The organism is Catenovulum agarivorans DS-2 (genome assembly GCF_000568405.1).
GTDB lineage: Bacteria > Pseudomonadota > Gammaproteobacteria > Enterobacterales > Alteromonadaceae > Catenovulum > Catenovulum agarivorans_A.
In genome coordinates, this window is the sequence record NZ_ARZY01000005.1 from 1 (window position 1) to 115,343 (window position 115,343).

At 40.1% G+C, this 115,343-nt stretch carries 106 protein-coding genes, 1 pseudogene and 1 riboswitch (1 of these 108 running past the window's edge); of the genes and pseudogenes, 19 read left to right on the forward strand and 88 right to left on the reverse strand.

Annotated elements, in window-relative coordinates; translation table 11 throughout:
• Positions 1-27: 27 nt before the first annotated feature.
• The 10 genes and pseudogenes from DS2_RS03885 to ffh form a co-directional block, all read right to left on the reverse strand.
• Positions 28-798, reverse strand: coding sequence for a DUF1837 domain-containing protein (locus DS2_RS03885; RefSeq protein WP_035013469.1), 771 nt, complete (start codon positions 796-798; stop codon positions 28-30).
• 253 nt (positions 799-1,051) lie between these two features.
• Positions 1,052-2,995 (reverse strand): BRCT domain-containing protein, encoded by a 1,944-nt coding sequence (locus tag DS2_RS03890; protein WP_035013345.1) that lies wholly within the window; start codon positions 2,993-2,995, stop codon positions 1,052-1,054.
• Between the two features lie 64 nt (positions 2,996-3,059).
• Positions 3,060-3,251, reverse strand: a pseudogene (locus DS2_RS03895) (DNA ligase LigA-related protein); the annotation flags it as partial.
• A 293-nt stretch (positions 3,252-3,544) separates the two neighbouring features.
• Positions 3,545-5,206 carry a long-chain-fatty-acid--CoA ligase FadD gene (gene fadD, locus DS2_RS03900; RefSeq protein WP_035013347.1) on the reverse strand — a complete coding sequence of 554 codons (1,662 nt, stop codon included), beginning with the start codon at positions 5,204-5,206 and terminating at the stop codon, positions 3,545-3,547.
• A 104-nt stretch (positions 5,207-5,310) separates the two neighbouring features.
• The gene (locus DS2_RS03905) at positions 5,311-5,922 is read right to left on the reverse strand and encodes a DNA-J related domain-containing protein (protein WP_051479605.1); all 612 of its coding nucleotides are present in this window, start codon (positions 5,920-5,922) and stop codon (positions 5,311-5,313) included.
• An 84-nt stretch (positions 5,923-6,006) separates the two neighbouring features.
• Positions 6,007-6,360, reverse strand: coding sequence for a 50S ribosomal protein L19 (gene rplS / locus DS2_RS03910; RefSeq protein WP_035013348.1), 354 nt, complete (start codon positions 6,358-6,360; stop codon positions 6,007-6,009).
• Between the two features lie 28 nt (positions 6,361-6,388).
• Positions 6,389-7,144, reverse strand: a complete 756-nt coding sequence (gene trmD / locus DS2_RS03915; protein ID WP_081754179.1) for a tRNA (guanosine(37)-N1)-methyltransferase TrmD — start codon at positions 7,142-7,144, stop codon at positions 6,389-6,391.
• A 2-nt stretch (positions 7,145-7,146) separates the two neighbouring features.
• Positions 7,147-7,677 (reverse strand): ribosome maturation factor RimM, encoded by a 531-nt coding sequence (gene rimM, locus DS2_RS03920; protein WP_035013349.1) that lies wholly within the window; start codon positions 7,675-7,677, stop codon positions 7,147-7,149.
• A 26-nt stretch (positions 7,678-7,703) separates the two neighbouring features.
• Positions 7,704-7,952: a 30S ribosomal protein S16 gene (gene rpsP, locus DS2_RS03925; RefSeq protein ID WP_035013350.1), complete on the reverse strand. Its 249-nt coding sequence runs from the start codon at positions 7,950-7,952 to the stop codon at positions 7,704-7,706.
• A gap of 162 nt (positions 7,953-8,114) precedes the next feature.
• Positions 8,115-9,512 (reverse strand): signal recognition particle protein, encoded by a 1,398-nt coding sequence (gene ffh, locus DS2_RS03930; RefSeq protein ID WP_035013351.1) that lies wholly within the window; start codon positions 9,510-9,512, stop codon positions 8,115-8,117.
• Positions 9,513-9,677: 165 nt separating this feature from the next.
• Here ffh and DS2_RS19650 point away from each other — a divergent pair, with 165 nt between their 5' ends.
• Both DS2_RS19650 and DS2_RS03940 read left to right on the forward strand, forming a co-directional pair.
• On the forward strand, positions 9,678-10,472 hold the full coding sequence (locus tag DS2_RS19650; protein WP_051479606.1) for a cytochrome C assembly family protein: 795 nt from the start codon (positions 9,678-9,680) through the stop codon (positions 10,470-10,472).
• Positions 10,473-10,538: 66 nt separating this feature from the next.
• A complete protein-coding gene (locus DS2_RS03940; protein ID WP_035013352.1) occupies positions 10,539-11,816 on the forward strand; it encodes an HlyC/CorC family transporter in 1,278 nt (425 codons plus the stop codon).
• A 75-nt stretch (positions 11,817-11,891) separates the two neighbouring features.
• Here the strand turns inward: DS2_RS03940 and csrA are convergent, their stop codons facing one another.
• From csrA to rpsB, 25 genes are all read right to left on the reverse strand, one after another.
• Complete coding sequence (gene csrA, locus DS2_RS03945) at positions 11,892-12,086, reverse strand: carbon storage regulator CsrA (RefSeq protein ID WP_035013353.1); 195 nt, start codon at positions 12,084-12,086, stop codon at positions 11,892-11,894.
• 148 nt (positions 12,087-12,234) lie between these two features.
• Entirely contained in the window at positions 12,235-14,832 is a 2,598-nt protein-coding gene (gene alaS, locus DS2_RS03950; RefSeq protein WP_035013354.1) for an alanine--tRNA ligase, read from the reverse strand.
• Positions 14,833-14,912: 80 nt separating this feature from the next.
• On the reverse strand, positions 14,913-15,386 hold the full coding sequence (locus DS2_RS03955; protein WP_035013355.1) for a regulatory protein RecX: 474 nt from the start codon (positions 15,384-15,386) through the stop codon (positions 14,913-14,915).
• A complete protein-coding gene (recD, locus tag DS2_RS03960) occupies positions 15,379-17,295 on the reverse strand; it encodes an exodeoxyribonuclease V subunit alpha (protein WP_035013356.1) in 1,917 nt (638 codons plus the stop codon). Before recD ends, DS2_RS03955 begins: the two co-directional genes overlap by 8 nt.
• Positions 17,273-20,929 carry an exodeoxyribonuclease V subunit beta gene (gene recB / locus DS2_RS03965; RefSeq protein ID WP_051479607.1) on the reverse strand — a complete coding sequence of 1,219 codons (3,657 nt, stop codon included), beginning with the start codon at positions 20,927-20,929 and terminating at the stop codon, positions 17,273-17,275. The genes recD and recB overlap by 23 nt, the downstream gene beginning before the upstream one ends.
• Positions 20,926-24,303, reverse strand: coding sequence for an exodeoxyribonuclease V subunit gamma (gene recC, locus DS2_RS03970; protein WP_081754181.1), 3,378 nt, complete (start codon positions 24,301-24,303; stop codon positions 20,926-20,928). Before recC ends, recB begins: the two co-directional genes overlap by 4 nt.
• 58 nt (positions 24,304-24,361) lie before the next feature.
• Positions 24,362-24,751 (reverse strand): energy transducer TonB, encoded by a 390-nt coding sequence (locus tag DS2_RS03975; protein ID WP_051479609.1) that lies wholly within the window; start codon positions 24,749-24,751, stop codon positions 24,362-24,364.
• Positions 24,720-26,108, reverse strand: a complete 1,389-nt coding sequence (gene tilS / locus DS2_RS03980) for a tRNA lysidine(34) synthetase TilS (protein WP_051479610.1) — start codon at positions 26,106-26,108, stop codon at positions 24,720-24,722. Before tilS ends, DS2_RS03975 begins: the two co-directional genes overlap by 32 nt.
• A gap of 8 nt (positions 26,109-26,116) precedes the next feature.
• Entirely contained in the window at positions 26,117-27,076 is a 960-nt protein-coding gene (gene accA, locus DS2_RS03985; RefSeq protein WP_035013357.1) for an acetyl-CoA carboxylase carboxyl transferase subunit alpha, read from the reverse strand.
• A gap of 80 nt (positions 27,077-27,156) precedes the next feature.
• Complete coding sequence (gene dnaE, locus DS2_RS03990; RefSeq protein ID WP_035013358.1) at positions 27,157-30,636, reverse strand: DNA polymerase III subunit alpha; 3,480 nt, start codon at positions 30,634-30,636, stop codon at positions 27,157-27,159.
• The gene (rnhB, locus tag DS2_RS03995; protein ID WP_035013359.1) at positions 30,629-31,243 is read right to left on the reverse strand and encodes a ribonuclease HII; all 615 of its coding nucleotides are present in this window, start codon (positions 31,241-31,243) and stop codon (positions 30,629-30,631) included. The genes dnaE and rnhB overlap by 8 nt, the downstream gene beginning before the upstream one ends.
• Positions 31,233-32,387, reverse strand: a complete 1,155-nt coding sequence (gene lpxB / locus DS2_RS04000) for a lipid-A-disaccharide synthase (RefSeq protein WP_035013360.1) — start codon at positions 32,385-32,387, stop codon at positions 31,233-31,235. Before lpxB ends, rnhB begins: the two co-directional genes overlap by 11 nt.
• Before the next feature lies 1 nt (position 32,388).
• Positions 32,389-33,159 (reverse strand): acyl-ACP--UDP-N-acetylglucosamine O-acyltransferase, encoded by a 771-nt coding sequence (gene lpxA / locus DS2_RS04005; protein WP_035013361.1) that lies wholly within the window; start codon positions 33,157-33,159, stop codon positions 32,389-32,391.
• A 2-nt stretch (positions 33,160-33,161) separates the two neighbouring features.
• Entirely contained in the window at positions 33,162-33,629 is a 468-nt protein-coding gene (gene fabZ, locus DS2_RS04010) for a 3-hydroxyacyl-ACP dehydratase FabZ (RefSeq protein ID WP_035013362.1), read from the reverse strand.
• Positions 33,630-33,743: 114 nt separating this feature from the next.
• Complete coding sequence (gene lpxD, locus DS2_RS04015) at positions 33,744-34,781, reverse strand: UDP-3-O-(3-hydroxymyristoyl)glucosamine N-acyltransferase (RefSeq protein ID WP_035013363.1); 1,038 nt, start codon at positions 34,779-34,781, stop codon at positions 33,744-33,746.
• A complete protein-coding gene (locus DS2_RS04020; RefSeq protein WP_035013364.1) occupies positions 34,781-35,299 on the reverse strand; it encodes an OmpH family outer membrane protein in 519 nt (172 codons plus the stop codon). Before DS2_RS04020 ends, lpxD begins: the two co-directional genes overlap by 1 nt.
• 18 nt (positions 35,300-35,317) lie before the next feature.
• Positions 35,318-37,822: an outer membrane protein assembly factor BamA gene (bamA, locus tag DS2_RS04025; RefSeq protein WP_035013365.1), complete on the reverse strand. Its 2,505-nt coding sequence runs from the start codon at positions 37,820-37,822 to the stop codon at positions 35,318-35,320.
• 19 nt (positions 37,823-37,841) lie between these two features.
• Entirely contained in the window at positions 37,842-39,191 is a 1,350-nt protein-coding gene (rseP, locus tag DS2_RS04030; RefSeq protein ID WP_035013366.1) for a sigma E protease regulator RseP, read from the reverse strand.
• The gene (gene ispC / locus DS2_RS04035; protein WP_035013367.1) at positions 39,192-40,385 is read right to left on the reverse strand and encodes a 1-deoxy-D-xylulose-5-phosphate reductoisomerase; all 1,194 of its coding nucleotides are present in this window, start codon (positions 40,383-40,385) and stop codon (positions 39,192-39,194) included. It abuts the gene before it with no gap.
• Positions 40,386-41,285 (reverse strand): phosphatidate cytidylyltransferase, encoded by a 900-nt coding sequence (locus tag DS2_RS04040; RefSeq protein ID WP_081754182.1) that lies wholly within the window; start codon positions 41,283-41,285, stop codon positions 40,386-40,388.
• Entirely contained in the window at positions 41,272-42,015 is a 744-nt protein-coding gene (uppS, locus tag DS2_RS04045; protein ID WP_035013368.1) for a polyprenyl diphosphate synthase, read from the reverse strand. Before uppS ends, DS2_RS04040 begins: the two co-directional genes overlap by 14 nt.
• A 38-nt stretch (positions 42,016-42,053) precedes the next feature.
• The gene (gene frr, locus DS2_RS04050; protein WP_035013369.1) at positions 42,054-42,611 is read right to left on the reverse strand and encodes a ribosome recycling factor; all 558 of its coding nucleotides are present in this window, start codon (positions 42,609-42,611) and stop codon (positions 42,054-42,056) included.
• Positions 42,612-42,638: 27 nt separating this feature from the next.
• On the reverse strand, positions 42,639-43,388 hold the full coding sequence (gene pyrH, locus DS2_RS04055; RefSeq protein ID WP_035013478.1) for a UMP kinase: 750 nt from the start codon (positions 43,386-43,388) through the stop codon (positions 42,639-42,641).
• 51 nt (positions 43,389-43,439) lie between these two features.
• Positions 43,440-44,291 carry a translation elongation factor Ts gene (gene tsf, locus DS2_RS04060; protein ID WP_035013370.1) on the reverse strand — a complete coding sequence of 284 codons (852 nt, stop codon included), beginning with the start codon at positions 44,289-44,291 and terminating at the stop codon, positions 43,440-43,442.
• A 155-nt stretch (positions 44,292-44,446) separates the two neighbouring features.
• Positions 44,447-45,175, reverse strand: a complete 729-nt coding sequence (gene rpsB, locus DS2_RS04065) for a 30S ribosomal protein S2 (RefSeq protein ID WP_035013371.1) — start codon at positions 45,173-45,175, stop codon at positions 44,447-44,449.
• Between the two features lie 381 nt (positions 45,176-45,556).
• Here rpsB and map point away from each other — a divergent pair, with 381 nt between their 5' ends.
• From map to dapD, 3 genes are read left to right on the forward strand one after another with little or no spacing between them, the layout of a single operon-like run.
• On the forward strand, positions 45,557-46,375 hold the full coding sequence (gene map, locus DS2_RS04070) for a type I methionyl aminopeptidase (protein WP_035013372.1): 819 nt from the start codon (positions 45,557-45,559) through the stop codon (positions 46,373-46,375).
• A 14-nt stretch (positions 46,376-46,389) separates the two neighbouring features.
• The gene (gene glnD / locus DS2_RS04075) at positions 46,390-49,023 is read left to right on the forward strand and encodes a [protein-PII] uridylyltransferase (RefSeq protein ID WP_035013373.1); all 2,634 of its coding nucleotides are present in this window, start codon (positions 46,390-46,392) and stop codon (positions 49,021-49,023) included.
• A 3-nt stretch (positions 49,024-49,026) separates the two neighbouring features.
• Positions 49,027-49,854, forward strand: coding sequence for a 2,3,4,5-tetrahydropyridine-2,6-dicarboxylate N-succinyltransferase (gene dapD / locus DS2_RS04080; protein ID WP_035013374.1), 828 nt, complete (start codon positions 49,027-49,029; stop codon positions 49,852-49,854).
• Positions 49,855-49,908: 54 nt separating this feature from the next.
• Here the strand turns inward: dapD and DS2_RS04085 are convergent, their stop codons facing one another.
• Entirely contained in the window at positions 49,909-51,108 is a 1,200-nt protein-coding gene (locus tag DS2_RS04085) for a serine hydrolase domain-containing protein (RefSeq protein ID WP_051479623.1), read from the reverse strand.
• Between the two features lie 92 nt (positions 51,109-51,200).
• Positions 51,201-52,277: an aldose epimerase family protein gene (locus DS2_RS04090; RefSeq protein ID WP_081754183.1), complete on the reverse strand. Its 1,077-nt coding sequence runs from the start codon at positions 52,275-52,277 to the stop codon at positions 51,201-51,203.
• A 230-nt stretch (positions 52,278-52,507) separates the two neighbouring features.
• Between DS2_RS04090 and DS2_RS04095 the strand changes: the two genes are divergently transcribed.
• On the forward strand, positions 52,508-54,304 hold the full coding sequence (locus DS2_RS04095; protein ID WP_035013375.1) for a M61 family metallopeptidase: 1,797 nt from the start codon (positions 52,508-52,510) through the stop codon (positions 54,302-54,304).
• 40 nt (positions 54,305-54,344) lie between these two features.
• Here DS2_RS04095 and DS2_RS04100 read toward each other — a convergent pair whose 3' ends face one another.
• The 17 genes from DS2_RS04100 to queE form a co-directional block, all read right to left on the reverse strand.
• On the reverse strand, positions 54,345-55,187 hold the full coding sequence (locus DS2_RS04100) for a M23 family metallopeptidase (RefSeq protein WP_035013376.1): 843 nt from the start codon (positions 55,185-55,187) through the stop codon (positions 54,345-54,347).
• Positions 55,188-55,202: 15 nt separating this feature from the next.
• On the reverse strand, positions 55,203-56,090 hold the full coding sequence (locus DS2_RS04105) for a 6-carboxytetrahydropterin synthase (RefSeq protein ID WP_035013377.1): 888 nt from the start codon (positions 56,088-56,090) through the stop codon (positions 55,203-55,205).
• Between the two features lie 94 nt (positions 56,091-56,184).
• Complete coding sequence (locus DS2_RS04110; protein ID WP_035013378.1) at positions 56,185-56,460, reverse strand: RNA recognition motif domain-containing protein; 276 nt, start codon at positions 56,458-56,460, stop codon at positions 56,185-56,187.
• Positions 56,461-56,672: 212 nt separating this feature from the next.
• Positions 56,673-58,043, reverse strand: a complete 1,371-nt coding sequence (locus DS2_RS04115; protein WP_035013379.1) for a class II 3-deoxy-7-phosphoheptulonate synthase — start codon at positions 58,041-58,043, stop codon at positions 56,673-56,675.
• A 91-nt stretch (positions 58,044-58,134) separates the two neighbouring features.
• Complete coding sequence (locus tag DS2_RS04120; protein WP_035013380.1) at positions 58,135-58,617, reverse strand: low molecular weight protein-tyrosine-phosphatase; 483 nt, start codon at positions 58,615-58,617, stop codon at positions 58,135-58,137.
• Between the two features lie 24 nt (positions 58,618-58,641).
• Positions 58,642-59,688, reverse strand: coding sequence for a beta-N-acetylhexosaminidase (gene nagZ, locus DS2_RS04125; protein ID WP_035013381.1), 1,047 nt, complete (start codon positions 59,686-59,688; stop codon positions 58,642-58,644).
• Positions 59,689-59,783: 95 nt separating this feature from the next.
• On the reverse strand, positions 59,784-60,674 hold the full coding sequence (locus tag DS2_RS04130) for a cobalamin-binding protein (protein ID WP_035013382.1): 891 nt from the start codon (positions 60,672-60,674) through the stop codon (positions 59,784-59,786).
• Positions 60,674-61,279 carry a cob(I)yrinic acid a,c-diamide adenosyltransferase gene (cobO, locus tag DS2_RS04135; RefSeq protein ID WP_035013383.1) on the reverse strand — a complete coding sequence of 202 codons (606 nt, stop codon included), beginning with the start codon at positions 61,277-61,279 and terminating at the stop codon, positions 60,674-60,676. The genes DS2_RS04130 and cobO overlap by 1 nt, the downstream gene beginning before the upstream one ends.
• An 8-nt stretch (positions 61,280-61,287) precedes the next feature.
• A complete protein-coding gene (locus DS2_RS04140) occupies positions 61,288-62,760 on the reverse strand; it encodes a cobyric acid synthase (RefSeq protein ID WP_035013384.1) in 1,473 nt (490 codons plus the stop codon).
• Entirely contained in the window at positions 62,761-63,405 is a 645-nt protein-coding gene (locus tag DS2_RS04145) for a histidine phosphatase family protein (protein ID WP_035013385.1), read from the reverse strand.
• A gap of 10 nt (positions 63,406-63,415) precedes the next feature.
• Positions 63,416-63,958 (reverse strand): bifunctional adenosylcobinamide kinase/adenosylcobinamide-phosphate guanylyltransferase, encoded by a 543-nt coding sequence (cobU, locus tag DS2_RS04150; RefSeq protein ID WP_035013386.1) that lies wholly within the window; start codon positions 63,956-63,958, stop codon positions 63,416-63,418.
• Positions 63,951-64,745 (reverse strand): adenosylcobinamide-GDP ribazoletransferase, encoded by a 795-nt coding sequence (locus DS2_RS04155; protein WP_035013387.1) that lies wholly within the window; start codon positions 64,743-64,745, stop codon positions 63,951-63,953. Before DS2_RS04155 ends, cobU begins: the two co-directional genes overlap by 8 nt.
• On the reverse strand, positions 64,738-65,832 hold the full coding sequence (gene cobT / locus DS2_RS04160; protein WP_035013388.1) for a nicotinate-nucleotide--dimethylbenzimidazole phosphoribosyltransferase: 1,095 nt from the start codon (positions 65,830-65,832) through the stop codon (positions 64,738-64,740). The genes DS2_RS04155 and cobT overlap by 8 nt, the downstream gene beginning before the upstream one ends.
• Before the next feature lie 2 nt (positions 65,833-65,834).
• On the reverse strand, positions 65,835-66,839 hold the full coding sequence (locus DS2_RS04165; protein WP_051479611.1) for a FecCD family ABC transporter permease: 1,005 nt from the start codon (positions 66,837-66,839) through the stop codon (positions 65,835-65,837).
• Positions 66,832-67,635, reverse strand: coding sequence for an ABC transporter ATP-binding protein (locus tag DS2_RS04170; RefSeq protein WP_035013389.1), 804 nt, complete (start codon positions 67,633-67,635; stop codon positions 66,832-66,834). The genes DS2_RS04165 and DS2_RS04170 overlap by 8 nt, the downstream gene beginning before the upstream one ends.
• Positions 67,636-67,899: 264 nt before the next feature.
• Positions 67,900-67,985: riboswitch (cobalamin riboswitch) on the reverse strand.
• 86 nt (positions 67,986-68,071) lie between these two features.
• Positions 68,072-68,977: a PhzF family phenazine biosynthesis protein gene (locus DS2_RS04175; RefSeq protein WP_035013390.1), complete on the reverse strand. Its 906-nt coding sequence runs from the start codon at positions 68,975-68,977 to the stop codon at positions 68,072-68,074.
• A 127-nt stretch (positions 68,978-69,104) separates the two neighbouring features.
• Positions 69,105-69,770 (reverse strand): 7-carboxy-7-deazaguanine synthase QueE, encoded by a 666-nt coding sequence (queE, locus tag DS2_RS04180; protein ID WP_035013391.1) that lies wholly within the window; start codon positions 69,768-69,770, stop codon positions 69,105-69,107.
• A gap of 90 nt (positions 69,771-69,860) precedes the next feature.
• On the opposite strand from queE, the gene queC reads away from it, so the two are divergent.
• Positions 69,861-70,520 (forward strand): 7-cyano-7-deazaguanine synthase QueC, encoded by a 660-nt coding sequence (gene queC / locus DS2_RS04185; protein WP_035013392.1) that lies wholly within the window; start codon positions 69,861-69,863, stop codon positions 70,518-70,520.
• Here the strand turns inward: queC and DS2_RS04190 are convergent.
• Entirely contained in the window at positions 70,517-71,155 is a 639-nt protein-coding gene (locus tag DS2_RS04190; RefSeq protein WP_235188539.1) for a GNAT family N-acetyltransferase, read from the reverse strand. The two genes, queC and DS2_RS04190, sit on opposite strands and share 4 nt — an antisense overlap.
• A 42-nt stretch (positions 71,156-71,197) precedes the next feature.
• Positions 71,198-72,343 carry a hypothetical protein gene (locus tag DS2_RS04195; protein ID WP_035013394.1) on the reverse strand — a complete coding sequence of 382 codons (1,146 nt, stop codon included), beginning with the start codon at positions 72,341-72,343 and terminating at the stop codon, positions 71,198-71,200.
• A 136-nt stretch (positions 72,344-72,479) separates the two neighbouring features.
• Between DS2_RS04195 and gshB the strand changes: the two genes are divergently transcribed.
• The gene (gene gshB, locus DS2_RS04200) at positions 72,480-73,430 is read left to right on the forward strand and encodes a glutathione synthase (RefSeq protein ID WP_035013395.1); all 951 of its coding nucleotides are present in this window, start codon (positions 72,480-72,482) and stop codon (positions 73,428-73,430) included.
• 77 nt (positions 73,431-73,507) lie between these two features.
• On the opposite strand, the gene DS2_RS04205 is transcribed toward gshB, so the two are convergent.
• Both DS2_RS04205 and DS2_RS04210 read right to left on the reverse strand, forming a co-directional pair.
• Positions 73,508-73,981 carry a DUF1456 family protein gene (locus tag DS2_RS04205; RefSeq protein WP_035013396.1) on the reverse strand — a complete coding sequence of 158 codons (474 nt, stop codon included), beginning with the start codon at positions 73,979-73,981 and terminating at the stop codon, positions 73,508-73,510.
• Entirely contained in the window at positions 73,981-75,234 is a 1,254-nt protein-coding gene (locus DS2_RS04210) for a DEAD/DEAH box helicase (protein ID WP_035013397.1), read from the reverse strand. Before DS2_RS04210 ends, DS2_RS04205 begins: the two co-directional genes overlap by 1 nt.
• Positions 75,235-75,346: 112 nt before the next feature.
• Between DS2_RS04210 and DS2_RS04215 the strand changes: the two genes are divergently transcribed.
• The gene (locus DS2_RS04215; RefSeq protein WP_419177430.1) at positions 75,347-77,329 is read left to right on the forward strand and encodes a RecQ family ATP-dependent DNA helicase; all 1,983 of its coding nucleotides are present in this window, start codon (positions 75,347-75,349) and stop codon (positions 77,327-77,329) included.
• Positions 77,330-77,585: 256 nt separating this feature from the next.
• On the opposite strand, the gene DS2_RS04220 is transcribed toward DS2_RS04215, so the two are convergent.
• From DS2_RS04220 to DS2_RS04245, 5 genes are all read right to left on the reverse strand, one after another.
• A complete protein-coding gene (locus tag DS2_RS04220; RefSeq protein WP_035013399.1) occupies positions 77,586-77,861 on the reverse strand; it encodes a hypothetical protein in 276 nt (91 codons plus the stop codon).
• Positions 77,862-78,127: 266 nt separating this feature from the next.
• Entirely contained in the window at positions 78,128-78,406 is a 279-nt protein-coding gene (locus DS2_RS04225) for an addiction module antidote protein (RefSeq protein ID WP_035013400.1), read from the reverse strand.
• Positions 78,407-78,408: 2 nt separating this feature from the next.
• A complete protein-coding gene (locus DS2_RS04230; protein WP_035013401.1) occupies positions 78,409-78,708 on the reverse strand; it encodes a type II toxin-antitoxin system RelE/ParE family toxin in 300 nt (99 codons plus the stop codon).
• Positions 78,709-78,978: 270 nt separating this feature from the next.
• Positions 78,979-79,557, reverse strand: a complete 579-nt coding sequence (locus DS2_RS04240; protein ID WP_035013403.1) for a glutathione S-transferase family protein — start codon at positions 79,555-79,557, stop codon at positions 78,979-78,981.
• A gap of 99 nt (positions 79,558-79,656) precedes the next feature.
• Entirely contained in the window at positions 79,657-81,723 is a 2,067-nt protein-coding gene (locus tag DS2_RS04245; protein ID WP_035013404.1) for a TonB-dependent receptor, read from the reverse strand.
• Positions 81,724-81,845: 122 nt separating this feature from the next.
• Between DS2_RS04245 and DS2_RS04250 the strand changes: the two genes are divergently transcribed.
• Positions 81,846-82,244, forward strand: a complete 399-nt coding sequence (locus DS2_RS04250; protein WP_035013482.1) for a BlaI/MecI/CopY family transcriptional regulator — start codon at positions 81,846-81,848, stop codon at positions 82,242-82,244.
• Between the two features lies 1 nt (position 82,245).
• Positions 82,246-83,184: a M56 family metallopeptidase gene (locus DS2_RS04255; protein ID WP_035013405.1), complete on the forward strand. Its 939-nt coding sequence runs from the start codon at positions 82,246-82,248 to the stop codon at positions 83,182-83,184.
• Positions 83,185-83,267: 83 nt separating this feature from the next.
• Here DS2_RS04255 and gnd read toward each other — a convergent pair whose 3' ends face one another.
• The 3 genes from gnd to DS2_RS04270 form a co-directional block, all read right to left on the reverse strand.
• Positions 83,268-84,737 carry a decarboxylating NADP(+)-dependent phosphogluconate dehydrogenase gene (gnd, locus tag DS2_RS04260; RefSeq protein WP_035013406.1) on the reverse strand — a complete coding sequence of 490 codons (1,470 nt, stop codon included), beginning with the start codon at positions 84,735-84,737 and terminating at the stop codon, positions 83,268-83,270.
• Positions 84,738-84,931: 194 nt separating this feature from the next.
• The gene (gene tyrA, locus DS2_RS04265) at positions 84,932-85,912 is read right to left on the reverse strand and encodes a bifunctional chorismate mutase/prephenate dehydrogenase (protein WP_035013407.1); all 981 of its coding nucleotides are present in this window, start codon (positions 85,910-85,912) and stop codon (positions 84,932-84,934) included.
• A gap of 11 nt (positions 85,913-85,923) precedes the next feature.
• Complete coding sequence (locus tag DS2_RS04270) at positions 85,924-86,991, reverse strand: 3-deoxy-7-phosphoheptulonate synthase (RefSeq protein ID WP_035013408.1); 1,068 nt, start codon at positions 86,989-86,991, stop codon at positions 85,924-85,926.
• A gap of 194 nt (positions 86,992-87,185) precedes the next feature.
• Here DS2_RS04270 and DS2_RS04275 point away from each other — a divergent pair, with 194 nt between their 5' ends.
• Both DS2_RS04275 and DS2_RS04280 read left to right on the forward strand, forming a co-directional pair.
• Positions 87,186-87,599, forward strand: coding sequence for a VanZ family protein (locus tag DS2_RS04275; RefSeq protein ID WP_035013409.1), 414 nt, complete (start codon positions 87,186-87,188; stop codon positions 87,597-87,599).
• The gene (locus DS2_RS04280) at positions 87,569-88,453 is read left to right on the forward strand and encodes a ketopantoate reductase family protein (protein ID WP_081754184.1); all 885 of its coding nucleotides are present in this window, start codon (positions 87,569-87,571) and stop codon (positions 88,451-88,453) included. Before DS2_RS04275 ends, DS2_RS04280 begins: the two co-directional genes overlap by 31 nt.
• Here the strand turns inward: DS2_RS04280 and thiI are convergent.
• The 3 genes from thiI to pomA all read right to left on the reverse strand — a co-directional run bounded on the left by thiI (position 88,450) and on the right by pomA (position 91,698).
• Positions 88,450-89,901, reverse strand: coding sequence for a tRNA uracil 4-sulfurtransferase ThiI (gene thiI, locus DS2_RS04285; protein WP_035013484.1), 1,452 nt, complete (start codon positions 89,899-89,901; stop codon positions 88,450-88,452). The two genes, DS2_RS04280 and thiI, sit on opposite strands and share 4 nt — an antisense overlap.
• A gap of 106 nt (positions 89,902-90,007) precedes the next feature.
• Entirely contained in the window at positions 90,008-90,937 is a 930-nt protein-coding gene (locus DS2_RS04290) for a flagellar motor protein MotB (RefSeq protein ID WP_035013410.1), read from the reverse strand.
• Complete coding sequence (gene pomA, locus DS2_RS04295) at positions 90,937-91,698, reverse strand: flagellar motor protein PomA (protein ID WP_035013411.1); 762 nt, start codon at positions 91,696-91,698, stop codon at positions 90,937-90,939. Before pomA ends, DS2_RS04290 begins: the two co-directional genes overlap by 1 nt.
• A gap of 272 nt (positions 91,699-91,970) precedes the next feature.
• On the opposite strand from pomA, the gene DS2_RS04300 reads away from it, so the two are divergent.
• The 4 genes from DS2_RS04300 to DS2_RS04315 are packed head-to-tail and all read left to right on the forward strand — an operon-like array spanning position 91,971 to position 95,449.
• Positions 91,971-92,216: an exodeoxyribonuclease VII small subunit gene (locus tag DS2_RS04300; protein ID WP_035013412.1), complete on the forward strand. Its 246-nt coding sequence runs from the start codon at positions 91,971-91,973 to the stop codon at positions 92,214-92,216.
• A complete protein-coding gene (locus tag DS2_RS04305) occupies positions 92,216-93,100 on the forward strand; it encodes a polyprenyl synthetase family protein (RefSeq protein ID WP_035013413.1) in 885 nt (294 codons plus the stop codon). Before DS2_RS04300 ends, DS2_RS04305 begins: the two co-directional genes overlap by 1 nt.
• Positions 93,101-93,108: 8 nt before the next feature.
• On the forward strand, positions 93,109-94,974 hold the full coding sequence (dxs, locus tag DS2_RS04310) for a 1-deoxy-D-xylulose-5-phosphate synthase (protein ID WP_035013414.1): 1,866 nt from the start codon (positions 93,109-93,111) through the stop codon (positions 94,972-94,974).
• Between the two features lie 16 nt (positions 94,975-94,990).
• Positions 94,991-95,449, forward strand: coding sequence for a MarR family winged helix-turn-helix transcriptional regulator (locus DS2_RS04315; protein ID WP_035013415.1), 459 nt, complete (start codon positions 94,991-94,993; stop codon positions 95,447-95,449).
• A gap of 281 nt (positions 95,450-95,730) precedes the next feature.
• Here the strand turns inward: DS2_RS04315 and nqrM are convergent, their stop codons facing one another.
• The 14 genes from nqrM to DS2_RS04385 form a co-directional block, all read right to left on the reverse strand.
• A complete protein-coding gene (gene nqrM / locus DS2_RS04320; RefSeq protein ID WP_026016973.1) occupies positions 95,731-95,943 on the reverse strand; it encodes a (Na+)-NQR maturation NqrM in 213 nt (70 codons plus the stop codon).
• A gap of 11 nt (positions 95,944-95,954) precedes the next feature.
• Positions 95,955-96,974 (reverse strand): FAD:protein FMN transferase, encoded by a 1,020-nt coding sequence (locus DS2_RS04325; RefSeq protein ID WP_035013416.1) that lies wholly within the window; start codon positions 96,972-96,974, stop codon positions 95,955-95,957.
• Between the two features lie 15 nt (positions 96,975-96,989).
• A complete protein-coding gene (nqrF, locus tag DS2_RS04330; RefSeq protein ID WP_081754185.1) occupies positions 96,990-98,222 on the reverse strand; it encodes an NADH:ubiquinone reductase (Na(+)-transporting) subunit F in 1,233 nt (410 codons plus the stop codon).
• Between the two features lie 25 nt (positions 98,223-98,247).
• The gene (gene nqrE / locus DS2_RS04335; protein WP_035013417.1) at positions 98,248-98,856 is read right to left on the reverse strand and encodes an NADH:ubiquinone reductase (Na(+)-transporting) subunit E; all 609 of its coding nucleotides are present in this window, start codon (positions 98,854-98,856) and stop codon (positions 98,248-98,250) included.
• Between the two features lie 9 nt (positions 98,857-98,865).
• On the reverse strand, positions 98,866-99,492 hold the full coding sequence (locus DS2_RS04340) for an NADH:ubiquinone reductase (Na(+)-transporting) subunit D (protein WP_016957807.1): 627 nt from the start codon (positions 99,490-99,492) through the stop codon (positions 98,866-98,868).
• A 3-nt stretch (positions 99,493-99,495) separates the two neighbouring features.
• On the reverse strand, positions 99,496-100,275 hold the full coding sequence (locus tag DS2_RS04345) for a Na(+)-translocating NADH-quinone reductase subunit C (RefSeq protein ID WP_035013418.1): 780 nt from the start codon (positions 100,273-100,275) through the stop codon (positions 99,496-99,498).
• On the reverse strand, positions 100,268-101,467 hold the full coding sequence (locus DS2_RS04350) for an NADH:ubiquinone reductase (Na(+)-transporting) subunit B (protein ID WP_035013419.1): 1,200 nt from the start codon (positions 101,465-101,467) through the stop codon (positions 100,268-100,270). Before DS2_RS04350 ends, DS2_RS04345 begins: the two co-directional genes overlap by 8 nt.
• A 1-nt stretch (position 101,468) precedes the next feature.
• Positions 101,469-102,803, reverse strand: a complete 1,335-nt coding sequence (locus DS2_RS04355; protein ID WP_035013420.1) for a Na(+)-translocating NADH-quinone reductase subunit A — start codon at positions 102,801-102,803, stop codon at positions 101,469-101,471.
• 313 nt (positions 102,804-103,116) lie between these two features.
• A complete protein-coding gene (fabV, locus tag DS2_RS04360; protein ID WP_035013421.1) occupies positions 103,117-104,301 on the reverse strand; it encodes an enoyl-ACP reductase FabV in 1,185 nt (394 codons plus the stop codon).
• A gap of 31 nt (positions 104,302-104,332) precedes the next feature.
• The gene (locus tag DS2_RS04365) at positions 104,333-105,451 is read right to left on the reverse strand and encodes a TRAP transporter substrate-binding protein (protein ID WP_035013422.1); all 1,119 of its coding nucleotides are present in this window, start codon (positions 105,449-105,451) and stop codon (positions 104,333-104,335) included.
• 20 nt (positions 105,452-105,471) lie between these two features.
• Positions 105,472-106,845 carry a TRAP transporter large permease gene (locus DS2_RS04370; protein WP_035013423.1) on the reverse strand — a complete coding sequence of 458 codons (1,374 nt, stop codon included), beginning with the start codon at positions 106,843-106,845 and terminating at the stop codon, positions 105,472-105,474.
• The gene (locus DS2_RS04375; protein ID WP_035013424.1) at positions 106,845-107,351 is read right to left on the reverse strand and encodes a TRAP transporter small permease subunit; all 507 of its coding nucleotides are present in this window, start codon (positions 107,349-107,351) and stop codon (positions 106,845-106,847) included. Before DS2_RS04375 ends, DS2_RS04370 begins: the two co-directional genes overlap by 1 nt.
• Before the next feature lie 66 nt (positions 107,352-107,417).
• Complete coding sequence (locus DS2_RS04380) at positions 107,418-107,732, reverse strand: BolA family protein (protein WP_035013425.1); 315 nt, start codon at positions 107,730-107,732, stop codon at positions 107,418-107,420.
• 26 nt (positions 107,733-107,758) lie between these two features.
• The gene (locus tag DS2_RS04385; protein ID WP_035013426.1) at positions 107,759-108,373 is read right to left on the reverse strand and encodes an alpha-ketoglutarate-dependent dioxygenase AlkB family protein; all 615 of its coding nucleotides are present in this window, start codon (positions 108,371-108,373) and stop codon (positions 107,759-107,761) included.
• Positions 108,374-108,399: 26 nt separating this feature from the next.
• Between DS2_RS04385 and DS2_RS04390 the strand changes: the two genes are divergently transcribed.
• A complete protein-coding gene (locus DS2_RS04390) occupies positions 108,400-109,611 on the forward strand; it encodes a methyltransferase (RefSeq protein ID WP_051479614.1) in 1,212 nt (403 codons plus the stop codon).
• An 81-nt stretch (positions 109,612-109,692) separates the two neighbouring features.
• Here DS2_RS04390 and purB read toward each other — a convergent pair whose 3' ends face one another.
• The 5 genes from purB to DS2_RS04415 are packed head-to-tail and all read right to left on the reverse strand — an operon-like array spanning position 109,693 to position 114,021.
• Positions 109,693-111,060 carry an adenylosuccinate lyase gene (gene purB, locus DS2_RS04395; protein WP_035013427.1) on the reverse strand — a complete coding sequence of 456 codons (1,368 nt, stop codon included), beginning with the start codon at positions 111,058-111,060 and terminating at the stop codon, positions 109,693-109,695.
• Positions 111,061-111,072: 12 nt separating this feature from the next.
• Complete coding sequence (gene hflD, locus DS2_RS04400; RefSeq protein ID WP_035013428.1) at positions 111,073-111,705, reverse strand: high frequency lysogenization protein HflD; 633 nt, start codon at positions 111,703-111,705, stop codon at positions 111,073-111,075.
• 17 nt (positions 111,706-111,722) lie between these two features.
• Complete coding sequence (gene mnmA / locus DS2_RS04405) at positions 111,723-112,826, reverse strand: tRNA 2-thiouridine(34) synthase MnmA (protein WP_035013429.1); 1,104 nt, start codon at positions 112,824-112,826, stop codon at positions 111,723-111,725.
• Positions 112,827-112,882: 56 nt separating this feature from the next.
• A complete protein-coding gene (locus DS2_RS04410) occupies positions 112,883-113,332 on the reverse strand; it encodes an NUDIX hydrolase (RefSeq protein WP_035013430.1) in 450 nt (149 codons plus the stop codon).
• Complete coding sequence (locus DS2_RS04415) at positions 113,332-114,021, reverse strand: pseudouridine synthase (RefSeq protein WP_035013431.1); 690 nt, start codon at positions 114,019-114,021, stop codon at positions 113,332-113,334. The genes DS2_RS04410 and DS2_RS04415 overlap by 1 nt, the downstream gene beginning before the upstream one ends.
• Positions 114,022-114,257: 236 nt before the next feature.
• Between DS2_RS04415 and DS2_RS04420 the strand changes: the two genes are divergently transcribed.
• Positions 114,258-115,343 carry the 5' end (the start) of an NADP-dependent isocitrate dehydrogenase gene (locus DS2_RS04420; RefSeq protein ID WP_035013432.1) on the forward strand. It continues 1,143 nt past the right edge of the window, so only the first 1,086 of its 2,229 coding nucleotides appear in the window; its start codon is at positions 114,258-114,260; its stop codon lies beyond the right edge, outside the window.

Sequence of the window (115,343 nt, forward strand, 5' to 3'; positions counted from 1 at the left end):
ATTAGCCTCCGACAAGTTCGGGGTGATTCATCCAATATATTCACCAGCGACTTCGAGATAGGCTGCTTCAAACTCATTTGGCAAGCATCCAACCAACTCAGGTTTAGCAAAACCTATGAAACAAGAATTGTATAAAACATCTTCAAAATCAGGATTAGTTAACGGGTTCAATATGTCTAAAAGTATATCTTCATGTTCTTCATCTAGATTTGGGAAATCAATAAAACTTTCAATTAAATCAAATTCTTCTTGGTATTTATCTGCCGCTTTTTTTATCGAACTGGTTGCTTCAGTTGCCCCCGATTTAAAATCCTTGTACAGCTTTGACTCTCCTAGAAACAGCTTGAACTTGCCATCATAAAACTGCCCATGCACACCATCAGCGCTAAAAACTGGCATTTTACGGGAAGTTTTAAATGACATTTTGCTTAATAATTTAGGAGCTCCTAGATATACATCAAGCAAAGTGAACAAAATTAATTCACCTAACTCTCCCTTTGCTGTGTGCTGACTTAACTTACGAATTGATTTTTCAAAGAGCTTTTCAGCAGCACCTTCTTTTTTCAATCCGAGTTTTTTCTCAATTTCACTGCACCTTAAAACGAAGTTCGTCAATATTCCATTTTTTATGGTCGCAAAAAGCTGTGTTAGTGGGTCAGGCTCACCATCAGGTGAAACATAAATAAGAAGGGTTTCGACTGTTCTGCCATCGGCAAGAGTAAAAGGGACATCTACTCTTTTCAGTATTGCTTTTACTTCATCACAATTTTTTAGTTGTGGCTCTAGTCGTTTATCCATATAAATTTTAATGTCTATCCTTATTTCTTAGAATATTATCAAATCCTTTAACTTATTCAATCAATAAAAACTTTTAGCAAGAGCTGTTCATATATTAACTCACCTAGCGACTTTCGGTGTTTAAAGCCCTATGGTCTAGAGTCGTGAACTTTCAGTACAACGCTCATAGAATTTGAGCGATAGGAACTAATTAATTTATAAATAAGCCAACTTCCACTAGAAGAAAGTTGGCTTTGTAATACATGTTGAAAATCTAAATAATACTAATTAAATCCAAATACTCAGCTTCAGTTATTACTTCCACGCCTTTTTCTCTAGCTGCATTAATTTTGTTCTCGCCAACCTTCTCACCTGTTACTAAATAGGTAGTATTACCAGTGACGGATTTAGCCACCTTAGCTCCAAGAGCTTTTGCTTGCTTTTCCATATCGCCACGCGTGCCCTGAACCATAGAGCCAGTAAATACCACTGTCTTACCCGCAATTGGTGAATCAAGTTCTGACATTTCAGATAGTTTGTCAGTAGTCGCCAGATTGAAGTTTAACGCATAAACCTGCCTAAACTCTTTTTCAACATTGGCTAAACCTTCAACGATTGCTTCGGCACTAAGCTGAGCAAAACCATCAATCTTCACCATTTCCTCAACCGTTAAACTGAATAGCTCAGTTAGTGAATGGTGTTGTAATAACCTCTCGCAGTTACCACCACCTAACCGACTAACACCAAATGCAGCAAGAAAGCGCCAGTCTTCAATTTCTATTTCACGGCTCGCATTTAACTGATCAATTAAGTTTTGCGATGTTTTGTCACCAAATCCATATCCAACAAAATCATCTTTAGTTAATTCATAAATTTCGTGGATATGTTTAATCCCATGAGCCGAAATTTTCTCAATCACTTTTGGCCCAAAACCATCAACATTGCCTAAAGTCTTAAAAAAGTGAATCAAAGTGTTTTCAGTTTGTGCCGGACAGTCCGTTTTATTTGGGCACATTAAATGGTCAGCTTCCCAAATAAGGTGTGCATTACAACTTGGGCAATTTTCAGGTAATTGTGGCGTTGCAGGTCTTATAACTTCCAGGATCTTGGGTATTACTAATCCGCTACGAATTAGCTTTATCAACGCGCCAGGGCCAACACCATTGATTTTAACCATATTGTAATGGTGAACGGTTGCACGGCTTATGGTAGCGCCACTTAACTTAGTTGGTACGAGTTCCGCTACCGGAGATACACGCCCGGTTCTTGATGTTTGTGGTACAACCTGAACGACTTCAACTTCCGCAGATTCAGTATTCACTTTAAATGCAATTTGCCAGCGATGAAACTTTCTGGTTGCCCCCATATGCGCTTTTATAGCTTCATGAGTGGTTTCTAAAATTAAGCCATCAATATCGAAATCAACCGTATTCCACATTTCTTCGACAAGCTTGTCAAAGTCCGCCAGTAAGGTTTCAATACTACCAGTCCAGTTATTTAGTTCTGAGAATGGATAAAATACACATGCGCCATCATCAATCGCTTTTTGCACATTTCCATCTACTTTTTTCTCGGCGATAATGGCTGCCTGAATATTACGCGAATTCTCAAAGTGTTCGCTCAGCACTTCGTCAAAATACGTTTTTTTGATGACAATTTCACCCGGACCTAAGCCACGGCTACCATTATTAGCAACTTGTAATCCACGTTCAAACGCTCGGGTTATATCCTGACCTCGGTAACCATCACCTCGCGTATAAAGCACTTGGCCATCATCAAACGCTGCATAACCGTCAAGCTTTGGCGTGATTCTGATTTGGATGTCTTGTTCTGCAATATCCAGTTCACTTGCTGCTTTTAAGATGCGTTCTGTCCATCGTTTTATTTCATCAAATGAATAGGCTTTATCTGTTGATAGCATTCTTTGCGGTAGCTGAACCGTTTTCGCATCAATTAAGACTTCAGGTTCAACCACTGCTAAAAAAGGGTTTTCTGGATCAAGTTGTTCTAAGTGGCTGTGATACTTATCGTATTCGCTGTCTTCAATTATTGGAAAACCGCTTCTATAAGTCGCATTTGCTACTTTCAGCAAAGTTAGCAGTTTTTCAGAATCAAAATCTGTTTTGATAAGCATTGACTCTATTTCAGAAGCTGTAACATTCAGATCTAATTCTTCAATAATGGCAATTTGTTTTTCGTTTAATATTTTTTTTGACATAACTCTGTACCTATACCGCTGCCATCATGTGATTTGTATTGTTTCTATTTGATAGCAAAATTAGACTATCTTCACTATAAAACTCTGGGTGTGCATTTTCTAAGTCTTTTAGTTGCAGCATTAGCCTGTCGTATTCGGCATCCGGTACATTTGGATTGTCTAAGACATAGTATTGGTAATTATATTCTTCGAGTTGAATTCTTAGTTGTTCGATTTGTTGTTGTGGATTTAATTGGTCGAAATTGGAAGACTGCATACTGAATTCTACTTATTAAGTTTAGGCGGATATTTTCGGCAGGAATTTTAGCTTAATTAGTGCAGTTGCAAAACCGCTATAACTAAAAACGCCGCATTAAAATACGGCGTTTTAATCATTCTAGTGTCTTGCTGGCTGTGGCCTAAGTATAAATACAAACGGCAACAACAATGGCCCTAGAACTAAGCTCATTAGCTTGTGTGAATAAGTCACTCTCGCGTTGCGTTTTTTCGCTATATACCAAGACAATAACTGACTTAGTGTCCAAATTAAAACAATTATAAAGGGGGCCATTAGTTTTGTGGTCTTAACTCTCTACGTAAAATTTTACCAACATTAGTTTTTGGTAAGCTTTCTCTAAATTCGACAGACTTGGGCATTTTATAACCAGTCAGATTATCTTTGCAATGATTAATTAACTCTTGCTCTGTAAGTGATTGATCTTTTTTAACAACAAAAATTTTCACCACTTCACCACACTTCTCATGTGGAATGCCAACTGCTGCAACTTCAAGTACTTTATCGTTCATCGCGACAACTTCTTCAACTTCATTTGGATAAACATTAAAGCCCGAAACTAAGATCATGTCTTTTTTACGGTCGACTATTCTAAAATATCCCTGTTCGTCGTACGCGGCTATATCGCCAGTACAAAACCAACCATCTTTGATAACTTCATCCGTTGCTTCAGGACGATTAAAGTACCCTTTCATGACTTGTGGGCCTTTTACCTGTAATTCACCAGGTTCATTTACGCCCACTTCGTTGCCGTCTTCGTCGACAACGCGACATTCAGTAGAAGGTATAGGTAAACCAATAGCACCATTGTAATCTTGCAAGTTAATTGGGTTTATCGTCACCGCCGGCGAACATTCAGTCAAACCGTAGGCTTCTAACAAGCGTGTACCAGTTACTTTTTTCCACCGTTCCGCAACAGGTCGCTGCACTGCCATGCCACCACCTAACGACAATTTAAGTTTAGAAAAATCCACCTCTGCAAAACCCTTTGCATTTAATAAACCATTAAACAAGGTATTAACTCCGGTTAATGCGGTAAACGGTCGTTTATTTAATTCCTTTACAAAAGTAGGCATGTCTCTTGGGTTGGTTATTAAAATATTGGTTGCACCATATTTCATAAAGTTAAAGCAATTGGCTAGGAGCGCAAAGATATGGTATAGAGGCAATGCGGTTACAACCGTTTCTTTACCGTATTCTAAACAAGGGTCTAACCAAGCACCTGCTTGCATTAAATTTGCCACCATATTTCTATGGGTGAGCATTGCGCCTTTAGCAACGCCTGTGGTGCCACCGGTGTACTGTAAAAAAGCAATATCCTCGCCTGTTACTGTTGGTTTTTTATATTCGGATGCTTTAGCTGATGCAAGTACATGGTTAAATTTAATTGGCTTTGGTAATTGGTATTCAGGCACCATTTTTTTGATGTGCTTTACAACTTTATTGACTATAAAACCCTTTAAACCACCAAGCTGATCACCCAACTCAGTTAATATTATATTTTTTACTGGTGTTTCATTTACTACTTTTTCTAGAGTTGCAGCAAAGTTTGCGACGATCACTATTGTGGTGGCACCTGCATCATTTAATTGATGTTTAAGCTCACGCGGCGTATATAAAGGATTAACGTTTGCAACTGTACAGCCTGCTCTTAACGAACCAAATAACGCGATTGGATATTGCAATAAGTTTGGCATCATCAGCGCAACAACATCACCTTTACCAAGCCCAAGCGTGTTCTGTAAATAGGCGGCAAACTGTTTACTCTTTTCATCCAATTCACGGTAAGTCAGTGACTTATCCATATTGATGAACGCAGTTTGCTCGGCAAACTTGCTGCAGGACTCATCAATTAATTCAACTAGACTTGCGTAGTGGTCTGCATCTATCGTTGCTGGTACGCCTTGTTGATATTGCTTAAGCCAAATTTTTTCCATGTTATTTCTCTTTAGTCAGGAGATTTTTATTTACTTGGAGTATTGCAGTTTACTAAAAAAAATTCAAACAAGCGTTTAACATTTATTTCACTAACAACTTTAGTTCAACCTTTAATAACAGTCCAAGCTTGATTAATTTGTTGAATTGTCGAGACATCACCACCTTTATCTGGATGATGCAAAGCACATAACCTTTTATACCTTTGTTTTTTGACATGTAAACTACTTTCAGGTCTGACCTCTAGAGTGTTGCACGCTTGGATGTATTGGTCGCTGTGACAGTATTGCTGAAATTTTTGCCAAAAATTTGCTAACATCCTTTCGACCTGATTCTGGTCAGTTGAGTATAAATTGTTTAGGTCTAAATAATATGCTTGCATCGGGTCTGCATCGGTTAATGCATTGCCAACTTGTTTGTCGCTGGCCATAATCGGCGTCACTTGAAACTTTGCTAGGCCGATTTGTAGGTAAGCCTTATTGTGTTTAAGCCAATGCAGTTGCAGTTTATACAAGCAATGAAACAGTAAGAAGTGGACTTGAAAAAGTTGTAAGGAATCAGCGGGATCGTATTCAGGTATAAGCGGTGGATTATGCTGAGAAAGTTGACGTAAAACGTCTATTTCTTGATATTCTCCATAATCTGCCGACAAATTATGTTTGATATACTCAAATAAGTTTTCGATTAAAACCGTGATTGGATTTTGAGATTCAGGCATTTAAAGGTCATTTTAGCCAAAGTTGTGAGTTAACTTTAGCTGATAAGAAAAAGGCTCGCAAATGCGAGCCTCTCTACAAGCCAATTATTTTTTAGCAAGCTTTTCTTTGATACGTGCAGCTTTACCAGTTAAGTTACGTAAGTAATATAACTTAGCTTGACGCACGTCACCACGACGCTTAACTTCAACTTTTGCAACTAATGGGCTGTGAGATTGGAAAGTACGCTCAACACCTTCACCACCTGACATTTTACGTACAGTGAAAGCTGAGTTTAAACCACGGTTTCTTTTACCGATCACAACGCCTTCGTAAGCCTGTAAACGCTCACGGTCGCCTTCTTTTACTTTAACGTGAACAACTACTGTGTCACCTGGACCAAAAGAAGGAAGGTCCTGTTTCATTTGCTCTTGTTCGAGCTGTTGAATGATGTTACTCATAATAACCTACCTTTCCTAGAGTACACTGCTATTCTTGCAAATAATCAGTTTGGAATGCTTCCAATAACTGCTTTTGCTCATCAGTCAGAGCTAGGTTTGTTAATAATTCTGGGCGTCTTAACCAAGTTCGACCCAATGCTTGCTGCATTCGCCATTGCTCAATTTTTGCATGGTTACCACTTAATAAAACCTGTGGTACAGCTTTATCATTTAATACTTCAGGCCTTGTATAATGAGGGCAATCTAACAGACCGTTTTGAAACGAATCTTGTTCAGCTGACAAATTATGTCCTAACACCCCGGGTAACAAGCGAGTTACCGCATCTATTAGCGTCATCGCGGGCAGTTCCCCACCACTTAATACAAAGTCACCAATAGACCATTCTTCATCAATTTCAGACTCTATGAGTCTTTCATCTATGCCTTCGTAACGACCACAAACCAACAGTAATTTTGATTGTTTAGCCATATTATGCGCTGCCACCTGGTCAAATTTTTTGCCTTGTGGAGACAAGTATATGGTTTTAACACCTTCACCTGCCTGCGCTTTTGCTGCACGTATTGCATCCTGTAGAGGCTGAACCATCATTAACATGCCAGGTCCACCGCCGTAAGGGCGGTCATCTACAGTTCGGTGTTTATCCAGAGTAAAATCTCTAGGGTTCCACCGATGCAACTCAAAAATACCTTTTTTAAGTGCTCGTCCTGTTACGCCGTAATTGGAAACTGAATCAAACATTTCAGGAAAAAGGCTTATCACCCCAATCCAATTTAATGTAGACACAATTAAAAATCCGCGTCCCAGTTTACCGTGATTAGCTGATTATCTTTGTCTACTGACACAATAACCTGCTCATCAATAAATGGTATTAAACGCTCTTGCATTCCAAATGCATCATTCAGGTTTGCTTTAACTACTAATACGTCATTTGAGCCAGTTTCCATCAGTGCTTTAACAGTACCCATGTTGTAGCCATCAGTATTTACAACGGCCAAACCGACTAAATCACGCCAGTAAAACTCACCTTTATCGAGTTCTGGCAATTGCGCTTCTGGTACAACAATTTCCATACCAGTTAGCAATTGAGCTTTTTCTCTGACATCAACGTTTTCTAATTTAACGATGAGGCCTTTGTTGTGTCGACGCCACTCGACAATATTTGTTTCTTGCCACAGCTTGTCTCGGCCGATTGTCCAAGGGCTGTAAGCAAAAATTGCTTCAGGGTCTTCTGTAAAAGAATTTACTTTTAACCAGCCTTTTACGCCGTACACAGCACCTAAGCGCCCTACTACAACTTTATTCTCTGGTTCAGTCATCTTTTAACTTTCTTAAAACTCTGAAATTAAGCCGCTGCACTAGCGTCTTTAATTAAGCTTTTTACACGATCAGAGGTTTGTGCACCTTGACTGATCCAGTGATTGATGCGTTCTAAGTCTAAACGTAAACGCTCTGATTCACCGCGAGCCACTGGATTAAAGAACCCAACACGCTCAATGAAACGGCCATCGCGAGGTTTACGGCTATCCGCAACTACTACTTGGTAGAAAGGACGCTTTTTAGAACCACCACGAGATAAACGAATTGTTACCATATCGTACCCATAGTTGATTAGTTAATTGAAATAAAAATTGGCTGCTTTTTACCATCGCTGGCAAAAAGCCCGTGAATTGTACACATATTAGGGGGGAATGCAACTTTAGTGGTATCAATACACCACTAAAGTTACTGAATTTTTACAGGCTTAGCGTTTGTTTTAACGACCGAACATACCTCCTGGGCCACCAGGTCCACCAAAACCGCCACCCGGAGGCATCATACCTTTCATTCCACGCATCATTTTCGACATGCCACCTTTGCCAGAAACTTTTTTCATCATTTTTTGCATCTGGGTAAACTGCTTTAATAGGCGGTTAATGTCTTGTACCTGAGTACCCGACCCCATCGCGATTCGCTTTTTGCGAGAGCCTTTAATAAGGTCTGGTCTAGCGCGCTCTTTCGGTGTCATTGAGTTAATAATGGCTTCCATTTGCACAAACTGCTTATCATTGACTTTGTCTTTGACATTGTCTGGCAATTGACTCATTCCTGGTAGTTTACCCATTAATGACATCATACCGCCCATATTACGCATTTGTGCTAGCTGGTCTCTAAAGTCCTCTAAGTCAAAACCTTTACCTTTTTGAACTTTCTTAGCCAACTTCATTGCTTTATCTTTGTCGACTTTTTGTTCTACTTCTTCAATCAAAGATAAAATATCGCCCATTCCTAAAATGCGCGAAGCAATTCGGTCTGGGTGGAAAGGTTCTAATGCATCGGTTTTTTCACCTGTACCAATAAATTTAATTGGTTTACCAGTGATATTACGAATGGATAAAGCCGCACCACCACGAGCATCACCATCTGCTTTAGTTAAGATAACGCCTGTTAAAGGTAACGCTTCATTAAAGGCCTTAGCCGTATTTGCTGCGTCTTGACCTGTCATCGCATCCACAACAAATAAAGTTTCTATTGGGTTAACGGCTGCGTGCAAGTCTTTAATTTCGTCCATCATGTCGCTGTCAACATGTAAACGACCGGCGGTATCTAAAATCACCACATCAAAAAATTGCAATTTACCATGTGCAATTGCGCCGTTAGCTATATCTACAGGCTTTTGTTCTACATTACTTGGAAAAAACTCAACACCAATGTCTTCAGCCAGTGTTTCTAACTGCTTAATCGCAGCTGGACGATATACGTCAGCACTGACGACTAAAACTTTTTTCTTTTCTCGCTCTTTTAGGTATTTAGCTAATTTACCGACAGAGGTTGTTTTACCTGCACCTTGTAAACCTGCCATCATAATGACAGCTGGTTTTTGTGTTGCTAAATTTAGCGATTCATTCGCTTCCCCCATAGCACTGACAAGTTCAGCATTAACTATTTTTAAAAAGGCTTGGCCAGGGTTTAAGCTTTTACTAACTTCTATACCTAATGACTTAGTTTTTACGTTATTAATAAATTCTTTAATAACAGGTAAAGCAACGTCGGCTTCTAATAAAGCCATACGTACTTCACGTAAAGTCTCTTTGATGTTGTCTTCTGTAAGGCGGCCTTTGCCCGTTATATTCTTTAACGTTTGACTGAGGCGATCGGATAAATTCTCAAACATGGATTGACTGTTCCTGCATATATATCACATCAAATTTTGCGCCATTGTACCTAATGACGTTCACTTTTAACAACTTTATCTACTAATCACTTGCGTTTAGCCCAATAGAATGGAAAATGGGCCCTTAAAGCAAATTTGATAATTAATTTTAACAAAGGAATATAAATGAGTTTGGCCATTGCAGCTGTGTTTGCCTATTTAGCCAGCGCGTCGGGGTTATTCTTACGCTTGTTCAATAAACTACATAAATATACTGGATTGTTTATTGGTAAGGGTGTTGTCGCTATTTGTTTGCATCTAGGTTATTTGTTTAGTGCTTTTGATTTAACACACCAAGATACTTACTCGTTATTCTTAGTTTGTAATATATTTGCGCTATTCGGCGCGGCTTTGGTGATGGCGTTTTACTTTTTTAGTAAAAATTTGTTTGCTGTGCCTATGGTGTTGTTATTTACTTCTATTATTTGCAGCGGCAATTTTTTTGTTCTTCCATCTGCGGAATCAAACGCTCACTGGTCATTGGAAAACTTTGCTCATATAAGTTTAGCCTTATTCAGTTACGGCGTGCTTACATTAGCGACCGTTTTAACCTATCAATATAGCTTTTTGGCAAATCGACTCAAACATCATGATTTGTCCGTTTTAGCTTTACCTATGCCCTCATTAAATTCAATTGAACATCAAATTATCGGCTTGCTTAAGCTTGGTTGCTTGTGTTTATTTATTTCAATTTTTACCGGCTTTATTTTTATGGAAGATTTTTGGGGATCTGGCCAAGCGCACAAAACCATTTTATCGATTTTGGCATTTATGCTTTTTATAAGCGTTATTATAGGTCACCAGAAGCAAGGTTGGCGTGGTAGAATTGTTGTGAGCTTAACAACTATTGGCATTAGTTTGCTTACAGTTGGTTATTTTGGCAGCCGCTTCATTCGCGAAGTCGTATTGCAAGCTGCTTGAATTAAGTTATCTTGCCCCAATAAAGGCAGTAACTTTGTTGTGTTTAACTAATATAGGACTTTTCTATTGGACGGTATATCCACCAATACACTATTGATAATTTTAGGTGTTTTGGTTTTCGTTTCAGCTTTCTTCTCTAGCTCAGAAACCGGCATGATGTCTTTAAATAAATATAAATTAAGACATATGTCTCAATCGGGCGACAAAACAGCGCAAAAAGTTTCCCAAATGTTAGATAGACCTGACAGACTTATCGGGCTTATCTTGATTGGCAACAATTTAGTCAATATTGCGGCCTCATCGATAGCAACCGTTATTTGTTTACGTTTATTTGGTGATTATGGTGTTGCAGTCGCGACTTTTGGATTAACCATAGTGCTACTAATTTTTGCTGAAGTGACGCCGAAAACACTTGCAGCTTATTTTCCAGAGAAGATTGCGTTTCCAGCTTCTTATGTTTTACGTGCCTTAATGGTGCCGTTTTACCCTTTTGTATGGGGATTAAACCTAGTTACCAATGGTGTGCTGAAGTTATTTAGAATTAACCTAGATAATCGAGAAGACTCACTGACCCACGAAGAGCTAAAAACTGTGGTAAACGAAGCAGGCGCATTAATTCCTCGTCGTCACCAAGACATGCTGTTAAGTGTACTGGATTTAGAAAATGTTACAGTAGACGACATTATGGTGCCACGTAATGAAATTGCTGGTATCGATATTAACGACGACTGGAAAGATATCGTTAAACAACTCACGCATGGCACACACACGCGTATATTATTATATCGTGATACTGTGGATGATGCTGTTGGTTTTGTCCACTCTCGAGACGTGTTAAGACTGTTATCGAAAACACAGTTTTCCAAAGAAACTTTGTTGCGTGCGGTACGTGAAATTTATTTCGTGCCTGAAGGCACACCATTGAATGTTCAATTGCTTAAGTTTCAACGTAATAAAATTCGCATTGGCTTGGTTGTGGATGAATATGGTGATATTCAAGGGCTTATCACTTTAGAAGACATATTAGAAGAGATTGTAGGCGACTTTACCACCACCATGGACTTACCCACTTCTAACACTGTTAAACAAAATGACGGTAGTTTTTTAGTCGATGCGAGCAGCAATATACGAGATTTAAATAAACAGTTTAAATGGAAGTTACCTGAAGATGGACCAAGAACCCTAAACGGTTTAATTCTAGAACATTTAGAAGATATCCCTAATCCAAATGTATGCTTTCGTTTGGCCGGTTATCCTATGGAAGTATTGGATGTTAAGGAGAATATGGTTAAGCAAGTTAAGGTTATGGCCAGCGAATATCGTAAACCGCGCAAGTCTGCGTAACATGATCGTTACCTTGATGAAAATAAAAAACCGGCTAAAAAGCCGGTTTTTTGTAATTCTTTGTCAAGGAAAAGATCAATATTCGGTGTTACCCGAGCTTTGATTTTTTTCTGCTTGAATTCGCATGTAAATCTCTTCACGGTGAACAGAAATCTCTTTCGGTGCATTAACACCAATTCGAACCTGATTACCTTTAACACCTAAAACAGTAACTGTAACTTCATCACCGATCATAAGTGTTTCACCAACACGTCTTGTTAATATTAACATTTGCAGCTCCTATCCTATATTCCAATACCGTCAACAGCGGTTGCACCTACTGCTAAAGTTAGCTCAAAAATCATTAATAACCAAAGTTTTTTTACAATTAGGTTAAAAAATAATAATAGTTGCAACCAAAGAACGTTATCTTACTTGTTTACAATTTTGTTGCAAGCCAAGATTCAACACTTTGCAGTGCTGAAGCTAAGTTTTCAGGCTGACTTCCGCCTGCTTGCGCCATATCGGCACGGCCACCGCCTTTACCACCAACTTGAGCAGCCACCATAGCGACTAACTCACCTGCTTTAACTTTAGATGTTAAATCGTCAGTTACACCAGCAATAAGGTTTACTTTCTGCTCACCCTTTAAACCTAATACAATCACACCCGAACCAATTTTTTGTTTAAGTTGATCTAGTGTAGTTCGTAAAGCTTTAGGTTGAACACCAGAAATCTCAGAAGCTAATAACTTAGTACCACTGATTTCCTTAGCTGATGCCAATAAATCACTACCCGCTTGGCTTGATAGTTTATCTTGTAGTTTCTGTAACTCTTTTTCTAAAGACTTGCTTTTGTCTAATACTTGAGTCACTTTGTCGATTACATTGTTACTATCGGTTTTTAATAAGGCTGCAATCTTATTCAAGCGTGCTTGCGTGTCCACTACATATTGACACGCAGCTTGGCCTGTAATCGCTTCTATACGGCGAACGCCTGCAGCAATACCAGCTTCAGAAGTTATTTTAAATAAACCAATATCACCCGTGGCTTGTACATGAGTACCACCGCACAATTCAATTGAAAAATCGCCCATAGATACTACACGAACTTCGTCATCATACTTTTCGCCAAACAACGCCATTGCACCTGCCGCTTTAGCATCTTCAATCGCCATCAAACGCGTTTCTAATGGATTATTGTTGCGGATTTGCTCGTTGACAATATCTTCAACTTGTTGCAGCTCTGCTGCGGTTACCGCCTCAAAATGCGAAAAGTCAAAACGAAGTTTATCGGATAGAACCAACGAACCTTTCTGATTAACGTGTTCGCCTAAAACTTGTCGTAACGCAGCATGCAATAAATGGGTAGCTGAGTGATTAAGCTTAATTGATTGGCGACGACTTGAATCGATTTTCGCCTGCACTTTTTCACCGACAGCAAGTGGCGCTAATGCAATACCTTGATGGCCAAATGCTTTAGAAATTTTAACTGTGTCTTGCACATCAAACACAGCACCACCTTGGAGTAATTGGCCAGTATCACCCACTTGACCACCAGACTCAGCATAGAAAGGTGTATCTTTTAAGACAATAATCGCTTTTTGCTCTGCATTTACACTATCAACCGCCGCACCATCGACTAAGATCTCGATAATCTCAGATTCGGCAACTTCATTTTCATAACCAATAAAGTCTGTAACTTGGTCTGATTTAACATCGGCGTTGTAGTCTTTACCGAAATTGCTTGCCTGTTGAGCTCGTTGGCGCTGCGCTGCCATTTCTTTCTCAAAACCAGCTTCGTCAATTTTGATATTGCGCTCACGTGCAACATCATTGGTTAAATCAACTGGGAAACCGTAAGTATCATACAATTTAAAGACCAGCTCGCCTGGTATTGTATCTCCTTGTAAATCAGCCAATGCTTCGTTCAAGATGGCTAAACCGCGATCTAATGTTTTTAAGAATTGCTCTTCTTCTAATCGCAAAACTTTTTCAACAATCGTTTGTTGAGTTTTCAGTTCAGGATAAGCTTGTGCCATTTGCTCAATCAGTGATTGGTAAACTTTCCAAAAGAAGACTTCTGTTGCACCTAATTGATTACCATGACGAATCGCGCGGCGAATAATTCGACGCAATACATATCCACGACCTTCATTTGACGGCATCACACCATCGGCAATTAAGAAACCGCAAGAGCGAATATGATCAGCAATCACGCGCAATGATTTTGCAGATAGATCTTCAACCTTTAATAGTTTGGCAATATCTGCAATTAGATTCTGGAAAATATCAATTTCATAGTTACTGTGGACACCTTGTAAAATAGCAGCAATACGCTCTAACCCCATACCAGTATCAACCGATGGTTTAGGTAATGGCTCCATTGTACCGTCGGCATGACGGTTATATTGCATAAAGACTAGGTTCCAAATTTCGATATATCTGTCACCGTCTTCTTCTGGCGTCCCTGGAGGTCCACCCCAAATGTGCTCACCGTGATCGTAGAATATTTCGGTACACGGGCCACATGGGCCGGTGTCGCCCATCGACCAGAAGTTATCTTTGGCACCAATGCGTGATACACGTTCAGGATCAACACCAATTTTGTTGATCCAAATATCAGCAGCTTCATCATCTTCAGTAAATACAGTTACCCAAAGCTTTTCTTTTGGAAGCTTAATAACCTCGGTTAACAATTCCCACGCAAAGGTAATTGCTTCTTCTTTAAAGTAATCACCAAAGCTAAAATTACCCAACATTTCAAAGAAAGTATGATGACGCGCGGTATAACCAACATTTTCCAAGTCGTTATGTTTACCACCAGCTCGCACACAGCGCTGAGAAGAAGTTGCGCGTGTATAGGCTCGTTTATCTGAACCTAAAAAACAGTCTTTAAACTGGTTCATACCAGCATTAGTAAACAATAACGTTGGGTCATTGGCTGGGACTAATGAGCTACTATCAACAATCTGGTGTTGTTTGCTGGCAAAAAAGTCTAAAAAAGCCTGCCTAAGTTCAGCAGTGGTCATTTTCATTTTGCTTTCCTGTAATCTTGGGTAGAGGTTTAATTATTCTCAAAAATGGTTGCGAAATGTAACATAAACCAAGAGTTTAGTTAATATCCCTCAGAAATAATTTCCAATGCAAGCTGTATGTCTGAGCTCGAATAACCTCGAGAATAACAATAACGTAAACATTTTTGTTTTTGTTTGTAGTCGGTCAAATCTTTAGTGGCATATTTCTTTTCAATTACTCGCACCAGGTGTTCAACCCAGTTTATTTCAAGTTCACAAATTATATCGTTAAAACTGACAGCGACCTGATGTTGAAAAAACAACTGTTGAATATACTTTGGCCCATAACCCGATTGTGCCTTAGCTCGAATCAAGCTTGTTGCGTAACGTTCGTCACTTTGCCAACTCAGCTCAGCAAGCTCATCCAACAACTGGTTAGCCGCGTCTTTTGGGTAATTGCGTTGTTGTAATTTGTTAAATAATTGACTGCGTGCGTATTCTTTGCGCGACAGCAAATAAGTTAGATATTGCTTAGCTTGTGCTTCGTCTTCTAAATCTGGTAGCGCTTTAATCATGCTGATACAACCTAGCCGCTAAATTTGAGCTTCTGGTTTGCCTGTTAGTTAATGCGAAGTCCCAAATTTCCCTTTTAGACAGTACTGTAACGGCTTTTTTTGCACGAGTGATCCCCGTATAAATGAGCTCAGGTGTTAAAATTGGATTCGGCATTTCAGGTAAAATTAACCCAACATGTTTAAACTCTGAACCTTGAGTTTTGTGTATGGTCATCGCATAAACCGTTTCATGGCTCGGCAATTTGGCTAAACTGGTTGATTTGACCCCTGAATCAGTTTCAAAATAACAAACCAAACGGTTATTTTCTTCCGGCCATACTATGCCAATGTCGCCATTAAACAATCCATGCTGATAATCATTTTGCGTTATCATTATCGGGCGCCCTTTATAATGCTGGGTATGCGCTGAAACGCGTAGTTGCTGCTTAATCTGCCGCTCAACCAATTGATTAAGCGCTTCAACACCATATGCGCCCTTGCGCATCGAGGTTAATATTCTAAATTGATTTAAAAGCTCGAAAGCTTGGTCAATGTGGCTACATTTTTCAATGCTAGAATAGTAGCGTGCAATCGCATCTTCTAACCAAGTTTGCAACTGACTGAATTCGACATACGCCAATTCATGTTGGGAAAAATCAGTAAAACCATTTTGTTGATGTGCCAACAAACGCTGCCAGCTTACTCGATCTTGACCTTGAATCACTTCTTTGGCTATCGCACCTATTTCGCCGCTAAACCTATGCGTTTTTTGTAAAAAAGTAATATGCGCATAAGGGCTATCCGGCATCACTTCGACTTGCTGGCCCGTAAGGGTTTTAATTAAGTTAGCTGTGTCTTGAGGGTAATGTGTTGCCGATTTTGGGGCTAAATCAGCCAATAGATTGCCCGTTTCAACCGAAGGTAACTGGTCAGCGTCTCCCAACATAATAAGCGTTGCATGTTTGGGTAAAGCCCTTAAAACATGGCACATCATAGCTAAGTCGATCATAGAAACTTCGTCAATCAGTAACAAATCACATTCAAGCGGCTTGTGCTGATTATAAGTGTAACCTACTTTATACGGGTGGTATCCGAGTAGTCTATGTAAGGTTAGCGCAGTTTCAGGAATTGATTGCAATAATTCTGGGTCAACTTGCTGTTGCTGCATTTGTCCTTTTGCGGCAATTAAAGATTCAGTTAAGCGTTGAGCAGCTTTGCCAGTAGGTGCGGCCATTAGAATTTTTAACGCTTGATTTGTATCAGCCTGAATCGTTTTCTGTTTTGCTGCCTGCACAGCTAATAATCGAGCGACTGTGTAAGTTTTCCCTGTACCAGGGCCACCACAAATAATGTTAACTTTTGCGGATACTGAACTTGCAACCGCGACTTTTTGCCAATCAATTTCGTTTTGTTGGCAGTCGGCGTTTGCAAACAACTGCTGAATCAGTTGTGCTAAATAGTGCTGAGTTGCACAATCAATTGTGCCCGTATCGCTGCAATCAAATAGTGCGTTAAAACGGTTGGCAACTTCGATTTCATAATGCCAGTAGCGTTTGATATATAGGCAGTTAGCATCGACAATAAATAAACAATGAGTCGATTGACTCAGTGGTTGCGACTTATCGAATTTGTTAAACAGTTGCTGACATAGGCTGGGTTCAAAATAAAAACCTTGGTGGGTTTCGTCATTAAACCAAGTTTCGCCAGCAAGCTGTGAAAGCGGTGTACAGACATGTCCATTGCGTAGTGCGGAATGGCAGGCAATCAATAACATAAATAAAGTAGTCTGCTGCGCCTCAACAAGCTCGCAGTCGGCGTGTTTGGTTATTTGATGCACTGCATTTTGTGCAAAGTGATAGTCAATCGGTTGAATATCTGCAAGCACCTGGGCGCACTCAGCAAAGCGATTAAAACAGGCTGATTTGTCCACGATCCTCTCCTGTTTGTTGTTCTTCTAATTGGCAGTCGGCCATTAAATTATCTAAGGACTCAATGACCTTTAGTTCAATGGTGTTGTAATAAACACCATAGTAATCACCCAAACTTTGTTCAGCGGCTTTCATGCCTCGTAAATATAAGTAATAAACACCACCAAAATGTTCTTTATAGTTGTAGGTCGGCAAACGGTTTTGCAAATATCGATGCAGTGCCACTGAGTAGATCAAATATTGCAAATCATAATAATGACTTTGATTATTTAGCTTAAGTTGCTCAAACCCATAATCCGCTAACTGGTTGCCTAAATGGGTTGATTTGTAATCAGCAACATAATACTTACCTTGATATTCAAAAATTAAATCTATAAAGCCATGCATCATGCCTTTAATCGCATTTGTTTGTAACAGGTAATGTGCGTGTTGTTCTTGTCGGTGTTGAGCTAAAATTTTATTGAGCTTAAAGATATTTAAATAATTAAGCGGGAAATAAAACTCTGCTTCGCGTAAGGTTTGGTTAAAGTGTAAATCGGCTAAACAAAAGTGCTCACCAGTTGGCGAACCATCTAAATTCATTAGTGGTAAAGGTGTTTGCACCACTTCATCTAACCAAGCATATAAATATTGATGCTGCTCTTCGGGCAATTGTGCAAATCTCGACAATGGAGCTTCAGAAACTTCTGACCAGTTTTGCTTGCTGAAGTCACTATGTTCCAATATATCATGGAGTAAGTTGCCCGCATCAGCCCCTTTTTTTAAAGTAAACCTCAGTTCGTTTTGTATTGGCTCAACTGCTGGCTCTGCAGGGCTGGCTAATTGTTTTAAATTAAATTCGTCGTGTCGCTCTATCTGTTTTATTTGGCTATGCGAATTACGTGTCAATGAAGAAAATGAACTTAAATACCAATTGTCTTCAATGTCGCCAGTGAAAATATGCACCGGCAATTCACCAGTACTTTGAGCTGAGTTATTTAATACTTTTACTTCAATGTCATCGACCAAGCTATCAAACTGTTTAATTGAAATTGCACCTTGCATGGCTTGCTCTTGTGCGATTTCATTGAGTTGCTGGGGCCATTTAGATTTATCTGTGCGCTGCAAATCTAAGCATTTTGCCAAAGCAGATTTTTCTGCATGGTTATGCATAGGCATACCAATATAAAGCCTATGCTCTGCACGGGTAACCGCGACATATAATAGCCGCACAGCTTCTGCTTCGCCTTCTAATTTATTGGCTTGTAAAGCACTGGCATCTAAACCAACCTGCAGATCACTTTTGCCAGTTGCTTGGTTAAAATAGCGCAGCAAATAGTTGGTTCGATTGGCGACTTTAGTTGGGTCAGAATACTCTGTTGCAAACGGTATAAAAACAATTGGGTACTCTAATCCTTTAGATTTATGCTGAGTAACAATTTGTACTAAATGACTATCACTTTCGAGGCGTAGCTCTGCTTCACTCTGGGACTGAGGCAAACTAACTTGCTCTTTAAACCACTTCATCAGCTGTTGCGGATGTTTGAGCTGAATCGACTTTTTTTGCAAAATTTCAGCTAGATGTAGCATGTTAGTTAAACCGCGTTCATGAAACTGCGGTAATGGTTGATAGTTTTTTTGCATTAAGTCGAGTAAAACCGACATAATGCCTTTTTGCTGCCACTGTAAGCGATATTGCTGCAATTGCTCAATAACCAGATCATACTGGTTATGATTATTATCTAGGTGTAAATCAAAAATCTGTTGTGCTGTGTAACCGAACAGGTCACTGGCCAGAGCTCGATTGATCAGCTTACTGTTATCGAGCTCCAATAGCGCTTCAAGCACAAACAAAATATGTTTTGCTTGTGTTGACTCGAATACATTAGAACTTTCACTCAAATATACCGATGCTATATTCGCTTGTTGGAGGGCCTGTTTGATAACAGCTGCTTCAGTGCCTGTACGAACTAAAATAGCAATATCTTGAGGCCGTACTGCTCGATTATTTAGCTCAACCTCCTCAAGCAAACGCACGATTTCATTTGCAGTATATATGGCTAAACCTGTTTTAAGATCGGCTTTATTTTTGACTACTTTGTTATCCTCATCCGTAGGTTGGTATAACCAGTAATTAACCGCTTGGTAGTCGCTGTTATCATTAAAAACATTCTCGGTTGATTTTTTTCCGGCATTAACTTGTTGATATTGAATGTCAAAACCAAATACATCACGAGCAGGTAACTCTATGTTTGTGCCATGAAACAGTCGATTATACGCCTGAATAACCAATAAATTTGAGCGCCAATTGGTATCCATCACCCAAATATAATCAGCATGGTTACGCGCAGCCAAATAGGTAAAAATATCACCGCCCCTAAAACCATATATCGCTTGTTTAGGATCGCCTATCATAAAAAGTGCATGTTCAGCTGCGTCTACCGCATAAAGGCTTTGCAGAATCTGGTATTGATTTGTATCTGTATCTTGAAACTCATCAATCAAAGCTACAGGATATTGTTTACGTAGTTGAGGTATTAATTGCTGTTGTGCCTGCGGTTGATTTAGCGCGTTGGCGAGCAAATATATCAAGTCATCAAAATCTAATACTTTTTTAATACTCTTGTTTTGCACAAAGCTTATACGAATGTCGTCAATTGCACTTGCAACTATTTGGTTTACATCGGCCGCATCTAAATATGCTGCCAACTCAGCATCAAATGATGCAGCCGTCTTTTTATACTCATCGCGCAATGCTTTAACTGGTGCAAAAATATCACTGATTAGCTGATTATTTCGATAGCGATTACCATTGATAAAATCCCCCACTTCTTTTGGTGCGATTTCTAGCGACGGATTATCTAACCAAGCCAACATGCAAGCCCATTCCGCTTGGCGTTTTTGTTGTTCCGCGCCCTTTTTACTATACACAAGTGCTTCAAATATATCTGTTTGCTGGGCTAACAGGTCATGTCTTAATTGCTTTTTACGCGTGTTAATAGCCTCTAACCAAAGTTCAACTGCAGCTTGATGAGCTTGGTTAATCTTATCGGCTGTTGCGACAACATACTGCTGCTGTGTCTTTAATGCATTGGAAAATTGGCGAAAAAATCTATCGGGGGTGTGCCAATTATATTGATATAAAGCATCGATAATACTTTGATTGTTGGCATTTGTTCTAAACCAATCTTGTACAGCTTGAATGAGTAGCTCACTGGTATCCACTTCCATATTCATTTGCATCGGCAGCTGACTGGCAAAAGCTTGTTGGCTAAGCACTGTTTTACAAAATCCATGAATGGTGTAAATACTAGCTTCATCCAACTCTAGTAGCGCTGCTTTTAACTTTAGTTTGGCCGCTTCAGCTGGCACGGCTTGGTGTAAACTAATAAAAAATTCATCTTCTGAATCAGCTAATGATGACCATTTATTTAACGTTTCACGCAAAACCTTTTCGATACGGCCTTTAAGCTCTTCGGTTGCCGCTTTAGTGAAGGTCATCAATAAGATTTCTTTTACGCTCAGGTTTTTCTCCAGCAGTAAACGTAAATATATCCGTGTGATGTTATACGTTTTACCCGTACCTGCGCTGGCTTCAATTAAATGGCGTCCACTCAACACCATATTTTCTACTGATAACAAATTACCTTGACTCATAAGGTTAAATCCCTTTGCAATAGCGCATAGATAGGTTGAAATAGTTCAATACTCATTTGATAGTCTTTTAGGTAGTTTGCCGTTAACGCTTCTATATCTGGATACAACCATTGGAAGTGTTCGTTTTGTTGCCAAAACTTTTCAACGCTGTCGACCCATTTATTGAATAAAGTCTTATCGTTCTTCAATGCTGTTATATCGTGAATATCTAACTTTTTACTCTTGTTGATGGCTGTAAAGATTGGCTGCATCAATTCGATTGATATCAACCTAGGCTGGCTAAATTGCTGCTGATATGCCACAACTAGATTGGCTAATTGTGCTGATATAGATGATATATCGACAAAACTATCTTGTAGGTAGCCAGTCACTTCAATCGTCAGCGATTCGCCTTTTCCTTGAGTGAAAATGGCAAAGGTATTTTGTTGTGTTTGTTTGTCTAAACAACTGGCTAAATGGACCAACCAATGCATTAAATCATCTTTGGCCTTTTTGCTTGTGGGGCGAGTATGCAAAGTGCCTTGCGTCCCTTCAACAAGATCAATACTGAGTTGTAAATTATCACATGGAATAACAACTGAACGGCGCTGATATGGTGCGCATTGACTTAGAGCTTGATGCAATTGCAGTGCTTTTTCACAAGTTTGCTCTAGCTGTTGTTCACTAGCAATGTTTTCTGGTAACGCTCCTTGCAAACGGTACGCTCGTATTACACTGGCAACATGCTGGCTACTTGAGTCAGTGTCAGGTGCATTTTCAATTAATGCGTTGCTGATTGAGTCTGTTAATTGGTAATCTAACAGCGTATCTAGTTCAAAAGGTTCGACGTCTGTGTCTTGTGTCTGTTTTAAACTAAGCTCTAAACCTAATTTATAGCGGCAATAATAGCTAAATGGATCAACAAACATCTGCACAAGTTGATGCGCATATAACGTGGTTACTATGTCGTTCTCTGCATCATTCACCCACGGGCTAGATAGAATCTTCGGCGATTTTCGAGGCTGGGCGAGCCGATGCCATTGCACTGCATAACTGCCAAATTCTGCAAAGTTTCTTGGATTAAATGCATGCAGCGGCATCTGGTTAATGTTTGAATTCTCACCATCAAAGCACCATCCATACCCATGTACTAGGTAGCCCATTAACTCTTTTAAAATTAAACTTGGTTCTCTAACCGCGTTGTTCTTAACATCCCGCCCTTGATAACTTAAATATAATTTATTGCGTGCGGAAATGAGTGCCTCTAAAAATAAATACCTATCGTCAGAACGACGAGAGCGATCCCCCATCCGAAACTCGGAATATTGGGTTAGGTCAAAACTTATCGGTGTTTGCTGCCTTGGATAAACGCCATCATTCAAGCCTAAAATAGCAATCACTTTAAAAGGTATACTGCGCATTGGCACCATAGAACAAAATGTAATTTGCCCAGTTAGAAATTGGCTACTGGTATCCGCTTGCGAAAATTGGTGCTGAAGATAAAATCGGATCACCTCTAGCGACAACGGTTGATTATATTGAGCTTTTTTCGTTCGTTCCGTTAAGCTATTAATTGCGTCTTGAATAATGAGCAGTGATTCTTGCTCTTGCTCGTCCACCTCGAAAAAATCTGCCAACATATCCGTTAAATACACATGCCATTTTTCGGCACTGCGAGTTTGATTCAACTCACGGGCATGCAATTGCAATTGCTCAAGCAATTCGCACAATTGCCCTAAAACAAGCGCGTTTTGTCCTTCTACATGTGGCATATATGCAAGATCGTCTGTGAACGCTTGTTCGCTAGAAAAGCCGTACCCAGACAGCAAGCGCTCTATCGCCCATTGCCAAGTATAAATTGCGTCGCTATTGCAATTGTGAGTGACTTGCTGCTTATGCGCATGATCTCGGCCCCAGTGGACATTCGCTTGTTTTAACCACCACTCAATTGTTTCGATTTGACTTTCGGCTAAGTTAAATTTGTTTTGTATTGCGGGCAAACGTAAATAGTCGAGAATTTTACTCACCTCAAAACGGCTATCAGGAAGCTCTAACAGTTCAAGGAAAATACTAATTATCGGCTGCGCATCTAACTGGTTTCTATCGGCAATAGTGCAAGGTAGCCGAGTATTTTCACCTTCGACAGCTTGTTGCCTGCCCGAGCGAAATACCGATTGAATGTAAGGTGCATAGTCCTCTATCGCGGGGCACATGACAATCACATCACGTGGTGTAAGACTTGGGTCTTTAGCAAATTCGCCCAATAAGAAATCATGCAGAGCTTCTATTTCACGCAGTGCGTTGTGGCAACTGACAAAATGAAATGAATTATCTATCTTGCTAACAGATTCAGGTGCATTACTTGCGTCATTGAGCGTTAATATATCCCGTTGAACTTGTTGCAAACAGCTTGGTGCGTCTGCACTTTCTTTTGTATGCCCACTATCAGATTTATTTTCTAAATCAAATGCGCTGATTTCAAAGCCGTTAAGCTTTTGCAAGCTCGCGAAAAACCCTTTGCCTTGTTGGCCCAAATTGGCTAACAATGGATGACCGACGTCATTTTGCTGGATCCAAGTGTCAAGTTTTTTTAATTTTAATTGTTTAAGCTGTTGCTTGACCGCTGATTTTTCAGTTTGTATATCCCCCCAGTAATCGACACATGGGTTTAGGTGATATAAATGAATATTCACCCACTGAGCAATCACTTCAAAAAATTCTAATGTTTTTGGCGGCATTGTATTAATACCAAAGATGTGAATATCACTTGGCAATAAATGGTGATTGTGTTCAAGTACCGATAACATTTCGTCTTGTAATGCCACAGGATGATAAGCAGATTGTTCAACCAACATCATCCACAGGTGCTGCTGCCACACTTCATCAGCTTGTTGTGTATTCAACTGACCCGCTTGCCAATTGTCTATCCAATCAGGACGATAAAGCATATATTGCTCAAACACATCCGCCACTGCCTGAGCCAGCTGAAAAGCCTTAAGTTGTTGCTGACCTTGCTTAGCGATAGTGTTTTTATCTGATTGCCAATATTGGGTAACAAGTTCGCTTACATCCGAGTTTAGCCATTGTTCACTGTGGAAAATCTGCTCAATTCTAAAAGTGAGTATTTCTCGGCTATAAGGTGATTGTCGCGGTATTTTGTCGCTGCCGAGCACTTTTCGAGCCGTATCCCAAATAAATCTCGAAGGCATGGGGTAGCTAATATTCATAGCGACATTGGTTAATTTTGACAATTGCATGTTGAGCCAATGCTGCATACCTTGGCTTTCAACTAAAATTATGTCTTGGCTTAATACCGAAGCCCGTCGATATTGCATCACTGAGTTAAGCAATATAACTAGGTCTTCCAATTTATTTGAGGGATAAAGAGTTAACACGGGCCGCCTAAATTTAACTTTAAAATACGAAACATTGCATCTTTTGCTCTACAAGCCACTATTGAATCGAATACACAATCAACTCTTGCAAGCCGGTTTTTTTTACTGGGCGTTGATTTTCAATATGCGGTTTATATTTCCATCTAAGTAATGCAGTTCTAGCAGATCTTTCAAAATAACCTTTTGGACTTGAATCTATTACCCGGATATCTTCGGTACCGCCCTGGGCATTAATCGCATATTCCAACAATACCCAGCCAGATATACCTTTTCTTAAAGCTGTTTTTGGATATTTAGGTTCCAGTTGAATAATTGCAGAACGCCTATTGCTTGGATGTACACTCGGTTGTGGTTTAACGGCTATTTTGGGCTTTTTCACCGCAGGTGTGCTGGTTGCTTGGCAAGCCAACAATAAACTACAAGCTAACGCTACGACTATTGCTCTCATGCTTGGTGAATCCTTCCTCTATAAACCAACCTAACCCAGTTAGGTTTGAATGACTATTTTCATCGACTAAGTACGTTTTTTCAATCCAATAACCCAGTGCTGCGACACAGTTATCGTCATAATATAAATAAGGTATTTTATGCCGAAACCAAGGCTCGACCGATAATTCTTGTAAAAGTTTTTTGATTGTTCGACTTTGCTGACGGTAATGAGGTGAACATTTTGTTGATGACTTGACCTTATACCTAATGCTAACCACTTCGTCTTTATGCGGTAAGCGAACTCTGTTACCTTCAGTGACTTTTGCTATTGTTAACGCCCTGCCTTGAGCTGTATTAATGACAATGGGACTATCAACTTCAATTGTTATATCGGCATTGTCGTGCAAGATCCACTCTAAATCAACTTGCTGTAAGATATATAATTTACCATTAAAACGGCGAAGCTCAGCACCTGCTATACGAACGATAGGTTGAGCATCTGATTTAGATTGCATCGCATAGCGAATTTGTTCCATTTGTTTGCTGCTAGGCATGGATATACAGTGTTGGTCAAGCCAATAGCGTACGATATTATTTATTCGCGTTTCGGATAAACTTAAACACCTCTCCACAATTAAACATCCTTGAGCATCAATACAATTTTGACTATCTAATTCAGCTAATTCGTTCGCCAATAGCTGATAGTCATGACACAACTGTGCGCTACGCTGCACCATTTGATTAAATTGCGGCCATTTTTTGTTTAATTGTGGGATAATCTGTTTGCGCAAAAAATTGCGGTCAAAATTTTGATCGTTATTGCTTTCATCTTCAATCCAGCGAATTTTGTGTTCGATTGCATATTGCTCTATATCCGCTCTAGAAACCTGCAACAATGGGCGCAAAAGCACACGTTCTCCAGCTAAATTGCGCACTTCTCGCATGCTGGCTAATCCATTAGGGCCGCTTCCTCGCTTTAAACGCAGCAAAAAAGTTTCTGTTTGATCGTCTAAATGCTGCCCCGTGAATATAATGCTTTTATTATTTGTATGCTCAACTATCGCTTGATAACGAGCATCGCGCGCTAGCGCTTCTAGCGATTGCCTAGGCCCTTTGTTAATACTAACTCGAACCGTGGTTAATTCCACATTTAACTCGGCAGTAACAGCTTTACAATGCTCAAGCCAATAATCGGCATTTGCACTGATACCATGATGTATATGAATAGCAGTTAACGGTGTATTAATCTTGCGGCAAAAATCATTTAGTAGATAAAGCAAAACGGTGGAGTCTACTCCACCGCTATAAGCTACAACAAATTGATATCCCTGTTGGTGATAAAGATTTAACTGGGCAATTTGTTTGGGGGTGAACATACAGCTAATTAGCAGTACCCGTATGTCATTAATTTTTGATAACGACCATCTAACAATTGTTCAGCACCCTGTTGGTCTAACTCAGACAATTGCTTTTTGATTGTTTCTTTTAGGTTGTGCGCCATCAATGCCATATCGCGATGCGCACCACCTAATGGCTCTTCAATAATATTATCGATCAAGCCTAGTTCTTGTAATCGCTCCGCGGTAATCCCCATGGCTTCGGCCGCCATTTCAGCTTTTTCAGCTGACTTCCATAAAATAGAAGCACAACCTTCTGGTGAGATAACTGAATATGTGCTGTATTGCAACATATTTACTTTGTCGCCGACACCAATAGCTAATGCGCCACCAGAACCACCTTCACCTATCACAGTACAAATAACTGGAACCTTTAAACGTGCCATGACCTTTAAGTTTTGTGCGATCGCTTCACTTTGGCCACGCTCTTCGGCGCCAACACCTGGATATGCACCTGGGGTGTCAATAAAAGTGACAATTGGTAAACCAAATCTTTCTGCAAATTCCATAATACGCAAAGCTTTACGGTACCCTTCAGGACGCGGCATACCAAAGTTGCGTTTAATTTTTTCAGCCGTATCACGACCTTTTTGATGGCCAATTACCACCACAGGTTGGCCGTCTAAACGCGCGGTGCCACAAATGATCGCAGGGTCATTTGCATAATGGCGATCCCCAGCCATTTCGTCAAAATCAGTAAAGACACGATCAATATAATCTTGGGTATACGGGCGTTGAGGATGACGGGCTAATTGAGCAACCTGCCAAGCGCCTAAATCAGCAAAGATTTTTTTAGATAAATCTTTGCTCTTTTGTTTTAACTTATTAATTTCTTCTTCTAAGTCTAAATTAAGTTCGCCATTATTTTTAGCGACACTTTTTAGCTCTTCAATTTTTGATTCTAGCTCAGCAATTGGCTGTTCAAATTCAAGAAAACTTAAGCTCATGGATCTGTTTCTGCCCTATTAATTTAATTTCCTAACGGATTGCATCCGTATTTAATTCGGTAGATTTTAACTAAAATAAATTAAAATCGTAGTGAAATATGTTCTTCACCAACAATATGGCGCAGATCATACAGCAAACTGTCATGCGGTGTCACATACCATTGCACACCTGTTTTAATTTCTGCTTTAGCCCTGTGGTTTTGATATTCGAACACTAATGGTGTTACACCTTCTTTATGGGGCTCAATCTTTTCGTGAATTTGTTCAATAATATCAGGTTTTAAGCTCTGTTGATCTAAGCTAACGGTTAAAGATTTAGCGTATTTTTCTCGTAATGAAACTAAATCCATACAATTTTTAGCTGTCATGCAGTACCCACCAGTAAAATCGTCATCTTCTACTGGTCCCGAAACAACAATAACCTGATCTTTTACCAACAACTCTTCATATTGCTCGAACATATCTGCGAAGAATCGCACATCAATGCGACCACTTTTATCATCTAATGTCACAATCGCCCAACGACGGCCACTGCGTTTATTAACCATGCTTTTAACGGCAATAATTAAGCCCGAAGTAGAAACTTCATCGTCACGCCGGGTCGGTGACAATTCGTTGATGCGCGAGCGTGCGTAATGTTTCAGTTCTTCACGGTAACGATTGATTGGATGGCCAGTCAGATACAAACCCAAAGTTTCGCGTTCACCTTCTAACCAAATTTCTTCGGGCCATTTAGCCACTTTAACAAAAGCTTGTTCGACTTCTTCTGGTTCGGTAGTCAATAAACCAAACAAGTCACTTTGTCCGGCTAACGCATCTTTTGCATGTTGCTCTGCAGCGCCAATCGCATCTGACAAAGTTGCCATAATAGATGCCCTATGTGGACCCAACGCATCCATTGCACCAGCCTGAACTAATTTTTCTAATACTCGACGATTAATTCGTTTCAAATCGACTCGAGCACAAAAATCAAATAAATCTTTGAATGGACCACCTTCATTTCGTGCTTCAATAATAGCTTCGATTGGGCCTTCACCCACACCTTTAATTGCACCAATACCGTATACAATAGCGCCATCGTCATTCACGGTAAATTTATAACACCCCTGATTAACATCGGGCGGAATCAACGGCATACGCATACGTTCACATTCATCGACCAAAGTAACCACTTTGTCTGTGTTGTCCATATCCGCAGACATAACCGCTGCCATAAACTCTGCGGGATAATGCGTTTTCATCCACAAAGTTTGATACGACACAAGTGCATAAGCTGCCGAGTGAGATTTGTTAAAACCATAACCTGCAAACTTTTCAACCAAGTCAAAGATTTTCATTGCAAGGTCTGGGTCGATACCGTTATTTTTTGCACCGTCTTCGAATGTACTACGCTGCTTGGCCATCTCTTCTGGCTTTTTCTTACCCATGGCTCGACGCAATAAATCAGCACCACCTAACGAGTAGCCAGCCATAACCTGAGCAATTTGCATAACCTGCTCTTGGTAGAGAATAATCCCGTAAGTCGGGTCTAGTATCTCTTTTAAACATTCATGCTGATACTGGGCATCAGGGTAGGATATTTCTTCTCGGCCACGCTTACGGTCGATAAAGTTATCTACCATGCCCGATTGCAATGGGCCTGGGCGAAACAGTGCAACCAATGCAATCATATCTTCAAAACAATCTGGTTGAAGGCGTTTGATCAAGTCCTTCATGCCACGTGATTCAAGCTGAAATACCGCGGTTGTCTCGTATTTTTTTAGTGTTTCAAAACTTTTTTTGTCATCTAAAGGTATGGCGTTAATGTCAATCAGTGGCTTATTTACACGGGCGAGTTTTTCGTTCGCCATGTCAATTGCCCATTGCATTATCGTCAGTGTTCGCAAGCCTAAAAAGTCAAACTTAACCAAACCTGCGGTTTCAACGTCATTTTTATCAAACTGAGTAACGGGTTGTTTACCCTCAGAGTCACAATAAAGTGGTGCGAAGTCGGTAATCTTAGTTGGAGAAATAACGACACCGCCGGCATGTTTACCTGCATTTCGAGTAGTTCCTTCTAAAATACGCGCCATATCAATAAGCGCTCTAACTTCTTCATCAGCTTCGTATAACTCGTTTAGCCTTGGCTCTACATCAAAAGCCTTGGCAAGGGTCATACCTGGATCTCCTGGGATCAATTTAGATATGCGGTCAACAAAGCCGAATGGATGACCCAATACACGGCCCACATCGCGTACAACCGCTTTAGCTGCCATAGTACCGAAGGTGATAATTTGTGATACCGCATCACGACCATACAATTGTGCGACGTGGTCAATGACTTCGTCACGCCTGTCCATACAGAAATCAACATCGAAGTCAGGCATGGATACACGTTCGGGATTTAAGAATCGTTCGAATAGTAGATCAAACTCTAATGGGTCTAGGTCGGTAATTTTAAGTGCATAAGCAACTAACGAACCGGCACCAGAGCCTCGTCCAGGCCCAACTGGAATATTATTGTCTTTACTCCATTGGATAAACTCCATTACGATAAGGAAGTAACCAGGGAAGCCCATTTGGTTGATACATTCTAATTCTATGCGTAAACGTTCGTCGTATTCACCGCGTTTTTCAGCTCGTTCTTTTTCATCAGGAAATAAAAACTCTAAACGCTCTTGTAAACCTTCTTCAGAAACTTTGACTAGGTATTCGTCTTCACCCATACCGCCTGTCGGACAGCTAGGTAAGAAATATTTACCTAGTAATACTGTGACATTACAGCGTTTAGCTATTTCAACAGAGTTTTCTAAAGCTTCAGGAATATCACTAAACACTTCGCACATCTCTTCTTCAGTGCGCAAGTATTGCTGATTTGAGTAACGACGAGGGCGATTTTTATCATCTAGGGTATAACCATCGTGTATCGCAACACGAATTTCATGCGCGTCGAAATCTTCTTCGTTTAGAAAAACTACTTCGTTGGTTGCTACAACAGGTAATTCTGTTTCGTCGGCCCATTTGACTGCGTGATGTAAATAGGTTTCTTCGTTATCTCGGCCCGTTCGAATTAATTCTATATAATAGTTATCTGCAAAATGTGTTTTGTAGAAATCGGTAATGCGCTGAGCTTGTTTATAGTTACCTTTCAATAAAGCTTTACCTAAATCACCTTCACGGCCACCAGAAAGCAGAATTAAACCTTTGGCATGCTCAACTAACCACTCTTGATCAATGACGGTTTTACCTTGGTAATCACCTCTAAGATAACCTTTAGAAATCAGCAATGTTAAGTTTTTATAGCCGTCATTGTCAGATGCTAGTATCACCAAACGACATAACTCTTCTTCCATTTCATTGCTACGCACCCAAAAATCTGCGCCTATGATCGGCTTAATACCCGCTCCATTCGCGCCACTGTAGAATCGTACTAAGCCACACAGATTCATTTGGTCGGTAATCGCCACTGCCGGCATTTGGTATTCTGCAATTTTAGCTATGATGGGTTTTGTTTTTGCTAGCCCATCGACCATAGAAAAGTCGGAATGCACTCGTAAGTGAACAAATTTAGGATCAGCCATGCGAAATTTGCTCCAATATTCTCTGCACTGGTTTAAAACTTTTACGGTATTGAGGTAACACACCTAGCTTTTGAATAATATCAAGGTGAGCAGCTGTTGGATAACCTTTGTGCTTATTAAACTGGTAGTCGGGGTAAAGTTTCGCAAGATCGTACATTTCTTGATCTCGCGCTTGCTTTGCAAGAATAGACGCTGCGCTAATGGCAGGCACGCGATCATCGCCTTTTACTATTGCTTCTGCTGGCATAGTCAGTTCAGGCAATTTATTGCCATCGACATAACAAAATTCAGGTTGTAGAGTTAAACCTTCAACTGCGCGCTTCATCGCCAAAAAGCTGGCTTGAAGAATATTTATTTGATCAATTTCTTCAGGACTAGCAACAGCAACACACCAACACAGGGCTTTTTGTTTAATTTCTGCTTCTAATAAAATACGCTTTTTTTCAGACAGCTTCTTCGAATCGCGTAAACCTTCAATTGGTTTGCTGGGGTCTAAGATAACGGCGGCTGCAACTACATTGCCGACTAGCGGCCCTCGGCCAACTTCATCAACACCTGCAACCAATTGGTAGTTTTGACTTGCAGAAAAATCGAATTCAACTTGCATACAAAAGATTCTTGATAGTTTGTGCAGCTTTTACCCCTGCATCTTGTTTTAATTGTTGATGAATGGAATGAAAATCGGCCATTTGTTGCTGGTTTTCATCAAACATCACTTTATTTAACTCGGCAACAATGTTTTCTGGTGTTACTTGGTGCTGTAAAAGTTCAGCAACCACTGCTTTGTCCATAATTAAATTGGGTAAAGAGAAAAACTTTACCTTAACCAAGCGTTTAAATATTTGGTACGACAAAGCTTTAAAACGATAGCATACAACCATCGGACGTTTAATTAGAGCCGCTTCTAATGTCGCGGTACCCGACGCAATCATGATTGCATTAGCAGCCCCCATGACCTCCCTGCTTTGCCCTAATACAACTTGTATATCTAATTTAGGCGCAATTTGCTTAAATATATCTTGAATATAAGCTTGTTTACTTTCATTAACAGCAGCAGCAATAAATTTTAAATTAGGGTTGGAATTGGCTAATTTAGCACAGGCTTTGGCAAAATCTTCAGTCAACATTGCCACTTCACTTGAACGACTGCCCGGCAATATCGCAATATAATCTTGCTCTGGTTGCAAACCCAAAGCGCGTTTACACTGAACTTTGTCTGTGTGCATTGGAATTTGGTCAGCTAAAGTATGTCCAACGAATGCACATGGAACCTGATATTTGTGGTAGAACTGATTTTCAAATGGCAATAAGGTCAGCACCATATCAACCGCACGTTTAACTTTAAACACCCGCTTTTGTCGCCATGCCCAAATCGATGGGCTAACATAATGAACGGTTTTAATACCGATATTCTTAAGCTTTTCTTCAAGAGTTAAATTAAAGTCGGGCGCATCAATTCCCATAAACAGATCTGGCGGATTTTGTTGCCAATGTTGGAAAAGTTGCTTACGGATTTTGAGTAATCTAGGCAAACGGCCAAGTACTTCTACTAGCCCCATCACTGCTAACTCTTCCATGTCGAAAAAGCTTTGCATGCCTTGGTCTAACATTAACGGTCCGCCAATACCTTCAAACTTGACTTCAACATTCAAACTTGCCATTTGTTGCTTAAATGCAGAAATAAAATTGGCGCCAATAATGTCGCCAGAACGTTCTCCGGCGACTAAAGCAATTGTTAGCTGCTTAGGCATATCAGCGGATAATGCCTCTAGATGAGTTTTGCAAGAAATCAACTATCAGTTGCACACATGGCTCTTGTTTAGCTAACTCAACTAAATCGTGCTGAGCTGCAGCTAAGGTTAAACCTTGTCGATAGATAATTTTGTAGGCTTTTTTAAGCGCAGATATTGCTTCGGCACTATAACCTTTGCGTTTAAGTCCTTCGGTATTCATTCCGTGAGGCACTGCGTTTTGACCTGCAGCCATCAAGTACGGAATAACATCCTTAACAACAACCGAACCAACACCACAGAATGAATAACTGCCAATTTTACAAAATTGATGTACACCAGTGAATCCACCTAAAATAGCGAAGTCACCGACGTGTACATGACCTGCAAGTGTCGCATTGTTGGCAAAAATATTGTTATCACCAACAATACAGTCGTGAGCGACATGCACATAGGCCATTAATAAATTGCCACTGCCAATTTTAGTTAAGCTATTATCTTGAATTGTACCTCTGTGAATTGTCACAGACTCGCGGATAATATTATTATCGCCTATCTCTAATCGGGTCGCTTCACCTGCATACTTTTTATCTTGGCACTCTTCACCAACAGATGCGAATTGGAAAATTTTGTTATTTTTGCCAATTTTAGTTGGACCTTTGATCACAACATGTGAACCAATGACAGTTCCCTCGCCAATTTCCACACCCTCACCAATATAGCTCCATGGGCCAACAGACACATTGGGCGCTAATTTTGCTTTTGAGTCGATAATTGCCGTTTGATGAATCACTGTTACATTACTCGTCTTGCACACATGATGTCAGCAGAACAAACTATTTTATTGTCTACTTCAGCTTTACATTCAAATTTCCAAATACCCTTACGCTCTTTAATAAATTGAGCGTGCAAGTGTAATTGGTCACCTGGTGTAACGGGTTGTTTGAAACGTACATTGTCAATGCCAGCCAACAAATACAACTCGTCTTGTTCTGGAGACTTATCCTGTTCCGCTTGCATAGATTTGAAGCCTAAAACACCTGTTGCTTGGGCAAGTGCTTCAACAATTAATACGCCTGGAAAAATTGGTTTCCCTGGAAAGTGACCTGTGAAAATAGGCTCATTAACAGTAATATTTTTGTAGCCATGTAAATAATCTAATGGCTTGTAGTCAATGACGCGATCAATTAATAAAAAAGGATATCTGTGTGGTAATAGCGTAAAAATTTCCTGGATATCAATCGCATTTAGTTCAGTTGTCAAAAGCTAGCTTCCTGTTTAATCTTTATTGTAATGCCCGCATTATATACCCAAACGACTTGAAGATACTAGATTTCAAATCAGTTGAAACGAAGAGATGGTTAATACGTAAACACGTTATTTGTCATCATCCATTAATCGAGCGATTTCTTTTTCAAGCAATTTAACTTTGTCGAACAAAGTTTCAATTTTCCTTACTCTGGCAGTGTTCTTGCGCCACTCTTTATTTGCAACAGCAGGAATACCCGACGAATACACTCCGGCGTCCTTAAACGATGATGTCACCATACTCGTGCCAGTAAAATGTACATCGTCACCAATTTCAATGTGTCCATTTACTGCTACACAACCTGCAAACGTACAACGCTGGCCAACTTTTGTACTACCTGCTATCGCAGTATTAGCCGCTATTGCAGTGTTTTCACCTAACTCAACGTTATGAGCTAAGTGAACAAGGTTGTCTATTTTAACGCCATCAGCAATTACAGTGTTATGCAAGGCACCTCGATCAATACTGGTATTAGCGCCAATTTCGACATGGTCACCAATAATAACGGTACCCACTTGGGGGATTTTAACCCAACGTGCATTATCATTGGCGAAACCAAAGCCATCAGAGCCAACAACTGCGCCTGAATGAATAATGCAATTTTGACCAATTTCAACACCATGGTAGATAGTCACGTTAGGATAGATTTTACTACCGGCACCGACTTTAGCGTTTTCACCTATAACAGTGCCTGCGCCAATTTGACACTTTTCAGCTACCTGAGCGCCCTTCTCAACAACAGCATACGGCCCAATGTTTGCGCTGTCTGCCACCGTTGCACCATCATTGATGACTGCAGTTGGATGTATACCACACGACAAATTTGGCGTTGTATCTAATAACTGAGCAATTAATGCGTAGGTTAGATAAGGGTTGTTAGATAATAATTTATTGCCCGCGAATGAGTCAGCATATTCGGGTTTAAGCACAACGACACCAGCTAGCGTATTCTCTAAAGAAGCAAGATATTTCTTGTCATTAAAAAAAGTAGCCTGATGATGTTGTGCATCGTCAATACTTGCTGTCGCGCTAACCACGTGTTGACCATCGCCGATCAGCTCGACCGACAATTGTTCTGCTAACTGGGCAAGCGTTAAACTTGGCATTATTTCATTTTACTCGCTTCTTCGATTACCTTAACGGTAATGTTATCAGCTTCGTCACCCAAATAAGCAACCGCAGATGACTGTAAAATAATGTCATATTTTTCAGCAGCGCCGACTTTGTCGATAGATTGTTTGATTAAGCCTAACAAACGATTACGCTCTTCACCTTGACGACGACGTAAGTCTTGATCAAGTGGTTTAGCTTTTTCTTGGTATTCTGCACCTAAGCTACGAATTTTATCGTCAAGTTCTTTCTTTTGCGCGTCGCTCATTGTAGTAGCTTCACGCTGCTGTTTTTCCATATAAAATTTGATATCAGTTTGCAGACGTTGAATTTCTTCAATTCTGTCTTTAAATTCTGCATTGATATTCGACTCAATCGCTGCTGCTTGTGGCAACTGTTGAAAGACAGCTTGCACATCAATTACACCAATTTTGTCTGCTGCAGATGCACTCGCGCAGAAAACACCTGAAGCTAAAGTAATAAGTAGTGCTAAGGCCTTATTATATTTTGTCATTTTAATTACTCCTCAAAATTAGAAAGTTTGGCCAATATTGAAACTGAAGAATTTAGTATCGTCATCATCAAACTTTTTCAGTGGTTTAGCAAAGCTAAACACAATGGGCCCCATTGGCGAAATCCATTGTACAGACATACCAGCAGATGCACGATAGCGCGTTGGATCAGAATAGTCATCTAATTTTGCTAATTCTGACGGATCTAACTGACTATATCTGTCTATATCAAACTCTGTATCCCAGACATTACCTACATCCAAGAAGAAACTTGGTCTTACAGAAGAAGATGGTTCGTCGGTAAATGGTATTGGAAAAATCAATTCCAAAGTTGCCAATGCTTGTGCATTACCACCATTCGAAATTGCTGCACTACCATTACGCACATATTTGGTGATTGTATCGAATTCTGGGCTACTTGGAATTGAACCAATGTTGCCTGTTTCGTCAGGGATCGTATTGACGGGGGAACCGCTACGGTAGAACAATTTTGGACCTACAACGTTATTTTCGAAACCACGCATGGTTGACGAGCCGCCCGCTCTGAACATTTCCCATATTGGTAAAACGTGGTCATGGCCATTATCTGTTTCACCATAGCCGTTTGCATAACCAAAAGATGCCTTAGTCATAAATACCCAACGATGATCTCGAGATAATGGGAAATAATGTCTATCTTCAGCAGTTATTTTAAAGAATTGAGCATCAGAACCTGGCACTGCAACTTTAAAACCTAAATTTTGACTAGAGCCTGCACTTGGGAACAAACCGCGATTAAGCGTCGATTGCATCCAATTGATGTTGAATTCGTAATTATCAAATACCAGCTGATTTAACGAATTGTCAGCATCTTCATAAATCGAGTAGAAGTTACTCATTTGCTCTGAAGGTGTTGAGATATTGGACATTTCGTTGTGTAAATAACCAACACCATAACTGATACGGCTTATTTCATCTAGCGGGTAACCTAGGGTTAGCCGTGAAGAGATACGCTTTAATTCGTAATCTTCAGAGTTTGAAAAACGGCCGCCATAGTTAAGTTCGCTATAGCTGACAGAGCCACCTAAACTGACGCCATCAACGGTAAAATAAGGATCAGTAAAACTTAAACTAAGATTTTTAGAATAGCTATAAGTGTTAATGCTGACACCCACGCTATTGCCTGTACCTAAAAAGTTTTGTTGTTGAACACCCAACTGTAGGCTTAAACCTGTTAAATCACCATAACCTATACCTGCTGTAAATGAACCAGATGGTCTTTCTTTGATGGTAAATACCACGTCAACCAAATCAGATTCGCCTGGTAATTTAATGGTTTCGAATTCAACTTCTTCAATATAGGGTAAGCGAGCTAACCGAGCTTTAGAACCTTCTAATGCTCGGTTTGACAACCAGCTACCTTCAAATTGGCGTAATTCGCGGCGCAATACTTCATCATCGGTAATGGCATTGCCAACAAAATCTATTCGTCTAACATTGATACGACTACCAGGCGTTACAGACAAGGTTAAAGAAACTTCTTTAGTTTCGTCATCAATCTCTGGAATAGTTTTAACTTCAGGGTATGCATAACCAAACGCACCTAAATAGTTTGAAATTGTTTCTTCACTATAGGTAATGGTCGCAGCGCTGTAATAATCGCCTTTACGAATAGGGACCAGTGCTTTAATGATATTATCCAGGCCAACCATATCACCAATAAAATTGACGTCTTTGACCTTATACTTTTCACCTTCTTCAAGGTTTAAGGTTACATATACCTGCTCTTTGTTTGGTGTTAATGATACTTGGGTAGAATCGACCGCGAAACGCACATAACCTTGGTCTTTATAAAATGATTCAAGTTTTTCAATATCACCAGAAAAAGTTTGTTTTTGGTATCTATCATTTGACATGAATTGCCACCACGGCAAATCATACTTTGATTCGAACAAACTCAATAATTTTTCATCGTCAAATAACGTGTTACCAACTAAATTGATTTGTTTAACTTTAGCGGCTTTGCCTTCGGTAAACTCAAAGGTCAATTTGACTCGATTACGTGGTAAATGACTTATTTTCGCTGAAACCGAAGCATTATACTTACCAATACTTTGGTAGAAATCTTCCAAGCCTTTTTCCAATAAGGTTAACGTCGTTTTATCTAACGGCTCACCCACACGAATATTTTGGTCTTCTAAATTTTCTTGTAACTGCTCTTCTTTAACGTCTTTATTACCGTCAAATTCAATTTCAGCAATTGTCGGGCGCTCAGACACCTTAATAATGAGCGTTTTCCCTTCTTGATAAACTTCAATGTCATCAAAGTGGCCTGAAGAATATAAAGACTTGATCGTTTGCGTTAAACGAAAGTCCGTGAGTTTATCCCCGACTTGGACCGGGATATAAGTTAAAGATGCGCCAAGCGCAACACGTTGTAATCCATTAACTTGGATATCTTCAATAACAAACTCATCTATGGCATACGCCTGACTTGAAAGTACTAGAGCGACTGCTGACGCTAATATTGATTTTTTTATTCTCATTCGAAAACTCAAGTTATTCTTACCAACGAGATAAGTCGTTTAATATGGCAACGCTCATTAGCATAAAAATAATGAATGCCCCTACTCTAAATCCAATCTCTTGTACCTTTTCAGGCACAGGTTTACCGCTCACAAACTCTATAAGGTAATAAACTAAATGCCCTCCATCAAGTACTGGAAGCGGTAACAGATTAATTATTCCCAAATTTACGCTTATAAGCGCTAAAAAGCTTAAAAAGTATACGATCCCAAGGCCTGCTGATTGCCCAGCTCCCTGCGCGATAGAAATGGGTCCACTTAAAGATTTGTAAGATACGTCACCTGTGAGCAATTTTTCAATCATTGAAAAGCTTACTGTGATCAAACGCCATGTTTTTACAACTGCTTGTTGAAAACTCTCGACGACTCCAAAACTATGTTCAAATCGTAAATGTTCTGGCCATGCTGCAAGTTGTGGTGCAATCCCCAAATAACCAGCTTGTTCACCATTGGATTCTCTGACGCCTATGGTCAAAGAAAGTTCCTCAATCTGCCCATCACGCTCAACAACTAGTTGCAGTGGTTGATTTGGACTTTGTTTAATTAAGCTAGATAATTTACGCCAATCAAAAGGTTCTACTTGATTGTAAGCAATAATTTGATCACCAACTTTCAACCCAGCTCTAGATGCCGGTGTATCATCAGCAACATGAGCAATAGTCGGTAAAATTTTCGGCGTAAATGGGCGTATACCCAATGATTGTATTAAGTTGCCTTTTTCTGGATCAAACTGCCAAGACGATAAATCAATTGTAAAAGTACGCGCATAAGATTGCTCGATTGATTGCACTGACATAGACAATTGTTTATCACCAATTGCATCCATCAGCTCGATATTCACTTGTTGCCAAGTAGCCGTTTTATGGCCGTTGATAGCAATAATTTCTTGGTTATCTTTAACCCCTGAAGTTGCGATAGGTGTATCTTCTATCACTTCTCCAATGACAGGTTTAACTTCCGGCACCCCAACTAAATACATAATCCACAGTGCAAAAACCGCAAAAAATAAGTTGGCTAGAGGCCCAGCTGAGACAATTGCAATACGTTTCTCAACGGGCTTGTTGTCAAAGGCTAAATGCTGATTTTCTTGATTAACATCGTCCAAGCGGCTATCCAACATCCGCACGTAACCACCTAATGGAATCGCGGCAATTACAAACTCTGTACCCGCTTGGTTGTACCAAGTGTATAAAGGTTTACCAAAACCAATTGAAAAACGTTTGACATAAACGCCGGAAAGAATAGCGACTTTATAGTGACCATATTCATGAATGGTGACAAGAACACCAATCGCAACAATGAATGAGATAAGATTCCAAATAAAATCCACTTAAGACCTCCCATTTAATTGTTGTTGCGCCAGTTGCCTCGCTTGTTTATCGATTTGTAAAATACTTTCAATATCAAAAACTCGGCTAGGCTGATAACGCTCTAAAATCTGTTGGTTAAATTGAGCAATTTCAGTAAATTTAATTTGGCCATTCAGGAAAGCTTCTACATGTATTTCGTTTGCAGCACTTAATACAGTAGTAGACTCCTGACCAAGTTTAAACGCTTGTTTAGCTAAATATAAATTTGGATATCGCTCTTTTTCTGGTGCTTTAAAATCAAAACTACCACCAGTGATAAAATCGTAATGCTCACTGCCCGATACAATGCGCTCAGGAAAAGAAAGGCAATTTGCAATAGGGGTTTTCATGTCTGGCGCACCCAACTGTGCAAGCACTGAGCCGTCCAAATACCGTACCATTGAATGAATAACAGATTGAGGATGGATTAATACTTCAATAAATTCAGGCTGAACACCAAACAACCAACATGCTTCGATCAGCTCTAGTCCCTTATTCATCATAGTTGCCGAGTCGACCGATATCTTTTGACCCATTGACCAATTAGGATGTGCCACGGCCTGTTGTGGTGTTTTAGCCGCTAGATTGGCAAGAGATTCATGCAAGAATGGCCCACCGGATCCAGTCAAAATAATAGATTTAACGCCGAAGTCTTCAATATTCTTGTTGAGATAATCTTGTTGGTATTCACTCGGCAAACTTTGAAAGATAGCGTTGTGTTCACTATCAACGGGCAGTAATTTTGCACCATGTTTTTTTACTTCATCAATAAAAATTTGCCCTGACATCACGAGCGATTCTTTATTAGCGAGTAATATTGTTTTTTGCGCTTGAGCAGCAGCAATGGTCGATTGTAATCCAGCGGCTCCAACAATGGCCGCAACTAAAATGTCATAGTCTGCTTGAGCAAGGCTGTTAAGCTGCGCTGTGCCGTGAAGTACTTGAGTTTGACAATTTGGTGTATTCTCAAGCAGTGCTGATAATTCTTTTGCGGCATTTACATCAACCAGCAAGGCGTATTCAGGGTTAAACTCTATGCACTGCTGTGCCATCAATGCAACACTTTTAAATGCCGCAAGTGCATAGACTTGGTATGTATCCGCATTATTGCGAATGACTTCTAGAGTGCTCTTACCAATCGAACCAGTAGAGCCAAAAATGGCGACTTTTTTCATTTAAATTGCGTAGTAGAATAAACAAGTAAAAACAGGTAAAGCAGCAGTTAAACTGTCAACTCTATCTAATATGCCACCATGACCTGGTAAGATAGTTCCACTGTCTTTGATACCAGCTTGGCGTTTTAGCATGCTCTCTAATAAGTCTCCTAATACTGAACTAGCCACAACGAGCAACGAAATCCAAACAACATCCAATCCGTTATAGCCAATAAATAAAGGGGTTTGCAATACGATAAAAATCAAAGTTGCGCTTGCAACCATGCCCCCCAGCATACCTTCGATGGTTTTACCTGGACTAACATTTGGCATTAATTTTCTTTTGCCAAACGCTTTACCCGCGAAATAAGCGCCAATGTCGGCTGCCCATACCAAAGCTAACACATACAGTAATAACCAAGCACCGCTTTGTGGATCAGTTTGATATTCAAAACCACGAATGACGTTAATCGCCAGCCACGCTGGCAATAGCGTTACCAAACCAAAAATACCTTTAATCCAACGCCCTGAACGCCAAAATCGAGCAGAACGCGGATAACTAATGACTAACCCTAGTGCAATGCCCCACCATAAAACAGAAATCCATATGGCGTACTCTACCGCTTGATGAAAAACCTGTATTTTGCCATGGCTGAATAACCCTGTGTAATAAGCAAAGGCAATCATAGATGAGACTAACACCGTCATTAAACCGATGCGGCGGCGCTTGTTACAAAAGCCAATAAATGGCCCCCATTCCCAGGCACCGATAGACAACACGACACCTGTAAACACGGCGAAATAAAGCAAAGGCAATTCAAAAATAGCAATTAATGCAAGTGGTAATAATATCAGTGCAGTTAAAATACGTTTTTTCAGCGTACTCGACTTACTGAGTTTATCGTTTTTAAGCGTTTTCAACTTGATCCCCTGTCAAACCGAATCGTCTTTGGCGAAGCGAAAAGCACTGAACAGCTTTAGCAAAACTCTCTTCACGAAAATCTGGCCATAGCTCGTCAGTAAAATAAAATTCTGCGTAAGCAGCATGCCAAAGTAAGAAGTTACTGATACGGGTTTCGCCACCTGTCCTAATAATTAAGTCGAGTGGAGTAAATTCAGCCAAACTAATGTTGGCGCTGATATCTTCTTCGGTTAGTGTTGTGCAACCAGTTTTTTCAATGTGTCGATTAACAGCGTTGGCAATATCCCAACGTCCGCCGTAGTTTGCTGCAACACAAAGTAATAAACCGTCGTTTTCTTTTGTTAGAGCTTCTGATTCAGCAATCTTTTTTTGCAACCTGTCGTTAAATCTAGACACGTCACCGATAATTTTTAGCCGAACGTTATTTCTGTTGAGGCGTTTAACTTCTTTGGTTAAAACAAACATAAAAAGCTCCATTAATACGGAAACTTCTTGTTCTGGTCTTTTCCAATTTTCACTTGAAAAGGCGAATAAAGTTAATACGTCTAATTGATGTTGTTGTGCAAAGCGAACAGCTGCTCGTACAGACTCTACACCAGCTTTATGGCCGAAAGTACGAGGCTTGCCCTGTTGTTTAGCCCATCTACCATTACCATCCATAATAATGCCAACATGTTTAGGATAAGCAGCAGGGTTAATTTTTTTTATCGTCTCTAGCGCAGTCGTCATGCAAAATACAGAGCCTCATTACTGAGGCTCATCACTAATTAAAATTCTAATAATTCTTTTTCTTTAGCAGATAAAATGACTTCAACTTCTTTGATGTTTTCATCGGTCACTTTTTGAATGTCTTCTTCAGCTTTTTTCGCTTCATCTTCACTGATGTCTTTATCTTTTAATAAAGATTTGACGTCACTATTAGCGTCACGACGAATGTTACGAATTGCAACACGACCTTGTTCAACTTCAGCTTTAACCACTTTGATTAAATCTTTACGGCGCTCTTCAGTTAATGGAGGTAACGGGATGCGAATCACGGTGCCAGCAGATGAAGGGTTTAAACCTAAATCTGAAGTCATAATGGCTTTTTCAACTGCTTGAATAAGTGATTTATCAAATACAGATACAGCTAAAGTTCTTGAATCTTCGACAACTACATTGCCCACCTGATTTAACGGCGTATCGACTCCGTAATACTCAACACTAATGGTATCTAATAAACTTGGATGAGCTCGGCCTGTACGTATTTTGGCTAATTGGTTTTTCAATGCTTCAATACTTTTGCCCATGCGCTCTTGAGCGTCTTGAATAATTTCGTTAATCACGTCAATGCTTCCTAAAATAAATAAAAACTAGTTTACTGAAGTTAATTTTTCAGCGTGATCGATTAATGTACCTTCTACTGCACCCATAATAACATTTTTCAGCGCGCCTGGTTTATTCATGTTAAACACACGAATCGGCAAACTGTGATCACGCGCTAAAGTGAAAGCAGCTAAGTCCATTACCTTTAATTCTTTCTCTAAAACTTCTTGATAAGATAACTTGTTGTACAAAGTGGCATCAGGGTTTGTAACAGGATCAGCTGAGTATACACCATCTACTTTAGTAGCCTTTAACACTACATCCGCTTCAATTTCAATACCACGCAGACACGCAGCTGAATCGGTCGTGAAGAAAGGATTACCTGTACCAGCAGCAAAAATGACCACTTTGCCCGCTTTTAACAAGCTAATTGCATCAGTCCAGTTATACGTATCGCATACGCCTGATAATTCAATAGCAGACATTAGCCTTGCATTCACATAGGCACGGTGGAGTGCGTCTCGCATTGCTAAACCATTCATTGTGGTTGCAAGCATACCCATGTGATCACCGACTACACGGTTCATACCCGCTTTTGCTAGACCTGAGCCCCTAAATAAATTTCCGCCACCAATTACAATGCCAACCTGTACACCAAGTTCTACTAATTCTTTTATTTCTTGGGCCATTCGATCCAAAACTTTAGGGTCGATACCAAAGCCTTCATCGCCCATCAAAGCTTCACCACTAAGTTTTAAAAGTACACGTCGATATTCTGGTTTAGGATTCATATTCATTTCCATCTAATAACAAAAAGAAGCCGCGATAAACGCGGCTTGGGAGATATTTTATTGGCCTTTTGCAGCCGCTACTTGAGCTTCTACTTCTGCAGCAAAATCTTCTTGTTTTTTCTCGATACCTTCGCCAACTTCTAAACGAGCGAAAGTCGTTACGCTAACACCTTTTTCTTTAAGGTATGCGCCAACAGATTTTTTAGGCTCCATAATGAAAGCTTGACCTGTTAAAGAAACTTCACCAGTAAATTTCTTCATGCGGCCAGTAACCATTTTCTCAGCGATTTCAGCTGGTTTGCCTTCATTCATTGCGATATCAATTTGAATAGCTTTTTCTTTTTCAACAACGTCAGCTGGTACATCTTCAGGGTTTACGTACTCAGGCTTACTTGCTGCAACGTGCATAGCAACATGTTTCAAAGTTTCAGCATCACCAGAACCCGCAACAACAACACCGATGCGCTCACCGTGAGTGTATTCTGCGAAGCTCTCGCCTTCAATGTATTGAATGCGACGGATATTGATGTTTTCACCAATTTTTGCAACTAATGCAACACGAGTTTCTTCAAACTGTGCTTTTAAGTCTTCAATGGTTACAGTTGAAGCAATTGCAGCATCTGCAACTTCATTTGCAAAACCTAAGAAGTTTTTATCTTTAGCTACGAAATCTGTTTGGCAGTTAACTTCTACAAGTACTGCAACACCGTTACCAACACGGGTTAAAATAGTACCTTCAGCAGCGATGTTACCTGCTTTTTTAGCCGCTTTTGCTTGGCCAGATTTACGCATATTTTCGATAGCTTGTTCAATATCACCGTTAGTTTCAACTAACGCTTTTTTACAATCCATCATGCCAGCGCCAGTGCGCTCACGAAGTTCTTTAACTAGAGCAGCAGTAATTGCCATCTTAAATTATCCTCGTTTATAAATTCGATTCGCCTTTATACCCAAGCCACTTGAAAATACAGTTAAATGCTCAAAAGGTATTTTCAAGTAGCTTGGGTATCAAATAGGGGCAAACAGCCCCTATTCAACTATATTTACAGGTTGTTACAGCAGGATTATTCTGCTTCAACAAAACCGTCTTTTTCAGCTTGAACTTCAATGTTGCTTTCGCGCCCTTCGTTCGCTGCATCTGCCGCTGCATTCAAGTATAATTGAATTGCACGGATTGCATCGTCATTACCAGGGATTACAAAGTCAACACCATCAGGCTTAGAGTTAGTATCAACTACAGCAACAACAGGGATACCTAGGTTGTTTGCTTCTTTGATAGCGATGTGCTCGTGATCAGCATCAACAACAAACAGGATGTCAGGTAAGCCACCCATGTTTTTGATACCGCCTAAGCTTAACTCTAACTTTTGCATTTCACGAGTTAACATTAAAGCTTCTTTTTTAGTTAACTTCTCGAATGTACCGTCTTGGCTTTGAGTTTCTAAATCTTTTAAACGTTTGATTGACTGGCGAACTGTTTTCCAGTTAGTCAACATACCACCTAACCAACGGTGATTAACATAAAACTGGTCAGCCTTAATTGCAGCCTCTTTTACCGCTTCGCTAGCAGCACGTTTAGTACCAACAAAAAGAATTTTACCTTTACGTTGTGATACTTTAGATAATTCATTTAAAGCAGCGTTAAATAAAGGTACTGTTTTTTCTAAGTTGATGATATGAATTTTGTTACGCGCGCCAAAAATGTATGGCTTCATTTTTGGTTCCCAGTAACGGGTTTGGTGACCAAAGTGAACACCTGCTTTTAGCATGTCGCGCATAGATACGTTAGGCATAATTTTCCTCACTTAATTGGGGTTGAGCCTCCACATACCCGCTGAATCCGACCAAAAATATTGGCACCCCGGACAACGTTGAAGTATGTGTGTGTTATTAATAAATATAAATTGAGAGATGACACTCTCTGTTACGCACAATTCATTTGCGAATTGTCGGCGCGCTTTATACCATAGACAGCTTAAAACAACAATTTTTAATTGTGCTTGCGCTCAAATAAACTAGGCAAGCTGGCTAGAGTAGTACAAGTATTGAGCATTTTTATTTAATGTCATCAGCAATAGATAAAAATTCGACTAACTGGCAACTTGTTAACCGCTAACACCTTTTTCATAGTATAATCTTGCGGCGTAGGTAGAAACACAAACTGAGGACAGATCTTGAGTATTAAAATTAAAACGGCAGAAGAAATCGAAAAAATGCGTACAGCCGGCAAAATGGCAGCTGAGGTATTGGAAATGATTGGTGAACACGTAAAAGCAGGTGTTACCACTGATGAGTTAAATCAGATATGTCATGATTACATCGTCAACAATTTTAAAGCATACCCAGCTCCCCTCAACTACCATGGTTTTCCAAAATCCATATGCACCTCGGTCAACCACGTTGTTTGTCATGGTATTCCAAATGATAAGAAACTTAAAAACGGTGACATTATCAACATAGACGTAACTGTAAGGTACGATAAAGACTCTAACGATAATTTGCATACCAATGGCTATCACGGAGATACCAGTAAAATGTTTTTGGTTGGCGAGTCTAATTTAAAAACGACTTTAGCTGAGCGCCTAATGAAAGTCACACAGGAATGTATGTACATTGGTATTGATATGGTTAAGCCAGGCGCACGCTTAGGTGATATAGGTTACGAAATAGCTAAACATGCTCATAATCATGGGTATACAGTAGTTCGTGAGTATTGTGGCCATGGTATAGGCAACGAGTTTCACGAAGAACCACAAATATTGCATTATGGTAAACCCGGTACAGGTGAAGTATTAAAAGAAGGTATGTGTATAACCATAGAACCTATGATCAACGCAGGTAAACGCGATACCAAAGTATTAAAAGACGATTGGACTGTAGTCACACGAGATCGTAGCTTAAGTGCTCAGTGGGAACATACGATATTAGTCACAGCCACTGGGAGAGAAATTCTCACGTTGAGAAGTGATGAAACGATTGAGCGTATCAAATAAACATAGGTAGCAGCGTGAACAGCCAACAACACTATTTAGATAAAGTTAGTCAAATTCATTCTCTAGACAACATCGCTGAGGTTAGAAAGCTTGTTGACAGCTACCATACTTGGCTGCAAGAAGCCTATACCCAGCAACCTATTGCAAAAATAGTGTTGGGGCGTGCGTTTTTTGTCGACCACCTTATTCGAAAGTTATGGCGTTTGTTAGATTTAGAGCAAGCACCAGAATTAACACTTGCTGCAGTTGGTGGTTACGGCCGTGGCCACCTAAACTTACACTCAGATATTGATTTGTTGATTTTATCAAAAAACCCTATAAACGAAGAGTATCAGCAAAAAATAGGCCTGTTTGTTACCGCATTGTGGGATCTAGGGTTAGACATAGGTCAGAGTGTACGAACACTTAAAGAAACCATAACGCTTGCTCAAGAAGATATTACAATCGCGACCAATTTACTTGAATCGCGTTTGCTTGCAGGTGATGAAAATCTTTTTAAAGAATTAACCAAAAAAATTAACGGCAAAAGCTTTTGGCCTAGTGTTAAGTTTTTTAAAGCAAAGACCGAAGAGCAACAAGCTCGCCATGCAAAATTTAACGATACCAGCTACAACTTAGAGCCTAATATAAAGGAAAATCCAGGCTGCTTACGCGATATTCAAAACATTGGTTGGATTGCTAAAAAACACTACAAGGTATTTGATGGTAGCCAGCTTGTTAAACAAAACTTTATGACCGAAGAAGAGCTTCGAGAGCTGCAAGATTGTCGAGAATTTTTATGGCATATGCGTTTTGCGCTTCATAGTGTTGCAGGCCGAAGTGAAAACAGACTTTTGTTTGAATATCAGCCTGAAGTCGCAAATTTGTTGGGTTATGGCGAAGATAAATCATCGGTCGAGACCATGATGAAACGCTTCTTCGTGATTACACGCCGAGTGAGCGAGCTTAACCAAGTACTACTACAATTTTTCGCCGATGAGTTTGTAACTAGGTTTCGCCCTTGGAAACGTAAGCGTATTAATAAAGACTTTGAAATTACCAATGGTTTGTTAAGAGCTAGAAACGAAGACGTGTTCGAAACACCAGCTGGTTTACTCGATATGTTTGAAGTGATAGCCGACTATGATAAAGCAGTAAATGGGCTACATTCTAATACGTTACGACTACTTAGAAATGCGCGAAGAAAATACGAAACATTAGAGTTGTGTCAACTGGATGCATGTCGCCAACGTTTTTTAAACTTAGTTAAACATCCTAAATTTTTTGGTACCAGTTGGAAAATTATGCATCACCATGGTGTTATGGCTGTGTATAGTCATGATTGGGCACATATCGTTGGTTTGATGCAATTCGACTTATTCCATAGCTATACGGTTGATGAACATACACATCGACTGATCCGCAATATATATCGCTATACCCTACCTGAATACAAAGAGGAATTTCCTCGTTGCTCGGCTATATGCAATAACTATCCAAAAATTGAGTTGTTATATATCGCAGCGATTTACCACGATATCTGTAAAGGTAAAGGTGGTGACCATTCAGAGCTTGGAGGTCATGCTGTACGCGAGTTCTGTCAGTTACATGGCATATCCAAAACCGACACCGATTTAGTCGCTTGGCTAGTAGAAAATCACTTACTGATGTCGGTAGTAGCGCAACGCAAAGATATCAACGACCCACAAATCATTCATGATTTTTGTGAGCGCATACAAGATGAAACACACCTAAATTTACTATATGCACTGACTTTGGCAGATATTCGTGCAACCAATGCAACGTTACTTAATGAATGGAAAGCATCGTTATTACGTCAACTTTACGCATCAACGTTAAATGCACTACGAAGTGGTTTAGAGAAACCAGTCGCTCGCGCAGTACAAGAGAAAGAAAAACGAGATAATGCTCTTGATTTACTACTCAGTAATAAACACTCGCCCGATTCGATAAAGTCACTGTGGCAAACCATGCCTGAAGATTATTTTCATCGCTACAATAGCAAACAAATAGCTTGGCACACTAAAAGTATTTTAGATGGTAAAAACAAAGAAATTGTATTTGCTATAGACAACAAAACTCACCCTGGTGGTACAGCTATTTTTGTTTACACCAAAGACAGAGCGTATTTATTTGCATCTATTTGCTCTGCGCTTGATCGCAAAAACTTCAATATTCATGATGCCATCATTATGAATACTGAAGACGGTTACGCTTTGGATACCCTGATAGTCTTAGAAGAAGAAGGTAACCAAGCAAAACGTAAACGCTTTAAAGATATTCAAGATGCATTAGTTGAAGCGATAAATGAAGAAGGTGAACCAAGCGTTCCTAACCGTATTCCAAGGCAGATAAAACAATTCCATGTACCAACAAGAATTACTTGGGTTGAGCATAAAAACGACAAACGGAGCATGATGGAGCTAGAAGCACTTGATACGCCAGGTTTGTTGGTTAAAATTGGCCGAGTATTTTTTGCGAACAATATAACCATACATGCAGCGAAAGTGGCAACCATAGGTGAGCGAGCTGAAGACTTTTTCGTTCTCACCAATAATTCAGGTGATCCACTATCGATTGAAGAAAAAGCATCGTTAACTGAACAGTTAGTTGCTGCATTAAAAATTAACCCTTCAAATAAGAGATAAATTATGTCTGATTTAAAATCAATTATTGAAAGCGCGTTTGAACAACGTGCAGACATCACGCCTGCGACTGTATCTGCAGAAGTAAAAAGTGCAGTTGAAGAAGCTGTTGCATTATTAGATAGCGGTAAAGCGCGCGTTGCGGAGAAAATTTCTGGCGAGTGGGTTGTTCACCAATGGTTGAAAAAAGCAGTATTACTTTCTTTCCGTATCCGTGACAACGCACCAATCGATGGCGGCGAAACACAATACTACGATAAAGTAGATATGAAGTATGCTGATTACACAGCTGAACAATTTAAAGCTGATGGTGTACGTGTTGTGCCGCCTGCTGCTGTTCGTAAAGGTTCTTTCATCGCTAAAAACACTGTTTTGATGCCTTCTTACGTCAACATCGGTGCTTATGTTGACGAAGGCACAATGGTTGACACATGGGCGACTGTAGGTTCATGTGCACAAATTGGTAAAAACGTACACTTGTCTGGCGGTGTTGGTATTGGTGGTGTATTAGAGCCATTGCAGGCTAACCCAACCATTATCGAAGACAACTGTTTCATCGGTGCTCGTTCTGAGATCGTAGAAGGTGTTGTTGTAGAAGAAGGCTCAGTAATTTCTATGGGCGTTTACATTGGTCAAAGCACACGTATTTATGATCGTGAAACTGGTGAAATTCACTACGGCCGTGTACCAGCAGGTTCAGTTGTTGTTTCTGGTTCTTTACCTTCTAAAGACGGTTCTTACAGCTTATACGCTGCCGTAATCGTTAAGAAAGTTGACCAAAAAACTTTATCTAAAGTGGGTATCAACGGTTTATTACGTAGCATTGACGAATAATCTTATTTTCAGATGATACGTATAAAAGCGGCTACATAGCCGCTTTTTTTGTACTTAATGATCTAAGCCACTCGTATACAATTTTGCATTCGACCAAAACTCTGCAGAGAGTTTACCAATCACATTTGATTCAGCATTCATTAACATGGCAAAACCAATCCCTAACTCTGGTGCATAACCTATATCAGCACGATAGCCTTCTACCCAACCGGAATGGTAAATCAACTTAAAGTCTTGCATTTGGTAGATTCGCCAACCATATCCATAATGCGCATCTTTTAATAATCTCCGCCAATACCTTTTACGTAAATCGCGTTTTGTTTGAATTCTAGGCTCAGTCATTTCAGCCAATAGCGCTTTAGACAGAACTTCTGGTTTAAAACCTAAATTTGCAATCAGCCATTTAGCCATATCAACAATACTTGCGTTGACCCCAGCAGCAGGAGAAACTTGATAATAGTCAGGTGCGACTGCAACAGTACGCCAAATATATTGCCTTATCGCTTTACCTGACCTATCAAACTGACCAGTGTTGATTCGCTTTCTAAGGATGTGAGGTTTTGCGATATTACTATTGCGTATAAATGCTTGATAACCAACAGAGGCATTGTTCATTGCCAATGGTGTAAACACTCTATGCTGCAATAACTGAGCGTAACTTTTCGGTTGGCTCGCCTCAACTGCCGGCTGCAGCAAAGAATAAGCAATATTTTGATAACCATAACATTGAGCAGGCTGACATAAGGGCTTAATTTTCCTAAAGCGACTTAATATCTTATCCATGCTCCAGCCTTCGTGCAGCAAGTTGTCGTATGCATTAGGGATTAAACCACTAGAATGACTTAATAAATGTTTTAGCGTAATTCTGTCTGCTGCATTTTTATCTGCAAGTTTAAAGTTCGGCGCAAAGCGAGTGACAGGGTCATCTAAGTTTAGCCGTTTTTCGCGCGCCAGCATGGTAGTCACAGTGGCAGCAAAAGTTTTTGACACTGAAGCAAGTCGAAAAGCTGTTTCGGCATTCACTGTTCGAGCTTCAGACAAGTCGGTGTAACCTATAGTTTCAAGTGCTAAAATACGCTCACCTTTAACCACAACATAAGCGCCACCTGGAATAGCAAATTTAGTAAAGTTATTTATAACTTTTTGATGGTAAGTCAGCTTTAAAGCTGAATTGAACTGCTCAGCTAAAGCATTGGACGTTGTCAGTATAACTAAGCTTACACAGCATAAAATAAATTTATTAAGATATAACACGTCCAAGTTCAACTCTTTATCCAACTCAAAATCAGCTCATTGGGTCTACTCACTTGCCATGCCTTGTGGAAATCGCTCACCAGTCCCTAAGCTTATTTTACAACAGAAAAAACGTAGCGCATTTCGCTGGTATAAGTCTGTTCTGGCGTTAATAAAGTGGATTTAAACATTGGTTTATTTGGCGCATCTGGTACATGCTGAGGTTCAACACAAAAGCCTGCATGTTTGCCATATTGACGACCTTTACCCGATAAATCATCACCAATAAAGTTACCTGTATACAGCTGGAAACCAGGCTCTGTTGTATAAATTTCTAATACTCGACCAGAAGCTGGTTCAATTGTTTTAGCTGCTAACGATAACTCGCCATCGGCTTTATCGAAATAATAGTTATGGTCGTAACCGCCACCTATTTTTAACTGCTCATCTTTAGCATCAATATCCTGACCAATAGGCTTGGCTGTAGTAAAGTCAAATGCTGTGCCCGCTACATCACGAATCTCACCAGTTGGTAACATATTTTCATCGACTGGCGTTAGTTTAGCAGTTGGGATCTCAAGCAAGTGGTCTAACATAGTCCCCTGCTGCTTCAGATTAAAGTAGCTATGGTTAGTTAAGTTAACTACAGTTGTTTTATCGGTGTTAGCGGTAAATTTAATCTGTAATTGGTTGTCATTAGTTAAATGGTATTCACATTTAACGGTCAAGTTGCCTGGATAACCCTGATCACCGTCTGGGCTTACTAAAGTTAATATCACACCTGCGCTATTTTCATCCGACACGGTTTCAGCCTGCCAGACCTTTTTATCAAATCCTTCAGCGCCACCATGTAAATGATTAGAACCATTGTTTTGTAAAAAGGTGTAAGTTTGACCGTCAATTGTACATTGGCCATTGCCAATACGATTACCAAAACGACCTATGGTTGCACCAAAATATGCGGGGTTAGTTAGATACGACTCTAAATCATCAAAACCCAAAACAATATCAGCAAAATTGCCATTTTTATCTTGGGTCTTTAAACTTTGTAGAATCGCCCCAAAGTTAATAATAACTGCTTGGGTGCCTTGGTTATTGGTCAGTGTATAACTGGAGATAGCATCACCATTTGGTGTCGTGCCAAAGGGTGAAATTTTAACAGTTGGTTGCATACTAATTGTTTGGCTCATATAGCTCTCGTTATTTATTTTGTCTTGGCAATTGTAGCGCGAAAGCAGTTTATACCCAAGCTACTTGAAATAGAACGTTAAACGCTTAACCTAAGTTAAGTTAAAAAACGCAACAAATTTGCAGACAAAGTTTTATACTTAACTTTGACTCCGGATAACAAGCAAGTTAATACCCGAATTCGGGTGACTCTACTTAGCTGTTCAATTTAATTATCTAAAAAAGAAAATATATGTCTATTAAATACACAGTAAATTTCGATTTAGCCAATCAGCACATTTATCAAGTCACTATCCAAATACCAGCTCATAAACAAAAGCAACTTAACTTATCTTTACCAGCCTGGATCCCAGGCTCGTACATGATACGTGACTTTGCAAAAAACATTATCGACCTTCGAGCATCAGCCAATGGCCAAGAAATTGAAGTAGAACTTATTGATAAACAAAGTTGGAAAATAAGCACCCTTGGTCAAGCGTGTGAAATTAGCTATCAAGTGTATGCATATGATAGTTCAGTACGCACAGCATACTTAGACCAGCAACGTGCATTTTTTAATGGCACAAGTTTATTTATAAGCGTCGATGAATTTGCCGATGCGCCGCAACAGGTCGAACTGCAAAAACCAAGTTTTACCGATAAGTGGAAAGTGGCGACAGGGCTACAAAGACCTAATGACACTATAGTTTATCAATTTGGCTTGTACCAAGCAGACAATTACGCAGAGTTAATAGATTGTCCTGTTGAAATTGGTGACTTTACCCACTTAGAATTTGAAGTGGCAGGCACACCACATTACCTTATTTTAAATGGTAAACACTTTGCTGATTGTCAAAGGCTGATAAAAGATGTTAGCAAACTATGCCAACACCATATTGATTTGTTTGAACGCGAAACGGGTGGCAAACCACCTTTCAATGAGTATTGGTTTTTAACCAACATTTTACCCAGCGGCTTTGGCGGTTTAGAGCATAAAAATTCAACCGCACTACTCTGCTCTACTTTTGATTTTCCAAATATCAATAAACCAGGAGAATTGTCTGAAGGATATAAGACTTTTTTAAGCTTAGCGTCGCATGAATATTTTCATAATTGGAATGTCTGCCGCATTAAACCACAAGAGTTCATACCTTATCAGTTGAATAGCGAAAGCTACACAAAACAACTATGGGCATTTGAAGGCATCACATCTTATTACGATGATTTAAGTTTATATCGAACAAACATAGTTGAATTTAGCGATTACCTAAAAACAAAAAGTAAAACAATTAGCCGGGTAAATCGCGGCAAAGGTCAGCTTAAACAAAACCTAATTGAATCGAGCTTTTACACCTGGACTAAGTTTTACCAACAAGGTCCAGATGCAGCGAACAATATTGTCAGTTATTACACTAAAGGTAGTTTGGTTGCCTTGTGGTTAGATCTAAATATTCGCAAACATACAGGGTCAGCTAAGTCATTAGATGATGTAATGCGCGCCTTGTGGCAAGAGTACCTAGATGGTGGTGAAGGTTATAGCGGTACCCAATTAGAAACAGTTATAGATATTGCTGAAAGCATAACTCAAGCCCCCATTAAACAAGCATTTTTTGATATATTGAATGGCAAAGACATAGTGCCACTGACTGAGCTATTAGCTGAATTTGGTGTTGAGTATAAACAAGCTGCGTCGAAAATAAATTCTCCACTAGATATTAGCGCTGAAAATCACAGCCCATATTTGGGTATAATTTATAAAGAAGCCAAACTTGGATTAGAAATAGCCCAAGTGTTAAATGATAGTCCAGCAGAGCAAGCAGGTTTAAGTGTACAAGACGTCATAGTTGCGTTAGATAACCTAGTGGTAAACACTGGTAATTTCAGCAATATAGCTAACAACCTAAACCTAGATAAAAGCTATCCAATTACTTATGTAAGAAATGGCGAATTATTTACCACACAAGTTCAATTGGTTAAACAAATGAATGAGTTAGTTGAATTAAAGTTAGTTGATGAAGAAAAAGCTAAAGGCTGGCAGCAAATTAACTAGTCAGAAATGAGCTCACAAGGTGTGAGCTCAAGTTCACCTGTTACTCATTTCCACCCGCTTTGACCCAAAACGCAGGGTCGAGGCGAACATTCTTCCAATTAATTCGCCAATCTAAATGATTTCCGGTAGCGCGACCTGATTTCCCAATTTCACCAATTTTTTCCCCTTGCTTAACTTGTTGACCTTCAATCACGTCTAATTTAGATAAATGGATAAAAGTTGAAGTAATACCATAGCCGTGATCTAAAATAATCGTGCCACCAGAATAAAACATGTCTTTATGCGCTAAACGGATAATGCCAGAGGCAGGCGCAACTACGGGCGTGCCCTTTGGTGCTGCAACGTCCAACCCAAAATGAGGCCGTTTCGGCACCCCATTAAATATACGTTGACTGCCATATACGCCAGAAATACGTCCCTTTGCAGGCCAAATAAATTCACTTAAAAAATCAAATGAGTCAGTATGTTTGTTGCGAGCTAGCCAAATCTGTTCATTTTCGCCTTTTATGCGGTCTAAAACTTCTTTTGGTGGGCTAACCGTTTTTTGTGGTACGCCATTTACTCGGTCCGTTTTATATTGGCGCTGCTCTAACTCAACAACAGCCATATAATCTTGCTTGTCGGCAAAGCTAAATATTATTTTTTGCACAACTTGCGCATCTCGCCCAAAACCAACTAAAAAGTTACCTTGCGGAGTGCATTTACCCACATACTTTTTGTCACCATCAACTACCGTTACCTCAACACAGCCATTAAACTTGCCTTTAATAAAGCCACCTTGAGCCAAAGCTTGGGACTCAACAACATAACTAGCTAATGCGGCCAATGGCAAGGAAGTTACTATGATGGTAATAAACGCAAAAATAAGTCGAAAATAACGCATAAATATCCTTGTTGGTTAACCTACCACTGACTGGGCAATTGCACCTTTAGAAACCCCTTCGTAAGCCAAAACTGCGATATTTTGCTCGGGCTTTTGTGCTTGCATCACTTCTAGCATAAACTCAGCAAGACACTCTACGGTAGAATCTCGGTCAATCACATCTGCGCACGATTTTGGACAAACCAACCTAAACTCACCTTGAGACGCTGCATAAGAAAACGCGTAATAATTATCTGCCGATAAGTGATGTTGCTGAGTAAATAGCTCTAATAGCGCTGGATCTAAATCTTCTTCGCTGCCGATATAAATGTCTTGCCAACGTCGAGCCCAATATAATTGCCAATCTCTATTTGGTTCATCATCTACCATTACAGTAACCTTAGAGCGATGACCGTGCACGATACGCTGGCAATTGCCATCATGCTTTTTCAAACCATGACTGTAGTGATAGTACTCTTGCGCGATATTCTCCGGGCGTAAAGTAATTTGGATATCTTTTACGTTTTCAGGCATGTGACGCATAATAGTTGCGCGTATAAGTGGCTTTACGCTATCAATACAAATCTGTTGGTCTTGTACAAAACAATAAGCTGATGGTGGCGCAGACATATAAATAAACTCTAAGCCCTGCGTTTTATAAACAACATCAAGGTTGTCATCATCTGTTATGTTTTTTGAAATGAGCGCACTAGAATCTTCTGCAATATGCAGTTTATGGTCAAACTCACTATCAATAATGCGTTTAATTTGGCTTTTAACCACGCCAAAATCCAACACCATATTTTGGTCGTTTAAATTGCCAATTAAAGAAACGTCTACAATCCAACTTTCGCCAACTATGCCACGCTTGGCATCGAGGTAAGAAAAATCGATAACAGTTAAGTCATTTACGAAAAGATGCATGAAGTCAGCTTACACTTGCAGAAAGAGAAAATAAGCTGGATATTATACCCTTCATATCTCAACCTGCAACATTAAGCCATGCAAAGCAATAAGTTTAAGCAGGCGCTCTTCGTTGAGGACGCTTGACTGGTCTTGGTCTAGCCTCATTTACGGTTAATGTTCTACCCATAATTTCAGTCCCATGTAAATTTTTAACTGCGGCTTCACCGTCGGCTTTGTTTTCCATTTCAACAAAAGCGAAACCTTTAGAACGACCAGTTTCACGATCTAAAACAATTTTAACCCGAGATACACGTCCAAATGCTGCAAACGTTTCACGTAATTCATTTTCTGAGTATTTGTAAGGTAGGTTTCCAACGTAGATATTCATTCAACAATTCCTTGGCACTAAAAATATACAACCACCTGCAGTTATTTATCAATTATGGTTAATAAACGTACAGGCCATGAGCAGTTTGAGACATTTAATTGTGAATCGCCAGTTCTATTTTTGCCTATAGATAGAGCAGAATGATCTATGTAAACATGATTTTTGCAGAATTGAGCACCTACAACAGCAAGGTGCTCAACTTGTTAGCTTGATTATTTGATACTAGCCAAATAATCAGCGCGAGCAGTTTTTAATGTGTCGCTAATACTAAACGCCATTTCCAATACTTGGTTTTGGTTAAGTCTAGGATCGCATTGAGTACGATAACAACGTTCTAAATCAGTCGATGATAAATTATACGCTCCGCCTGTACATTCCGTGACATCAAGCCCTGTCATCTCCAAATGAATACCACCAGCATAACTGCCTTCAGCTCTATGGACCGCAAAGAACGACTGGATCTCTTTTAAAATCGCATTGAAGTCACGCGTTTTGTAACCATTATCGGTTTTAATCGTGTTGCCGTGCATCGGGTCACTCGTCCACACAACGTTGCGGCCTTCTTGTTTAACTCGATTCACTAAACTTGGTAATTTTTCAGCTAAGTTATCCGCGCCCATACGGGTAATCAAAGTTAAACGACCTTTTTTATTATCTGGGTTTAATGCATCGATTAGTTTAATTAACTCATCTGGCTGCATACCCGGACCCACTTTGACCCCAATCGGATTGTTAATACCACGGAAAAACTCAATATGAGCATGATCAAGCTGACGCGTGCGCTCACCTATCCAAACCATATGTGCGGAGCAGTCGTACCATAAGCCAGTCAACGTGTCTTTGCGCGTTAGAGCTTCTTCGTAATTCAACAACAATGCTTCATGAGATGTGTATAGCTCAGTTTCTTTAATAACAGGGGTATTGGCAGCATTAATCCCACATACCTCCATAAAGCCAAGTGCTTCTTGAATTCTGTGCGCTAAATCGTGATATTGCTCGGCTACTGGCGAATTTTGCACAAAGTCCATATTCCAGCGATTCACTTCGTGCAAATCGGCTAAACCACCTTGAGCAAACGCACGCAATAAATTTAACGTTGATGACGAATGATGATAAGCGGTCAATAGATTGTCTGGATTTGGAATACGCGCTTGTTCAGTAAACTCAAAACCATTGATAATGTCACCTCGGTAACTAGGCAAGGTTACCCCGCCTCTCGTTTCCATATCGTCAGAGCGCGGTTTAGCATATTGCCCTGCCATACGCGCAACTTTAACAATTGGACAATTACCACTGAAGGTTAACACCACAGCCATTTGCAATAGCGTTTTAAAGGTATCGCGAATTTTAGGCGCGTTAAAGTCAGCGAAAGACTCTGCACAATCGCCACCTTGCAGCAAGAAGGCTTCACCACTAGCAACCTTTGCTAAGTGTTCATGTAGCTGTCGAGTTTCAGCGGCAAAAACTAATGGAGGGAAAGTTTTTAGCTGCGCCTCAACCTGTTTAACCTTATCTAAATTTGGATATGTTGGTTGCTGTACTATCGGAAATTTTCGCCAAGAATCTGGAGTCCACTGTGCCACGTTTTTACCTACTTATATTAATTTTGAGTGAATTTAGCTTAACTGTATTGCACTGCGATGAACAATCAAAAAAACAGTTCAGTTCAATCGTTTAACTTAAACGCTTGAGCAAACCGTTCGATGCATCTTCTACTAAGTCTAGTACATATTCAAATCCTTTGGCACCGCCATAATAAGGATCTGGTACTTCGTCGACATCAGGGTGGTTGTCAGCAAAGTCTAAAAACATTTTAATCTTATGTTGATGCTCAGCTGGACACACATCTAACAAGTCATGATAGTTAGCCCTATCCATCGCGAGAATCAAATCAAAGTGTTCAAAATCAGCCTCAACCACTGGGCGTGCAGCCAACCCCTTAAAGTTATAACCTCGCGCTTCACCCGCTTTGCGTGCCCTTTGGTCTGGTTTAGCACCTTTGTGGTAACCCGCAGTACCTGCCGAATCAATTTCGATAGGGAGTTTACTTTCAACTAATTTTTGACGAAAAACCGCATGCGCTGTTGGTGAACGGCAGATATTGCCGAGGCAGACAAATAATAAAGAACGCGCATTTAGTTTGTTATTATCAGACATGTTGTTTCCGTATTTGGTTTAAGTTTAGTTAACAACATCTGCTATTTGGTGGCAGATTTTGCTGGCATCACGCCAGCGTTGTGTTTGTTCGAGTTCATTAAAGGTGTGTGGTTTATTCACTGTTAATTCAAGCACAGCTTGCTGTTTTTTTTCTTCAGCTTGAGTTTGTTTGCTTTTAAATTGTTGCCAAGCATCTAATATACTGACAGCACCTTCTCGATTATTGCACGCCAAGGCGACGGTACAACCAGCGTCATATGCAGCATGTGCTTTATCAACGTAATTACCTGCTACATTGGCAGCTTGCATAGATAAATCATCACTAAATATCACGCCGTTAAAACCAAGCTGTTTACGTAAAATCGTTTGCAACCAGTGTTTTGAAAAGCCCGCTGGTTTGTCATCAACATTTGAATAAATCACATGGGCTGGCATGACCGCTTGCAACAGGTTTTGTGCAATTAAATTTTTAAATGGCAAAATATCTAAATTAAAAATCTCTTCTTTACTGCGATTATCAACAGCCGCGGCATGATGAGTATCAGCTTGCACACTGCCGTGTCCAGGGAAGTGTTTGCCACAGGCAGCCATACCAGCTTGTTGCATGCCAAAAATAAATTGCTTTGCGTTTGTTTCAACATCTGTCGGGTTGTCTGCAAACGCGCGTTTACCGATAACATCGGAGACACCATTTAAATCAAGCACTGGAGCAAAACTTAAATCGACGCCACTGGCGATGACTTCGGTTGCCATCAGCCAACCAAGTTCTTGCAATATATTGTGTTGCGGATATTTTTTGGCATGTGTTTTAGCAAAAAACGCTGCATCAGCCATCGCGGGGATTTTGTTGTAGCCTTTAATAAAACGCTGCACTCGCCCGCCTTCTTGGTCGACAGCTATTAATATTGGGCGTTTTGCCGCTTGCCGGATCGCCTTAGTTAACGCATAAATTTGTTGTTTATCATGAAAGTTACGCGCAAATAAAATAACCGATGAAACAAACGGGTGTTGTAATAACTCTTGTTCTTCAGCATCGAGTTCAAAGGCTGAAACATCTATCATTAACGACATATGGTTAAATGCTGGCTCTTATTGTTGGCTTGGTTTTAAACGGCTTTACTCTATCACTTGTTCAACTATAAAGTAAGGCTTCTAGATTTAATTGGTTACTCGGGCTGATTTGCATAAAACTGCCTTGCAAGGTCAATTTTATCGCATAACACTTTCATTTCTTCCACTACGCGTGGCGTCATTCTGTGTAATTTATCACTGTTGACTAGATAGATTTGATTGTTTTTCACAGCTGAAATGCTCGTAAACTTTTGCCAGTAGTCAATCTGCCCGTTTGGTTCAGTTGATGATGTTGGAATGACGATGACATCAGGGTTGGCAACCAGTACATTTTCAACACTGACATGCGGATAATCGCCAACTAAATCTACAAAAGGGTTTTGCGCATTGCACACCTCTAGTATCTTCTGCGGCCAAGCATGATTGGCGATTGTTGTTAGTGGTGCCGACCATAATTGATAGAAAACTTTTATTGGCTTTTTACCCAAATTTTGTTGCTTTACCACTTGGAGTTTGTGTAGATAATCGTCGGCAACTTGCCGTGCCTTTAATTTGTTCTTGGTTAAATCACCAAACTTTAGCAACTCTTGCGCAACCCCAACCAACGAACTAGGTTTTGAGTAAATTATCGGTATGCCGAGTTTTTCAATCCTAACGAGGTCTTCTGGTGGATTGCCACTTGCCCATGCGACAATATAATCTGGTTTGAGTTGTAATATCTTTTCTATCTGCAGCACGGCATAATTGCCAATGCGTGGAACTGTTTTCGCGGCTTCAGGGTAATCTGAATGTTCAGTTGTCCCTATAACTTGCTCACCAGCCCCCACTGCAAATAGGTTCTCAATAATATGTGGCGCTAGCGCAATTACGTTAGGTTTGTTATCAGCCAGTTCAGGTGTTGCAAATACATTTGAGGTGCTGGCTAAAGTTAACATTAAGCCAGTTACTAACCCCTTAGTCGACTGACCGATATTTGCCCACGACATTACCAATCGACCCCTTTCTGCGCCTTAACACCAGCTTCAAATGCATGTTTTACCGATTGTACTTCACTTACCGTGTCAGCGATTTCTAATAGTTTTTTATGCGCCCCGCGACCGGTTACAACAACATGCTGGTTAATTGGTCGATTAACAATTGCATCCAATACTTCATCTAAATCTAGGTAATCATAGCTAAGCATGTAAGTGAGTTCGTCTAGTAATACTAAGTCGATGCTTTCATCTTGAAGTAATTTTTTTGCGCCTTGCCAAACTCTCTCTGCAGCGTCGATATCTGCTTGGCGATTTTGCGTTTCCCATGTAAAGCCTGTCGCCATAACATGGAATTGACATCCATGTTGTTCTAACAAGTTACGTTCACCGCAAGCCCAAGTGCCTTTAATAAATTGCACGACTGCCGCGGTTAAGCCATGGCCGATGGCACGCGCCACTGTACCAAATCCAGAAGTCGATTTACCTTTGCCATTACCCGTTACCACAATAACGATACCGCGTTCTTCCGCTGCGGCGTTGATCTTTGCATCTACTTTTTCTTTTAACCGCTGCATTCTTGCCTGATGGCGTTCGTTTTTACGTTCTAAATCTGTCATTTTACTGCCTAAGAAATGTTTATATATTTGAATAATTTATTAAGATCTAAATGTTGCTCGCACGCGTCTGCAAGTTTATCTATCGCTTGTTGCTGTAAACTTTGATAATCAACTTGCTGAGACAACGCTATGCCACACCATTTAGCTAAAGCGGGGATAACCGCAGGGGTGTCAAAAATCCCATGTAAATAACAGCCAGCGACTTGGTCATCAGCATTGATAAAACCACTGTCTGCACCATTTGTGGTTAGTAGCCTTCTACCTACTTTAGTGTTGGTAACGGTGGAGATGCCGCAATGAATTTCATAACCTGTTAGCTCAACACACTCATCGCTAAAGTGTAACTGAGCTTGAGTATGTTTAAGTGCTTTGTTGTCTGTTAGCTCGGTACTGATTGGCAAATAACCTAAACCTTGTGATTCACCTGCTACATCTTCAATACCGTTAGGATCGTTTATCGCAATGCCGAGCATTTGATAACCACCACAAATGCCAAACACCTTACCGCCATAACGTAAATGTTTTGCAATTGATTTATCCCAGCCTACTTTTTGCATATGGGCTAAATCTGCCCGGACATTTTTACTACCAGGCAAGATAATAAGATCAACATTTGGAATAGTTTGCTCAGGGCCTACGTAAATTAGCTCAACACTTGGGTGCAACCGCAGGATATCAAAGTCTGTGTGATTACTAATACGTGGAAATACTGGAACAGCAACTTTAAACTTTACCTCATCGAGCACTTGCTCTGTGGTTATTGCATCTTCAGCGGCAATTTCTAAGCCTTGGATATAAGGTAACACACCAATAACAGGTTTGTTGGTTTTATGCTCCAACCAAGTTAGACCTGATTCAAGTAATTTTATATCACCACGAAACTTATTAATGATAAAGCCTTTTACTCGATTGCGTTCAGATTCAGATAACAATTCTAGCGTGCCAACTAACTGCGCGAATACGCCACCTTTGTCGATATCGGCGACCAAAATAACCGGACAATCTGCCGCTTCGGCAAAGCCCATGTTAGCTATGTCGCCTTCGCGTAAATTAATTTCAGCTGGGGAGCCTGCGCCTTCAACTATAATTGCTTGATATTTTTGTTTGAGCCGCTGATGTGATTCTAATACCGCATCCATCGCAACTTTTTTATAATCGTGATATTGCTGCGCCTGCATTTGCGATATAGCTTTGCCGTGAATTATAACTTGTGCGCCAGTATCTGAACTTGGCTTCAATAAAATTGGGTTAAAGTCGACGTCTAACTCAACACCTGCAGCCAAAGCCTGAACCGCTTGCGCTCGGCCGATTTCACCACCATCAGGCGTGACTGCACTATTAAGCGCCATATTTTGTGGTTTAAATGGAGCGGTTTTGATCCGTCGGCGCTTTAATATTCGGCAAATAGCCGCAACAATTGTACTTTTACCCGCATCGGAAGCCGTTCCTTGAATCATCAAGGTTTTGTTGGGTTTATCCATTTATTTGGTTGGCGCACAATTTGGTTTACAACCAATTGTTTTGACAATGGGCATCGCTTTCGAGTAAGCCGCTAATTCAACTTTTGTAAAACTGGCATAGTCGACTTTTAATTGACTAAACCACAATGCATTGCGCCAATCGATATCTAACATAATCGCCAGCATCATCTTAATCACACCTGCATGACACACCAGCAAATAATGTTGGCCTTGATTGTGCTCAGCCAATTCTCTCCATAAACTTTTAACTCTAATACCGAATTGTTTAAGCGTTTCACCTTGTGGTGGCGTGTTGCGGTATGGGTTTTCCCAAAAAGCTTCTAGCTTAGACCAGTGTGCGCGTAAGCGGTCAAATGGAATACCATCCCAACGGCCAAAATCCATTTCTGATAAACGTGAATCTAAAATAATTTCTTTACCTGAAGTTTCAGCGTACTCTTCAGCAAACATGGCACAACGCAATAGTGGTGAAGAAACAATGCGATCGATTGGCTCACATTTGTCAATATAATCGACACTTGCCTGCATATCTGCTAACCCTTGTTCAGACAAGGTTACATTTGAATGTCCGTACAAAGCTGGGCGTCCTGCCACAGCCCCATGCCGTAATAAAGTAAATTTCGCAGCGGTTTTATTGTCAGTCATATAATACTCCTTAATCGCTTTGCGAGTTTAATGCTGGATTAGCATAGTTAAACATTGGCAAACCTGCCGCCATAAAAGTGACTTTATGCGCTATTTGTGCCAATGTTTGATTTAAGCGCCCCGCCTCATCAACAAATTCTCGGCATATTGCCGTTGCGGGTACCACCCCTAATCCAACTTCATTTGCCACTACTATAATATCAACTTTGAGTGACTGTATGGTTGCAGCTAGTTGTGCAAATTCCATTGGCCAATTAGGCTGCTGTTGCTCAAACATTATGTTGTTAATCCATAAAGTTAAACAATCTAATAAAATAACATCGGCTTGTTGTTCTGCTTGTTTAATAGCACCCACAAGGTTAACCGGTGCTTCAAGCAACAACCAATTTTCTGGTCGTCGCGCTTGATGATGTTGAATACGTGAATCCATTTCGCTATCAAAACGAGTTGCGGTGGCAATATAACAGACCTGCCGGTATTGAGATGCCAACTGCTCAGCAAATTTAGACTTTCCCGAACGAGCGCCGCCAATTACAAAATGAAATTTAGCCAATGATACCACCAAAAATCGCTAACTGATTGTGAACAAATGTAACACAGACTAAATAAATTAAGATTTCAGAAATCTGTTGAGCACCACCTAAGGTGTCACCTGTAAACCCGCCAATTTGTTTTATCAGGAATACACGATAAACCAACAAAAACAGTAATATGCTAACTGAGAGCGCAATCAGCAACTGCCAAGTTAAAATTAAGCACACAGGTAAAACGCAGGCTAAATTTATCAGTTGTTCACGGCTTGTTTGATTTTCAGCCAATGGTTTAGATTTACTTTGTTGTTCTGAAACGTAAGGCACTAAGGTCAGTAGCTGCGCCGCTGTAGCACGCGACAATGCATAGGTTATTGGAATTAACCAGACTAGCAATTCATTTAGATGTTGCCATAACATTAGCTTAGCAAATAGAGCCAGCATTAAAGCAGACGAGCCATAAGTGCCCAGACGACTATCTTTCATTATACGCAGTTTATCGGCTTTGCTAAAACCACCACCAAAACCGTCAGCCATATCAGCTAATCCGTCTTCATGAAATACCCCTGTTAACAACAAGCTGATTACCAATAAACACCATACCGCAACATCAGTTGGAAATATTTGCGATAAACCGACAAAACATACGGCTAATATGCCACCGATAAACCAGCCAACCAAACAGAAATATCGGTTGCTTTTGTTTAAATTCTGCTGGCTATACTCTACCCAACTTGTCACAGGTAGGCGGGTAAAAAAGCTCAACGCCAATAAAAATAAATTAAGTTGCGTGCACAAGCTCCTATACAACTTTAGTCACCTCAGCATCGGCAAAACTCGCCATACAATTATAAAATTGAGCGGCGCTACGAATCAGCGGTACAGACAAAGCCGCACCAGTACCTTCGCCCAAACGCATATTAATATCCAACAAAGGCTTAGCACTCAGCTCAGCTAACAATAACTTATGGCCATATTCTTCACTTTTATGCGCAAAAACCATGTAGTCACGACAATTAGGGTTAATCCGACAAGCAAGTAGAGCGGCAGCACTCGAAATAAAGCCATCTACAACAACAATCTTGCTGGCTTGGGCACACGCTAACATAGCCCCTGCTATTTGACCGATTTCAAATCCACCAACCTCAGCTAAACACTCAATAGGATTCGGCTGCTTGTGTTGATACGCTTTATGAACACGCTCAATGCTCTGTTTAATTAACTTTAGTTTTAATCGATACTGCTCATCACTGATACCTGTTCCATGGCCTACGGTTAATTCAGCAGCTTGTGAAGTTAACAAACTGGTTAAAGCTGATGCGCTAGAAGTGTTGCCTATGCCCATTTCACCAAAACCAATCACAGAATATTGATTAAAATAAGCTTTGATTAATTCAGCACCTTGATTGATACAAGCTTGTGCATGCTCAATTGTCATTGCACTGGTTTGCGAAAAATCGTTTGTACCGGCTGCAATGCGCGATTCGATATAGCTGCCGTTTTGTAAATAAGCCGATTTTTTTGGATGTTGCAGTGGCGTTAAAACACCTGTATCCACCACATGTAATTGCACTTGATTCGCTGCGCAAAAACAATTGATTGCTGCGCCTCCATTTAAAAAATTAGCCACCATTTGTTGTGTAACTTCACTCGGCGCAATACTAATACCTTGGGCGGCAATCCCATGATCACCAGCAAATACGAATACTGCGGCGCTTGTTACATCAAGCGGTTGTTCGATATCCTGTTGTTGCTGAATTAAAGCAATTTGAAATGCTAAGTCTTCCAGCTGACCTAATGCACCCAAAGGTTTGGTTTTACCATCAATTTTAGCTTTAACTTGTTCGATAAATTCTGGCGTGTTCAATTGCGCCAAACTATTGATATTAAACTGCATGGTTAAACCTTTTTATGCATTAGAGTTAAAAAGAATAAACTACCGATAATAGATGTTATGACACCTATTGGTATCTCTTGCCCATCGACCGCGGTGCGCGCGAGTACATCAACCCACAGCATAAAAATAGCGCCAATGAATGCACTACCACAGACTAAAATTAAACTGGTTGAAGCAAATAGGCGCCGGACAATATGTGGGATCATCAAACCAACAAAACCAATACCGCCGCAATAAGCAACTATAGTTGCAGTAATCGCCGCACAGACCATTAATAAGATTACCCGCACCAAAGTTACGTTGATACCCAAAGTAGCTGCGCTTTCGTCACCTAATAAAATTGCATCCAGCTGCCGATGAAACAGCATTACTAAGCCTAAGCCTGTCAGCAATACTGGCACTATCCAATATAAATGGGCCATTTCCACTCGCGCCAGCGACCCCATCAACCAAAACATCACACGATTAGCTGCAAACGGGTCGCCCATATACAAAATAAATTGACTTAAAGCACTAAGCATAAAAGATACAGCGACACCTGCTAATAACAAAGACTCTATTTTGCGGCTATGTTTACCAACAACAGCAACCGCCATAACAATAAAAATGGCTAAAATGGCCCCTAAAAAAGCAGCTATAGGTAAATAGACGGCGCTAGCTTGCTCGAATACAACCGTCACGATGGTTGCGCCTAACCCTGCCCCAGAGACAACGCCGAACAAATATGGCTCAGCCAATGGATTCCGAGTGGTATTTTGTAATACAGCCCCCGCGACTGCTAAACCCGCACCACAAAGTGCACCGACAATAACCCGGGGCAAACGAATTTGCCAAATAAGCGTTTCTGTTAAAGAGTCAGCACAGGTGGCAAATACACAGGCATAAACATCACCAACGGTTAGCTCTGCAGCCCCCATAGACAAAACAGCAAAAAAACTAATCACTAACACGACAGCCGCTACAACAAATTTAAGCCAAACTTTGGGGTTAGCATGGTAACTATTCATAAGTGTGTGTCTGCAACTGTTGCTGTTGTGGCCAGTGGTAAAACATGTGCACACTGTTGTCTAATGGATTTACACCTTTATGTACGGGTAAATTGAAAATGTTGCTGATTGATGCTTCATCAAGAATATCACCAGGTTTTCCACATTTGACCAGTTTACCTTGATGCATAACCAGTAAGTTATCACTGTATTGAGCGGCCAAATTCAAATCATGCACTGTCATTAGCACAGTTATGCCAAGCCCAGTTAACAGCGACAATATTTGATGTTGAAAGTGAACATCTAAATGATTAGTTGGCTCGTCTAAAATAAGTAAACGTGGTTTCTGAGCTAAAGCTTTGCCAATTAATACCCTTTGCTGCTCACCACCTGACAGTTGATCAAAAAATTTATCTAATAATGCTGACAAGTTTAATTGTTGAATGATGTTATCGATATGCAGCATTTGATTTTTGCTACTGAAACCAAACCATTTGAGATGGGGCAATAGACCTAACTTAATTAAATCTATAACTTTTAGATGGCAGACAGCGTCATGCTGCTGGGTAACTACCGCTATTTTTTGTGCTATTTGTTGGCGATTCAATAAAGATAAACAAACTTGATCTAACTTAATTTGTCCAGTTTGATTGGCAAGGCCTAAATAAATACTGCGCAGCAAAGAAGTTTTCCCAGCGCCATTTGGGCCGACTACTGCTGTTACACTATTGGCGATTAACTCAAAGCTGATGTCAGTGAGTATCTGCTGTTGCTCAGTTGACCAACTTAAATTAGAAACTTGTAGACTTGCTGCCATTAAATTTGCTGCTCATATCGAGTTTAACGCAAACCTTAGTGCATAATTTTCGCAAACCGCTGTAAATACACTTTCGATAAATCATTGCTCTAAGGTTCGCACAAGCATGGGTGTTGCATGCTAGATAATTTAGCTAAGGTGTTTACACACCAAACACAATGGAAAAACAAGCTAGCAGCAATTAGCAAAGCCACGCAAAAAACAGCATGGAAGAAGACAGGTAAATTAGCCACTTTCGTGTTTTCCCGCACGAAACTTACAAATTGGTATCTGACTTATGCTTGCTGAAACGACTTAACAAACAATATACAGTTGCGGGTACAGTTGCAGATTCTCACTGCATTCCCAATAGCGGCGCATTGTAACAGTAAACAAGCGAAATTCAATTTATATACCAAAACAGCCAATCATGTGATTGGCTGTAGGTTGTGGATGACTAGATTAACAATTGTCCTTCTGTCGCCAATACGGCACTACCTCCAATATTGACCGTTAATTCATTGTCTGTTTTGGAAACCATATCAACATGCAAAAAACTGCGACGGCCTTGATGCGCACCACGCTCAGCAACAAAATTTGACGGTAACTCAGAATAAACAGGGAATTGATTCAAATAACCTGCAAATGCAGGGATAGATGCACCAATTGGTGGATCTTCATGAATGCCAAATACTGGCCCGACCAATCGACAATGAAAATCTGAGGTTGAGAATGCACTCTTGCCACTAAACAACAAAATTGCATTAGCACAAGTAGCTGGCGCAGCTGAGCGAGCCCACGCATCATAATTAAAGCGTGCAGCTTTTAAAGATTCAAAGCTATCAACAGGCACGATTAAATATGGAATATGAGTTGCCACTAACAAAGGCGTAAAACCATTTACATTAAAGTGGTAACTTTCCAACGACAACATATCGCCTAGCTCTTCTGCGCTTGGGGTAAAGCGGTCGAATTCTAAGTTAGCGGTTGTAGTAAATTGATTAAATACAGGTTCACCCTTTTCCATAGTGACTTTACAACTAACGCAACCATGAGTTTCTTCAAGGCTAAATTGGTTTTCACCTTCTTTCAGCGATATTTCCCCGGTTTTCGCTAACGCATAAATTGCTGCAATGGTTGGATGACCACCAAATTCAAATTCGCGCTTACCATTAAAAATTCTAATTTTCTTTTGCGCTTTGTCACTCGGCAGAATGAACACTGTTCGCCACAAGTTGAACTCTGCAGCAATGCTTAACATTTGCTGTTCAGTTAGGCCTGTAGCGTCTGGTACGACCGCAATTTGCGCGCCATCAAAACGTTTTTTGGTAAACACGTCAACCGTATAAAATTTAATAGCCATAGATACTCCGTCAAATCTGTCTTTATGCTGGTTTGTTGCCACATAACCATGCACATTAGCGCTATTTTTATAATAGTCTTATTAAAAAAAATTGCTTTGAAAATTAAGACTTTTTACTCATTTTGTTTTAATCGATCATCAAGTATTTATGCATTTGCACAGATAATCGCCAATTATGTTTAATGCACTCAGCGATCGCCAACTCTGTCGCACGCTTTTTTTGGCTAATCGGTTGCAAACAAACCTCAACAAACTGATTGTGTGATATTTTTGCCAACAAAGCCTGTAAGTCTCGAATATGTTGTTCGGTTGCCACTGGATGTTTAATTTCATTCGCGCGATTAAGCGCAGACACTAACACCGAGTAACCACCTTTCATACCCACTTTTGGCGATACAGTTACATACGTGTTTTCGTGCGTATAAATTTCGAACGTACCACTGGTTTCAATTTGTGTCGTAAAACCATTTTGGTGCAAAAGTGCTGTTAATGGCCGCAAGTCGTACATACATGGCTCACCGCCTGTTATAACAATATGCTTTGCAGAATATTTTTGCAATCGGCTTAGCAGCATATTTTCATCTAAATCAGCCCAACAGTCAGAAGTATTTGATACATCCACAACATTTTCAATTGATGTTAACTTTGTTTTATCAACTTCCCAAGTATGTTTGGTATCACACCAAGAACAACCTACTGGGCAACCTTGCAAGCGTAAAAAAACAGATGGCACCCCTGTTTTAGCGCCCTCGCCCTGTATAGTTTCAAAAATTTCGTTTACCGGATAATTCATATTGGGCTTGTAACCTGCCTTTTACTGAGTACACTTATCGCCGCATTATAGGCTAAATTGGCACAAGTCTGGTAAATTTGAGAGGAAAATATGTCTGAAAAAGTTGTTGTTATCTATTCTGGTGGTATGGACTCATTTACTGTACTCAATTTGGCAATACAACAAGGCTTTGATGTATATGCACTCTCTTTTAATTATGGCCAACGCCATATAAAAGAATTAGAGTTTGCCAAGTCAGTATGCAACAAACTAAATGTCCCACACAAAATTGTCGATATTTCAGCAATTAATCAGCTATTAGCAGGCAGCTCATTAACCGATGACATTGAAATTCCTGAAGGCCACTACGAAGAAGAAAATATGAAATCAACTGTGGTACCAAACCGCAACATGATTCTATTGTCGCTCGCGGTTGGTTATGCGGTTTCGATAAAAGCCAATAAAGTATTTTATGGCGCACATGCGGGCGACCATGCCATTTACCCTGACTGCCGCCCTGAATTTGTGGAAAAAATGAAAGCGGTTTGCGCAATAGCCGACTACCAACCTATTAGCATTGAAACCCCCTTTTTAAACGACAGTAAAATAGACATTTTAGCTCAAGGGTTAAAAATGGGATTAGACTATAGCCAAACATGGACCTGTTATAACGGCCGCGAACACGCCTGTGGTAAATGTGGTGCCTGCACAGAACGTTTAGAAGCATTTAAACTGAACAATGCAGTTGATCCACTTATTTACGAGAGTTAATTAGTAGCACTATCAACATACTTAAACATTAGCTTTGCGTTAATTTCGCCAACGTTTAACTCTGTAATTGGTTGATAGTCTGCGTGTTGAAAAAAGCCGATGTAACTATCAACCGTTACGAGTACACCAGCGCCTTGGCTGTTTTTGTCTTCAGCTAACATAGTATCGATTGCATCTAACAAATAATGGCCAACGCCGTGATGTTGATGATTTGGGTGAACCGCGATAAAGGCAATTAAATGATATTGCTCTGCCGGAATGGCTTCACGTACTTTTTGTTCTTTTTCAATCATAGCTTTGGTTGAAACAACCCCAGCGGTTAACATCATTTTTAATCGCCAATGCCAAAAACGTTTTGAACCAAAGTTACTATTCGGCTCAATCAAACACGCGACGGCCAGCAAATGGTCTGCTTCGTCATAAACACCAACCATGGGTTGATTTTGTTCCCAAAAAACCAATAGCTCTTCTCTAATGGCCGCTCTTAGTTTTTGTTCGTAACCTTGCTCTTTACTATTGAAACATTCCATAAAAAACGGATCTTTATGGTATGCCTGGTACAATAAAGAACTTGCTATGTTGATGTCTTCACCTGATAGATACGCTGCATTTAACAACGGAGTTGCACTTTCCATAAGCATTTATAATTTTTTAGTTGAACACAAAATAAGCATCGCTTATTTTGCTGTTTTTTCAACCTGAATTCGCAAATTTTCTAGCAATTTATTTAAAGTGCAAAGCAACCTGTTTTGATACGCTCCAAATACCGCCAATATCGCTATCACCCATAAGGCTAATTTGCTTGAGGGTTGAACATTCATTTGATTAATTAAGTGGGCGGTTAATCGCCCTTCTATCAATTTGGCTTGCTCAACCAAATTAACAAATTGCCCAACAAGTTGCGCTTTTGCTTGAGTTAATTCCAACTGACTGACAAGTTCTACTTCTACCTGTTGGACATCAGGCAATGAATCAATATTACTTTCCAACCATCTTTTTAATGCGAGCTTGGTTGGTATATCTGCAAAGTTGTGCTGCAGTGCGCTAAAGTGCTGGTACAGGTTTGGATAATCTTTTAGCTGTTGAGTTAATTCCTGTTTTGTCTGGGCGTAAAACAGTGCCTCATACCCTTGCATGAGCCTGTCAGCTGCCACTTGAAGGTTATCTAACTTTTCTTCACCCTGTTTATAGTTGAGGGCATTAAATAACTCTGTCTGATTGGCATTGGCAGTTAGCTGTTCAAATTTCGCTTCTGATTTATAATCCTTCATTCTAGTAAGCGTTGGTTCAATTGCCTTTGAGTAATTAGCCTTAGCTGCTGACAGTTGTTGCAAACTATTTTGAGTGAATTTTTCTATAAGAGATAACTGACCAATTTGTGCGCCTAATTGTTCGCTTTGCTGGGAGATCTGTTCTGCGTCAACCAATAGCTGCGCGAAATTGCTCTGCGCCATAGGGTGCGGCAAGGTTTGTTCAATAGCTTGTTTTATTGGCTTTATGTATTGCTGTACCTGTGCAACTGACATTTGTGTTGTATTAAATTTATCAACTGGAATATCAGTTAAAACGTCTCTTAATTGCTGGCTATTGGTTAAATAGTCAGTTGTTCGATTATTATCAAACATACTAAAAACCATGGCTAACAGTGCCACACACAATATAAGCATAAATATGTGTTTGGCATCTGCCAACCAATTCAATACAGCTTGTTTGATTGGCTGCTTAACCACTGGTTTTACCGATTTTGAATCCGTGTTGCTGCTTTTCGGTTTAGCTTTTTGCTGCGGCTGGCTGACATCCAGCTCTAAATTTTCTTGTTTCATAAAAGATATCTGATTGGCTAGCGCTACAACAATTTAGCGTTAAACCATAGCAATTGGCAAATTAAACTTGAATATAAGCGGTCTAGTACCAATATCTTGGAAAAGTAACTTCCGTATTCAATTATTTGGTAAGCATATGAGTTTAAAAATTGGCATAGTGATGGATCCCATCGAAAAAATTAATATTAAAAAAGATTCAAGTTTTGCAATGTTGCTTGAAGCGCAAGCGCGTGGCCATGAAATTTATTACATGGAAATGAAAGACTTGTATTTAATGGATGGTGAAAGTTATGCCAACACACGCAAACTCAAAGTAGAACACAACCCTGATCAATGGTTTGAATTTTTATCAGAAAGTGAAACAACACCACTTGCAGACTTAGACGCCATTTTAATGCGTAAAGATCCGCCTTTTGACACTGAGTATATTTATGCAACTTATATGCTTGAGCGCGCCGAAGAAAAAGGTACTTTAATTGTAAATAAGCCACAAAGTCTGCGTGATGCTAACGAAAAATTATTTACCGCTTGGTTTAGTGATTTAACGCCAACAACTCTGGTCTCGCGTGATAAAAACCAGATAAAAGCTTTCCATGCTCAACACAAAGACATCATTTTAAAACCGCTTGATGGCATGGGTGGCGCGTCAATCTTTCGCGTAACGGAAAACGATAAGAACCTTGGGGTAATTATTGAGACCTTAACTGAACATCAAACCCGCTATGCTATGGCACAAACCTATATTCCAGAGATTACCGAGGGCGATAAACGCATTTTGGTAGTAGATGGTGAGCCTGTTGAATATTGTTTAGCGCGTATTCCAGCACAAGGTGAAACGCGTGGCAACTTAGCTGCCGGCGGTCGAGGCGAAGCAAGGCCACTCTCCGACAGTGATTGGCAAATAGCTAAAACGGTTGCGCCTAAACTAAAAGAAAAAGGCCTGATATTTGTTGGTTTAGATGTAATTGGTAACAAGTTAACTGAAATTAATGTAACCAGCCCAACTTGCATTCGTGAAATTGAAACTGCTTTTGGCATTAATATTTGTGCGCGTTTGTTTGAAGCTATAGAGAAGCGCTGCCAATAATAAACAGGCATTCATGCCAAATGGTGGCTAGCTGTTGTTAGCCACCAACATATGCCGCCAGTTTCAATTCGAGCCGATTACTTTGTGCCTTTTCCTTCAGCATATTTTAATTGCAGCCCCATCAAAAAGCGGCGTAAAACTTGGTCTTTACACTCACGGTAGTGATTGTGGGTGCTTCTGCGGAAAAACGCACTGAGTTCATGTTTACTTAAATCAAACTCGGCCAATTTTAAAATCGCCAATATATCTTCAGCTTGCAAATTAAGCGCGATTTTCAGCTTCATAAAAATAATATTGTTGTTTAAATGATCTTCTGGTTTAACCGTTGGGCCTTCGCGTTTACCGCGTTTTAAATTAATAAAGCCATTTAAAAACGTCGAAAATTCTCTGTCGCTACAGCGCACATAATAAGCATCGTCGTCCTTTTTTAACCATTGGCTAATTAACTCTGGTGCAGCTGCCGTACCTGCAGTTTCCATCATTTGTGACATTTGTGCTTCGTTTAAACTAAAGGTATAACGCAAGCGGCGTAAAATATCGTTGTTGGTCATTAAAATTTTCTCGTTTTAGATTTGTTGCCATTGCGTTTCTTTGGCATGGCGCGTTGTTTTGCTCGCCGTTTTTCAGCAGCTCGGCTATTTTTTCGCTTATTAGTATTTTTAGTTGGATCGGGTTCATAGCCTGCAAGCCATTGTGGTGCTAACCTTTGATCTAACAAAACTTCAATATCTTCTAATAGATAATTTTCATCTTCGCTGACTAAAGTAATCGCTATACCAGTATTACCTGCACGACCTGTTCGACCAATGCGATGAATATAATCCTCTGCCGCATAGGGTAACTCATAGTTAATCACATATTGTAGCTGCTGAATGTCTATCCCACGTGCCGCCACATCTGTAGCCACTAACGCCCTAACCTCACCAGATTTAAAATCAGCCAGGGCTGCGTCGCGCCGGCCTTGCGTTTTATCACCATGAATCACTTGAGTTTTAATACCATCTTTAATCATTTCTTTGGCAAGGTTATCCGCACCTTGTTTTGTACGGGTAAATATTAATACCTGCTGCCAGTTTTTAGAGCCGATTAAATATGAGGTCAGCTCACGTTTTCTGTCTTCATCTACTTGATAAACAATTTGCTCAACATTGGTTGCTGCGGTATTTCTATCATCAACTTCAATCAATTTTGCCTCAGTTAATAAGCTTTTACTTAAACTAAAAATACTTTGGTCGAAGGTGGCTGAAAACAACATGGTCTGTCGCTGTTCAGGTACATATTTTAAAATACGTTGTATATCATTAATAAAACCCATATCTAACATACGGTCAGCTTCATCAAAAACTAAAAACTCAAGCTTGGCTAAATCAACCACACCTTTAAACATTAAGTCGATTAACCGCCCAGGTGTCGCTACCAATATATCAGCGCCATCTTTTAAGCGATTAATCTGCGGCGTTAAACTTGCTCCACCATAAGCAATTTCAATTTTAAGCTGGGTGTTATCCGCGTATTGGCAAAAATTGTTGTAAACCTGCTGTGCAAGCTCCCGCGTTGGGGTTAATACTAGAGCGGCTAGTTGTTTTTTATCTGATGGGTTAGCGGGTTTTGCTATTAATTTATCTATTATTGGCAGCGCAAATGCAGCGGTTTTACCCGTGCCTGTTTGTGCACCAGCCATAATGTCTATACCTTGTAAAATCACAGGTATAGCTTGTGCTTGAATGGGTGTTGGTTGCTCATATCTTAGTTGGTTGAGCGTTTGTAAAAGTGTGGAATTTAACCCAAGGGCAGCAAAAGACATAAATCACCAGTAACATTGCAAGTAGCGGGCGATTATAGCTACAATCATTGATTGTTGCGAACCAAATTGGCTTTAAATAGCCAAACAAATAAAACAAAGGACTGTTGGAATAATCATGCAATCACAACCACAATTACCACCTGAAGTACAAAACACCCTAGAACAAACATTTGGCTTTAGTCAGTTGCGCAGCGGCCAAGCTGAGGTGATACATAACCTGTTGGCTGGACACTCGTCACTAGCGGTTTTTCCGACTGGTTCGGGGAAATCTTTGTGTTATCAACTGACCGCCCTGCACTTGCCTAATTTAACTTTAGTGGTATCTCCTCTGCTTGCATTGATGAAAGATCAATTGGATTTTTTAACTAACAAAGGAATAGCCGCTGCGAGCTTAGATTCAAGCTTAAGTTACGATGAATACCAACAGGTTTGTGCCGATATTAAACAAAACAAATTGAAAGTATTAATGGTGTCGGTTGAACGTTTTAAAAACGAACGGTTTCGCCAACTCATTAATTCTGTACCAATTTCAATGTTAGTGGTAGACGAAGCCCACTGTATATCAGAGTGGGGACATAATTTTCGCCCGGATTATTTAAAATTGCCAGCCTATAAAAATGAACTGAACATTCCACAAGTATTGCTATTAACTGCCACAGCGACTAACAAAGTAAAGCTAGATATGGCGAGTAAATTTGCGATAGACAAACAGCATATTGTGCAAACTGGCTTTTATCGACCAAATTTACATTTAGACATTGAAGCTGTGACTGAACAAGATAAAAACAACACATTGCTTAATATTGTTCAGCCTAAAGTAACTAACCAACAAGCCGGCATTGTTTATGTGACGCTGCAAAACACCGCAGAGCAAGTTGCCGAGTTTTTAAGGGCTAATGATATAAATGCCCGAGCCTACCACGCGGGTTTAGATAATGACCTGCGACAAAACATTCAGTTAGATTTTATGAACAACCAAATTGATGTAGTGGTAGCGACCATTGCATTTGGTATGGGTGTTGATAAAAATAACATTCGTTTTATCATTCATTACGACTTACCAAAATCGATAGAAAACTACAGCCAGGAAATAGGCCGAGCTGGACGTGACGGCCAAAATGCTCACTGTATAACCCTAGCTAATTTAGACAGCTTAACCACTTTGGAAAACTTTGTTTATGGTGACACGCCAGAGCTACACGGTATTCAAATATTACTTTCACTAATAACAGAGCAGAGTTACCAAGGCACGGCACAAAGCGAGCAATGGGATTTATTAATTCACGAACTGTCTAATCAAACCAATATTCGCCAACTCCCGCTTAAAACTTTATTGGTACAGTTAGAGCTTATGGGTGTCCTCAAGCCCATGTATAGTTATTTTGCAGAATACAAAATTAAACTATTGACTGATCAACAACAAATTTTGGCAAAATTTAATGAGCAACGCCAAGCCTTTTTACAGCAAATATTTGCCCATACAAGTTTTAAGCGCACTTGGGGTACGGTTAATTTTGATGCTTTGCAACAAGTATTGCCAAACGAGCGCAGCCGTATAATTGCTGCTTTAGAGTATTTATCAGAGCAAGGTTTATTAGAATTGCAAAACAGGCTAATGACAGAAGTTTATCAAATAGATAAACAAGTGCTAGCAAATGAAAATTTAGCCAACGAATTGCATCATTATTTTTCCGACAAAGAGCACAAAGAAATTAATCGAATCGGCGCTTTAGTGCGCTTTTTTGAGTTAGACAAGTGTTTAAGTTACAACCTAGCTGCCTACTTTGGTGATAAAAACGCGCCAATAAACTGCGGTCATTGCTCAGTTTGCCAAGGGCAAGTTGCAAAACTAACCTATTCAACTCAAGCAAAATGGCCAGAGGATGACCACATAAAATCCGTTGTAACTGAATTAACAACTTATCTAGCCAGTAAAGCAGAACAACCATCGCCAACCACAATTACCCGTTTTTTAACTGGCATTAGCACTCCGATGTTCGCAAGGCACAAAGTAAAAGCGAATGTTAAAGGATTTGGCATGTGTGCACATTTGAGATATGCAGAAGTTAAACTGAAAGTCATTGATTTAAACTGAGAGCTTGAACTTACTTTATCGGCTTTCTAACTGTGCACCTTTTGCAAAAATCATCATCTAATTCGGGAATGTCGCTCAGATCAATTTGTTCATCAGGCATATTACTCAGACGTTCCCAATCAGTTTTGAATTGCAAGCAATTGTACTGACTTTGTCGAACTTGGTTACTCTGCTAGGTGACATTTTACCTTTGATGATTTGCTCTGCCTGTTTGAGGCTTTTAACAAGCAATGCGAAGTTTTTATTGTCCATAGTGTTAATATCGATTATCGCAACTTAAACCGAGTTGTCGTTCAACATCAGCTTGTGTGTGGCGCTTAGTTGGATGATTTAATCTAAACTGAGCAATTTTAACGTCTATTAGCTGGTCAATGTGTTCATATAAACTTTCTAGGTCATGCTCATCTTGCAAACTTGATAAACCAACACGAAACTCGCGAATAATATCAAGTAATAATGGTTTGAATTGCTCGTCTACTAAATCGACCTGTTGGTGTAACAACGCGGCATAATCGACTGAATTTTCTTTCATGGCAACTCCTTACATTCGCCCTAATTATCTAACCAGCCCATAACTGATTTATCACAAATAAAGACCCCATTTCCTTTATACGCATCCCAACGAACAAGGGTTTCTCTGTCTATCAGTTTTTTCGATTATTGCTGTTCGCTAGAACACGTTAAAGCTTTAAAATCAAACTCTAATTCCGTTAAGTTCATCGTATTCATCAGCCTCTTAAAGCTATCGCCCGACACATTGATTTAAGCACTATTTAATAATTATTCTTAAACACGCTACTACGCAAATGACATGTTTACATGCAAAGTTTTCATAACACGTACTATGGTGTCCCACTTAGGTTGAGTTTTACCATTAAAGGTTTTGTACATACTTTCGCGATTTAACCCCGACTTCTCGGCAACGCTAGAAACACCATGCAGTTTAACTAATTGCCCAAGTGCTGTTACAAAGGTGTTTGGGTCATCATCTTGGTAACACTCCAATAGAAATTTATTAATTTCTTCTTGAGTTTCCATAAATTCAAATGGATTAAATTCTGTTAATTGCTCAGCCATAATCAATCCTCCAATTCAGTTAACAACTTTTTCGCTTTTTCAATATCTCTGCTTTGGCTAGATTTATCACCACCACAAAGCAAAATAACAACTTGTCCATTTTTAACCGTGAAGTACAAACGATAGCCCTTGCCTACAAAAATCCGCATTTCGCTCAAATTGCCGCCAAGTGACTTAACATCACCCAAATTACCGTTAACAACTCTAGTTAACCTTAACGCGATCATTCTCAACGCTTGCCTGTCTTTTAGCTTTTTCAGCCAAGCTTTAAAAATTGAGGTTTGTTTTACTTCATATTTCATTATTAAATTGTAGCCCACAAACTACATACTTACCATGCAAATTTTAGTTAAATAATTGAATGTGTGTTCCCGATTACTATCAACCGTTTTCTTAGCTTTACCTATAAAAGTTGGCTTATCACTCATCCCCTCAACAATGCTATTCCCCAACGCATTGCCAAAAGTATACGCTTGCGCATCATACCTATATAAATACAGCTGCTTACAACCAAACTTGTTCAACTTAATGCTTCCCTGCGTTAATCATAAATGTATTCACCCTAATTAAGATTAAGCCGTCGGAAAAGTAGCTTTCACCAACTCAACTTCATCATGTTGTTGTTTTGCAGCTATTAATGCTGGGAAGTCGCTGAAGTCGTATAACTGACGGAATTCAGCCCAGTCGATTAAACCGATTAAACACATGGTTGGATAGTTTAGCTGGTCGAACGCCCCAAGTTTAGCTTGTTCTTCTAACCACATTAAACAGGTTGGAACGCGATCCATTTGTAATGAGAAAATTAATCGCTCGTTTGATACTTCAAGCTCTGAACGCATGCCCATAAATAAAATAACTAACGAGTCTGTTACCGCGTCTATTGCACTAATTAAATTAAGTTCGCCTAGAGTTAGCGCTGGCATTTTTTTTAGTTCAAATAAATATTGCGCAATTACGTGTGAATCAAAAATTGATTGGTCATCTACCACAAGAGTCGGTAGTTTTTTAATTGGGGTAATGCTGGTATATATTTTACGAAATTCAGGATCGTATACGTTTACGTTGTGAAAAGTGTAGTCTAAACCATCTAACAACATTCGAATGCGACGAACATAAGGAGATGGATTTGAGCCGTATAATTCTAGTGCCATTTTATTCTTCCTAAGCAAAAACAAACTTAAACAGAATCATAAGCGCAAACCCATCTTATGTCAGGTATCTTGCTAAGATATTTTTAAATTATAAACTCATTAAAATCGATAGCTTGCACTTAATCGAGCGCTAAACGGTAAAGCTGGATGATAGTGAATATCTTCTACTCCTTCGTCGGCTTCAGCTGTTAAACGTGACGGATAAAAATATTCGATATCACGTGCTGATGAATCAGTTAAATTAATAAGATCTAAATGATATTGCCAGTGGTTAGTTTCATAGCCCAAGCGCATATTTAGCGTTGTACTAGCATCGGCATTTACATCTCCTTGCTCCTCCAAAGGTCGCTTGCCAAAATATCTAACACGTAAGCTACCAAACCACCCCTGCGCTGTTTTGGTTGTTATACCCGCTTGCACCACGTGTTTAATTGCTCCTGGTACATATTGGTTTGAACCTTGAAATCGTGCGTCGGTATAGGCGTACTCAACATCAAACTGCCAATTAGGATTAATTTGATAGTAACTGGTGATCTCTAACCCGTTACGCTTACTTGCGTCACTTACCTCTGTATTACCAGCGTCACCAACAAACAAGAGTTCGCTATCTAATTGTAGCGCCCAAACAGCGGCGGATACATGCCAGCCTGATAGTTTTTCTGGCAATATAAATCCACTGAAACTAGCTTCCCAGCCGACTGAGCGCACAAGTGGGTCTACTTGGTCAATTTGTTCGCCTGATTGTGGATCAATTTTAATTGTTGTACCTCTGGCATCATTTGAGTGAAAACCTTGGCCAATTGCCATGTACCAATTTAAAAACTCAGACTGTTGATAGTTTAAGCTGGTTTTCAGCGACCATATGTCATCTGAATTTTTGCCGCTGTTTGCCGATAAGTCATAGTTAAATCGATTGACACCAGCTAGATCTGCCACTTCAAACTGCTGGTTATCATATCGTACCGCTAAATGGCTGGTTAATTTGCGCGTAAGCGCGAGTTTATTTTTCCAATACAAACTGGCACTAGCTTGTTTTACCGCATCACTTCGGGTTACACCCAGTCTTTTTCGTTGCTGGGTGTGGTATAAACCTACTTCGTCTATGTCATCGTAACGCCATTGCGCGCCAAAGGTTTGTTCGCTGGCAAAACCGAATAAGTCGAACGCTTCAGTATAGGTTAAATTACCACCAAAAATATCACGTTTGTCTACCTGTTCAAATTGGTCGCCATTTACCGGATCATCTAAAAAATATGTAAAATTTGACCATAAATTAAGCTCTGAACGAACCCAATACTGGTTAAATTTAATATGCTCGTTTTGCCATACCAAGTTAATACTTGTTCGTTTGCTCTTTCCGCCCACACTTGGATCAATTGAGCCATATTTATCGATTAAACCATTCGCCACTGCGCGCTGTGGTATTTGGTCTGCACTATTCCAACTGTTGTCGTAATGCATCAAACTCACATCAAGTTGGCTATCGGCCAATTGGCTAGTCAATTTTGCAAATAAATTAGTTTTTTGTGTATCTTCATCAACATCTGTCCAGGGGCCTGCAAATTTCTGGTGCTCTGCGGCAGCGACTAATACTGAATTATCGCTAACTTGCACAGGATGGACCGCTAAAAATCGTTGATATTGGTCTTGGCCCAATGTCAGTTTAATTTGCGAATTAGCATTATTTAATGTGGTGAACTCGCTCGCACCAGCACCGCTAAAATCACCAATTTCGCCATAATAGTTACCTTTTTTAAAGGTCATTGTTGCTATGGTTTCAGGAATAATAAAGTTTAAGTCTGTATAACCCTGGCCGTGACCATGCGTCACCATATTAACTGGCATACCATCAATTGAAGTCGCGAAGTCGGTTCCGTGGTCTAAATTGAATCCGCGTAAAAAGTATTGATTTGCTTTACCTGAGCCAGAATGCTGGGTAACAACCATGCCGGGGACAAATTCAAGAATGTCACCGGTACGAGATAAGGGTCTTAGTTCAAACTCTTGTTTACTGACCACGCCTTGCGACGAAGAAATATTGTCAGGTGACAAAATAACTTGCCGCCCTACTACGTTTATAGATTCTATTTGAGACGAACTTTGGTGGGCATAAACACTGGTGGGTAAGGCCAATGCGAAAGCGATTGATGCAGCTAAATACTTCACGTGTTGTTCCTATGCTAAATACATTTTTATCTAATTGATTGACTAATCAATGGGTTTATGGACAATTCTTTGGCAATATTATCTTTTTGAAATGGAAAACCGATAAGCAGTCGGTATTAACAATGTTTTTTAGCAAAAGTTTGTCAAATTGGCTTAATCAGCATAGAAACAAACCGAGTTTACCGGCTTTAGGCGCTCGGGAAATTCAGGTTCTTAAATTGTTTTGGACGCGCGAATCTGCTAACGCTCAACAAATACTTGCAGCAGTCGGCCAAAATGATACGAGCTTATCAACCATTCAAAGCACACTTGAGCGTTTATATCGAAAAGAGTTACTTAATCGAGAAAAAATTGGCCGCAGCTATCATTATTCAGCCAATATTTCCCAGCAACAAGTGGTCCATCAACTATTAAAAGACATTTCACATGAAATAAGTGATGGCAATTTAGCCCCCATGATTTCAGGGTTTATGGACTTTATAGCTGAGCAAGACGACCAGCATAACTCACGCAAAAAATAGCATGCTGGATATCGCCCAAGCAATTGGTCAAATTATTTTGTTATTTGCATTGTCTTTTACCATTAGCGCATTGGTACAAGCTGGTTTTTATCAATTTTTACTGCGTAAAATCACTAATTTAACCAGCACGTGGCGTAATTTACCGTCCAATATTTACTTATTACTGTCGGCCTTGCCTTTATGTATTGCGCTGTTAACTGTGCTGGTTTTGTTTAACCCTAACCTGTTTCCAAATATTGTGCTCCCACACTGCCATGGAAATAACTGCCAGCCACATGCGATGACGTTGCCAGAAAACCATGCACCTCTTCACTATTTAACCGCCCTACTGCTAATGATTTTATTCGTTATATTCACTTTGGTTATTCGCCAAGTGAGATTGGCAAAGTCTTACCTTTTAGCCTTGAGAAATTTTTCTAAAGAAACCCAACAAGGCTTTAAAGTAATAGACTCCAATAAACCGTTAGCCTGGTGTGCAGGGGTACTAAAGCCTGAAATATTCGTATCAAGCCAACTTATAAAAACTCTTAGTCAACAACAATTGTCGCTGGTGCTGGCACATGAGCTTGCACATAAGCTACACAAAGATAATTTAAGGAAGTTGTTGGTTAGCTGGTTAACTAAAGTTTGGCCAAAACAAATTGCAGCTAACTTTTATCGGCGCTTTTCGAATACGCTCGAAATTGAAGCGGATGTGCGTGCATTGCAACAGATTGAAGCAACAGATTTAAACACTTACTGTCAAACGATTGAAGCTTGCTGCCAATGTTCAAGCCAATCGCAACGCAGTACTTTAGCTCAACTACAACTAACACAGCAATTTAATACCCGCCGGTTAGTATTTCGATTAACTATAAGCATTGTTGCGCTTGCAGGTGCATTGCTATTACTTATCTACCTAGCTAGATTTTTACACCCAATTATTGAGTGGCTAGGTTGAATTTCATGCACAAAAAAGCCGTAATACATTAAGCAGGCAAGCAAGTATTACGGCTTTAAGATTACTTAGCGGTATAAATTAATTTATACGTTGTAAGTTGTAGAAGCAGTGTCACCGCCACGACCAGTCCAGTTAGTATGGAAGAATTCACCACGTGGACGATCTGTTCTTTCATAAGTGTGCGCACCGAAGTAATCGCGTTGAGCTTGCAATAAGTTTGCAGGTAAACGCTCAGTACGGTAGCCATCGAAATAAGTTAATGCAGCACTTAAACATGGTGCTGGAATACCATTTGCGATAGCGGTACCCACTACACGTCGCCAACCAGCTTGTGCACTCACGACTGTGTCTTTGAAGTATGGGTCTAACAATAAGTTAGATAACTCTGGGTTGTTATCGTAAGCTTCTTTAATTTTACCTAAGAATGCAGAACGGATAATACAACCACCACGCCACATTAATGCAATGCCACCGTAGTTAAGATCCCAGCCAAACTCTTTTGCAGCTTCACGCATAAGTACATAACCTTGTGCGTAAGAAACCATCTTAGATGCTAACAATGCTTGACGTAAATCTTCGATAAAGGCTTCTTTGTCGCCTGTGAAAGAAACAGCTGGGCCTTCAATTTCTTTAGATGCAATTACACGTTCTTCTTTTTGTGCAGAAATACAACGAGCAAATACTGATTCAGCAATCAAAGTAAGTGGTACACCAAGGTCAAGCGCTACAACACCTGTCCATTTACCAGTACCCTTTTGACCAGCAGTATCTAAAATCTTTTCTACTAATGGCTCGCCGTTTTCATCTTTATAAGCAAAAATGTCACGGGTAATCTCAACTAAGTAGCTGTCTAACTCAGTTTCGTTCCACTTAGCAAACACTTCATGAATTTCGTCAGCTGTTAAGCCTAATACGTTTTTCATCAGTTGGTAAGCTTCACAGATTAACTGCATGTCACCATATTCAATACCATTGTGAACCATTTTCACAAAGTGGCCTGCACCTGCATCGCCTACCCAGTCGCAACATGGTACGGTTAAATCGCCATTTTCGTCAGCTACTTTTGCAGAAATACCTTGGAAGATATCTTTTACATATGGCCATGCTTCTTTAGCACCACCAGGCATGATTGAAGGACCTTTTAACGCACCTTCTTCACCACCTGATACACCACTACCTATGTAGTGTAGGCCTTTGCTTGCTAAATACTCAGTTCTGCGGTTTGAATCAGGGAAGTGAGTATTACCACCATCGATAATAATATCGCCAGCATCTAAATGAGGAATTAACTGCTCAATGAAATCATCGACAACTTGACCAGCTTTAACCATCAACATGATTTTGCGTGGCTTTTCTAAAGAGTTAACTAACTCTTCAACGTTTTTAGCACCACGAATCGTTTTACCTGCTGCTCGGCCATTCAAAAATTTTTCAACTTTGTCATAGCTACGGTTATATGCAGTAACAGTAAAACCTTTGCTCGCCATATTTAAGACAAGGTTTTCACCCATTACAGCCAAACCTACTAGGCCGATATCAGACTTATCTTTCATTTCTATCTCCCATGTGTTCAGTACAGCTTTGTTGCACTGAATTCTATCTTGTTGTTTGCGCACCAGAAGTGTACCACAAATTGGTGCACCGCACTTACTAAGTGCATACAATTTTCAATAATCATAGGAAAATTTTCAGATATGATACAAACCTTCAACCACATAGAGTTCGATCAAGAAGAAATGAATAAAATTCAATCGATTTCTAGCTCAGAATAATGGTGAGCAGCTTCTAACATTACGCGACTTTCTTTTAAAAAGTGTTCGGCATAATCGCCAAACCAGCGGCGTACATCTGCGAATTCTTGTTTAAATAACGCTTTATCACCACTTTCTAATAACTGAATACCCTCATTAAAGCGCTCTGCAAATCGTTTTAATAACTGAAAGTTTGCTGGATTTGAGTATATGATGTCTGCGTATAATTGTGAGTCTTGTGCAAACAAGCGACCGACCATGGCAAGTTCAAGGCGATAAATCGGCGAACTTAAACTAATTAAATCGGTAATTTTTGGGTTTTCTTGTTGTAGGTGTAAGCCATAAACAAAAGTGGAAAAGTGGCGCATCACCTGAATAAATGCCATCGATTTATCATGCGACTCGGCCGTTACTTTGGTTAATTTAGCGCCAAGTAATGCCAATGAATCGAGTAACCATTGATATTGTTGCGGCGTGCGACCATCGCAATAAGCGACTACCTGATCATGAATATCCGGCACATCTGGGCCAAACATAGGATGCAAACCAACAACAGGTCCCGCATGATATTCAAGCATATCAGCTAATGGCTGAGCTTTGACACTGGTTAAATCGGCCAATATGGTCTCGGCGGAAAGATAGCCTACCAATTGTTTGATAACCGATGAGGTTAAATTGATTGGTACAGACACAACAACCAGATCTGCGTGCTCAACAATTTGTTGAGCATTGTTCCAATCTTGTTGTTCAAATACACTAACCGAGTGACCTAACTCAGTAAACAAACGTACAAACAATGAACCTAATTTGCCACGACCACCAACAACAACAATACGTTTATTGCTGTTAGTAGTCTGCTGGGCGTGCTGTAAGTTAGCTTGTTTAATTTTTTGTTCAAGCTCTGCTTTTTGTTTTAGCAGATCTTCAATTTGAGTTTCTACCTGCGTTAACTGCTCAGTCAGTGTAGTCTCGCTCATTCAGTATTGGCCTATTGACGCGCTGCTAATGGGCCGACTAACTTATCAGCCATTTCGCGTAACAAATCTTCGGTTGTATCCCAATTAATACATGCATCAGTAATCGAAACGCCATACTTCATGTCACATAAATTCAAATCTGCAGACTGATTGCCTTCGTTTAAGTGACTTTCAAGCATAATACCAATAATAGACTGATTCCCATCTACAATTTGTTGCATGATATCGCGCGCCACAATAGGTTGACGACTGTAGTCTTTGTTTGAGTTGCCATGGCTACAATCAACCATTAATGCATCGTTCAAACCGGCTTTTTTAAGTTTTTCTTCACACTCTGCAATACTCGCAGCATCATAATTTGGTGTTTTACCGCCACGTAGAATGACATGCCCATCAGGATTGCCACTGGTAGAAATGACCGCAACCTGACCTTGCTGATTTATACCCATAAAGTTATGCGGTGAAGCAGCTGACTTAAGAGCATTGATCGCAGTGTCTAAACTTCCATCCGTGCCATTTTTAAATCCAACCGGCATAGATAAACCACTAGCCATTTCACGGTGCGTTTGTGATTCAGTTGTACGAGCGCCAATGGCAGACCAACTGAACATTTCGGCCAAATATTGAGGGCTGATAGGATCGAGCGCTTCGGTTGCCATTGGAATTTCTAATTCAGCTAAATCAATAAGTAGCTTGCGTGCTTTGTGCAAACCAGCCTCGATATTGAAGCTTCCGTCGATGTTAGGATCATTGATCAAACCTTTCCAACCAACCGTTGTACGAGGTTTCTCAAAATAGACACGCATAACAACATATAGGCTATCACCTAATTCATCATGAAGTTTTTTCAGCTTCTTGGCATATGCCATAGCTGCATCAACATCATGAATTGAACAAGGGCCACTGATAACAATTAATCTTTTGTCTTTACCGTGAATAATGTTTGATAAGGTTTCACGAGCTTGGGCAATATAATTTAATGCTTTTTCCGAAACCGGTAAGTTTTGTTTTAGTTTTTCAGGCGTAATTAATACGGTTTCGTCGTTCACATGAACGTTATTTAAACTATCTTTTAGCATTCAGTTTTATCCAATCAGATCGGGTTGCGTGATGAGGTACACAATAAAAAATCATGCTATTGTATCGAAAAACATCTGCCATATCAGCATTATTTGCCCATAAATACTAAAAAATAGTTAAAATATTCGCCTACGAAAGCAATGCAAAATCGAGTATTATAGCGGCCTCTTTGTTACCTGTAGTCATTATTAGAATGTTAGACTTTGTTCGGCAGCCCCTATTTGTAAAATTTGTTACCGTCTGTACTTTTGTTTACGCGAGTTATTTGTTTTTTGCACCAGTAGATCCAAACAGTACCAACCTGTTCCCACACTTTGATAAAGTTGCCCATTTTATTGTATTTGCAACCTTAACGGGTTTAAGTTGTTTAAGCTTTAGTCAACAACTTACAGATCAAACTAAACCTCATTTGAAGTTTAATATCGTAATGATAGTGGTATTTTTTGCCATTTATGGCGCGTCTATCGAGTGTTTACAAGGCAGCTTTTTTGCACGTGAAGCGAGTATAGCCGACTGGATGGCGGATATGGCTGGCACTACAACATGTTTGCTTTTATTATTTAAAACAAGATTATCATGCTTACTATATTGGGTTGCGGCGCGATAGGCGCAACCATAGCCCATCATTGTTATACAAACGCCTTACCGTTTAATACGGTTATTCGCGGTGTTTCTGCGTCTTTTTCGCAAAACTCCAGGCTAAAATTTACCGATATTAATCAGCGTGAGTTTAACTTGAGTTTGCCACCAGCTAACTCACCGATAACTAACTTATTAATCACAGTTAAAGCTTATCAGGTAGAAGACGCAATTAAGCAATTACTAAAGCAACAAACCATAGTAGACAACGCCAGTATTGTATTGCTGCACAACGGCATGGGCACCAAACATATTGTGCAATCGCTACTACCAAACGCTAAGGTGTTATCTGCCACCACAACTTACGCGGCATTCGCGAGAAATAAACTAGACGTCATTCAAACTGGAATCGGTGAGGTTTTACTCGAGTGCAACAATGCTAAATCAGATAGCCTAGCTCAGTTAGTTGAAAGTTGGCCGCAAGCCAGTTGGCAACCAAATATACAAACAATATTGTGGCAAAAGCTTTTTATTAACTGCGCTATTAACCCACTGACTGCTATTTATCAAATTCAAAATGGTCGATTAACAGAACAGTTTTTCACCGGCAAAGTGAAAGCTTTATTGGATGAAATTAATTTGGTGGCTCAATTGGTTTGCCCACAATTAACGATAGATAAAATTGAACAAGCGGTTTTTGATATTATCAATAAAACCGCTGATAATTTTTCATCTATGAATCGAGATGTGGCAAGTAAGCGCCAGACAGAAATCGACTTTATTACTGGCCACTTATTAAACATTGCAGCTAGATATGCGCTTAAACTACCAGTCAACCAAGCGCTTTACCAGCAGGTAAAGCAGCTGGAAGCACAGTATTAAAGTAGATTAAATAACTTAACGTTTTGATACCCTTGCTCTTGCAAATACAACGCCTGCAAACGACTCATTACGCCTTTTTTGCAATACAATAAATACTCTTTTGATTGATCAAGTTTTTCATACTGGGTTGCAAGCTTAAAAAATGGAATATGAACCACCTCAACATCTTCTGCAAGTTCCAACGGTTCAAGTTCTTCCTCTTCAACTGAGCGTATATCAATTACAACCTGATTGGCTTGAATTTCAGTTACGCTTGCAACTTCGGTGACCGTTTGCTCAGTTTCAGTTTTTAACTCTTTGATATCATACAATTTAGCGTTATCAACAACTTGCTCTATGAGTGGCATGTAGAAGTTTTCTTCAGCTGCGATTACCTTGTCTTCTGGTGCCGCAATATTTGGTCGCTGAGAAATAACGCCGCAATACTCTGGCATTGTTTTAGCAAAATCTTCGGTACCAATTTTACGGGCGACATCAATAATATCCTGTTTGTCCATGGTTACGAGCGGACGCACGACTAGTGTGTCAGTTACTTTATCAATTACCGCTAAATTAGCTAAAGTTTGGCTCGAGACCTGCCCTAACGCTTCACCTGTCACTAACGCTTTAATGCCCATACGTTTTGCGGCTAAACTTGCAGCTCTAAGCATCATACGTTTGAGCACAACCCCCATCAGACCATTGTCGATATTCTCTAAAATTTCCGCAACGACCGGTTGAAAATCGACTGAAACAAATTTAACTCGATGAGAAACTCCATATTTGGCCCACAAATAATATGAAACTTGCTTTACACCAATCTCGTGTGCTGAGCCACCTAAGTTAAAAAAGATAAAATGTGTTTTGATTCCACGGCGCATTGTTTCGTAGGTTGCAACACCTGAATCAAATCCACCAGAAATCAAACTTAAAATTTCGTCTTGTGTTGCAATTGGAAAACCACCCAATCCTTTATATTTATCTCCCATGACGAACAATTGGTCGTTTGCAACTTCTAGCATCACAGTCACATCAGGGTTTTTAAGCTTAACTTTTGCAGAAGCTATCGTTTGGTTTAAGTATCCACCTACGTATTGTTCTAAATCTTTTGATTTAAAATCGTGGCTACCACGGCGCTTTACCCGCACACAAAAGCTTTTATTTTCAAGCTGGCTCTGGCAATGCGGCAATACAATGTCACATGTATCATCAAACGATTTAAATGGATATTGCTTCACCTCAGAAAAGTTTGTAACACCCGGTATACACTGCAAGCGCTCAATTAAAATATCGCGTTTATCGTCACTCCCTCTAACTTCAACACAATCCCACTGGCGTTGAACCCAAGCTTTTTCGTCTACTTTACGCAAAACGTTTTTAATATTGCTTTCTAAAATTTTGGTAAAACGTTGACGCACCGAGCGACTCTTGATTGAAATTTCAGGGTGCATTTTGACAATAAACTTGATCATGACAGATTACTTGTAGCGACTAAAAAGGCTGGCGATTATACAGCTTTTAACCTGCAGATTGAATAGAAAATGCAGCCTCATTAGAGAGGCTGCAACCAACAAACTATGGAGATACTGTGATCGGATCTGACTCTTTTGCTTTACCTTGCATAATAGCAATTTCAACCCGTCGATTACGCCGACGATTGTCAAGCGTATTATTTGGCACGAGCGGCCGAGTATCCGCATGGCCAACAACAATTAATCGATTTGGGTCGAACCCAGGTGTACGCACCATTTCGTGTGCAACTGCGACGGCACGTTTAGAAGATAACTCCCAGTTAGATGCATATAGCTCTGAGGTCACAGTCTGATTATCTGTGTGTCCGGATACGGTAATTTCGCCAGGAACTTGCGTTAAAAGTTTCGCAACCTGCTGAATGATAGGTTTAAATTGAGATTGAAGAAACGCTGATCCAGAAGGGAACGCACCATTTTCACGGATTCTTATAATAATTTGTTGACCTAGGCTTTCTAACTCAATTGCGCCATCGACAATTTGTTCTTCTAGCTGTTGCGCTATTTTTTTAACTAACTCGCTTATTTCTTCAGCACTGGCAGTTGATTCAGCTGTCGATGACTGCTGGTTTGCCGTATCGGACGCTGTGCCACCACGCTGGTCACCACGTTGTTTTTGACGTCCCCCGGAAGAATCTTCGTCACCGGCTTCAAACTCGAGTGTTTGTTGGGTCATTTCGACAGTTTGCTGTTGGATAGTCTCAATCGGAGTTGGATCCGGTCGACCTGGTCGGAATTCCTGGGCAATAACAGAGGTACCTTTTGGAATATCTTTGATTTCTAGCTTATTTTGTACACCAAATGCAAACTTCATTGAACCGGCAATTTGCTTAAACTTGAGTACATCCATTTCAGAAAAAGCCAACAACAGTACGAAAAAGCACATTAATAGCGACATTAAATCTGCAAATGTGCCCATCCACGCAGGTAAACCTTCGGGAGGGCATTTTTTACAGGGAGGACAATCATCCGCCATTAGGCGTCCTCCCCTACGGCTCGTTTAGATTCAGCAATATAGTTTTTAAGCACTCCTTCAATCACTCTGGGGTTTTGACCGTCCTGAATACCCAATATTGCATCTAAAATTAATAATTGATTGAGTTTTTCTTCTTCGGTTCGCAGCTTTAACTTAGCGGCTAATGGCAGCGCGATAACATTAGATAAGAATGCACCATATAAAGTTGTCAATAACGCAACCGCCATGGCTGGGCCGATAGCTTTTGGATCATCCATATTTGACAACATTGCAACCAAACCAATAAGTGTACCTATCATCCCCATGGCAGGAGCAACATCACCTAAAGCTTTTAACAAACCAACACCAGCTTCATGTCGTTCAGTTGTCAATTCAATATCTTTCGATAGCGTAGCTTTTACGACGTCTCCATCATGACCATCAACCAACATATCGACCCCTTTACGCATAAAAGGATTGTCAATCTGCGCCTCTTCCAACGCTAAAAAGCCACCTTTACGGGCGGCATCGGCCATTTCGACTGATTTTTGAATCAGTTCTTCTGGGGTTTCAATTTTAAACATAAAGGCTTTGCCCATGACTTTGCCAATGCCAAAAAACTGCCCCATGGTAAAATTAGACAATACAACGAATAATGAACCACAAAAAACGATGAGTACAGACGGCACATCAACGAACATACCGAGGTCGCCACCTAGCATCATCGCCATAACAATAAAGCCAACCGCCCCAATTATTCCAATGACCGTTGCTAAATCCACTATACGCCTCCAAGAAAAACCAATGATTTATATTTATTTTAACTCAATTATCGACAATACCAGCAAAATATTTAGCTTTTTCATTCAGTTAATACTAGCTTAAGTAAATTATTTTTCGCTAAGTGTTTTTTTGTCACTACTATTCGCCCTATATTGTTCAAATATAATACAATCAAGTGACAAAAAGTGAATTGGTGCTTTGGCATTCAGCCAATTAAGGCTAAAATTGCTGCCTTTAAAATAACAGCACTGCAGTTAATTAAGAGCATACTATGGCGATGAAAAAACCAGAAAATATGTCTCTCGAAGAGAGCATTCAAGAATTAGAACAATTGGTTGAACGAATGGACAGCGGCCAGCAAACCATTGAAGATGCTCTAAAGCAATATGAGCGTGGCGTTGCGCTAGTTAGAGCTAGCCAGCAAAAACTCCAACAAGCTGAACAAAAAATAAGAATACTCCAGCAAAAAGACGAGCACATCGAGCTGATACAATGCAACCCTGAAGATTTGAAATAATGAGCATTGTTACCGAACTACGAAACTTCCAAGATTGGTTTAACCAACAAATCGATAGTGCGTTTGCCCAGATTGACGACCAAGTCGCTAATGAGCTCCACCAAGCCATGCGCTATAGCGTAAGTAATGGTGGTAAACGTATTCGCCCTTTTTTAATGTACACTGTCGGCCGAATGCTCAATATTGAAGACAAAACCATGTTGCCTGCGGCTTTAGCACTAGAATGCATCCATAGTTATTCATTAGTACATGATGATTTACCCGCAATGGATGATGACGAATTACGCCGAGGAAAACCAACTTGTCACATTCAATTTAACGAAGCGACTGCCATTTTGGCTGGCGACAGTTTACAAACACTTGCATTTGAACTAATTGCTAATGCCAACGTCAGTGCTGAAATTAAAGTTGCTTGGATGAAAGAACTGTCTAAGCACTCTGGCTACCTAGGTATGTGTGGTGGACAAGCTCTAGATCTAGCTGGTGAAAATCGTCAACTGACCGTAAGTGAACTTGAGAATATTCACTTACTTAAAACAGCCGCCTTGTTGAAAGCCGCGGTTAATATGGCAACTGCTTGCAGCCCAAACATTGATGAGACATCTAAAACAAAACTCGACGAGTTTGCCGGACTTATTGGTTTAGCATTTCAAATCCAAGATGATATTTTAGATGTGACCTCAACGACTGAAATGCTGGGCAAGCCGCAAGGTTCAGACGAAAAACTCAATAAAAGTACCTATCCGGGAATCCTTGGTTTAGAGTCAGCTATAGAAAAAGCCAACCAAGTATTTCAGAATGCACTAGAGCAATTGGACAATCTTCCCTACAATACTCAAGCATTATTTGAATTTGCTCAATTTATAGTTCAACGCAAACATTAACGGCGCTCATGACAATTAATATTAACAAATACCCACTGCTTAGGCTTATTAACGAACCGGAAGACTTGCGTAGCATGCCGGTAGCTGAATTGCCTGCAGTCGCACACGAATTAAGACAATATTTATTAGCCTGTGTCAGCCAAAGCAGTGGCCATTTTGCTTCGGGTTTAGGCGCTGTTGAATTAACAGTTGCACTGCATTATGTGTACAACACGCCGTTTGATCAAATTATTTGGGATGTTGGTCATCAAGCCTATCCACATAAAATACTGACAGGCCGTCGCGAACAAATTCATACCATTCGACAACTTAACGGCTTGCACCCTTTCCCTTGGCGTGAAGAAAGTGAATACGATACTTTGAGTGTTGGTCACTCCTCCACTTCTATAAGTGCAGCGTTAGGCATTGCTATTGCTGCTGAACAAGAAAAGAAAAATCGCCAAGCTGTAGCTATTATTGGGGATGGTGCCATTACTGCAGGTATGGCGTTTGAAGCGTTAAATCATGCAGGCGATTTAAAGAAAAACATGTTGGTTATATTAAATGATAACGATATGTCAATTTCAGAAAATGTCGGTGCGTTAAATCAACACCTAGCCAAGTTATTATCTGGTTCAGTGTATACCTCATTTCGAGAGGGCGGCAAAAAAATCTTAAGTGGTTTACCACCCATTAAAGAACTGGCAAGCAAAGCCGAAGAACATTTAAAAGGTATGATAGCGCCTGGCACCATTTTTGAAGAACTAGGCTTTAATTATATTGGCCCAATTGATGGACATGATGTGCAAGGTTTGGTGGAAACATTAAAAAACATGCGCAGCCTTAAAGGACCGCAGTTTTTACATATAATCACCAAAAAAGGAAAAGGCTACCACCCTGCTGAACAAGACCCAATTGGATATCATGCTGTACCAAAGTTCGATTTAACCAAATCAGAATTACCCAGTAAAAAACCTCAGTCACCGACCTATTCACAAATATTTGGTCAATGGTTGTGTGACATCGCCAAACAAGACCCGAAGCTAATGGCCATAACACCTGCCATGCGTGAAGGCTCTGGGATGGTCAAGTTTTCTCGTGAATATCCAAAGCAATATTTTGACACTGCAATTGCTGAGCAACATGCAGTTACATTAGCAGCAGGAATGGCAATTCAGGGTTTAAAACCTGTTGTTGCAATATATTCAACCTTTTTACAGCGTGGCTATGACCAACTAATTCATGATGTCGCATTGCAAAATCTACCTGTATTGTTTGCGGTTGACCGTGCGGGCATCGTCGGTGCTGATGGCCCAACTCATCAAGGCACATTCGATATCAGTTATTTACGCTGTATACCAAATCTAATTATTATGACGCCTAGTGACGAGAATGAATGTCGTCAAATGCTCAACACTGGCTATCAAGCAAATCAACCTGCTGTTGTGCGTTATCCGCGAGGACAAGGCCCACAAGCGACTATCGATTCAAATATGGCGGTGTTGCCAATTGGTCAAGCGAACAAAAAAATGACGGGTGAGCATATTGCTCTACTCAATTTTGGTCACCTTGGTCAATTCGCAGAGCGTGCAGCTCAAACCCTAAATGCTAGTTATTGGGATATGCGTTTTGTAAAACCGATTGATGAGCAAGCAATTATTGAAGCTGCATCGCAACACAAAGTGATTGTTACCATTGAAGATAACTGCGTGCAAGGTGGGGCTGGTAGCGCAGTACTTGAAGTATTGGCTAAAAATAAACTAGCCTGCCAAGTACTGCAGATTGGCGTACCAGATGAATTCGTCAAACACGGTACGCAAGCTGAACTTTATCAAATCTTACAATTAGATGAAGCTGGGATCATTCAGCAAATCAATCGATTTATCCAAGCATAAGTCTCGGGGCGAATAAATGGATAAGCCAGTCGATATTGAAAAAACGCTCGGTTACCAAATTCACCAGCTCGCTTTTAACATGAAAGGCATGTTAAAAGCAGTGTTTAAACAAACGGGTTATGAAATTACCCCGGAGGCTTACTTTTTACTCAACTTAATTCCTGAATCGGGTATTGAGCAAGGTGCTCTAGTAAAAAAAACCGGTAAAGACAAAGCTGCGATTACTCGCCTACTCGACTGGCTCAGCGGCAAAAATTGGATAATTCGTCGTGTCGTACCAGACAACAAACGTAAAGCCATCATTAAAATATCCCCACAAGGCAAAGAAGTCTTAGTTGCACTAAACAAAGCCCTGAGCAATATCAGCCAACCTATGATGAAAGGCATTAGCAAAAACGAACACATGGTTTTGATGAATGCTATTAAACAGCTAGACGATAATTTGCTTAGAATTGTTGAAAAGATAAATGGGTAGGGGGTCTAAACTGGCGACGGAAGAGCTATGAAAGTTGGTTGGGTGTGTTTTTGCAAAACGTCCAATCGGTAGGGCGAAACAGAACCGAAGCAACGCTTCGCAGTCTGTTGAGGTGGAGTCATGGATGACGACAGGAATTAGCCTTCAAGGACGAATATCCCTTGAAAGCTAGATTAAGACAAATTTTGCAAAAATATCCCAACCGACTTGAACTTCTATGCCACTGTGCCTGCAGCAACTTTCAGTTAATACACACTCGCAGATAGAAGTAAGTTGTAAGACTAAATAATGCGGTTCTCATTTAACATTTGATCACGCTTCATTTTAGCTTTACGTTTATCACACGGATCATCACAATCACAAACTTTATCAATGCCAACCGAACCTAAGCCGCCACAACTACCAGAGATTGATTTTTTTTGAAAAATATAACCTACTGCCATAGCAGAAACAATAATCAAAAATGCAGCGAAAACTAATAAAAAAGTTGTCATTTAATTACCCACTAAAATTGCACTAAATACGGCTCAAATGCTTTGGTGTACTTTACTTCAAAGCCTTCATCAGATTTTATCACTAAATAAACCGCAAGTCCCAATTCAGACGCCAACTTATAACCTTTTTCTGGCCCTAATACATTTAACGCTGTTGCCCAACCATCTGCCAATGTACAGTTTTCTGCAACAACTGACACAGAAGCTAACTTATGCCTAATTGGTTTGGCTGTTATAGGGTCAATAGTATGTGAATAGCGAATGCCATCTTGCTCAAAATAATTGCGATAATCACCGGACGTAGCCAAGGCGTTGTTACCCACATTCAAAACTTGTTGAACACTTCGCTCTAATGACTGAGGTTTTTCGATTGCAACTAACCAAGATTGCTTTTGTGGTTTGTGTCCTTTAAGGCGCATCTCTCCACCAATTTCAACTAGGTAGTTGTCAATTTCGAAAGACTCAAGCACCTCTGCGACAACATCAACACCATAACCTTTGGCGATCGCTGATAAATCTATTGTGACCCTAGGATCAGTCTTAGACAACTGATTGCCATCCAATAATAATTTATTGATGCCAACATAATCGTCAATTTGACCAAGTTGTTGATCTGACGGTAATTGTGTCGGCTTTTTATCAGGTCCAAAACCCCATAAATTGACCAACGGGCCAACCGTGATATCCAAAGCACCTTGGCTTAATTTAGCAAGCTCAATTGCTTGGTCAACAACATAAGCAAAACCATCATCGATTTGCATCGGCTCAGTTGACTGCATCTTATTAAATTGGCTAATTTGTGAGTCTGGAATGTAGGTCGACATTTGCTGATTTAATTGCAGCAAGCTCAAATCAATTTTATCTTGAACTAGTTTAGAATCTATAGGCTGTTGAGGATAATAACGCACATTGTAAGTAGTACCCATGGTTCTACCTTGTAAATGTGCCCCTTGCTCTTTATTTTGTTCACTACATGAAACAAAAAAGGCCAGCCCTATAAGGGCTAGCCATATCTTTAAAATCATTTTCATTAATAATGAATCCGATTAACCACCGAAGTCGTCCAACAAGATGTTTTCATCTTCAACACCTAGGTCTTTCAACATGCCGATAACTGCGGCATTCATCATTGGTGGACCACACATGTAGAATTCGCAATCCTCTGGTGCTTCATGATCTTTCAAGTAGTTTTCATAAAGTACGTTATGGATAAACCCTGTGTAACCTGTCCAATTATCTTCTGGTTGTGGGTCTGATAATGCAACATGCCATTCAAAGTTGTCATTTTCTTCCGCAAGCATGTCGAAATCTTCAACATAGAACATCTCACGCTTAGAACGCGCACCATACCAGAACGACATTTTACGCTTAGACTTGATACGACGTAATTGGTCAAAAATGTGTGAACGCATCGGCGCCATACCAGCACCACCACCTACGAAGACCATTTCAGCATCAGTGTCTTTCGCGAAGAACTCACCAAATGGACCAGAAATAGTGACTTTATCACCTTCTTTTAAGCTCCAGATGTACGAAGACATCTTACCACAAGGTAATGACAAGTTGTTTGGCGGCGGCGTAGCAATACGCACGTTCAACATAATAATACCGAATTCTTCCGGGTAGTTCGCCATTGAATAAGCGCGGATTGTCTCTTCATCAACTTTAGACTCAAGTTTAAAGAAGCCAAAACGTTCCCAATCTGGACGATACTCTTCAGGAATATCGAAGTCTGCATATTTCACATGGTGAGCTGGCGCTTCAATTTGAATGTAACCACCGGCGCGGAAAGGTACAACCTCACCTTCAGGGATTTTAAGCTTAAGTTCTTTAATGAAAGTTGCTTTGTTATCGTTAGAAATAACTTCACATTCCCATTTCTTAATACCAAAAATCTCTTCTTCAAGTTCGATTTTCATGTCATTTTTAATCGAAACCTGACACGATAAACGACAACCTTGGCGTGCTTCACCTTTAGTAATGTGGTCAAGCTCGGTTGGTAAAATCTCACCACCACCTTCTTTAACGTCTACACGACACTGGCCACAAGAGCCACCACCGCCACACGCAGAAGATACGAAGATACCAGCATCAGCTAATGCACCAAGTAATTTAGTACCAGGTTTAGTTGTGATGGCTTTATCTGGATCATCGTTAATTAAAATAGTGACATCGCCACTACTGACTAATTTTGATTTTGCAAACAAGATTATTGCTACTAGTACAAGTACCATAGCAATAAACATTGCAACGCCTAAATAAATATCTGTTAAATTCACGGTTTATTCCTCTACTTGCTCTGGATTATAAAGACACGCCAGAGAATGACATAAAGCCTAAACCAATCAGGCCTACCGTAATAAATGTAATACCTAAGCCTTTCAAACCGTCAGGAATGTCAGAGTATTTCATTTTTTCACGTACAGCAGCTAATGCAGTAATTGCTAATGCCCAACCAACACCACTACCGATACCAAATACAACACTTTCTGTTAGGTTGTAGTTTTTCTCTACCATGAAAGCTACACCACCGAAAATAGCGCAGTTAACAGTAATTAGCGGTAAGAAAATACCTAACGCGTTGTATAAAGCAGGGAAATACTTGTCTAGAGACATTTCTAGAATTTGTACTAAAGCCGCGATAACACCGATGAAAGTTAAGAATTTCAAGAAACTTAAGTCTGCTTCAGGGAAACCAGCCCAAGCTAAAGCACCCGGTGCTAACAAGTTAGAATAAATAATTTGGTTAACAGGTACTGAAATACCCAATACCACAATTACCGCAACACCTAGACCAAAAGCTGTGGTTACTTTCTTAGAAACAGCCAAGAAAGTACACATACCTAGGAAGAAAGCTAACGCAAGATTTTCAATGAAAACTGCGCGAACGAATAAACTTATATAATGTTCCATCTTAGCCTCTTATTTTTCTACCTGTTCTTTACGGAAAGTACGTAAAACCCAGATGAATAAACCAATGATGAAGAAAGCGCTAGGTGGCATTAATAATAAGCCCATAGGTTGATACCAACCACCGTTAGAAACAAGTGGTAAAATTTCAACGCCAAATAAGCTACCAGAACCAAATAGTTCACGGATAACACCAACAGTGATTAATACAACACTATAACCTAAGCCATTACCAATACCGTCTAAGAAACTCATAAACGGTGGACTCTTCATCGCATACGCTTCTGCACGACCCATTACGATACAGTTAGTAATGATCAAACCAACGAATACAGATAATTGCTTAGCAATATCGTAAGCGTATGCTTTTAATAGCTGGTCTACCAAGATTACTAATGACGCGATAATCGTCATCTGTACGATAATACGTACGCTTGATGGAATGTGGTTACGAATAATTGAAATAAACAAGCTTGAGAACGCAGTAACAAATGTTAACGCGATACACATAACAATGGTTGTTTCCATTTTGCTTGTTACAGCTAACGCAGAACAGATACCCAATACTTGCAACGCAATTGGGTTGTTCGCAAAAATCGGTCCAAACAGAACCTTTTGAGCTTCGCTACTTTTAGCCATGAATTATGCTCCTTGACGCTGTTTATCTAGGTATTGTTTGAAACCTAGCTCGCCTAACCAGAAGTCGAATGTATATTGAACACCATTACTAGTTAGAGTCGCACCTGATAAGCCATCGATTTTGTGCTCAGAACCTTTTGGCGCTTCACCTTTAACAATCTCGATAGACATTTCGCCTTGGTCGTCGTAAATTTTCTTACCAACCCAAATTGATTTCCATTTAGGATTTTCAATTTCAGCACCTAAGCCAGGTGTTTCACCTTGCTCATAGTAGTTAAGGTTGATAATGGTATTTGCATCTGGCTTAACCGCAACAAACGCATACATAGTTGACCATAAGCCGTAACCATGAACAGGTAATACATAGCTTAAAAACTCACCTTGTTCATTGCTTGCTAAATAAACAACCGCCTTATTTGAACGACGCTTGATACTTGCAACATCTTGCTCTTGAGTTAAATCAATAGACGAGCTTGGATCTTTAGCAGAAGCACGTTGGTCGAAAGTGTCAGCGTCAATGCTTTCAACATATTCGCCAGTATCTAAATCAACTACTTTTGCTGTAATTAAATTTTTATAGCGCTCTTTAATATCGGCGGCAGTTGCACCTGCTGGTAATAAATCAGCTGCTAAAAGAATATTTTTTTGTTTATCTAATGCTTTGTTTTCTTCTTGTTGAGGGCGCAATGCAACAGCAGAACCCGCAACAATAATCGCACAGACCAAACAAAGTGAAATTACAACCGTCAGCGTTTTGCTGATTGAATCATTTCCTTTAGACATTACGTGCTAACCTCCGCTTGATGTTTGCAGATACAACGAAGTGGTCGAATAATGGCGCGAAAACATTCGCAAATAAGATAGCCAACATCATACCCTCTGGGTATGCAGGGTTAACTACACGGATCATAACCACCATGAAACCAATCAAAATACCGTATGCCCATTTACCTTGATTAGTAAACGAGGCCGATACTGGATCAGTTGCCATAAACATCATACCGAAAGCAAAACCACCAATAACTAAATGCCAGTACCAAGGCATAGCAAATAATGGGTTTGTATCGCTACCAATTAGGTTGAACATGGTAGAGAAAATAGCCATACCCGCAAATGTACCTAGAACAATGCGCCATGAAGCAATTCGGAAGTAAATTAACGCGATACCGCCAATTAAGATTGCTAAGGTAGAAACTTCACCCATAGAGCCTGCGATGTTACCGTAGAATGCATCCCACCATTGGCCAGTTAATGCATAGTCTAATTGACCTTGCGCAGCTTGGCTTAATAAAGTTGCACCAGAGAAACCATCAGCAGCAACCCATACAGCGTCACCTGAAATTTGAGCAGGATATGCGAAGAATAAAAATGCACGACCCGCTAAAGCTGGATTTAAGAAGTTACGGCCAGTACCACCAAATACTTCTTTACCAATCACCACACCGAAAGTGATACCTAAAGCAACCTGCCATAAAGGAATTGTTGCTGGCAAAATCAATGCGAATAATACAGAGGTTACGAAGAAACCTTCATTTACTTCATGTTTGCGGATTGAAGCAAATAATACTTCCCAGAAACCACCAACCGCGAAAGTAACCGCATAAATAGGTAAGAAGAACATGGCACCGTAGAACATTTTACCGCCCCACCCGCTGCCTTCTAGCGTTCCGCCTAATGCAGTGAATAAATCAACTTGCCAAGTTTGCGGTAATCCAGCACCTGCAGCAATAGCCGCTTCAGCTTGCAAACCAATGTTGTACATACCGTAAAACATTGCAGGGAAAGTCATCATCCAAACAAGGATCATAATACGTTTAAGGTCGATACTATCACGAACGTGAGTTCTACCTTTAGTTACCATGCCTGGGGTATAAAAAATGGTCGCAGCCGCTTCATACAACGCATACCATTTTTCATATTTGCCGCCTTTTTCAAATAGCGGCTCTATTTCTTCTAAATAGGACTTTAAACCCATCTTAGCCCTCCTTCTCGATTTGCGTTAAGCGTGAACGCAAAATCGAACCATAATCGTATTTGCCTGGACAAACGAAAGTACAAAGTGCTAAATCTTCTTCGTCTAATTCCAAACAACCCAATGCTTGAGCTGAGTCGACGTCGCCAGAAATTAAATCACGCAACAATAAAGTTGGGATAATATCTAATGGCATAACACGCTCGTAGTTTCCAATTGGAACCATAGCTCGGCTCGAACCACGTGTCGTTGTCGTAAAGTTAAATAACTTACTTGGAGACAAATGAGATAAATAAGCGCGGGTGATTGAATACATATTTGCACCAGGTGCAATCCAACCAAATAATTCTTTCTCACGACCTTCTGCCAATACAGAAACTTGCGTAGCATAACGGCCTAAATAACCATGTACACCACCAGCATCGTGTCCAGCCAATACAGAGCCAGAGATTACGCGTAATTCACCGTCAGCAACTTCACCATCGGTTAATTGGTCTAAGCTTGCACCGATAAGGGTTTTAACCAAACGAGGGTTTTTAACCGCAGGGCCAGCTAACGAAACAACACGAGTACTAGGCAATTCACCAGTTGTAAACAACTGACCAACCGCTACCACGTCTTGATAGTTAATATGCCAAACTTGTTTGTCCATGCTAACAGGGTCTAAGTGATGGATATGTGTACCCACTAAACCAGCTGGATGAACACCACCAAACTCTTCAACCTGAACACCATCAGTGCTTGGAATCTCTGCACCTGGCGCTTTACATAAGAAAGTTTTAGGCGCTAATTTAGCTAATAACGCTAAACCATTTTTGAAGTCTTCTTCTTGACCTTTTAATACAACAGCAGGATCAGCTGCTAATGGATTTGTATCAATTGCGGTAACAAATAATGAAGAAGGAGTGGCATCTATTGCAGGGATCTTGCTAAATGGACGCGTTCTTAATGCTGTCCACAAACCAGATTCTACTAAAGTATCAACAATTTGTTGACGCTCTAATGAACCAAGTTGATCCGCTGCTGTTTTGGCGAACTCTACTTTGTCGTCGCCTTGAACTTCAATGACGACAGACTGTAAAACACGCTTAGCACCACGATTGATTTCTTTAACTACCCCTGCTGCTGGCGCAGTGAATTGTACACCGGGGTTCTTTTTGTCAGCAAAAAGAACCTGTCCTTTTTTTACTACGTCGTCAACGCGGACGTGCATAGTAGGACGCATGCCAATGTATTCTTCACCAAGGATAGCAACTTTTGTGACGGCGTTACCGTCAGATATTGCTTGTTGTGGAGCCCCTGAAACAGGAACATCCAAGCCTTTCTTGATAGTTATCATACTCATTGCACTTGTTTTTAAGGTTTAAAACGAAATTTGGAATATGGTTCGCTTTAGCGCTGTCGAGCTAATTTCAATTGATTAGCTTCATTGCTATTGTTAGCTATATATAAAACCCGCGGATTTTAACATTGTTTTACACCATGTATCCACGAAAAATATTGATTTGATTGAGATTAGGTTAAAATTTTCGAATTGACAATTTGAAAAGGGTTTGATTTGGTTGTTTTTTGTACTTTTTGTTTTATATAAAAATAAAGGGCGTATTTAGCGCCCTTTATCAAAACCATCAGAATAATTGACAGGCAGTCAATTATTCAACTTCTAACTCAACTAATGGACTAACATCCGCATCATAGTCGACGTTGTCATATTCGAAGCCGAATAAGTGTAAAAACTCTTTGTTATAACCAATATAATCGGTTAAATCGTCGATGGTTTCAGTTGTGACAGAATCCCATATAACTTGAACCGCATCTTGCACTTTATCTTCAAGCTCTTTGTAGTTTTGGCTTAATCGACCAGCTTCATCAAATCGTGGGTTTTCACCATATAAGTTTTCAGAGAATAAAGCTTGAATTTGTTCGATAACACCTTCGTATGTTCCCTGCTCTTTCATTACTTTGAATAAAGCAGAAATATACAATGGCATAATAGGAATAGCCGAACTAGCTTGCGTAACCACAGCATTCAATGAAGTGACATAAGCTTCACCACTAATTGAGTCTGTCGATTGCTTAATCGCTTTAGCCGCGCGATCTAAGTCTTCTTTCGCTTTACCAATAGTCGCGTGACCATAAATTGGCCATGTTAGTTTTTTACCAATATATGTGTATGCTGTTGTTTTAAAACCTTCAGCTAACACGTCAGCTTCTTGTAAAGCTTTAATCCATAATTCCCAATCAGCACCGCCCATTACATCTATAGTGCCTTGAATTTCTGCTTCGTTTGCAGCTTCAACAGTCACTTCATCAATAACACGTTTTGATGTATTTAAGTTTTTAGTCGTAACCGTTTCACCAATTGGCTTTAATGTAGACGAATAAACTTCACCTGTATCTGGGTCAGTTCGGCGAGGAGATGCCAAACTATAGATGACTAAATCAACTTTACCCAATTCTTGTTTGATGATATCGATTGCTTTTGCTTTAATCTCGTGCGAAAAAGCATCGCCATTAATATTTTTTGCCCATAAACCAGCTTCTTTAGCATACTTAGTAAAAGCAGCCGTATTATACCAACCTGCACTTGCACATTTTTTCTCAGTTGGTTCTTTTTCAAAAAACACACCTAAAGTTTTTGCACCACTACCAAAAGCAGCAGTAATACGAGAAGCTAAACCGTAACCAGTTGAAGAACCGATCACCAATACATTTTTTGGCCCTTGCGCATTAGTTTTGCTTTTAACATACTCGATTTGGCGCTTTACTGACTCTTCACAGCCAACTGGATGAGCATTTGTACAAATAAAACCACGTACTTTTGGTTTGATAACCATATGTATAATCCTATTCTTTTATCTTGCTAATTTATTCTTGCACAGGTTGAGCTTTCGCCCAATCAATGCCACTTCTGTTGTGATAGTAATCTTGTTCAGTTAGTGCGTGATATTCGGAAGATTGCGCTAAAAATTTTTGATAAGAATTAAAAATTTTCTCAGCCATCTTGTCACTCGCGACTAAATTTTTAACTGATTGTAAACTCGATGATTTAAGCGCTTCAATTACATCTTTTGGAAACTTTCTAATTTTCACACCTTTTTCTTTTAAACTTTGTAAGGCTTCGTTATTTTTTGCTGTATACAAAGCTAACATGTTAGCGTTTGCCGCTTCAGTTGCAATTTCAACGATCGCTTGTAAATCTGACGGCAGTTGTTCAAAAGCTTGTTTATTAATAATAAACTCAAGCGCAGCACCAGGCTCTTGCCAACCAGTCACATAATAATATGGGGCTGTTTTATATAAACCAAAGGCCAAATCATTATAGGGGCCAACCCAATCGGTCGCGTCGAGTGCGCCGCTTTGCATCGCGCTGAATAACTCTCCACCTGGCATTTGCACTGGAATGCCACCTAAATCAGCAACAACTTCGCCCGCCAAACCAGGAATTCGAATTTTTAAGCCTTGAAAATCGGCTAGACTATTAATTTCTTTCTGAAACCAACCTGCCATTTGCACACCAGTGTTACCACCAGGAAATGGAATTATACCAAATGGCTCGTATGCCTCTTGCCATAACTCATTACCACCACCATGGTAAAACCACCCATTCGTTTCTTGAGCGTTCATACCAAAAGGTATGGTTGTAAAAAATTGCGCAGCTGGGATTTTTCCTTTCCAGTAATATGCTGCCCCATGTCCCATTTGTGCAGCACCACTTTTAACGGCGTCAAATGTTTGAAGCGCAGGCACCATTTCACCAGCGCCATACACTTTAATTTTTAGGCGACCACCTGACATTTTTTCAACATTATCGGCAAAGTCTTGTGGGATAGTGCCTAGACCAGGAAAGTTTTTTGGCCAAGTTGTAACCATTTTCCATTTAAAACTTTGTTGAGTGGCAGCACCAGCTGAGGCCCCATCATCATTTGAACAAGCCGATAGTAAAGTTGCTAGTGCTACAACAAGGCCGATTGTTATTTTTTTCATTATTTCCTACCTGTTATAAATTAATAACCTTCTGAATAAACGACAGAAGGTAACCAAATTGCCAACTCTGGCCAAAGTGCCAACGCAACCAGTACAAACAATTGAATCACAATAAAAGGCATCACCCCTTTATATATTTGGGCGGTTCTTATGCTAGCATCAGCGACACCACGCAAATAAAACAGCGCAAAGCCAAATGGCGGTGTTAAAAACGATGTTTGCAAATTGATTGCTATCATAATGCCTAACCAAATGGGATCAAGCCCCATAGACAGCAATACAGGTGCAACAATAGGCACAACTACAAAGGTAATTTCAATAAAGTCTAGAATAAAACCCAATAAAAACAGAATCACCATCACCAATAACATAGCGGTAAACACACCACCAGGCAGGCTCTCAAATATCGACTCTATTAACTCCTCTCCCCCGAGGCCACGGAATACTAACGAAAAAACAGACGCCCCAATCAAGATTAAGAACACCATGCTAGTACAGGTCAGAGTTGCTTTATTAACTGAGGCAAGCATATTAAAACTGAGCTGCCCTTTGAACAGTGCCAGTAATAATGCTCCAAAAGCGCCGATAGCCGCTGCTTCTGTTGGTGTCGCAAAGCCAGCGAGGATAGAACCTAAAACAACAAATATAAGGAGTACAGGTGGGACAACAGCTTTAATTAACGCGCCAACAGCCACTTTTTCTCTGTTGTCGAAAGCGGGTAAATACTCAGGCTTGAACCAAGCAATTGCCAATAAGTACACTAAATAGAGTGCTACTAACAACACACCGGGTACAATTGCGCCAACAAACAAGTCGCCTACTGACACTGTTTCCGGCGAAAAAATCCCCATGTCTAGCTGAGACTGTTGAAATGCATTAGAAATAACATCCCCCAACAAAACTAGAGCAATTGAAGGTGGAATAATTTGCCCTAAGGTACCAACCGCACAAATGCTGCCGCAGGCAATTGATGGATTATATTTTTGCTTGAGCATCGCAGGCAGAGATAACAACCCCATAGTCACTACAGTCGCCCCAACTATCCCAGTACTCGCTGCTAATAACGCACCGACTAAAACTACGGCAATCGCTAAACCGCCTCTAAAGCGAGAAAAAAGTTGAGAAATGGAAACAAGCAATGATTCAGCTATTTTAGATTTTTCTAATACCACCCCCATAAATACAAACAAAGGGACAGCCAACAGAGTTTGATTATTCATAATGCCGAAGATGCGGCTAGGTAAAGCATGTAAGAATGCGCTGTCAAAAACACCAAACAAAGATGCAATGAATGCAAACAGCAAAGATGTACCCGCCAGCGCAAAAGCAACGGGATAACCCGTTAATAAAACACAACAAACAACAACGAAAAGGACTAACGACAAATATTCCATTATGCTCTTCCCTCGCGCAGAATTTTTATGTTTTTAATGACTTCGCTCAAACCTTGAACCAACAATAGCAAGCAAAAAATCAGAATGAAACTTTTAAGAATATACACAAAGGGCAAGCCGCCTGCATCGACTGACGTTTCCATTATACGCCAGCTGTCACCAACATATTGCCAGCTATAAATAGCAATGGTAACAACAACAGGCCAAAGCAATAACACGGTACCGCACAAGTTAACTAGCGCTTGTTTTGACGTACTCAGTTTACTATAAAACACGTCAACTCGAACGTGTTCATTGCACTTTAAAGTGTAGGCTGCGCCCAACAAAAAGATCGCAGAGTGCAAATACAATACAGCTTCTTGTGCGGCAATAGAACCGATAGATAATCCATAACGCAGAAACACAATTCCCGCCATCAACAGCACAATTATTGTCGCTAACCAGGCGACGATGTTGCCGCAAGCTTCTGAAAAAGCGTCGAGTTTATCGCTTATTTGCACTAGCATTTCTAATCCGTATTATTTTTTGCGCGCATTATACCTCAGGTTAAGTAAATTGCGAGTTTGTAAACACTAGTCAGACTTGCTGCCTCCTAAGCACTTCGGAGAAAGGGGGACATTAACGTCGCCGTTCTGCCATTCTTTAACAGAATAAGTATGAATGGATAACGCATGAACAGGACCTGCGAGTTCTTCGGCCAAACATTCATTGATAGCTCGATGACGCTGAATTAACCGCAACCCATCAAAGATTTCACTGACTACAATAACTTTGTAATGAGAATCTGTCGCGGGTCCCGAATGCATATGGCTTTCATTTTGAACATCTAATTCAACTGGGTTGAACTTGCCCTTCAACTTATCAAAAATTACCTCATCTATCGTCATTTAAACTGTACCTTTAGTCATACTGGTTATTGATGTATATATCTGAATGTTAAATTGATTCGCCCACTGGTTATGCGGGTGCGCTTAGGTAAACAATGATACCAAAATTCCTGAGTGCTACCGGCCATAATGAGTAAACTGCCATGCGCTAGTTGTAATTTATGCTGCTCGCCTGTTAGACGATGCTTAAAAAAGAAATCACGTTCAACACCAAAACTAAACGAAGCTATTACGGGTGTCTTACCTAGTTCAGCTTCATCATCTGCATGCCACCCCATAGTATCTTGGCCATTCCTGTAGTAGTTTGCCAACACACAATTAAATTTAGCCTGACAAATTGATTCTGCTAAATCTTTTAGCTGCTCGAGTTCCTTTGGCCATATATCAGCAGTAAATGTCTCACCTGAATATTTATACTTTAGTGGTTTTGCGGCGTAAAAGGCCTGTAACCGTGGGATCGGATGTGTTTTACCGTACACAGTAATCTGCGCTTGTTGCCAGTCAAGTTGATTTGCTAAACAGTCCATCCATAAGTCAGCAACCTTGGGATCAATTAGGTTTGGGTAATAATTGACATCCGCATTGCGCATCTTGAGTTTTTGCGGGTGTATGACTTGTTCAGTTGTTGTGCCTTGATACAATAGAGTTAACTCACTAGTCTACAGTCATGTCTAATTCGTCTATGCTGCAAAATAACCACGTTTATCCCGTTGAAGATTGTCCATTAACACTTTGGCGCTTTCCCAAACAATCCGAGACATCACCATTACAAGCATGGGATAGTGCTGACATTTTATTGGCAAATACAGCTGAACAGATTATATCACAAACCAGCGCTAGCACATTAGTGATAAACGACCAGTTTGGTGCCATTACACTGCATTTGCAAAGCTTAACGTCAGCGCCAATTAGCTTTTATAGCGACTCAAAAATCGCCCATTTGGCTTACCAACAAAATTTGACGTTGAATTCAGAAAACTCACCAAAAGCAGATCTAATATTCAAGCCACTCAATAACAGCATAAATGATTTAAACAAGATATCGGCGGAGCAAGTTTATCTAATAAAAATTCCAAAGAACTTAGATTTCCTAGAAGCAATTTTGGCGCAAATACATCAAGTGGCGCCCGAAGATGCACAGATAATCGCATCGGCTAAAGCGAGCGATATAAACAACAAAGTGGTTAAACTATTTAATCGCTACTTTAAACAAGTGGATGTCAGTTTAGCTACAAAAAAATCACGAACAATTCATGCCACTGGTAAACAAGCATCACCCTACTCGTCTTATTCATATTGGAAAACCTGGCAATTAGATAATGGTTTAACTATTTATAACGCGCCAAATGTATTCTCACGCAACAGCTTAGATATCGGCGCCGCATTTTTTCTGCCTCACCTACCAGCAAAACCTAACGACTTTAATTCAACAAAAACAGATGTGTTTGATTTAGCTTGCGGCAACGGCATCTTATCCGCTTACATTGCTAGTTCTTTTCAGCAAAACAACTGCGCTGGTGAGTTAGTGTTACATTTGTTTGATGAATCTTATATGGCAATTGAATCGGCCGTTAAAACAATAGAGGCGAACGACTTGAGCTATGTACAAATCAAGCCTAATTGGAATGATTGCTTAAGCGACGTTAAAGATAAAGCAGACTGGATTGTCTGCAACCCACCTTTCCACCAACAAAAAACCATTACCGACCATATCGCGATGCAAATGTTTAATGATAGCCAGCGTTGTTTAGCAAAGGGGGGAAAATTGATAATCGTGGGCAACGCGCATTTGGGTTATAGCAAACGGCTAAAAGATATTTTTGCTGACTGCGAGCTAGTGGCACAAGATAAAAGGTTTGTTGTATTAAAGGCGGAATAATGTCCTGGAGACAGATATCTTTTGTTTTAAAAAAAGGCAGAAAACTTTCTGCCTTTTTACCGCTTCAAATGTGATTGACTATTATAGTAAATCAACCAACTTCTGCGCATCACCAATATATTTAGCTGGCGTTAATTCTTTTAAACGCGCTTTTTCACTTGAAGGTAACGCTAGGCCATCAATAAACTCAGCCATAGCTTGTTGGTCAACACGTTTACCACGGGTTAACTCTTTAAGCTTCTCGTATGGTTTTTCGATACCATAACGACGCATAACTGTTTGAATTGGCTCTGCCAATAATTCCCAGTTTTGGTCAAGCTCAGCTAGGAAACTTGCTTCATTAACTTCTAACTTGCTGATACCTTTTAGTGTAGCTTGATAAGCAATAATGGAATGTGCAACACCTACACCCAAGTTACGCAATACAGTTGAATCGGTTAAGTCACGTTGCCAACGAGATACTGGTAGTTTTGCGGCTAAGTGATCAAAAATCGCATTACCTAAACCTAAGTTACCTTCTGAGTTTTCAAAATCAATTGGGTTAACTTTATGCGGCATAGTTGAAGAGCCTATTTCGCCCGCAACGGTTTTTTGCTTGAAGTGACCCAATGCAATATACGCCCATATATCACGGTCGAAATCTAAAATAATGGTATTCGCACGTGCAACAGCATCAAACAATTCAGCAATATAATCGTGTGGCTCAATCTGAGTTGTATATGGGTTCCAAGTTAACCCTATGCTAGTTACAAACTCTTCACTGATTTCATGCCAGTTTAATTCAGGGTAAGCTGATAAATGCGCATTGTAGTTACCTACTGCACCATTAATTTTACCTAAAATTTCAACTTGAGCGATTTGGTCACGTTGGCGCTTTAAACGCATATAAACGTTAGCCATTTCTTTACCCATAGTGGTAGGTGAAGCTGGCTGACCATGGGTGCGCGCCATCATAGCAACATCACGATATTCTTTCGCCATACGGTGCAATTCAGCCAAAATTTTATCAATGTAAGGCAAAATTACAGTGTCGCGTGCTTCTTTAAGCATTAAACCATGTGAGGTATTGTTAATATCTTCTGATGTACAAGCAAAGTGCAAAAATTCAGTCACTGCGTGTAGCTCAGGGATATTAGCCACTTTTTCTTTTAAGAAATACTCAACCGCTTTAACGTCATGATTAGTTGTACGCTCAATTTCTTTTACTCGAGCAGCATCTGCTTCACTGAAATATTCAACAATTTCATCTAACGCTGTGTTTGCTTCATCAGAAAACTCTGGTACCTCTTTGATACCTGCGATTTTAGATAATTTTTGTAACCAACGCACTTCAACCGTTACGCGGTATTTAGTTAAACCAAACTCACTGAATATTGAGCGAAGCTCAGTTGTTTTACTACCGTAACGACCATCAACTGGTGAAACCGCAGTCAAGCTGGATAATTCCATCGAAATCTCCTGTTAAATATTGGATATTTGTTGAAGCGCGTGCGCTGAAAAACGCACCCATTTTTGTCTTCTAAATAAAATATTACGTCGTTTACCGCCTAACTGACGCCAAAGCACAGCTGAGCGCAACGCAGCAAGCAACAGTGCTCGTACTTTATTTTGTACTAAACGCTGTTGTAATAAATTAGGGTTACCCATTACACGAATTTTAGGGCCTAACGGGCTGATCACATCTTTATAAATACCAGCAAATCCTTCTACCACAACATCATGCAATAAATCATAATGTGCTAGTTTGGTTTCCATCGCATCAATTTGCTGACCCAGTTTACGCAATGATTGCGGGTTTTTCGCCAGTTTGCGTTCAAGGGTTAATACACTTAACACATAGCGAGTCAGCTCAGCATCTTTCACTTGCGCCTGATGGCCTAACTGGTTGTGAATATTAGTCAAACCAGGTTGTAAATTGACTAGTTCGCCATACACATCAACCGTGTCTGCTGGGTTGGTGTTTAACACACTTTTAAGCATTGTTGCGAATTGTTCGTCATCCATTTCACCCTTTCGTGCAACACTCTGCACTAAAGCACATGCTTGGCAAACCCCTGCCAAAGCTAAAGTTTGTTCGTAAGATACATCTGACATCAAAGTTACCGAATTAGCTACCGAATTAAACTGTCAATAATTGCGCCGCCCAAACAGACTTCTTGCGCATAAAATACCGCTGACTGCCCAGGCGTTACCGCAGCCACTGGCTCATCAAAGATGACTTGATAATTTTGTTCATCTAATTTTTTAACCGAACAGGCTATATCTTGTTGGCGATAGCGAGTTTTAACAGTACAGTTAAATTCTTGACCCGGACCGACTCTGTCAACCCAATGGCTTTGATTAACAATCATGCCATTTGAGAATAATCTTGGGTGTTTACTGCCTTGTGCGACAATCAATACATTGCGTTCAAGATCTTTGTCGACCGTGTACCAAGGCTCATCACCTGAGTTTTTCATACCACCAATACCTAAACCTTTTCGCTGGCCTAGCGTGTGGTACATTAAACCTTCGTGGCGACCAATCACTTCGCCATCAACAGTTTCAATATCACCCGGCTGTGCGGGTAAATATTGCTGCAGGAAATCTTTAAATTTGCGCTCACCAATAAAACAAATACCAGTTGAATCTTTTTTATTGGCTGTGACTAAGTCTTGCTCTTCAGCAATCTTACGTACTTCTGGTTTCTCTAAACCACCAACTGGAAATAAGGTTTGGGCAACATGCTGCTCTGCTAAAGTATATAAAAAGTAGCTTTGGTCTTTATTATTATCTAAACCACGTAACATTTGCCACTTGCCGTTTTCGTCTTGACGACGTTGCACATAGTGACCAGTGGCTATATAGTCAGCCCCTAATGCATCTGCAGCAAATTCTAAAAAGGCTTTAAACTTTATTTCTTTGTTGCACATAATATCTGGGTTAGGCGTTCTGCCCGCTTTGTATTCTGCTAAAAAGTACTCGAATACATTGTCCCAATATTCTGCGGCAAAGTTGACAGTGTGCAATTCAATGCCTAACTTGTCGGCAACAGCTTGTGCATCTTCTAAGTCCTGAGCGGCTGCGCAGTACTCATCTGTATCATCTTCTTCCCAATTCTTCATGAACAAACCTTCAACTTGATATCCTTGTTGAAGTAACAAATAAGCAGACACAGATGAATCAACGCCACCCGACATACCAACAATAACTTTTTTGTCTTGATTGCCTGACATGAATAAAAATACTCGCAGCTAAAAATGGGGCGCTATTCTATCACCCTTTATCCTTGCTATAAATAACTCTTAACCGCAGATAGCGGTATTCTTTGCCCTTTTATATAATCATCAAAGCAAATTTGTACCATATGGCTTCTATGTGGTAGCTGTTTTTGCTCGATTTGTTCAATGCTAAACCAGTGTGCAGCAAGGATATCATCATCTTGTGGTTGCAGAGCTGGCAATTGCTCTGACTCCACTTTGCAGTAATAACAAAAACGTAAATATTGAATATCTTTGCCTTGAACTTGGCTTTGATAAATACCTACTAAACCTTGAGGCTCTAGTTCAATGCCCGCTTCTTCAAATAATTCACGTTTAGCGGCTTGCTCTAAAGATTCATCTTTTTCTAAATGGCCAGCTGGCTGATTAATAACATTAATGCCATTTTCTATTTCTTCAACAACTAAAAACTTATTGTTGCATTCAACTATCCAAGCAATAGTTGTATTAGGTTTAAACATTAAATTTGCTCCAAATATTGTTTAAATTCTTCAGTATCGAGTTCACGCCATTCACCTGGTGCTAACCCATCAATTGAGAAAGATGAAAACTGATGGCGAATTAAGCGCAAAGTTGGCAAACCAACGTGGGCAGTCATGCGGCGAACTTGTCGATTTTTACCCTCTTGTAAGCCAATTTCTAGCCATGACGTTGGTATATTTTTGCGTTCTCGAATTGGAGGGTTACGAGGCCAAATCGCTGGCGGTTCAATCAGCCTTACTTTTGCTGGCTTAGTTTTACCGTCTTTAAGTTCAACGCCCTGACGTAATTGCTGCAGTTGTTGTTGGTTGGGTTCACCTTCTACTTGCACCCAATAGAGTTTGCTTTTGTCGAATTTAGGATTGGCAAGTACGTTTTGTAACTTGCCGCTATTGGTTAACACCAACAGTCCTTCTGAATCTTTATCTAACCGCCCTGCTGCATAAACATTTTCAATAGGAATATAATCTTTTAATGTTTTTCTGTGCTGATCATCGGTAAACTGAGTCAACACATCATATGGTTTATTAAACAACACCACTTTTACCACTGCAGGTTCTGGCCTTTTAGTTTTGCGCTTAACACCCTGACGCGAATTCCGCGAGTTTTTTGCCTTATTTATGTGTTTTTTTTGCCCAAAACTTGGCTTTTTTGTGTTTTGCTGCAACATTTATTTCCACTATTCAATTATAAAATGACAACTAAAGCGATACCCAAGCTACTTTACTATACTTGCAATCGCTCATTTGTGGGCTGTACTGTATCTCGTATTATAAAGAAGCCTAGGTATATATCACCAAACTTTATGGTCGACATTGCACCAAAGCGGTGAACATACGCTTGTAGTAATTAAGAAGCTTGCTAGAATCATCGGCAGCATAATTTATATTTTTTAAGGACATAATGATGACAACTGAAAGTTCTAAAATCATTTATACCATAACTGATGAAGCTCCAGCTTTAGCAACATACAGTTTATTACCTATTATTCAAGCTTACGCTAAAACAGCTGGCGTTGAAGTAGAAACACGTGACATCTCTTTAGCTGCACGTATTCTATCTCAATTCCCAGATATTTTACCTGAAAGCCAATTCCAATCTGACGATTTGAAAGAATTAGGTGAATTAGCCAAAACGCCTGAAGCTAACATCATCAAATTACCAAATATCAGTGCTTCAATTCCTCAGTTAAAAGCTGCAATTAAAGAATTACAAGCAAAAGGTTTTGCGTTACCTGATTACCCTGATTCACCAGCTAACGAACAAGAAGCTGATATCAAAGCACGTTTCGACGCGGTTAAAGGTAGTGCGGTAAACCCAGTATTACGTGAAGGTAACTCTGACCGTCGTGCACCTGCTTCTGTTAAAAACTATGCGAAGAAAAACCCACATAGCATGGGTGCATGGTCTGCTGATTCTAAATCTCACGTTTCTAGCATGACTGGTGGCGACTTCTACGGCAGCGAAAAATCTACCACAGTTGAAAAAGCAGGTTCAGTAAAAATTGAATTAACTAAAGCTTCAGGTGAAGTGGAAGTATTAAAAGAATCAGTCGCTGTTCAAGCTGGCGAAATTATTGATTCTGCAGTAATGAGCGCAAGTGCATTGCAATCTTTCTTAGCTGAACAAGTAGAAGATGCTAAAGCACAAGACGTATTATTCTCGTTGCATATGAAAGCAACTATGATGAAAGTTTCTGATCCTATTATCTTCGGTCACGCTGTTGAAGCTTTCTACAAGCCAGTTTTAGACAAGTACGCAGACAAATTTGCCGCTTTAGGCGTAAACCTTAACAATGGTTTCGGTGACGTTGAAAGCTGTATCGCTAAGTTACCTGCTGACGAGCAAGCTGCAATTAAAGCTGACATCGAAGCTTGTTACGCTGCACGCCCTGCAATGGCTATGGTTAACTCAGATAAAGGCATTACTAACTTACACGTACCAAGTGACGTAATCATCGATGCTTCTATGCCGGCTGCTATTCGTTCTTCT

What these genes read in the sequence shown, in the direction of transcription:
- DS2_RS03885 (WP_035013469.1), bottom strand. Translation starts at nt 798, where the DNA reads ATGGATAAACGACTAGAGCCACAACTAAAAAATTGTGATGAAGTAAAA.
- DS2_RS03890 (WP_035013345.1), bottom strand. Translation starts at nt 2,995, where the DNA reads ATGTCAAAAAAAATATTAAACGAAAAACAAATTGCCATTATTGAAGAA.
- fadD (WP_035013347.1), bottom strand. Translation starts at nt 5,206, where the DNA reads ATGGAAAAAATTTGGCTTAAGCAATATCAACAAGGCGTACCAGCAACG.
- DS2_RS03905 (WP_051479605.1), bottom strand. Translation starts at nt 5,922, where the DNA reads ATGCCTGAATCTCAAAATCCAATCACGGTTTTAATCGAAAACTTATTT.
- rplS (WP_035013348.1), bottom strand. Translation starts at nt 6,360, where the DNA reads ATGAGTAACATCATTCAACAGCTCGAACAAGAGCAAATGAAACAGGAC.
- rimM (WP_035013349.1), bottom strand. Translation starts at nt 7,677, where the DNA reads ATGACTGAACCAGAGAATAAAGTTGTAGTAGGGCGCTTAGGTGCTGTG.
- rpsP (WP_035013350.1), bottom strand. Translation starts at nt 7,952, where the DNA reads ATGGTAACAATTCGTTTATCTCGTGGTGGTTCTAAAAAGCGTCCTTTC.
- ffh (WP_035013351.1), bottom strand. Translation starts at nt 9,512, where the DNA reads ATGTTTGAGAATTTATCCGATCGCCTCAGTCAAACGTTAAAGAATATA.
- DS2_RS19650 (WP_051479606.1), top strand. Translation starts at nt 9,678, where the DNA reads ATGAGTTTGGCCATTGCAGCTGTGTTTGCCTATTTAGCCAGCGCGTCG.
- csrA (WP_035013353.1), bottom strand. Translation starts at nt 12,086, where the DNA reads ATGTTAATATTAACAAGACGTGTTGGTGAAACACTTATGATCGGTGAT.
- alaS (WP_035013354.1), bottom strand. Translation starts at nt 14,832, where the DNA reads ATGAAAATGACCACTGCTGAACTTAGGCAGGCTTTTTTAGACTTTTTT.
- DS2_RS03955 (WP_035013355.1), bottom strand. Translation starts at nt 15,386, where the DNA reads ATGATTAAAGCGCTACCAGATTTAGAAGACGAAGCACAAGCTAAGCAA.
- recB (WP_051479607.1), bottom strand. Translation starts at nt 20,929, where the DNA reads ATGAGTCAAGGTAATTTGTTATCAGTAGAAAATATGGTGTTGAGTGGA.
- DS2_RS03975 (WP_051479609.1), bottom strand. Translation starts at nt 24,751, where the DNA reads ATGAGAGCAATAGTCGTAGCGTTAGCTTGTAGTTTATTGTTGGCTTGC.
- tilS (WP_051479610.1), bottom strand. Translation starts at nt 26,108, where the DNA reads ATGTTCACCCCCAAACAAATTGCCCAGTTAAATCTTTATCACCAACAG.
- accA (WP_035013357.1), bottom strand. Translation starts at nt 27,076, where the DNA reads ATGAGCTTAAGTTTTCTTGAATTTGAACAGCCAATTGCTGAGCTAGAA.
- dnaE (WP_035013358.1), bottom strand. Translation starts at nt 30,636, where the DNA reads ATGGCTGATCCTAAATTTGTTCACTTACGAGTGCATTCCGACTTTTCT.
- rnhB (WP_035013359.1), bottom strand. Translation starts at nt 31,243, where the DNA reads ATGCAAGTTGAATTCGATTTTTCTGCAAGTCAAAACTACCAATTGGTT.
- lpxB (WP_035013360.1), bottom strand. Translation starts at nt 32,387, where the DNA reads ATGCCTAAGCAGCTAACAATTGCTTTAGTCGCCGGAGAACGTTCTGGC.
- lpxD (WP_035013363.1), bottom strand. Translation starts at nt 34,781, where the DNA reads ATGCCAAGTTTAACGCTTGCCCAGTTAGCAGAACAATTGTCGGTCGAG.
- DS2_RS04020 (WP_035013364.1), bottom strand. Translation starts at nt 35,299, where the DNA reads ATGACAAAATATAATAAGGCCTTAGCACTACTTATTACTTTAGCTTCA.
- bamA (WP_035013365.1), bottom strand. Translation starts at nt 37,822, where the DNA reads ATGAGAATAAAAAAATCAATATTAGCGTCAGCAGTCGCTCTAGTACTT.
- ispC (WP_035013367.1), bottom strand. Translation starts at nt 40,385, where the DNA reads ATGAAAAAAGTCGCCATTTTTGGCTCTACTGGTTCGATTGGTAAGAGC.
- uppS (WP_035013368.1), bottom strand. Translation starts at nt 42,015, where the DNA reads ATGACGACTGCGCTAGAGACGATAAAAAAAATTAACCCTGCTGCTTAT.
- pyrH (WP_035013478.1), bottom strand. Translation starts at nt 43,388, where the DNA reads ATGAATATGAATCCTAAACCAGAATATCGACGTGTACTTTTAAAACTT.
- tsf (WP_035013370.1), bottom strand. Translation starts at nt 44,291, where the DNA reads ATGGCAATTACTGCTGCTCTAGTTAAAGAACTTCGTGAGCGCACTGGC.
- rpsB (WP_035013371.1), bottom strand. Translation starts at nt 45,175, where the DNA reads ATGCCTAACGTATCTATGCGCGACATGCTAAAAGCAGGTGTTCACTTT.
- dapD (WP_035013374.1), top strand. Translation starts at nt 49,027, where the DNA reads ATGTCTGATTTAAAATCAATTATTGAAAGCGCGTTTGAACAACGTGCA.
- DS2_RS04090 (WP_081754183.1), bottom strand. Translation starts at nt 52,277, where the DNA reads ATGAGCCAAACAATTAGTATGCAACCAACTGTTAAAATTTCACCCTTT.
- DS2_RS04095 (WP_035013375.1), top strand. Translation starts at nt 52,508, where the DNA reads ATGTCTATTAAATACACAGTAAATTTCGATTTAGCCAATCAGCACATT.
- DS2_RS04100 (WP_035013376.1), bottom strand. Translation starts at nt 55,187, where the DNA reads ATGCGTTATTTTCGACTTATTTTTGCGTTTATTACCATCATAGTAACT.
- DS2_RS04105 (WP_035013377.1), bottom strand. Translation starts at nt 56,090, where the DNA reads ATGCATCTTTTCGTAAATGACTTAACTGTTATCGATTTTTCTTACCTC.
- DS2_RS04110 (WP_035013378.1), bottom strand. Translation starts at nt 56,460, where the DNA reads ATGAATATCTACGTTGGAAACCTACCTTACAAATACTCAGAAAATGAA.
- DS2_RS04120 (WP_035013380.1), bottom strand. Translation starts at nt 58,617, where the DNA reads ATGTCTGATAATAACAAACTAAATGCGCGTTCTTTATTATTTGTCTGC.
- nagZ (WP_035013381.1), bottom strand. Translation starts at nt 59,688, where the DNA reads ATGTCGTTAATGATAGATGTTTCAGCCTTTGAACTCGATGCTGAAGAA.
- DS2_RS04130 (WP_035013382.1), bottom strand. Translation starts at nt 60,674, where the DNA reads ATGTCGTGGGCAAATATCGGTCAGTCGACTAAGGGGTTAGTAACTGGC.
- cobO (WP_035013383.1), bottom strand. Translation starts at nt 61,279, where the DNA reads ATGACAGATTTAGAACGTAAAAACGAACGCCATCAGGCAAGAATGCAG.
- DS2_RS04140 (WP_035013384.1), bottom strand. Translation starts at nt 62,760, where the DNA reads ATGGATAAACCCAACAAAACCTTGATGATTCAAGGAACGGCTTCCGAT.
- DS2_RS04145 (WP_035013385.1), bottom strand. Translation starts at nt 63,405, where the DNA reads ATGACTGACAATAAAACCGCTGCGAAATTTACTTTATTACGGCATGGG.
- cobT (WP_035013388.1), bottom strand. Translation starts at nt 65,832, where the DNA reads ATGCAGTTTAATATCAATAGTTTGGCGCAATTGAACACGCCAGAATTT.
- DS2_RS04165 (WP_051479611.1), bottom strand. Translation starts at nt 66,839, where the DNA reads ATGAATAGTTACCATGCTAACCCCAAAGTTTGGCTTAAATTTGTTGTA.
- DS2_RS04170 (WP_035013389.1), bottom strand. Translation starts at nt 67,635, where the DNA reads ATGGCAGCAAGTCTACAAGTTTCTAATTTAAGTTGGTCAACTGAGCAA.
- DS2_RS04175 (WP_035013390.1), bottom strand. Translation starts at nt 68,977, where the DNA reads ATGGCTATTAAATTTTATACGGTTGACGTGTTTACCAAAAAACGTTTT.
- queE (WP_035013391.1), bottom strand. Translation starts at nt 69,770, where the DNA reads ATGAATTATCCGGTAAACGAAATTTTTGAAACTATACAGGGCGAGGGC.
- queC (WP_035013392.1), top strand. Translation starts at nt 69,861, where the DNA reads ATGTCTGAAAAAGTTGTTGTTATCTATTCTGGTGGTATGGACTCATTT.
- DS2_RS04190 (WP_235188539.1), bottom strand. Translation starts at nt 71,155, where the DNA reads ATGGAAAGTGCAACTCCGTTGTTAAATGCAGCGTATCTATCAGGTGAA.
- DS2_RS04195 (WP_035013394.1), bottom strand. Translation starts at nt 72,343, where the DNA reads ATGAAACAAGAAAATTTAGAGCTGGATGTCAGCCAGCCGCAGCAAAAA.
- gshB (WP_035013395.1), top strand. Translation starts at nt 72,480, where the DNA reads ATGAGTTTAAAAATTGGCATAGTGATGGATCCCATCGAAAAAATTAAT.
- DS2_RS04205 (WP_035013396.1), bottom strand. Translation starts at nt 73,981, where the DNA reads ATGACCAACAACGATATTTTACGCCGCTTGCGTTATACCTTTAGTTTA.
- DS2_RS04210 (WP_035013397.1), bottom strand. Translation starts at nt 75,234, where the DNA reads ATGTCTTTTGCTGCCCTTGGGTTAAATTCCACACTTTTACAAACGCTC.
- DS2_RS04220 (WP_035013399.1), bottom strand. Translation starts at nt 77,861, where the DNA reads ATGAAAGAAAATTCAGTCGATTATGCCGCGTTGTTACACCAACAGGTC.
- DS2_RS04225 (WP_035013400.1), bottom strand. Translation starts at nt 78,406, where the DNA reads ATGGCTGAGCAATTAACAGAATTTAATCCATTTGAATTTATGGAAACT.
- DS2_RS04230 (WP_035013401.1), bottom strand. Translation starts at nt 78,708, where the DNA reads ATGAAATATGAAGTAAAACAAACCTCAATTTTTAAAGCTTGGCTGAAA.
- DS2_RS04240 (WP_035013403.1), bottom strand. Translation starts at nt 79,557, where the DNA reads ATGGCACTAGAATTATACGGCTCAAATCCATCTCCTTATGTTCGTCGC.
- DS2_RS04250 (WP_035013482.1), top strand. Translation starts at nt 81,846, where the DNA reads ATGTTTTTTAGCAAAAGTTTGTCAAATTGGCTTAATCAGCATAGAAAC.
- DS2_RS04255 (WP_035013405.1), top strand. Translation starts at nt 82,246, where the DNA reads ATGCTGGATATCGCCCAAGCAATTGGTCAAATTATTTTGTTATTTGCA.
- gnd (WP_035013406.1), bottom strand. Translation starts at nt 84,737, where the DNA reads ATGAAAGATAAGTCTGATATCGGCCTAGTAGGTTTGGCTGTAATGGGT.
- tyrA (WP_035013407.1), bottom strand. Translation starts at nt 85,912, where the DNA reads ATGAGCGAGACTACACTGACTGAGCAGTTAACGCAGGTAGAAACTCAA.
- DS2_RS04270 (WP_035013408.1), bottom strand. Translation starts at nt 86,991, where the DNA reads ATGCTAAAAGATAGTTTAAATAACGTTCATGTGAACGACGAAACCGTA.
- DS2_RS04275 (WP_035013409.1), top strand. Translation starts at nt 87,186, where the DNA reads ATGTTAGACTTTGTTCGGCAGCCCCTATTTGTAAAATTTGTTACCGTC.
- DS2_RS04280 (WP_081754184.1), top strand. Translation starts at nt 87,569, where the DNA reads ATGCTTACTATATTGGGTTGCGGCGCGATAGGCGCAACCATAGCCCAT.
- DS2_RS04290 (WP_035013410.1), bottom strand. Translation starts at nt 90,937, where the DNA reads ATGGCGGATGATTGTCCTCCCTGTAAAAAATGCCCTCCCGAAGGTTTA.
- DS2_RS04300 (WP_035013412.1), top strand. Translation starts at nt 91,971, where the DNA reads ATGGCGATGAAAAAACCAGAAAATATGTCTCTCGAAGAGAGCATTCAA.
- DS2_RS04305 (WP_035013413.1), top strand. Translation starts at nt 92,216, where the DNA reads ATGAGCATTGTTACCGAACTACGAAACTTCCAAGATTGGTTTAACCAA.
- dxs (WP_035013414.1), top strand. Translation starts at nt 93,109, where the DNA reads ATGACAATTAATATTAACAAATACCCACTGCTTAGGCTTATTAACGAA.
- DS2_RS04315 (WP_035013415.1), top strand. Translation starts at nt 94,991, where the DNA reads ATGGATAAGCCAGTCGATATTGAAAAAACGCTCGGTTACCAAATTCAC.
- nqrM (WP_026016973.1), bottom strand. Translation starts at nt 95,943, where the DNA reads ATGACAACTTTTTTATTAGTTTTCGCTGCATTTTTGATTATTGTTTCT.
- DS2_RS04325 (WP_035013416.1), bottom strand. Translation starts at nt 96,974, where the DNA reads ATGAAAATGATTTTAAAGATATGGCTAGCCCTTATAGGGCTGGCCTTT.
- nqrE (WP_035013417.1), bottom strand. Translation starts at nt 98,856, where the DNA reads ATGGAACATTATATAAGTTTATTCGTTCGCGCAGTTTTCATTGAAAAT.
- DS2_RS04340 (WP_016957807.1), bottom strand. Translation starts at nt 99,492, where the DNA reads ATGGCTAAAAGTAGCGAAGCTCAAAAGGTTCTGTTTGGACCGATTTTT.
- DS2_RS04345 (WP_035013418.1), bottom strand. Translation starts at nt 100,275, where the DNA reads ATGTCTAAAGGAAATGATTCAATCAGCAAAACGCTGACGGTTGTAATT.
- DS2_RS04350 (WP_035013419.1), bottom strand. Translation starts at nt 101,467, where the DNA reads ATGGGTTTAAAGTCCTATTTAGAAGAAATAGAGCCGCTATTTGAAAAA.
- DS2_RS04355 (WP_035013420.1), bottom strand. Translation starts at nt 102,803, where the DNA reads ATGATAACTATCAAGAAAGGCTTGGATGTTCCTGTTTCAGGGGCTCCA.
- fabV (WP_035013421.1), bottom strand. Translation starts at nt 104,301, where the DNA reads ATGGTTATCAAACCAAAAGTACGTGGTTTTATTTGTACAAATGCTCAT.
- DS2_RS04365 (WP_035013422.1), bottom strand. Translation starts at nt 105,451, where the DNA reads ATGAAAAAAATAACAATCGGCCTTGTTGTAGCACTAGCAACTTTACTA.
- DS2_RS04370 (WP_035013423.1), bottom strand. Translation starts at nt 106,845, where the DNA reads ATGGAATATTTGTCGTTAGTCCTTTTCGTTGTTGTTTGTTGTGTTTTA.
- DS2_RS04375 (WP_035013424.1), bottom strand. Translation starts at nt 107,351, where the DNA reads ATGCTAGTGCAAATAAGCGATAAACTCGACGCTTTTTCAGAAGCTTGC.
- DS2_RS04380 (WP_035013425.1), bottom strand. Translation starts at nt 107,732, where the DNA reads ATGACGATAGATGAGGTAATTTTTGATAAGTTGAAGGGCAAGTTCAAC.
- DS2_RS04390 (WP_051479614.1), top strand. Translation starts at nt 108,400, where the DNA reads ATGTCTAATTCGTCTATGCTGCAAAATAACCACGTTTATCCCGTTGAA.
- purB (WP_035013427.1), bottom strand. Translation starts at nt 111,060, where the DNA reads ATGGAATTATCCAGCTTGACTGCGGTTTCACCAGTTGATGGTCGTTAC.
- hflD (WP_035013428.1), bottom strand. Translation starts at nt 111,705, where the DNA reads ATGTCAGATGTATCTTACGAACAAACTTTAGCTTTGGCAGGGGTTTGC.
- mnmA (WP_035013429.1), bottom strand. Translation starts at nt 112,826, where the DNA reads ATGTCAGGCAATCAAGACAAAAAAGTTATTGTTGGTATGTCGGGTGGC.
- DS2_RS04410 (WP_035013430.1), bottom strand. Translation starts at nt 113,332, where the DNA reads ATGTTTAAACCTAATACAACTATTGCTTGGATAGTTGAATGCAACAAT.
- DS2_RS04415 (WP_035013431.1), bottom strand. Translation starts at nt 114,021, where the DNA reads ATGTTGCAGCAAAACACAAAAAAGCCAAGTTTTGGGCAAAAAAAACAC.